General features: G+C 53.1%; 97 protein-coding genes, 5 tRNA genes, 1 other RNA gene and 1 pseudogene (1 of these 104 only partly in view). 50 read left to right on the forward strand and 54 right to left on the reverse strand.

Annotated elements, in window-relative coordinates; translation table 11 throughout:
• The 11 genes from hycB to hypF form a co-directional block, all read left to right on the forward strand.
• Positions 1-548, forward strand: partial view of a formate hydrogenlyase subunit HycB gene (gene hycB, locus J4617_RS10190; RefSeq protein WP_001079164.1) — the 3' portion only. It extends 61 nt beyond the left edge of the window; 548 of the gene's 609 nt are visible here — the last part of the coding sequence; its start codon lies beyond the left edge, outside the window; its stop codon occupies positions 546-548.
• Complete coding sequence (gene hycC, locus J4617_RS10195) at positions 548-2374, forward strand: formate hydrogenlyase subunit 3 (RefSeq protein ID WP_000097036.1); 1827 nt, start codon at positions 548-550, stop codon at positions 2372-2374. Before hycB ends, hycC begins: the two co-directional genes overlap by 1 nt.
• Positions 2375-2376: 2 nt before the next feature.
• Complete coding sequence (locus J4617_RS10200) at positions 2377-3300, forward strand: respiratory chain complex I subunit 1 family protein (RefSeq protein ID WP_208290685.1); 924 nt, start codon at positions 2377-2379, stop codon at positions 3298-3300.
• A 17-nt stretch (positions 3301-3317) separates the two neighbouring features.
• The gene (gene hycE / locus J4617_RS10205; protein WP_001626367.1) at positions 3318-5027 is read left to right on the forward strand and encodes a formate hydrogenlyase subunit HycE; all 1710 of its coding nucleotides are present in this window, start codon (positions 3318-3320) and stop codon (positions 5025-5027) included.
• A gap of 9 nt (positions 5028-5036) precedes the next feature.
• A complete protein-coding gene (gene hycF, locus J4617_RS10210; RefSeq protein ID WP_000493767.1) occupies positions 5037-5579 on the forward strand; it encodes a formate hydrogenlyase subunit HycF in 543 nt (180 codons plus the stop codon).
• Complete coding sequence (hycG, locus tag J4617_RS10215; RefSeq protein ID WP_000067419.1) at positions 5579-6346, forward strand: formate hydrogenlyase subunit HycG; 768 nt, start codon at positions 5579-5581, stop codon at positions 6344-6346. Before hycF ends, hycG begins: the two co-directional genes overlap by 1 nt.
• The gene (locus J4617_RS10220; protein ID WP_000003725.1) at positions 6343-6753 is read left to right on the forward strand and encodes a formate hydrogenlyase maturation HycH family protein; all 411 of its coding nucleotides are present in this window, start codon (positions 6343-6345) and stop codon (positions 6751-6753) included. Before hycG ends, J4617_RS10220 begins: the two co-directional genes overlap by 4 nt.
• Positions 6746-7216, forward strand: a complete 471-nt coding sequence (gene hycI / locus J4617_RS10225; RefSeq protein WP_000132984.1) for a hydrogenase maturation peptidase HycI — start codon at positions 6746-6748, stop codon at positions 7214-7216. Before J4617_RS10220 ends, hycI begins: the two co-directional genes overlap by 8 nt.
• Positions 7217-7242: 26 nt before the next feature.
• Positions 7243-8052, forward strand: coding sequence for a hypothetical protein (locus tag J4617_RS10230; protein WP_000902280.1), 810 nt, complete (start codon positions 7243-7245; stop codon positions 8050-8052).
• Positions 8053-8252: 200 nt separating this feature from the next.
• The gene (gene hydN / locus J4617_RS10235; protein ID WP_001078791.1) at positions 8253-8798 is read left to right on the forward strand and encodes an electron transport protein HydN; all 546 of its coding nucleotides are present in this window, start codon (positions 8253-8255) and stop codon (positions 8796-8798) included.
• 145 nt (positions 8799-8943) lie between these two features.
• Positions 8944-11184: a carbamoyltransferase HypF gene (hypF, locus tag J4617_RS10240; RefSeq protein WP_017465656.1), complete on the forward strand. Its 2241-nt coding sequence runs from the start codon at positions 8944-8946 to the stop codon at positions 11182-11184.
• Between the two features lie 96 nt (positions 11185-11280).
• On the opposite strand, the gene norW is transcribed toward hypF, so the two are convergent.
• Positions 11281-12414, reverse strand: coding sequence for an NADH:flavorubredoxin reductase NorW (gene norW, locus J4617_RS10245; RefSeq protein WP_017465657.1), 1134 nt, complete (start codon positions 12412-12414; stop codon positions 11281-11283).
• A complete protein-coding gene (gene norV, locus J4617_RS10250) occupies positions 12411-13850 on the reverse strand; it encodes an anaerobic nitric oxide reductase flavorubredoxin (protein ID WP_000026011.1) in 1440 nt (479 codons plus the stop codon). The genes norW and norV overlap by 4 nt, the downstream gene beginning before the upstream one ends.
• 185 nt (positions 13851-14035) lie before the next feature.
• Between norV and norR the strand changes: the two genes are divergently transcribed.
• Positions 14036-15556 (forward strand): nitric oxide reductase transcriptional regulator NorR, encoded by a 1521-nt coding sequence (gene norR / locus J4617_RS10255; RefSeq protein WP_017465658.1) that lies wholly within the window; start codon positions 14036-14038, stop codon positions 15554-15556.
• Here the strand turns inward: norR and gutQ are convergent.
• The 7 genes from gutQ to srlA form a co-directional block, all read right to left on the reverse strand.
• The gene (gutQ, locus tag J4617_RS10260) at positions 15553-16518 is read right to left on the reverse strand and encodes an arabinose-5-phosphate isomerase GutQ (protein WP_001278201.1); all 966 of its coding nucleotides are present in this window, start codon (positions 16516-16518) and stop codon (positions 15553-15555) included. The two genes, norR and gutQ, sit on opposite strands and share 4 nt — an antisense overlap.
• The gene (gene srlR / locus J4617_RS10265; protein ID WP_000804536.1) at positions 16511-17284 is read right to left on the reverse strand and encodes a glucitol operon DNA-binding transcriptional repressor SrlR; all 774 of its coding nucleotides are present in this window, start codon (positions 17282-17284) and stop codon (positions 16511-16513) included. Before srlR ends, gutQ begins: the two co-directional genes overlap by 8 nt.
• 197 nt (positions 17285-17481) lie before the next feature.
• Entirely contained in the window at positions 17482-17841 is a 360-nt protein-coding gene (gutM, locus tag J4617_RS10270) for a transcriptional regulator GutM (RefSeq protein ID WP_000255198.1), read from the reverse strand.
• 75 nt (positions 17842-17916) lie between these two features.
• A complete protein-coding gene (gene srlD, locus J4617_RS10275; protein ID WP_001077372.1) occupies positions 17917-18696 on the reverse strand; it encodes a sorbitol-6-phosphate dehydrogenase in 780 nt (259 codons plus the stop codon).
• An 11-nt stretch (positions 18697-18707) separates the two neighbouring features.
• A complete protein-coding gene (gene srlB, locus J4617_RS10280; RefSeq protein WP_000111555.1) occupies positions 18708-19070 on the reverse strand; it encodes a PTS glucitol/sorbitol transporter subunit IIA in 363 nt (120 codons plus the stop codon).
• A gap of 11 nt (positions 19071-19081) precedes the next feature.
• Positions 19082-20053, reverse strand: coding sequence for a PTS glucitol/sorbitol transporter subunit IIB (locus J4617_RS10285; protein ID WP_000199039.1), 972 nt, complete (start codon positions 20051-20053; stop codon positions 19082-19084).
• Positions 20050-20613, reverse strand: coding sequence for a PTS glucitol/sorbitol transporter subunit IIC (srlA, locus tag J4617_RS10290; protein WP_000573335.1), 564 nt, complete (start codon positions 20611-20613; stop codon positions 20050-20052). The genes J4617_RS10285 and srlA overlap by 4 nt, the downstream gene beginning before the upstream one ends.
• A 253-nt stretch (positions 20614-20866) precedes the next feature.
• Here srlA and mltB point away from each other — a divergent pair, with 253 nt between their 5' ends.
• Entirely contained in the window at positions 20867-21946 is a 1080-nt protein-coding gene (mltB, locus tag J4617_RS10295) for a lytic murein transglycosylase B (RefSeq protein WP_000476822.1), read from the forward strand.
• A gap of 37 nt (positions 21947-21983) precedes the next feature.
• On the opposite strand, the gene J4617_RS22980 is transcribed toward mltB, so the two are convergent.
• Positions 21984-22229, reverse strand: coding sequence for a hypothetical protein (locus J4617_RS22980; protein WP_001519391.1), 246 nt, complete (start codon positions 22227-22229; stop codon positions 21984-21986).
• A 195-nt stretch (positions 22230-22424) separates the two neighbouring features.
• On the opposite strand from J4617_RS22980, the gene pncC reads away from it, so the two are divergent.
• The 15 genes from pncC to J4617_RS10370 all read left to right on the forward strand — a co-directional run bounded on the left by pncC (position 22425) and on the right by J4617_RS10370 (position 34233).
• Positions 22425-22922, forward strand: coding sequence for a nicotinamide-nucleotide amidase (pncC, locus tag J4617_RS10300; protein ID WP_000132239.1), 498 nt, complete (start codon positions 22425-22427; stop codon positions 22920-22922).
• A gap of 84 nt (positions 22923-23006) precedes the next feature.
• A complete protein-coding gene (gene recA / locus J4617_RS10305) occupies positions 23007-24068 on the forward strand; it encodes a recombinase RecA (protein WP_000963150.1) in 1062 nt (353 codons plus the stop codon).
• A gap of 116 nt (positions 24069-24184) precedes the next feature.
• A complete protein-coding gene (recX, locus tag J4617_RS10310) occupies positions 24185-24685 on the forward strand; it encodes a recombination regulator RecX (RefSeq protein ID WP_001294863.1) in 501 nt (166 codons plus the stop codon).
• Between the two features lie 235 nt (positions 24686-24920).
• Positions 24921-27551, forward strand: a complete 2631-nt coding sequence (alaS, locus tag J4617_RS10315) for an alanine--tRNA ligase (protein ID WP_017465659.1) — start codon at positions 24921-24923, stop codon at positions 27549-27551.
• A gap of 234 nt (positions 27552-27785) precedes the next feature.
• Positions 27786-27971 carry a carbon storage regulator CsrA gene (gene csrA, locus J4617_RS10320; RefSeq protein ID WP_000906486.1) on the forward strand — a complete coding sequence of 62 codons (186 nt, stop codon included), beginning with the start codon at positions 27786-27788 and terminating at the stop codon, positions 27969-27971.
• Positions 27972-28274: 303 nt separating this feature from the next.
• A tRNA-Ser gene (locus tag J4617_RS10325) sits at positions 28275-28367 on the forward strand.
• 3 nt (positions 28368-28370) lie between these two features.
• Positions 28371-28447 (forward strand) — tRNA-Arg (locus J4617_RS10330).
• A 61-nt stretch (positions 28448-28508) separates the two neighbouring features.
• Positions 28509-28585, forward strand: a tRNA-Arg gene (locus J4617_RS10335).
• 62 nt (positions 28586-28647) lie between these two features.
• Positions 28648-28724: transfer RNA gene (locus J4617_RS10340), tRNA-Arg, on the forward strand.
• Positions 28725-28917: 193 nt separating this feature from the next.
• Positions 28918-28994: transfer RNA gene (locus tag J4617_RS10345), tRNA-Arg, on the forward strand.
• 236 nt (positions 28995-29230) lie between these two features.
• Positions 29231-29797 carry a fructose-1-phosphate/6-phosphogluconate phosphatase gene (yqaB, locus tag J4617_RS10350; protein WP_000271296.1) on the forward strand — a complete coding sequence of 189 codons (567 nt, stop codon included), beginning with the start codon at positions 29231-29233 and terminating at the stop codon, positions 29795-29797.
• The gene (locus J4617_RS10355; RefSeq protein ID WP_001279499.1) at positions 29794-30219 is read left to right on the forward strand and encodes a YqaA family protein; all 426 of its coding nucleotides are present in this window, start codon (positions 29794-29796) and stop codon (positions 30217-30219) included. The genes yqaB and J4617_RS10355 overlap by 4 nt, the downstream gene beginning before the upstream one ends.
• A 76-nt stretch (positions 30220-30295) precedes the next feature.
• Entirely contained in the window at positions 30296-31852 is a 1557-nt protein-coding gene (gene gshA, locus J4617_RS10360) for a glutamate--cysteine ligase (protein ID WP_000611821.1), read from the forward strand.
• A 149-nt stretch (positions 31853-32001) separates the two neighbouring features.
• Positions 32002-32517 (forward strand): S-ribosylhomocysteine lyase, encoded by a 516-nt coding sequence (gene luxS / locus J4617_RS10365; RefSeq protein WP_001130193.1) that lies wholly within the window; start codon positions 32002-32004, stop codon positions 32515-32517.
• Positions 32518-32862: 345 nt separating this feature from the next.
• Positions 32863-34233, forward strand: a complete 1371-nt coding sequence (locus J4617_RS10370; RefSeq protein ID WP_017465660.1) for a carbohydrate porin — start codon at positions 32863-32865, stop codon at positions 34231-34233.
• Between the two features lie 48 nt (positions 34234-34281).
• Here J4617_RS10370 and emrB read toward each other — a convergent pair whose 3' ends face one another.
• The 12 genes from emrB to J4617_RS10430 form a co-directional block, all read right to left on the reverse strand.
• On the reverse strand, positions 34282-35820 hold the full coding sequence (gene emrB, locus J4617_RS10375) for a multidrug efflux MFS transporter permease subunit EmrB (RefSeq protein WP_001187297.1): 1539 nt from the start codon (positions 35818-35820) through the stop codon (positions 34282-34284).
• A gap of 16 nt (positions 35821-35836) precedes the next feature.
• Positions 35837-37009 (reverse strand): multidrug efflux MFS transporter periplasmic adaptor subunit EmrA, encoded by a 1173-nt coding sequence (gene emrA / locus J4617_RS10380; protein ID WP_017465661.1) that lies wholly within the window; start codon positions 37007-37009, stop codon positions 35837-35839.
• Between the two features lie 126 nt (positions 37010-37135).
• Complete coding sequence (gene mprA / locus J4617_RS10385) at positions 37136-37666, reverse strand: transcriptional repressor MprA (protein WP_000378431.1); 531 nt, start codon at positions 37664-37666, stop codon at positions 37136-37138.
• A 496-nt stretch (positions 37667-38162) separates the two neighbouring features.
• The gene (locus J4617_RS10390) at positions 38163-39347 is read right to left on the reverse strand and encodes an MFS transporter (RefSeq protein WP_017465662.1); all 1185 of its coding nucleotides are present in this window, start codon (positions 39345-39347) and stop codon (positions 38163-38165) included.
• Between the two features lie 164 nt (positions 39348-39511).
• A complete protein-coding gene (gene proX / locus J4617_RS10395; protein WP_001216613.1) occupies positions 39512-40507 on the reverse strand; it encodes a glycine betaine/L-proline ABC transporter substrate-binding protein ProX in 996 nt (331 codons plus the stop codon).
• 69 nt (positions 40508-40576) lie between these two features.
• Complete coding sequence (gene proW / locus J4617_RS10400; RefSeq protein ID WP_000775022.1) at positions 40577-41641, reverse strand: glycine betaine/L-proline ABC transporter permease ProW; 1065 nt, start codon at positions 41639-41641, stop codon at positions 40577-40579.
• Entirely contained in the window at positions 41634-42836 is a 1203-nt protein-coding gene (proV, locus tag J4617_RS10405) for a glycine betaine/L-proline ABC transporter ATP-binding protein ProV (RefSeq protein ID WP_000985529.1), read from the reverse strand. Before proV ends, proW begins: the two co-directional genes overlap by 8 nt.
• Before the next feature lie 354 nt (positions 42837-43190).
• Complete coding sequence (gene nrdF / locus J4617_RS10410; RefSeq protein WP_000777903.1) at positions 43191-44150, reverse strand: class 1b ribonucleoside-diphosphate reductase subunit beta; 960 nt, start codon at positions 44148-44150, stop codon at positions 43191-43193.
• Between the two features lie 10 nt (positions 44151-44160).
• On the reverse strand, positions 44161-46305 hold the full coding sequence (gene nrdE, locus J4617_RS10415) for a class 1b ribonucleoside-diphosphate reductase subunit alpha (RefSeq protein ID WP_017465663.1): 2145 nt from the start codon (positions 46303-46305) through the stop codon (positions 44161-44163).
• The gene (gene nrdI, locus J4617_RS10420) at positions 46278-46688 is read right to left on the reverse strand and encodes a class Ib ribonucleoside-diphosphate reductase assembly flavoprotein NrdI (RefSeq protein ID WP_001275402.1); all 411 of its coding nucleotides are present in this window, start codon (positions 46686-46688) and stop codon (positions 46278-46280) included. The genes nrdE and nrdI overlap by 28 nt, the downstream gene beginning before the upstream one ends.
• Entirely contained in the window at positions 46685-46930 is a 246-nt protein-coding gene (gene nrdH, locus J4617_RS10425) for a glutaredoxin-like protein NrdH (RefSeq protein WP_000028870.1), read from the reverse strand. The genes nrdI and nrdH overlap by 4 nt, the downstream gene beginning before the upstream one ends.
• A 271-nt stretch (positions 46931-47201) precedes the next feature.
• Positions 47202-47633, reverse strand: a complete 432-nt coding sequence (locus tag J4617_RS10430; RefSeq protein ID WP_017465664.1) for a carboxymuconolactone decarboxylase family protein — start codon at positions 47631-47633, stop codon at positions 47202-47204.
• A gap of 88 nt (positions 47634-47721) precedes the next feature.
• Here J4617_RS10430 and J4617_RS10435 point away from each other — a divergent pair, with 88 nt between their 5' ends.
• Complete coding sequence (locus J4617_RS10435; RefSeq protein WP_017465665.1) at positions 47722-49056, forward strand: PLP-dependent aminotransferase family protein; 1335 nt, start codon at positions 47722-47724, stop codon at positions 49054-49056.
• An 83-nt stretch (positions 49057-49139) separates the two neighbouring features.
• On the opposite strand, the gene J4617_RS10440 is transcribed toward J4617_RS10435, so the two are convergent.
• Positions 49140-49466, reverse strand: a complete 327-nt coding sequence (locus tag J4617_RS10440; protein ID WP_001519557.1) for a DUF883 domain-containing protein — start codon at positions 49464-49466, stop codon at positions 49140-49142.
• 161 nt (positions 49467-49627) lie between these two features.
• Between J4617_RS10440 and J4617_RS10445 the strand changes: the two genes are divergently transcribed.
• Positions 49628-49978 (forward strand): DUF2002 family protein, encoded by a 351-nt coding sequence (locus J4617_RS10445; protein WP_000281305.1) that lies wholly within the window; start codon positions 49628-49630, stop codon positions 49976-49978.
• A 34-nt stretch (positions 49979-50012) separates the two neighbouring features.
• Here J4617_RS10445 and alaE read toward each other — a convergent pair whose 3' ends face one another.
• On the reverse strand, positions 50013-50462 hold the full coding sequence (gene alaE / locus J4617_RS10450) for an L-alanine exporter AlaE (protein ID WP_000492669.1): 450 nt from the start codon (positions 50460-50462) through the stop codon (positions 50013-50015).
• A gap of 698 nt (positions 50463-51160) precedes the next feature.
• Here alaE and stpA point away from each other — a divergent pair.
• The gene (gene stpA / locus J4617_RS10455) at positions 51161-51562 is read left to right on the forward strand and encodes a DNA-binding protein StpA (protein ID WP_001051100.1); all 402 of its coding nucleotides are present in this window, start codon (positions 51161-51163) and stop codon (positions 51560-51562) included.
• Positions 51563-51651: 89 nt separating this feature from the next.
• Here stpA and J4617_RS10460 read toward each other — a convergent pair whose 3' ends face one another.
• The 3 genes from J4617_RS10460 to J4617_RS10470 all read right to left on the reverse strand — a co-directional run bounded on the left by J4617_RS10460 (position 51652) and on the right by J4617_RS10470 (position 52746).
• Positions 51652-51831 carry a hypothetical protein gene (locus J4617_RS10460; protein ID WP_000494942.1) on the reverse strand — a complete coding sequence of 60 codons (180 nt, stop codon included), beginning with the start codon at positions 51829-51831 and terminating at the stop codon, positions 51652-51654.
• 78 nt (positions 51832-51909) lie between these two features.
• On the reverse strand, positions 51910-52437 hold the full coding sequence (locus J4617_RS10465) for a rhodanese family protein (RefSeq protein WP_000022009.1): 528 nt from the start codon (positions 52435-52437) through the stop codon (positions 51910-51912).
• Positions 52438-52446: 9 nt separating this feature from the next.
• Complete coding sequence (locus tag J4617_RS10470; protein ID WP_000137432.1) at positions 52447-52746, reverse strand: metalloregulator ArsR/SmtB family transcription factor; 300 nt, start codon at positions 52744-52746, stop codon at positions 52447-52449.
• Positions 52747-52928: 182 nt separating this feature from the next.
• Between J4617_RS10470 and J4617_RS10475 the strand changes: the two genes are divergently transcribed.
• Together J4617_RS10475 and lysM are read left to right on the forward strand one after the other, a co-directional pair.
• On the forward strand, positions 52929-53087 hold the full coding sequence (locus tag J4617_RS10475; protein ID WP_000508175.1) for a YqaE/Pmp3 family membrane protein: 159 nt from the start codon (positions 52929-52931) through the stop codon (positions 53085-53087).
• Between the two features lie 99 nt (positions 53088-53186).
• Complete coding sequence (gene lysM, locus J4617_RS10480; protein ID WP_000522406.1) at positions 53187-53636, forward strand: peptidoglycan-binding protein LysM; 450 nt, start codon at positions 53187-53189, stop codon at positions 53634-53636.
• Between the two features lie 21 nt (positions 53637-53657).
• Here lysM and csiR read toward each other — a convergent pair whose 3' ends face one another.
• The 9 genes from csiR to J4617_RS10525 all read right to left on the reverse strand — a co-directional run bounded on the left by csiR (position 53658) and on the right by J4617_RS10525 (position 64198).
• Positions 53658-54335: a DNA-binding transcriptional regulator CsiR gene (gene csiR, locus J4617_RS10485; RefSeq protein WP_000126152.1), complete on the reverse strand. Its 678-nt coding sequence runs from the start codon at positions 54333-54335 to the stop codon at positions 53658-53660.
• A 41-nt stretch (positions 54336-54376) separates the two neighbouring features.
• Positions 54377-55777, reverse strand: a complete 1401-nt coding sequence (gene gabP, locus J4617_RS10490) for a GABA permease (RefSeq protein WP_000531282.1) — start codon at positions 55775-55777, stop codon at positions 54377-54379.
• A 129-nt stretch (positions 55778-55906) separates the two neighbouring features.
• Entirely contained in the window at positions 55907-57190 is a 1284-nt protein-coding gene (gene gabT / locus J4617_RS10495; RefSeq protein WP_001095554.1) for a 4-aminobutyrate--2-oxoglutarate transaminase, read from the reverse strand.
• Positions 57191-57204: 14 nt separating this feature from the next.
• On the reverse strand, positions 57205-58653 hold the full coding sequence (gene gabD, locus J4617_RS10500; RefSeq protein WP_001176523.1) for an NADP-dependent succinate-semialdehyde dehydrogenase: 1449 nt from the start codon (positions 58651-58653) through the stop codon (positions 57205-57207).
• Positions 58654-58674: 21 nt separating this feature from the next.
• Complete coding sequence (gene lhgO, locus J4617_RS10505) at positions 58675-59943, reverse strand: L-2-hydroxyglutarate oxidase (protein WP_017465666.1); 1269 nt, start codon at positions 59941-59943, stop codon at positions 58675-58677.
• 25 nt (positions 59944-59968) lie between these two features.
• Positions 59969-60946, reverse strand: a complete 978-nt coding sequence (gene glaH, locus J4617_RS10510; RefSeq protein WP_000993100.1) for a glutarate dioxygenase GlaH — start codon at positions 60944-60946, stop codon at positions 59969-59971.
• A 303-nt stretch (positions 60947-61249) separates the two neighbouring features.
• A complete protein-coding gene (locus J4617_RS10515) occupies positions 61250-62764 on the reverse strand; it encodes a tripartite tricarboxylate transporter permease (RefSeq protein WP_000382035.1) in 1515 nt (504 codons plus the stop codon).
• A 10-nt stretch (positions 62765-62774) separates the two neighbouring features.
• Positions 62775-63209 carry a tripartite tricarboxylate transporter TctB family protein gene (locus tag J4617_RS10520; protein ID WP_001574835.1) on the reverse strand — a complete coding sequence of 145 codons (435 nt, stop codon included), beginning with the start codon at positions 63207-63209 and terminating at the stop codon, positions 62775-62777.
• An 11-nt stretch (positions 63210-63220) separates the two neighbouring features.
• Positions 63221-64198 carry a tripartite tricarboxylate transporter substrate binding protein gene (locus J4617_RS10525; protein ID WP_000744416.1) on the reverse strand — a complete coding sequence of 326 codons (978 nt, stop codon included), beginning with the start codon at positions 64196-64198 and terminating at the stop codon, positions 63221-63223.
• Positions 64199-64352: 154 nt separating this feature from the next.
• Here J4617_RS10525 and tctD point away from each other — a divergent pair, with 154 nt between their 5' ends.
• The 3 genes from tctD (at position 64353) to J4617_RS10540 (ending at position 67575) form a co-directional block, all read left to right on the forward strand.
• Complete coding sequence (gene tctD / locus J4617_RS10530; RefSeq protein ID WP_001237934.1) at positions 64353-65027, forward strand: transcriptional regulator TctD; 675 nt, start codon at positions 64353-64355, stop codon at positions 65025-65027.
• Positions 65014-66429 (forward strand): sensor histidine kinase, encoded by a 1416-nt coding sequence (locus J4617_RS10535; protein WP_000872338.1) that lies wholly within the window; start codon positions 65014-65016, stop codon positions 66427-66429. The genes tctD and J4617_RS10535 overlap by 14 nt, the downstream gene beginning before the upstream one ends.
• Positions 66430-66561: 132 nt before the next feature.
• Positions 66562-67575 carry a HoxN/HupN/NixA family nickel/cobalt transporter gene (locus J4617_RS10540; protein ID WP_001059351.1) on the forward strand — a complete coding sequence of 338 codons (1014 nt, stop codon included), beginning with the start codon at positions 66562-66564 and terminating at the stop codon, positions 67573-67575.
• A gap of 721 nt (positions 67576-68296) precedes the next feature.
• Here J4617_RS10540 and J4617_RS10545 read toward each other — a convergent pair.
• Both J4617_RS10545 and J4617_RS10550 read right to left on the reverse strand, forming a co-directional pair.
• A complete protein-coding gene (locus J4617_RS10545) occupies positions 68297-69193 on the reverse strand; it encodes an antimicrobial resistance protein Mig-14 (RefSeq protein WP_000701506.1) in 897 nt (298 codons plus the stop codon).
• Positions 69194-69485: 292 nt separating this feature from the next.
• Positions 69486-70415, reverse strand: coding sequence for a VirK family antimicrobial peptide resistance protein (locus J4617_RS10550; RefSeq protein WP_000178733.1), 930 nt, complete (start codon positions 70413-70415; stop codon positions 69486-69488).
• A gap of 518 nt (positions 70416-70933) precedes the next feature.
• On the opposite strand from J4617_RS10550, the gene pipB2 reads away from it, so the two are divergent.
• From pipB2 to J4617_RS10565, 3 genes are all read left to right on the forward strand, one after another.
• Complete coding sequence (gene pipB2 / locus J4617_RS10555; protein WP_023198590.1) at positions 70934-71986, forward strand: SPI-2 type III secretion system effector PipB2; 1053 nt, start codon at positions 70934-70936, stop codon at positions 71984-71986.
• A 174-nt stretch (positions 71987-72160) separates the two neighbouring features.
• Positions 72161-72493 (forward strand): hypothetical protein, encoded by a 333-nt coding sequence (locus J4617_RS10560; protein ID WP_077907192.1) that lies wholly within the window; start codon positions 72161-72163, stop codon positions 72491-72493.
• Between the two features lie 531 nt (positions 72494-73024).
• Positions 73025-75199 carry a TonB-dependent siderophore receptor gene (locus J4617_RS10565; RefSeq protein WP_001535631.1) on the forward strand — a complete coding sequence of 725 codons (2175 nt, stop codon included), beginning with the start codon at positions 73025-73027 and terminating at the stop codon, positions 75197-75199.
• A 41-nt stretch (positions 75200-75240) separates the two neighbouring features.
• Here the strand turns inward: J4617_RS10565 and J4617_RS10570 are convergent, their stop codons facing one another.
• The 4 genes from J4617_RS10570 to iroB form a co-directional block, all read right to left on the reverse strand.
• Positions 75241-76176, reverse strand: a complete 936-nt coding sequence (locus tag J4617_RS10570) for an alpha/beta hydrolase (protein ID WP_017465668.1) — start codon at positions 76174-76176, stop codon at positions 75241-75243.
• 31 nt (positions 76177-76207) lie between these two features.
• Positions 76208-77452 carry an esterase family protein gene (locus J4617_RS10575; RefSeq protein ID WP_017465669.1) on the reverse strand — a complete coding sequence of 415 codons (1245 nt, stop codon included), beginning with the start codon at positions 77450-77452 and terminating at the stop codon, positions 76208-76210.
• A 109-nt stretch (positions 77453-77561) separates the two neighbouring features.
• Positions 77562-81218 (reverse strand): salmochelin/enterobactin export ABC transporter IroC, encoded by a 3657-nt coding sequence (iroC, locus tag J4617_RS10580; RefSeq protein ID WP_017465670.1) that lies wholly within the window; start codon positions 81216-81218, stop codon positions 77562-77564.
• A gap of 80 nt (positions 81219-81298) precedes the next feature.
• Positions 81299-82414, reverse strand: a complete 1116-nt coding sequence (gene iroB, locus J4617_RS10585) for a salmochelin biosynthesis C-glycosyltransferase IroB (protein ID WP_001221110.1) — start codon at positions 82412-82414, stop codon at positions 81299-81301.
• A gap of 691 nt (positions 82415-83105) precedes the next feature.
• Here iroB and hin point away from each other — a divergent pair.
• The 4 genes and pseudogenes from hin to J4617_RS22985 all read left to right on the forward strand — a co-directional run.
• On the forward strand, positions 83106-83669 hold the full coding sequence (hin, locus tag J4617_RS10590) for a flagellar phase variation DNA invertase Hin (RefSeq protein ID WP_000190919.1): 564 nt from the start codon (positions 83106-83108) through the stop codon (positions 83667-83669).
• A gap of 373 nt (positions 83670-84042) precedes the next feature.
• The gene (locus tag J4617_RS10595; protein WP_017465671.1) at positions 84043-85563 is read left to right on the forward strand and encodes a FliC/FljB family flagellin; all 1521 of its coding nucleotides are present in this window, start codon (positions 84043-84045) and stop codon (positions 85561-85563) included.
• Between the two features lie 67 nt (positions 85564-85630).
• On the forward strand, positions 85631-86170 hold the full coding sequence (gene fljA / locus J4617_RS10600) for a phase 1 flagellin gene repressor FljA (RefSeq protein WP_017465672.1): 540 nt from the start codon (positions 85631-85633) through the stop codon (positions 86168-86170).
• A gap of 27 nt (positions 86171-86197) precedes the next feature.
• A pseudogene (locus J4617_RS22985) lies at positions 86198-86420 on the forward strand (helix-turn-helix domain-containing protein); the annotation flags it as partial.
• Positions 86421-86975: 555 nt separating this feature from the next.
• Here the strand turns inward: J4617_RS22985 and J4617_RS10605 are convergent.
• Genes J4617_RS10605 through J4617_RS10625 form a run of 5 tightly spaced genes read right to left on the reverse strand, consistent with a single transcriptional unit; the run spans position 86976 to position 90679 of the window.
• Positions 86976-89309, reverse strand: a complete 2334-nt coding sequence (locus J4617_RS10605; RefSeq protein WP_208290686.1) for a primase-helicase zinc-binding domain-containing protein — start codon at positions 89307-89309, stop codon at positions 86976-86978.
• Positions 89310-89323: 14 nt separating this feature from the next.
• A complete protein-coding gene (locus tag J4617_RS10610; protein ID WP_070794176.1) occupies positions 89324-89644 on the reverse strand; it encodes a DUF5375 domain-containing protein in 321 nt (106 codons plus the stop codon).
• Positions 89641-89868 (reverse strand): hypothetical protein, encoded by a 228-nt coding sequence (locus tag J4617_RS10615; protein WP_208290687.1) that lies wholly within the window; start codon positions 89866-89868, stop codon positions 89641-89643. The genes J4617_RS10610 and J4617_RS10615 overlap by 4 nt, the downstream gene beginning before the upstream one ends.
• On the reverse strand, positions 89865-90416 hold the full coding sequence (locus J4617_RS10620; protein WP_015701354.1) for a host cell division inhibitor Icd-like protein: 552 nt from the start codon (positions 90414-90416) through the stop codon (positions 89865-89867). The genes J4617_RS10615 and J4617_RS10620 overlap by 4 nt, the downstream gene beginning before the upstream one ends.
• The gene (locus tag J4617_RS10625; protein ID WP_000556588.1) at positions 90413-90679 is read right to left on the reverse strand and encodes an AlpA family transcriptional regulator; all 267 of its coding nucleotides are present in this window, start codon (positions 90677-90679) and stop codon (positions 90413-90415) included. The genes J4617_RS10620 and J4617_RS10625 overlap by 4 nt, the downstream gene beginning before the upstream one ends.
• A gap of 540 nt (positions 90680-91219) precedes the next feature.
• Here J4617_RS10625 and J4617_RS10630 point away from each other — a divergent pair.
• The 7 genes from J4617_RS10630 to J4617_RS10660 all read left to right on the forward strand — a co-directional run bounded on the left by J4617_RS10630 (position 91220) and on the right by J4617_RS10660 (position 95951).
• Complete coding sequence (locus J4617_RS10630) at positions 91220-91957, forward strand: glycoprotein 3 (RefSeq protein WP_208290688.1); 738 nt, start codon at positions 91220-91222, stop codon at positions 91955-91957.
• A complete protein-coding gene (locus J4617_RS10635) occupies positions 91954-92199 on the forward strand; it encodes an ogr/Delta-like zinc finger family protein (RefSeq protein WP_000984210.1) in 246 nt (81 codons plus the stop codon). Before J4617_RS10630 ends, J4617_RS10635 begins: the two co-directional genes overlap by 4 nt.
• 16 nt (positions 92200-92215) lie before the next feature.
• Entirely contained in the window at positions 92216-92782 is a 567-nt protein-coding gene (locus J4617_RS10640; RefSeq protein ID WP_208290689.1) for a phage polarity suppression protein, read from the forward strand.
• A 453-nt stretch (positions 92783-93235) separates the two neighbouring features.
• Positions 93236-93496, forward strand: coding sequence for a hypothetical protein (locus tag J4617_RS10645; protein WP_000562051.1), 261 nt, complete (start codon positions 93236-93238; stop codon positions 93494-93496).
• Between the two features lie 2 nt (positions 93497-93498).
• Positions 93499-94047: a hypothetical protein gene (locus J4617_RS10650; protein ID WP_000200483.1), complete on the forward strand. Its 549-nt coding sequence runs from the start codon at positions 93499-93501 to the stop codon at positions 94045-94047.
• Positions 94034-94267, forward strand: coding sequence for an ABC-three component system middle component 6 (locus tag J4617_RS10655; RefSeq protein WP_000628291.1), 234 nt, complete (start codon positions 94034-94036; stop codon positions 94265-94267). Before J4617_RS10650 ends, J4617_RS10655 begins: the two co-directional genes overlap by 14 nt.
• Positions 94254-95951, forward strand: a complete 1698-nt coding sequence (locus J4617_RS10660; RefSeq protein ID WP_114260899.1) for a DUF2326 domain-containing protein — start codon at positions 94254-94256, stop codon at positions 95949-95951. The genes J4617_RS10655 and J4617_RS10660 overlap by 14 nt, the downstream gene beginning before the upstream one ends.
• A gap of 3 nt (positions 95952-95954) precedes the next feature.
• On the opposite strand, the gene J4617_RS10665 is transcribed toward J4617_RS10660, so the two are convergent.
• From J4617_RS10665 to smpB, 7 genes are all read right to left on the reverse strand, one after another.
• Positions 95955-97151, reverse strand: a complete 1197-nt coding sequence (locus tag J4617_RS10665; RefSeq protein WP_208290690.1) for an integrase domain-containing protein — start codon at positions 97149-97151, stop codon at positions 95955-95957.
• Positions 97152-97335: 184 nt separating this feature from the next.
• Positions 97336-97698: a transfer-messenger RNA gene (ssrA, locus tag J4617_RS10670) on the reverse strand.
• Between the two features lie 71 nt (positions 97699-97769).
• Positions 97770-98933, reverse strand: coding sequence for an HlyD family type I secretion periplasmic adaptor subunit (locus J4617_RS10675; RefSeq protein ID WP_072100740.1), 1164 nt, complete (start codon positions 98931-98933; stop codon positions 97770-97772).
• Between the two features lie 7 nt (positions 98934-98940).
• On the reverse strand, positions 98941-101121 hold the full coding sequence (locus J4617_RS10680) for a type I secretion system permease/ATPase (protein WP_000196142.1): 2181 nt from the start codon (positions 101119-101121) through the stop codon (positions 98941-98943).
• Positions 101118-102527: a TolC family outer membrane protein gene (locus tag J4617_RS10685; RefSeq protein ID WP_000533864.1), complete on the reverse strand. Its 1410-nt coding sequence runs from the start codon at positions 102525-102527 to the stop codon at positions 101118-101120. The genes J4617_RS10680 and J4617_RS10685 overlap by 4 nt, the downstream gene beginning before the upstream one ends.
• A gap of 64 nt (positions 102528-102591) precedes the next feature.
• Positions 102592-114066 (reverse strand): biofilm-associated protein BapA, encoded by an 11475-nt coding sequence (bapA, locus tag J4617_RS10690; RefSeq protein ID WP_208290691.1) that lies wholly within the window; start codon positions 114064-114066, stop codon positions 102592-102594.
• A gap of 614 nt (positions 114067-114680) precedes the next feature.
• The gene (gene smpB / locus J4617_RS10695; protein WP_001518569.1) at positions 114681-115163 is read right to left on the reverse strand and encodes an SsrA-binding protein SmpB; all 483 of its coding nucleotides are present in this window, start codon (positions 115161-115163) and stop codon (positions 114681-114683) included.
• Positions 115164-115343 lie beyond the last annotated feature (180 nt).

The following is a 115343-nucleotide window of genomic DNA, read 5'->3' on the forward strand; positions in this document are numbered from 1 at the left end:
CCTGTTCAGAGACGCATCGCCAGCATGGCCTGCAGTCAATGCCGCGCCTGAAAGTGATGCTGAATGAAAAAGAATCTGCGCCGCAGCTTTGTCACCACTGTGAAGATGCGCCATGCGCCACGGTATGCCCGGTTAACGCGATTAATCGCGTTGACGGCGCTGTCCAGCTTAATGAAAGCCTGTGCGTGAGCTGCAAACTGTGTGGTATTGCCTGTCCGTTTGGCGCTATTGAGTTTTCCGGCAGCCGTCCGCTGCATATTCCGGCGAACGCCAATACGCCGAAAGCGCCGCCCGCGCCGCCAGCGCCTGCGCGCGTCAGTACGTTGCTCGACTGGGTGCCGGGCGTACGCGCTATCGCGGTGAAATGCGACCTGTGCAGCTTTGACGAGCAAGGCCCGGCCTGTGTGCGGATGTGCCCGACTAAAGCGCTACACCTGGTGGAGAACACGGATATCGCCCGCGCCAGCAAACGTAAACGTGAGCTGACGTTTAATACCGATTTTGGCGATCTCACCTTGTTTCAGCAGGCTCAGAGTGGGGATGCATAATGAGTTCACTTTCACTGATTACTAGCGGCGTCGCGTGGTTTGCCGCCGCCGCCGTTCTGGCGTTTCTGTTTTCGTTTCATAAAGCGCTGAGCGGCTGGATTGCCGGTATCGGCGGCGCGGTCGGCAGCCTGTGTACGGCAGGCGCGGGGTTCACCGCGCTGACCAGCGCCGTTACGGTTAGCGGCGTGATGCCGTTTACCGGCCACATGCTGCAAATTACGCCGCTGAATGCTATCTGGCTGATTACGCTGGGGCTGTGCGGCCTGTTCGTCAGCCTGTTCAATATCGACTGGCATCGCCATCCACAGGTAAAAGCCAACGGACTGTTGATCAACCTGCTGATGGCGGCAGCCGTCTGCGCCGTGGTCGCCAGTAATCTGGGGACGATGGTGGTGATGGCGGAAATCATGGCGCTCTGCGCCGTGTTCCTCACCGGCGGTAGCAAAGAGGGCAAACTGTGGTTTGCGCTGGGCCGTCTCGGTACGCTGCTGCTGGCAATCGCCTGCTGGCTGGTGTGGCAGCGCTACGGCACGCTGGATCTGGGGCTGCTGGATCAACGCGCTCAGCAACTGCCGCTGGGCTCCGATATCTGGCTGCTCGGCGTTATCGGCTTTGGTCTGCTGGCCGGGATTATCCCGCTACACGGTTGGGTGCCGCAGGCGCACGCCAACGCCAGCGCTCCCGCCGCCGCGCTGTTCTCGACCGTGGTGATGAAAATCGGGCTGCTGGGCATTCTCACGCTATCTCTGCTTGGCGGCAATGCGCCACTGTGGTGGGGCGTGGCGCTGTTGGTGCTTGGGATGATCACCGCCTTTGTCGGTGGTCTGTACGCGCTGATGGAGCATAACATTCAGCGCCTGCTGGCCTATCACACGCTGGAAAATATCGGCATCATTTTGCTCGGTCTGGGCGCAGGCGTTACCGGGATTGCTCTCAATCAGCCGGTACTGATCGCGCTGGGTCTGACCGGCGGGCTCTATCATCTGCTGAACCATAGCCTGTTCAAAAGCGTGCTGTTTCTGGGCGCGGGCAGCATCTGGTTCCGTACCGGTCATCGCGACATCGAAAAACTGGGCGGTATTGGTAAACGGATGCCGGTTATTTCTATCGCCATGCTGGTCGGTCTGATGGCGATGGCGGCGCTGCCGCCGCTGAACGGCTTTGCCGGCGAGTGGGTGATTTACCAGTCCTTCTTCAAACTGGGCAACAGCGGCGCGTTTGTTGGTCGTCTGTTAGGACCGCTGCTGGCGGTTGGCCTGGCGATTACCGGCGCGCTGGCGGTGATGTGTATGGCGAAAGTGTACGGCGTGACGTTCCTTGGCGCGCCGCGCACGAAGGAAGCTGAAAACGCCAGCTGCGCGCCGATCCTGATGGGCGTCAGCGTGGTTGCGCTGGCTATCTGCTGCGTACTGGGCGGGATTGCCGCGCCGTGGCTGCTGCCGATGATTTCCACTGCGGTACCGTTGCCGCTGGAAACCGCGCACACCACCGTATCGCAGCCGATGATCACGCTGCTGTTGGTCGCCTGTCCGCTACTGCCGTTCATCATTATGGCGATGTTCAAAGGCAACCGTCTGCCGTCGCGTTCTCGCGGCGCGGCCTGGGTGTGCGGCTACGACCATGAGCAGTCGATGGTGATTACCGCGCACGGTTTCGCCATGCCGGTGAAAGAGGCCTTTGCCCCGGTACTCAAACTGCGTAAATGGCTGAACCCGGTATCGCTGGTGCCGGGCTGGCAGAACGCGGCGGCCGCGGTGCTGTTCCGTCGTCTGGCGCTGATTGAGCTGGCGGTGCTGGTGGTGATTGTGGTTTCACGAGGAGCCTGAAAATGAGTGTGTTTTATCCGTTAATTCAGGCGCTGGTGCTATTTGCCGTTGCGCCATTGCTGTCCGGTATTACTCGCGTGGCGCGCGCCCGTCTACACAATCGCCGTGGGTCGGGCGTGTTGCAGGAGTACCGCGACATTATCAAACTGCTCGGTCGTCAGAGTATTGCGCCCGCTGATTCTGGCTGGGTTTTCCGCCTGACGCCGTTTGTGATGGTCGGCGTGATGCTGACTATCGCCACCGCGCTGCCGGTTGTCACCGTTGGATCTCCGTTGCCGCAACTGGGTGATTTAATCACCCTGATTTACCTGTTCGCCATCGCGCGCTTCTTCTTCTCTATTGCAGGCCTGGATACCGGCAGCCCGTTCACCGCGATCGGCGCCAGCCGTGAAGCGATGCTCGGCGTGCTGGTGGAGCCGATTCTGCTGCTGGGTCTGTGGGTCGCCGCGCAGGTGGCGGGTTCAACTCATATCAGCAATATCGCCGATACCATTTATCACTGGCCTGTCGCGCGTAGTATTCCGCTGATTCTGGCGCTGTGCGCCTGCGCCTTCGCCACCTTTATCGAAATGGGCAAGCTGCCGTTCGACCTGGCGGAAGCGGAGCAGGAGTTGCAGGAAGGGCCGTTGACCGAATACAGCGGTAGCGGCTTTGCGGTGCTGAAATGGGGCATCAGCCTTAAACAACTGGTGGTGCTGCAAATGTTCGTCGGCGTGTTTTTGCCGTGGGGACAGATGGAAACCTTCAGCGCAGGCGGACTGTTGCTGGCGCTGGTGATTGCCGTCGTCAAGCTGATTGTCGGCGTACTGGTGATCGCCCTGTTTGAAAACAGCATGGCGCGACTGCGTTTTTGCGCCACTTCACGCGTGACCTGGGCCGGTTTTGGGTTTGCGTTTTTAGCCTTCGTCTCCTTGCTGGCGGCGTGATTTAAGAGAGTTTGAGCATGTCTGAAGAAAAATTAGGTCAACAATACCTTGCGGCGCTGCACCAGGCGTTTCCGGGCGTCGTGCTGGACGAAGCCTGGCAGACCAAAGATCAGCTGACTATTACGGTGAAAGTAAACTATCTGCCGGAAGTGGTGGAGTTTCTTTACTACCAGCAGGGTGGGTGGCTGTCGGTGCTGTTCGGTAATGACGAACGCCAGTTGTGCGGCCACTATGCCGTTTATTACGTCATGTCGATGGAGCAGGGCACGAAGTGCTGGATTACCGTCCGCGTTGAAGTGGATGCCAATAAGCTGGAATTCCCATCCGTTACGCCGCGCGTGCCGGCTGCCGTGTGGGGTGAGCGCGAAGTACGCGACATGTACGGTTTAATCCCGGTCGGTCTGCCGGACGAGCGCCGTCTGGTGCTGCCGGACGACTGGCCGGATGAACTCTATCCGCTGCGTAAAGACAGCATGGATTATCGTCAGCGCCCGGCGCCGACCACCGATGCGGAAACCTACGAGTTCATTAACGAGCTGGGTGACAAGAAAAATAACGTGGTGCCGATTGGCCCGCTGCATGTCACCTCCGATGAACCGGGCCACTTCCGTCTGTTCGTCGATGGCGAAAACATTATCGACGCCGACTACCGCCTGTTCTACGTCCACCGTGGTATGGAAAAACTGGCGGAAACCCGCATGGGTTATAACGAAGTCACCTTCCTGTCGGATCGCGTGTGTGGTATCTGCGGCTTCGCCCACAGCACTGCCTACACCACTTCCGTGGAAAACGCGATGGGCATTCAGGTGCCGGAGCGTGCGCAGATGATCCGCGCCATTCTGCTGGAAGTGGAGCGTCTGCACTCGCACCTGCTAAACCTAGGCCTCGCCTGCCACTTTACCGGTTTTGACTCCGGCTTTATGCAGTTCTTCCGCGTGCGTGAAACCTCCATGAAAATGGCAGAGATCCTTACCGGCGCGCGTAAAACCTACGGCCTGAACCTGATCGGCGGGATTCGCCGCGATCTGCTCAAAGAGGACATGATCCAGACCCGTCAACTGGCGCAGCAGATGCGTCGTGACGTGCAGGAGCTGGTTGACATGCTGCTGAGCACGCCGAATATGGAACAGCGTACCGTGGGTATCGGCCGTCTGGACCCGGAAATTGCCCGCGACTTCAGTAATGTCGGCCCGATGGTGCGCGCCAGCGGTCACGCCCGCGACACCCGCGCCGACCACCCGTTTGTCGGCTACGGTCTGCTGCCGATGGAAGTACATAGCGAGCAGGGCTGCGATGTGATTTCTCGTCTGAAAGTCCGTATCAACGAAGTTTACACCTCGCTGAATATGATCGATTTCGGTCTGGATAATCTACCGGGCGGCCCGCTGATGGTGGAAGGCTTTACCTATATTCCGCACCGTTTTGCGCTCGGCTTTGCCGAAGCGCCGCGTGGCGATGATATCCACTGGAGCATGACCGGCGACAACCAGAAGCTGTACCGCTGGCGCTGCCGTGCGGCGACCTACGCCAACTGGCCGACGCTGCGCTATATGCTGCGCGGCAACACCGTCTCCGACGCGCCGCTGATTATCGGCAGCCTCGACCCGTGCTACTCCTGTACCGACCGGATGACCGTGGTCGATGTGCGTAAGAAGAAGAGCAAAGTCGTGCCGTACAAAGAACTTGAGCGCTACAGCATTGAGCGTAAAAACTCGCCGCTGAAATAAGGAATCGCCATGTTTACCTTTATCAAAAAAGTTATCAAAACCGGCACGGCGACCTCGTCTTATCCGCTGGAGCCGATTGCGGTTGATAAAAACTTCCGCGGCAAGCCGGAACATAATCCGCAGCAGTGCATCGGCTGCGCCGCCTGCGTTAATGCCTGCCCGTCGAACGCGCTGACGGTGGAAACCGATCTCGCGACCAATGAGCTGGCGTGGCAGTTCAATCTTGGCCGTTGTATCTTCTGCGGTCGCTGCGAAGAGGTGTGCCCGACGGCGGCGATTAAACTGTCGCAAGAGTACGAACTGGCGGTGTGGAAGAAAGAAGATTTCCTGCAACAGTCCCGCTTTGCGCTGTGCAACTGCCGCGTGTGCAATCGTCCTTTCGCGGTACAGAAAGAGATCGACTACGCCATTGCGCTGCTTGCGCACAACGGCGACAGCCGCGCGGAAAACCACCGCGAAAGCTTTGAGACCTGCCCGGACTGTAAGCGTCAGAAATGCCTGGTGCCGTCCGACCGTATTGAACTGACTCGCCATATGAAAGAGGTCAGCTAATGAGCAATTTATTAGGCCCGCGTGACGCCAACGGCATTCCGGTACCGATGACGGTGGATGAATCCATCGCCAGCATGAAGGCGTCTCTACTGAAAAATATTAAGCGTTCGGCATACGTTTACCGCGTGGACTGCGGCGGCTGTAACGGCTGTGAAATCGAAATCTTTGCGACGCTTTCGCCGCTGTTTGATGCCGAGCGTTTCGGCATCAAAGTGGTACCGTCGCCGCGTCATGCCGATATTCTGCTGTTTACCGGCGCGGTGACCCGCGCCATGCGCTCTCCGGCGCTGCGCGCCTGGCAGTCGGCGCCGGACCCGAAAATCTGTATCTCTTATGGGGCCTGCGGCAACAGCGGCGGCATCTTCCATGATCTGTACTGCGTCTGGGGCGGTACGGATAAAATCGTACCGGTGGATGTGTATATTCCAGGCTGCCCGCCAACGCCTGCGGCGACGCTGTATGGCTTTGCGATGGCGCTTGGCCTGCTGGAGCAGAAAATCCACGCCCGCGCGCCGGGTGAGCTGGACGATCAGCCCGCAGAGATCCTGCATCCGGATATGGTGCAGCCGCTGCGCGTGAAGGTGGATCGCGCGGCGCGCCGGCTGGCGGGTTATCGCTATGGTCGTCAGATCGCCGATGATTACCTGACACAGTTGGGGCAGGGCGAGCAGCAAGTGGCGCGTTGGCTGGAAGCGGAAAACGATCCGCGTTTAACCGAAATTGTCACCCATCTCAATCATGTTGTTGAAGAGGCGCGTATCCGATGAGCGAACAGGTGGTGTTCAGTCAACTGAGCCGTAAGTTTATTGATGAGAACGATGCGACGCCTGCCGAGGCGCAGCAGGTTGTCTATTACAGCCTGGCGATTGGTCACCACCTGGGGGTTATCGATTGTCTGGAGGCCGCGCTCACCTGCCCATGGGATGAGTATCTGGCGTGGATCGCCACCCTGGAAGCCGGTAGCGATGCCCGGCGTAAAATGGAAGGCGTGCCGAAGTATGGCGAGATCGTCATCGATTTCAACCATGTGCAAATGCTGGCGCGCGCGTTTGATGAGGCGCGCGCCGCGCAGACCCCGCAGCAGCAAGAATGGAGCAAACTGATGCTCAGTATGCTGCATGACATTCATCAGGAAAGCGCCATCTACCTGATGGTGAGGAGGCTTCGTGACTGACGTTTTACTCTGTGTCGGCAACAGCATGATGGGCGACGACGGCGCAGGCCCATTACTGGCGGAAATGTGCGCGGCGCAGCCGAAGGGGAATTGGGTAGTGATTGATGGCGGCAGCGCGCCGGAAAACGACATTGTGGCGATTCGCGAACTGCGCCCGCAGCGTCTGTTGATTGTCGACGCCACCGACATGGGACTTAATCCGGGCGAGATCCGCATCATCGATCCGGATGATATCGCCGAAATGTTTATGATGACCACCCACAATATGCCGCTCAACTACCTTATCGATCAGCTGAAAGAGGATGTCGGCGAGGTGATTTTTGTTGGTATCCAGCCGGATATCGTCGGGTTTTATTATCCGATGACTCAACCGATTAAGGACGCGGTAAACATCGTCTATCAGCGCCTGGAAGGCTGGCAGGGAAACGGCGGATTTGCCGCGCTGGAAGCGCCGGAGGCGTAAAATGCGCACATATTTAGGGAGAATTTGTGTTACACGGCAAAGGTTGTAAGAAGGACGTGAAGATTATCGTATGGAGCGGACTGCTATTTCTCTGCCTCGCCGCACGCGCACTGGCCACCGGTGTTGTCGGTTACCTGCCGATGAGCGACGGTGAATATGCGCAAAAGCGTGCGCTAAAGCCTCTGTTGACCCTGCCTTATTCTGTATCGCCCGACCAGACATGGCATTTTCGCCAGGTCGGAGTCAGTGGCGTGACGCTACTGCCGGAGCCGAAAAAAGATAACGAATGGCGGATTAGCGGAAAAGACAGAGCCGGTAATTCGTGGGTTGTCCCGGTGGGAAGGCTGATTAATTTGGCGGGTAATGCGCAATTTTATCGCGCTGACCTCGATCGTAACGGCATTCAGGATCTGGTTATCTGGTTGGGCAATCCTGGGTTGGGCCTGGCGCCGAGCGCGCAATACATCATTTTCACCTTTCTCAAGAATGGCCGCCCCTGCGTCTTTGAACCGTGGGGGTTTTATACCGCCACCGATACTGGCGTCGATGATTTGCTTGATTTACAGGGCAATGGGCGCACGCAACTGTTGGATATGCAGTTTGACTCAGGCTACTGGATAACCAATTTATATCAGGTGAAGGACGCCCGCTGGCAGCGCGTACACGGCTGGTTTGGCCGGTTGAGTTATCCGGCGCTGACCCGTTTTAATCACTATCCTGGCCGTAAATTAATTATCAAACCTATTGCCGGAAGGAATCCGCAAACGGACGATCTTTCCCTTACGCAGCGCTGTTTAATACGCGGTAACGTATTGCCAGGCGTTAATCAGGATTGATGCCAGTTGCGGTGCAGAGTTGGCTGGCTATCACTGCAAATCTTGACCACCACTGGCGACATTACGTGTCATCGACACTTGTGACGATGACACGTAAATGCTCACGAAAATAGAAATAATATTCTTAAATAACAATGAAATAAAAATTGGCACGATTCGTGTATATATCGGCACATCATCTGTTATTGCTGGAGAATTTGATGAACCGTTTCATCATTGCAGACGCGAGTAAGTGCATTGGTTGCCGTACCTGTGAAGTGGCTTGCGTCGTATCCCATCAGGAAAATCAGGATTGCGCATCGCTGACCCCTGAAACCTTTTTACCTCGTATCCATGTCATCAAAGGCGTGAACGTTTCCACGGCAACGCTGTGTCGCCAGTGTGAAGACGCGCCGTGCGCCAACGTTTGCCCGAATGGCGCCATCAGCCGTGACAAAGGCTTTGTTCATGTGATGCAGGAACGCTGCATTGGCTGTAAAACTTGCGTAGTGGCATGTCCTTACGGCGCCATGGAAGTGGTGGTACGTCCGGTGGTTCGCAATAGCGGCGCGGGGCTGAACGTGCGTGCCGAAAAAGCCGAAGCCAACAAGTGCGATCTGTGTCACCACCGTGAAGCCGGTCCGGCCTGTATGGCCGCTTGCCCAACGCACGCCCTAATCTGCGTGGACCGCAATAAGCTTGAACAGCTGAGCGCGGAAAAACGCCGTCGCGCGGCGCTGGATTCAACGGCATCGCTGCTTTTCTGATTTCTGCGATTGCGCGTAGAATACGCCACAAAGCATTGCCGGATGGCGGCATCAATGCCTTATCCGGTCTACGGTCCGTGCGGTTGTAGGCCTGATAAGCGTCGCGCCATCAGGCATCCGGGTTCGATGATGGCGGGAAAATAAGATGGCGATAGACACACCTTCCGGCGTACAGCTACGCATTCGGGGCAAAGTACAGGGCGTCGGTTTTCGTCCTTTTGTCTGGCAGCTGGCGCAGCAGTTGCGATTACACGGCGACGTGTGTAATGACGGCGACGGCGTCGTCGTTCGGCTGCTGGAAGAGCCGTCGCAATTTATTGCCGCGCTCTATCAGGATTGCCCGCCGCTGGCGCGCATTGACAGCGTTGAACACGCGTCGTTGGTATGGGAGCGCGCGCCGACGGATTTCACCATTCGTCAGAGCGCAGGCGGTTCGATGAACACGCAAATCGTGCCGGATGCGGCGACCTGCCCGGCATGTCTTGCCGAGATGAATACCCCAGGCGAGCGGCGCTACCGTTATCCTTTCATCAATTGCACCCACTGCGGACCACGCTTCACCATTATTCGCGCTATGCCCTATGACCGGCCATTTACGGTGATGGCGGCGTTTCCCTTGTGTCCGGAATGCGACAGCGAATACCGCGATCCGTACGATCGCCGTTTTCATGCCCAGCCCGTTGCCTGTCCGTCATGCGGGCCGCATCTTGAGTGGCGGAGCCAACATGAACGAGCGGAAAAAGAGGCGGCTTTGCAGGCGGCGGTCGCCCAACTGAACGCCGGAGGCATTATTGCCGTTAAAGGGCTAGGTGGTTTTCATCTGGCCTGCGATGCGCGCAACGATAACGCAGTGGCGATGCTGCGGGCGCGTAAACATCGCCCGGCGAAACCATTGGCGGTGATGTTGCCCACGGCGCAAACGCTGCCGACCGCGGCGCGTTCGCTGCTGACCACGCCAGCGGCCCCGATTGTACTGGTGGATAAGCAGTATGTACCTTCGCTGAGTGAGGGCATCGCGCCAGGACTTACGGAAGTGGGCGTGATGCTGCCAGCCAACCCATTGCAGCATCTCTTGTTGCAGGCGCTCAATTACCCGCTGGTGATGACATCCGGCAACCTGAGCGGCAAACCGCCCGCCATCACCAACGAACAGGCGCTGGACGATTTACACGATATTGCCGATGGTTTTCTGTTGCATAATCGCGACATTGTACAGCGCATGGACGACTCTGTCGTGCGCGACAGCGGCGAAATGCTGCGTCGTTCGCGGGGATACGTGCCGGACGCGATTGCGTTGCCGCCCGGATTTCGCGATGTGCCGCCGATACTTTGTCTGGGCGCGGATCTGAAAAACACGTTCTGTCTGGTACGCGGCGAACAGGCAGTTGTCAGCCAGCATTTAGGCGATCTCAGCGATGACGGTATCCAGGCGCAGTGGCGCGAGGCATTGCGTTTGATCCAGTCAATCTACGATTTTACCCCAGAGCGTATCGTCTGTGATGCGCATCCGGGCTATGTTTCCAGTCAGTGGGCCAGTGAGATGCGTCTACCGACAGAGACGGTGTTACACCATCATGCCCATGCGGCGGCTTGCCTGGCCGAGCATGGTTGGCCGCTGGACGGCGGAGAGGTGATTGCCCTGACGGTAGACGGTATCGGCATGGGTGAGAATGGCGCGCTATGGGGCGGAGAATGTCTGCGGGTCAATTATCGCGAATGCGAACATTTAGGTGGTTTACCCGCCGTGGCGCTGCCGGGAGGCGATCTGGCTGCCAAACAGCCGTGGCGTAATCTGTTAGCGCAGTGCCTGCGCTTTGTGCCGGACTGGCAGGATTACCCGGAGACAGCGGGGCAGCAACAGCAAAACTGGAATGTCCTGGCGCGCGCCATTGAGCGCGGCGTCAATGCCCCGTTGGCCTCTTCCTGCGGGCGGTTGTTTGACGCGGTGGCTGCCGCGCTTCGCTGCGCGCCAGCATCGCTTAGCTATGAGGGCGAGGCCGCCTGCGCGCTGGAGGCGCTGGCCTCTCAATGCGCTAACGTTGAGCATCCGGTAACGATGCCGCTTAACGGCGCTCAACTGGACGTCGCCGTTTTCTGGCGGCAATGGTTGAACTGGCAGGCCACGCCTGCGCAACGCGCTTGGGCTTTTCATGATGCGCTGGCGTGCGGGTTTGCCACGCTAATGCGCCAACAGGCTACGGCGCGGGGGATAACCACTCTGGTCTTCAGCGGCGGGGTGATACACAACCGCTTACTTCGCGCGCGTCTTGCCTTTTATCTTTCTGATTTTAAATTGTTATTTCCGCAGCGGTTACCGGCGGGCGACGGCGGGCTGTCGTTTGGACAGGGCGTGATTGCCGCAGCGCGAGCGTTAAGTGAAGTGTAGGGCACCGGATGGCGGCTGCGCCTTATTCAGCCTGTAAATAGATGCTCACTCGTAGGCCGGATAAGACGCGAAGCGGCGCTATCCGGCATCACAGGCTTATACCGACAACGTTTTCAGCAGTGCAAAGGCCTCTTTCATGCGGTCTTCACTTACCACAAAGGCGCGTAGTTGGCCTTCTCCGCTCATGCCTTTGGCAATCATACCGTCAGATTCTGCGGTAATCTGCCAGCTCAAATCGCGGCGCTGAGTTTCTCCCGCCAGATGCAGCGGCAGTTCCGGCGTTTTGACTTTGACCAGCATCGCCGGTAGCTTCAGCGGCGCGTTGCCGCCGAGCAGATTTTTCGCCAGGTACATCGCGCTTAACTGGATCGGTTGCAGGAAGGGCAGCACCTGACCATTGATTTCCGCGCAATCGCCGATCGCATAAATATCCGGGTGACTGGTCTGTAGATAGCTATCCACGCAGACGCCGCGGTTGACGACTACCCCGGCGCGGCGCGCCAGAGCGGTTTCCGGGCGTAAGCCGGTGGCGGCAATCACCGCATCGACCTCAATACTACGCTGGCTTGCCAGTGTAGCGCGGATACCGGCTTCGATTTTCTCCAGTTTTTGCAACTGCGATTTCAGCAGCAGATGCACCCCCATATCGGTCAGGTGATGCTGTAAGCGACTGCTCACTTCCGGTGGCATCAGTGAGGCGAGAAGGCTGGCGGCGTTATCCATCAGAGTTACCGTTTTCCCGGCGCGGCAGAAATCCATCGCTAATTCACTGCCAATGAGACCACCGCCGACAATCAGCACTCGCTGCGCGTCGCGCAGTTGTGTCTCACAGGCGCGGTACTCCTGCTGGCTATTCAAAGTAAGCATTAACTCACGTCCTGCAATCGGCGGCACAAAGGCTGTCGCCCCGGTCGCCAGTACCAGCTTGTCGTACTGCCACTGCTTATCCTGACTTTTCACCACATGGGCATCGGCATCAATGTCAGCAACCCAGGTATGCGGGAACAGTCGCAGATTAAACTGTTCAGCAAATTCCCCCGCTAACTGACGGGTGAGATCATCGGCGCGCTGCGACTGGCTGATAACGTGGCTGAGATCGGGCTTGTTGTACTCATCCATGCTGTCCGCCGCAATCAGGGTTAACGGCACATGCGCATCTTGTTTACGGATATTTTTGACGAGCTGGCGGGCGGCGAAGCCCGACCCAATAATGATGATTCCCCGACTCATTTTGCCTCCGTCGCCAGTACGTCGAACACGTCTTTACCTAATGAACATTCCGGGCACAGGAAGTTATCCGGCACGTCGTTCCACGGCGTACCCGGCGCGACATCCTGCAACGGCTCGCCCAGCGCAGGGTCGTAAATCCACTGGCATACGCTGCATTGCATTTTGGGGCCGAGGTCTGCGGCGGCGCAGGTTGTGGTTTCTTCGACTGGCGCGGTTTTCTGTGTGGTTTCCGGCAGCGGAGCAAGCGCCCACTGACGCGCGATGTCGCGACCGTGCTGACGGCACAACTCCAGCGCATCCAGATCCGGACGCCATTTCGCTTTCAGACTCAGGGACATTTCAAAACCGGCATCCTGTAAGCGCGTGGACAGTCGATCCACCGCGCCGCCGCTCCAGCCATGAGAACCGAAGGCGCTGGCACGTTTGTTGCGAAAGCGCAGGCCGGTCATCTCTTCCACCAGACCAGCGATTTTCGGCATCATCACGTTGTTCATGGTAGAAGTGCCGACCAGCACGCCTTTCGAACGGAAGACGTTGGTCAATATTTCATTTTTATCGCTGCGGGCGACGTTAAAGATTTTGACCGCCACGTTGGGGTCCACTTCGTTGATACCCTGCGCGATGGCATCCGCCATCATGCGAGTATTGTTCGACATGGTATCGTAGAAAATAGTGATACGATCTTCCTGATAATCTGCCGCCCATTTCAGATACAGTTCCACGATTTGCGTTGGGTTGTCGCGCCATACCACGCCGTGTGAGGTGGCAATCATATCCACCGGCAGGTTGAAGCCGAGGATTTCGGTAATTTTTGGCGTTACCAGACGGCTGAACGGCGTCAGGATATTGGCGTAGTAGCGCTGGCATTGTTCAAACAGTTCAGTTTGGTCCACTTCATCATTGAACAGGCGCTCGTCGCAGTAGTGCTGACCAAAGGCGTCGTTGCTGAATAACACCGCGTCGCCGGTCATATAAGTCATCATGCTGTCCGGCCAGTGCAGCATCGGCGTTTCCACGAAGATCAACTGCTTGCCGTTGCCGATATCCAGCGTATCGCCGGTTTTCACCACCTTAAAATTCCATTCCGGGTGATGGTGATGGCCGTTGATAGAGTCAATGGCGTTGGCGGTACAGTAGATAGGCGTGTCCGGGATCTGCGCCATCAGTTCGGTCAGCGCGCCTGCATGGTCTTCTTCGGCATGGTTAATGATGATGTAGTCGATGTCCGCGAGGTCGATTTCACTGCGCAGATTTTGCACAAACTCACGGCTAAACTTATGATCGACGGTATCGATCAGCACATTCTTTTCTTCACGAATGAGATAGCTGTTATAGCTGCTGCCACGCAGCGTTTTGTATTCAGTGCCGTGAAAATCACGTACTTCCCAGTCGCGCTGGCCAACCCAATGAATATTATTTTTAACCAGAATAGACATAACCACCTCAATTCATTCAACGTTTGCAAAAAGTTGTTTTGCTTATTGCAGGTAGTGTGCCAACTTTACATCTTATTGATTTGTATTGAGTTATATTTGTTTTGTATTTTTGATGTAGTCAAAAAGACTATAAATGATGCTGTCAATATGACACTATAGGTTGTCAAAATGACAATGAGGTAACCATGAGTTTTTCCGTGGAGGTATTGGCGGGCATCGCCATTGAGTTACAACGCGGCATTGGGCATCAGGATCGTTTTCAGCGGCTGATTACTACGCTGCGTCAGGTGCTGGCGTGCGACGCCTCGGCGCTGTTGCGTTATGAATCACGACAATTTATTCCACTGGCGATTGATGGCCTGGCGCAGGACGTCCTCGGCAGACGTTTTACCCTGGAAGGGCATCCGCGCCTGGAAGCCATCGCCCGCGCGGGGGACGTGGTGCGTTTTCCGGCTGATAGCGATTTACCCGATCCGTATGACGGGTTAATTCCCGGACAGGAAAGCCTGAAAGTCCACGCCTGTGTTGGTCTGCCGCTGTTTGCCGGACAGAACCTCATCGGTGCGCTGACCCTTGATGCTATGACGCCGGAGCAGTTCGAAGTATTTAGCGATGAAGAGCTACGGCTTGTCGCCGCGCTGGCCGCTGGGGCATTGAGTAATGCGCTGTTAATTGAACAACTGGAAAGCCAGAACATGCTGCCGGGGTCGTCAGGCGTGTTTGAACCGATAAAAGAGACGCACATGATCGGCCTGTCGCCGGCGATGACGCAGTTGAAAAAAGAGATCGAGATTGTGGCGGGCTCCGATCTTAACGTGCTGATCGGCGGTGAAACGGGGACCGGTAAAGAGCTGGTGGCGAAAGCTATTCACCAGGGCTCCCCCAGAGCGGTCAATCCGCTGGTCTATCTCAACTGCGCCGCGCTGCCGGAAAGCGTGGCGGAGAGCGAGTTGTTTGGTCATGTAAAAGGGGCTTTTACCGGGGCTATCAGTAATCGTAGCGGTAAGTTCGAAATGGCGGATAACGGTACGCTGTTTCTGGATGAGATTGGCGAACTGTCGCTGGCGCTACAGGCCAAGCTGCTTCGCGTGTTGCAGTATGGCGATATTCAGCGCGTCGGCGACGATCGTAGCCTGCGCGTGGATGTGCGGGTGTTGGCGGCGACCAACCGTGACCTGCGTGAAGAGGTGCTGGCGGGGCGTTTTCGCGCCGATCTGTTCCATCGCCTGAGCGTTTTCCCGCTCTTTGTGCCGCCGCTGCGCGAGCGCGGCGATGATGTGGTGCTGCTGGCGGGCTATTTTTGCGAGCAGTGCCGGCTGCGGCTGGGGCTGTCCCGCGTGGTGCTGAGTACCGGCGCGCGCCGCCATTTGCTCAACTATGGCTGGCCGGGCAACGTCCGGGAGCTGGAACATGCCATTCACCGTGCGGTTGTACTGGCGAGAGCGACCCGGGCAGGGGATGAGGTGATACTGGAGGCACAGCATTTTGCCTTGTCAGAGGACGTTTTACCCGCGCCGCCTGCGGAAAGCTTTCTGGCGCTGCCGACTTGCCGCAATTTGCGCGAATCGACGGAGAACTTCCAGCGAGAGATGATTCGCCAGGCGCTGGCGCAAAATAATCATAACTGGGCGGCCAGCGCGCGGGCGCTGGAAACCGACGTCGCCAACCTGCATCGGCTGGCGAAGCGTCTGGGACTGAAGGATTAGATAATCCCCGCCTGGTAGAAATCCTGTAGGTTAATGGCGCCGGTGAGTTTGCCGTTTTCATCGACCACTGGCGCGGCGGTAATTTTGCGTTTCATCAGGAGCTCTTTGGCGTCAATGGCGCGGCTTTGCGCCTGGAGCGTAATACCGTTGGGCGTCATGGCTTCGCTTACCGGCGTGGTGAGCGCGCCGCCGCCCACCAGCCAGCGACGCAGGTCGCCGTCGGTAAAGACGCCTTTCACAACATGTTGCTCATCGCAAACCGCCACCAGCCCCAGCCCGGTACGGCTAAGTTCCAGCATGGCATCCATCACGCTGGTGGCAAGCATCACCTGCGGTATTGCATCGCCCTGGCGCATCAGGTGATGCACATTATTGAGCAAACGCGCGCCCAGTGCGCCAGCCGGATGCGAACGGGCGAAATCTTCTTCGTTAAAACCGCGCGCCTGCATGACCGCCATCGCCAGCGCATCGCCCATCATCAGCGTATTGACGGTACTGGATGTCGGCGCCAGATGCATCGGGCAGGCTTCACGCTCGACGGAAATATCCAGAACGGCTTTTGCCGCTCGCCCCAGCGGAGAGTGAAGTTTACCGGTCATCGCCAGCAGCGCGACGGATTTATCTTCCAGACGCGGGATGATGAGGTCGAGTTCTTTTGCGCCGCCGGAATAGGAGATAAATAACATCACGTCGCGGCTTTCAATCATCCCCAGATCGCCATGCAGTGCTTCCGCCGGATGAACAAAAAAAGCGGGAGTACCGGTACTGGCAAGCGTCGCGGCGATTTTTTTACCAATATGACCTGATTTACCAATACCGGAAACGATCACTTTGCCTTCACAGTGAATAATGATATTGGCGGCGCGGACAAAATCATCGCCCAGACGCTCCGGCAGACGGCTGGCTTCCTGTAGCTCCAGCATTAAGGTCTGACGGCCCGCGTTTAGTAGTGCATCACTCATTGCTTTCTCCGGTTATGATTACTTCAATCCCTTTTGCTTCCAGCGCCTGACGAAATGCCGGATCGATCCCCGCGTCCGTGATCAGTTTGTCGACGGTTTCCAGACTGCACACCACATTGGGGCTTTTACGACCAAATTTTGAGGAGTCCGCCATCAGAATCACCTCGCGTGCTGCATTGCACATTGCGTTACTGACGGTGTAAACCTCATTGAACGTGGTCACACCGACATTCAGGTCAATACCGTCAGTTCCCATGAAAAGTTTATCAAAGCTGAATTGCTCAAAGGCGTTTTCCGCCAGTTGACCGTGAAATGACGCCGATTTTTTACGGAAGGTGCCGCCGGGCATCAGGATAGTTTGTTCGTTGTCCAGTTCCGATAGCGCGTTAACAATATGGAGGCTGTTGGTCATCACCGTGATGTTGCTAAAACGCGAAAGCAACGGCACCATCTGTAACACGGTACTTCCGGCGTCCAGAATAATGGAATCGCCATCATGGATATATTTCACAGCGGCTGCGGCTATCAGCGCTTTTTTGTGGGTGTTGATAAGCGTTTTGTGATCAATAGGCGGATCGGACTCTTCTTTATTCAACACCACGCCGCCATAGGTGCGGATGACGGTTCCGGCATTTTCCAGAATGACCAGATCTTTACGGATAGTGGTGCCTGTCGTGTCAAAGTACTGGGCCAGTTCTTCAACCGAGCATTTTCCCTGTTTTTGCAGGTGCTCCAGAATCGCGGCCTGACGCTGACGAGGTTTCATAGGCGTGATTACCCTGACTTATGTATTTACCCGTCATACTTCACGCTGCATGTGCGTTGGCTTTCCTCGCTCACCCCGGTCACGTACTGATGTACGCTCCTGGGATTCACTGCGTCGCCGCCTTCCTGCAACTCGAATTATTTAGGGTATTGGTTGCAAAATGATAATTTCGCAAGCTATACGCATTCACAACGAAATTACCCATGTTTCAGTTTAAGCGCCAATGATAGTGCATTCTGCGCGAGCGAATCATGGGGAAAGATCACATCAGGCTGTAATTCATGCAAATGTTTTCCTTGCATTGCGGCAATTTTAACCGGTCTGGCGAATACCGTAAGGCCTTTCATCAATAAAGTGTCCGTCACCCGCTGCTGTTCGTCCAGCGCCACGGCAACCACCACCCGGGGCTTAAAACGCCCGCCGGAGCGCCCGACGCCGACCCGCCCCTGTTGGCTAAGTTTATCGAAAGCCCGATTAAAGCGGGAAATCTGCCAGCCGCCCAGCGCCAGCTGCGCACACCAGGCGATAACGGCGACGGTAATCAGAGTGGAAACCATAATGTGCTCCTGTTGTTTTGCCTGATGGCGCGTAACCGTCTTATCCGGCCTACGGCGCCATCCGGCAATTCACGGTCAGAACATCACTTGACCGCCGGTTACGTTGATCGACTGCCCGGTGCAATAAGACGCTTTCGGGCTGGCATAAAATAGCAGCATGTTCAGCACATCCTGATAATCACACCCGCGTTTGAGCGGTACTTTATCAATGTAATACTGTTCCACCTCATCGGGCTTAATGCCCAGTTTAGTGGCGTATTGCGGCAGCAGTGACTGGAACATTGGCGATTTCAACAGGTTGCCGAGCATCAACGAGTGTACGGTAATGCCGTATTCCGCCAGATCCAGCGCCAGAGACTGGGTTAACCCCACGCCGCCGAATTTCGCCGCGCTGTAGCCGGAGTTGTGTTTACTGCCCACTTTGCCGGATTTAGAGTTAATCTGAATAATGCGCCCCTGAATGCCGTCGCGGATCATCAGGCGGGAAAACTCACGGGCGCAGAGGAAATAGCCCACCAGATTCACCTGTAGCGAGCGGTCAAAATCGCCCAACTGGAAATCGCTGATAAACGCCGCTTTGGCGATACCCGCGCTGTAAACCAGCAGATCGACGCGCCCGAAAATCTCGTCTACGCCGCGGGACAGCGCCAGCACGCTCTGCTCGCTGGTGGCGTCGGCGCCAAAACCGTACGCCATACCTTCGCCAAAATCGGCGTTAATTTCCTGGGCGACATTCGCGGCTTTATCGCTTTGAATATCAACGACCGCCACGCGGTATCCTTCTTCTGCAAGCCCACGGCAAAGGAATGCCCCCAGGGTCTGGCCTCCGCCAATGACAACGGCAACTTGATTCATGTTTTTTCTCCTTAAGCGACAAACGTCAAAATACAGCCCGGCGCGATATCGTCCGGTACAGGCCCCGCAACGTGTACGGTGCCGGGAAATTCTGCTTCGCGCAGACCATCGAAGCGCAAAGTGATATGCCCCAGTTCACGCAGGTTTTGCTCGGCTACGCTGCCGACCGCCGTGACCGGATAGCAATGTTGACCCAATTCACACCGCGCGCCAGGCTGCAGCGCGCCGGTCAGTTCGCCATGACAATGGATGAAGCAAAATTCTTCGATATCCGCCGGCGCGCCTTCCCGAAACGTAATCAGCATCTGTTCGCCGAGCGCCTCCATCGCGCTCTGGCCGATACGGGTGATGGTGGTTTGATAAATCACGCTCATGTCTGAACCTCTTATTGATAGATAAAGCCGGAAACAAACCAGGCGATAAGTACCGTGGGCGCGCCAGTCAGGAAGCGTCCGACCAGCACAGAAGGTACGCCGACGCGAACGGTGTCTTGTTTCGCTTCCGCCAGCGACAGGCCGACCGGGATAAAGTCGCAGGCCGCCTGCGCGTTAATCGCGAACAGGGCGGGAAGCGCCAGATGCGGGGGGATATTGCCCAGGCCTATCTGAACGCCGATCAGGACGCCAATGACCTGAGCGATAACCGCGCCAGGGCCGAGAAAGGGCGACAGCAGCGGGAAAGAGCAGATCAATGCCAGCGTCACCAGCCCCAGTGGATGGCTGGCTAATGGCGCCAGGCCGTGGGCGATCCAGTCGCCAAGACCTGAGGCCATAATGATGCCGATAAGCGCCGAAACGAACGCCATAAACGGCAGGATTGTTTTCAGGACCGTATCAATGGTGTCGCGACCGGACTGGAACAGTACCGCCACGGCGGAGCCCATTCCCATACCGACTTTTGCCAGCAGCCCGTCGCTCTGCTCGGTGATTTTTTTGCTGGTGTCGTAGTCACGTCCTAATGTCGTTTTGGCAGGCTGGGGACTGGCAGGCGTTTCGCCGACAAGAGTAATGTTTTCTTCTTTTACGCCGGAGACATAAATATCCTCAACAATATACTGCGCCAGTGGGCCGGACTTACCCGTCGAGTGAATATTAATGGTTGGAATCCGGCGTTTCGGATAGATACCGCAGCGCAGCGTACCGCCGCAGTCGATAATGGCCGCGCCGATTTCCGCTTCCGGCGGTTCGCCTTCTTTAAAGCCGTCCACCGCTTGCCAGCCTGTTAGTTGCGCCAGTTTGTCGACGATCGCCGGGCGCGTACCGGCTGTGATATAGACGATCTTTTTGCCTGGCGTAACGTCCAGTTCAAGCGGGCCGCCCCAGCCGCCGGCGCCTTTCTCAATACGAACCCGTGTCATGATACCGCTCCTGTCAGATGAACTTTCTGCTCAAGTTGAATCCCCATTTTTTTCTCAAAAATAGCGGTGGTGAGATCGGTGACCCAACCGCGGAAGAAGTTCGTCACCAGACCTACCAGCAGATAGCTCACCGCGAGCGGGCCGAGAGGAAGCCCTAACGTGGTGAGTCCGCTGGCGATACCCAGATAAACAAACAGTTCGCCGGGATTGATATGCGGAAACAGACCGTTCATGGAGTGACAGCTATAGGAGGCCGCCGCGTAATAGCTCGGCTTGTACTTCTCCGGCATAAAGCGTCCCAGACTCAGGGTCATCGGATTACAAAAAACAAACGTTCCGATAAACGGTAAAAGCAGGTAGCGGGATAGCGGATTTCCGGCGCAGCGTTGGGCAAAACGCTCAATACGCTGCTGGCCGATAAAATTGATGAGCGCATTCATGATAACCAGCAGGCTTATCAGTAGCGGAAGAATACCTGTCACCATACCGGTAAACACCTCTCCGCCTTTCTGGAATAACCCGATGAACCACTCCGCACCATGTGTAATGGTTTCGATCATTGTTCTCTCCTGTAGGGTTTTTAGTTTTCTTGCTAATTTCCTGTTCATTGTAATCATGTTGAAAGATTCAAAAGTGTTATTGTGATCGCAAAATAAAAGAAAAATATTTTAAGTTGAAAGATTACGGGGGTGGGGGAGAGGATACAAACTGAAAAGAGGAGAAAGGTGATTTATTCTCTTGTGCCGCTTCCTTGTGCGGCGGGGGATGCTTTACCATACTTCTCCCTGGCTGAATTTGTTTAATGGATGTCTCATGTTCAAGCGTCGTTATGTAGCGTTACTTCCACTTTGCGTATTGCTTGCTGCCTGTAGCAGCACGCCAAAATCTTCCGAGACTCAAGCGACGACGGGCACGCCTTCCGGCGGCTTTCTGCTTGAGCCGCAGCATAACGTCATGCAAATGGGCGGCGACTTCGCCAACAACCCTAATGCGCAGCAGTTCATTGATAAAATGGTCAGTAAACACGGTTTCGACCGTCAGCAGCTGCAGGAGATCCTCTCGCAGTCTAAAAGACTGGATTACGTCCTGCGTCTGATGGACAGACAAGCGCCGACCACTCAGCCGCCCGCCGGACCAAATGGCGCCTGGCTGCGCTACCGCAAACAATTTATTACGCCGGATAACGTGCAAAACGGCGTCGCGTTCTGGAATCAGTATGAAGACGCGCTGAACCGCGCCTGGCAGGTATACGGCGTACCGCCGGAAATCATCGTGGGGATTATCGGCGTGGAAACCCGCTGGGGACGTATCATGGGGAAAACGCGGATTCTGGACGCGCTGGCGACGCTGTCATTTAACTATCCGCGCCGGGCGGAATATTTCTCCGGCGAGCTGGAAACCTTCCTGCTCATGGCGCGCGATGAGCAAGACGATCCGCTCAATCTGAAAGGTTCCTTTGCCGGCGCGATGGGCTACGGCCAGTTTATGCCATCTTCCTATAAAGAATATGCGGTCGATTTCAATGGCGATGGGCACATTAACTTGTGGGATCCGGTAGATGCCATCGGCAGTGTGGCGAACTACTTCAAGGCGCATGGTTGGGTGAAAGGCGATACGGTTGCGGTGCCAGCGAATGGTCAGGCGCCGGGACTGGCGAATGGTTTCAAAACAAAATACAGCCTCTCTCAGCTTGCCGCCGCAGGCTTAACGCCGCAGCAATCGTTGGGCAATCATCAGGAAGCCAGCCTGCTGCGTCTGGATATCGGTACGGGCTACCAGTACTGGTACGGCCTGCCGAACTTCTACACCATTACCCGATATAACCACAGCACGCATTATGCGATGGCGGTTTGGCAACTGGGCCAGGCGGTAGCGCTGGCGCGGGTGCGCTAATTTACGCTTAGGGAGGGGAGCACCCCCTCCGCTATTATTATGGCTTTTTGGGCTGATTCTCTGCCTGCAAGTGGGATATCTTCTTTGATAGTGCCAGACTATATCCCAGACATCCCAGGCCTAAGATAATTTGACCGCCATCATACGGTTCAAAATAGCCTGACGACAATATATTCAGTACTCCCATTCCTAATGAACATACTCCACCCACAATTAACCACAGCCGTAGTTGACAGGTTTGTTTCAGTTTGTGCTGTGTGCTTTCCGTTTTTTTGAGTGACATCCTTGCTTTCTCTCCGTGCGTGTAAATTTAGCGACATGGTACTGCTATTTAGTCATGTGCTATCTCATTTCATTCTGCATAAATAACCTGCTGGCATTTTTTCGGAATCCGACTCGTAAAATCGACTGCTCGTCCCCATCTCTGGTGAGAAAGTGCTATCTTGTGCGGCAGGATTTCTAACTGACAGAGGTCATGATGACTGACAGTGAACTGATGCGGCTTAGCGAACAGGTCGGGCTGGCGTTAAAAGCGCGCGGGGCGACCGTAACGACAGCAGAGTCCTGTACCGGCGGCTGGCTGGCGAAAGCCATTACCGACATCGCCGGAAGTTCCGCCTGGTTTGAACGCGGCTTTGTCACCTATAGTAATGAAGCCAAAGCGCAGATGATTGGCGTGCGTGAAGAGACTCTGGCGCAGCATGGCGCGGTCAGCGAACCCGTAGTGGTCGAAATGGCGATCGGGGCGCTGAAGGCCGCTCGCGCCGATTTTGCTGTCGCTATTAGCGGAATTGCCGGGCCGGATGGCGGCAGTGAAGAAAAGCCGGTTGGTACGGTGTGGTTTGCTTTCGCCAGCGTCAGCGGAGAAGGGATTACGCGTCGGGAATGCTTCAGCGGCGACCGTGAATCGGTGCGTCGACAGGCGACGACGTACGCGCTACAAACCCTGTGGCAACAATTTCTACAAAACACTTGATACTGTATGAGCATACAGTATAATTGCTTCAACAGTACGAATTCACTATCCGGTTCAATACCAAGTTGCATGACAGGAGTAATAATGGCTATCGACGAAAACAAACAGAAAGCGTTGGCGGCAGCACTGGGCCAAATTGAAAAGCAATTTGGTAAAGGCTCCATCATGCGTCTGGGTGAAGACCGTTCTATGGATGTGGAAACTATCTCCACCGGTTCGCTTTCACTGGACATCGCACTCGGTGCGGGCGGTCTGCCGATGGGGCGTATCGTCGAAATTTACGGGCCGGAATCTTCCGGTAAAACGACCCTGACGCTGCAGGTGATTGCTGCTGCGCAGCGTGAAGGTAAAACCTGTGCGTTTATCGATGCGGAACACGCGCTTGACCCTGTTTACGCACGCAAGCTGGGCGTCGATATCGATAACCTGCTTTGTTCTCAGCCGGATACCGGCGAGCAGGCGCTGGAAATCTGTGACGCACTGGCGCGTTCAGGCGCGGTGGACGTCATTGTGGTCGACTCCGTAGCGGCGCTAACGCCGAAAGCGGAAATCGAAGGCGAAATTGGCGACTCTCACATGGGCCTCGCGGCGCGTATGATGAGCCAGGCGATGCGTAAGCTGGCGGGGAACCTGAAACAGTCCAACACGCTGTTGATTTTCATCAACCAGATCCGTATGAAGATTGGCGTGATGTTCGGTAACCCGGAAACCACCACCGGCGGTAACGCGCTGAAATTCTACGCCTCTGTTCGTCTTGATATCCGTCGTATTGGCGCGGTGAAAGAGGGCGATAATGTCGTGGGTAGCGAAACGCGTGTGAAAGTGGTGAAAAACAAAATCGCCGCGCCGTTTAAGCAGGCCGAGTTCCAGATCCTCTACGGCGAAGGCATCAACTTCTATGGCGAACTGGTTGACCTGGGCGTGAAAGAGAAGCTGATCGAGAAAGCGGGCGCATGGTACAGCTACAACGGCGAGAAGATTGGCCAGGGTAAAGCGAACGCGACTACCTGGCTGAAAGAGAACCCGGCGACAGCGAAAGAGATCGAGAAAAGGGTTCGTGAATTACTGTTGAGTAATCAGAATGCCACGCCCGATTTCGCCGTTGACGATAGCGAAGGCGTTGCAGAAACCAACGAAGATTTTTAATCATCAGGTGATGGTGGGGCGGGCAAAACGAAACCGCCATTCAGCAAAACGTTAAATTACCATCAAGGGCTGCATTTATGCGGCCCTTTTGGCATTTCTCCCTGTTAAGGTTTTTTATGAGTGAACCCACATCGCGCCGTCCCGCTTATGCTCGTCTCCTTGATCGTGCGGTACGTATTCTTGCTGTCCGCGATCACAGCGAGCAGGAATTACGGCGTAAACTCTCCGCGCCGGTGATGGGCAAAAATGGGCCGGAAGAGATTGATGCGACGGCAGACGATTATGAACGCGTGATCGCCTGGTGCCACGAACATCACTATCTTGATGACGAGCGCTTCGTGATGCGCTTTATCGCCAGTCGTAGCCGCAAAGGCTATGGCCCGGCGCGTATTCGCCAGGAGTTGAATCAGAAAGGCATTTCCCGTGAATCGACTGAAAAAGCGATGCGAGAATGTGAAATTGACTGGAGTGAAATGGCACGTGAGCAGGCCGTTCGCAAATATGGCGAGCCGCTCCCTTCAAACTTTTCAGAAAAGGTTAAGGTACAGCGCTTTTTGCTCTATCGCGGGTATCTGATGGACGATATCCAGCAAATATGGCGAAATTTTGCAGATTGAGCGCATACGGGATTTTACTTCCCGGTAAAGAAAACTTATCTTATTCCCACTTTTTCCGTCTGGACGCGGGTTGCTTAACGGCGAACAGCGTCTGCGACGAATATTCCTTAAATACACAAAATCATTCAAGCCGCATCAAAGCGGCAAGTGAGCCTCGGGAACGCGTGACCGGGAAACTCGCAGCCAACGCAGAGGCGGCCTGAAGGATGAAGTGTAGCTTGATTTCAGGATAATTATGAGCAAGAGCACCGCTGAGATCCGTCAGGCGTTTCTCGACTTTTTCCATAGTAAAGGGCATCAGGTAGTTGCCAGCAGTTCCCTGGTGCCTAACAATGACCCCACTCTGTTGTTTACCAATGCCGGGATGAACCAGTTCAAGGATGTTTTCCTTGGGCTCGATAAACGTAATTATTCCCGTGCAACCACTTCCCAGCGTTGCGTACGCGCGGGAGGTAAACACAACGATCTGGAAAACGTCGGATACACTGCACGTCACCATACTTTCTTCGAAATGCTGGGCAACTTCAGCTTCGGCGATTATTTCAAACACGACGCCATTCAGTTCGCATGGGAATTACTGACCGGCGAAAACTGGTTTGCTCTGCCAAAAGAGCGCTTATGGGTCACCGTCTATGAAACCGACGACGAAGCCTATGAGATCTGGGAAAAAGAAGTCGGCATCCCGCGCGAGCGTATCATCCGTATTGGCGACAATAAAGGCGCGCCATACGCATCGGATAACTTCTGGCAGATGGGCGATACCGGTCCCTGCGGTCCGTGCACCGAAATCTTCTACGATCATGGTGACCACATCTGGGGCGGCCCTCCGGGAAGCCCGGAAGAAGACGGCGATCGCTATATTGAGATCTGGAACATCGTCTTTATGCAGTTCAACCGTCAGGCTGACGGGACGATGGAACCATTGCCGAAACCGTCTGTAGATACCGGTATGGGGCTGGAGCGTATTGCCGCGGTACTGCAACACGTTAACTCTAACTATGACATCGACCTGTTCCGCACGTTGATTGAAGCGGTAGCGAAAGTCACCGGCGCCACCGATCTGGGTAATAAATCGCTGCGCGTTATCGCCGACCACATCCGTTCTTGCGCATTCCTGGTTGCCGATGGCGTGCTGCCGTCGAATGAAAACCGTGGCTATGTGCTGCGTCGCATTATTCGTCGCGCGGTTCGTCACGGCAACATGCTGGGCGCGAAAGAGACCTTCTTCTACAAGCTGGTTGGGCCGCTGATTGAGGTAATGGGCTCCGCAGGCGAAGAGTTGAAACGTCAGCAGGCGCAGGTCGAGCAGGTTCTGAAAACGGAAGAAGAGCAGTTCGCCCGTACGCTGGAGCGCGGTCTGGCGCTGCTGGATGAAGAACTGGCGAAATTGCAGGGCGACACCCTGGATGGCGAAACCGCTTTCCGTCTGTATGATACTTATGGTTTCCCGGTCGATCTAACGGCGGACGTCTGCCGTGAGCGCAACATCAAAGTCGATGAAGCAGGTTTTGAAGCCGCTATGGAAGAGCAACGCCGTCGCGCGCGCGAAGCTAGCGGTTTTGGCGCGGACTACAACGCGATGATCCGCGTTGACAGCGCTTCTGAATTTAAAGGTTATGACCATCTGGAACTGAACGGCAAAGTGACCGCGCTGTTTGTCGATGGTAAAGCGGTTGAAGTGATTAACGCGGGACAGGAAGCGGTTGTCGTGCTGGATCAGACCCCATTCTATGCGGAATCAGGCGGTCAGGTTGGCGATAAAGGCGAGCTGAAAGGCGCTGGATTTACTTTCGCTGTGGACGACACGCAAAAATATGGTCAGGCGATTGGTCACCTCGGCAAATTGTCTGCGGGCGCTCTGAAAGTGGGCGATGCGGTACAGGCTGACGTAGATGAAGCGCGCCGCGCACGTATCCGTCTGAACCACTCCGCCACGCACCTGATGCACGCGGCGTTGCGCCAGGTGCTTGGGACACACGTTGCGCAGAAAGGCTCGCTGGTTAGCGATAAAGTGCTGCGCTTCGACTTCTCGCACAATGAAGCGATGAAGCCGTCGGAGATTCGTGAGGTTGAAGATTTGGTGAATGCGCAAATTCGCCGCAACCTGCCGATTGAAACGAACATCATGGATCTCGACGCGGCGAAGGCGAAAGGCGCCATGGCGCTGTTTGGCGAGAAATATGACGAACGTGTACGCGTTCTGAGCATGGGCGATTTCTCTACCGAACTGTGCGGCGGTACTCACGCCAGTCGTACCGGTGATATTGGTCTGTTCCGTATTATCTCTGAGTCCGGCACCGCAGCGGGCATTCGTCGTATTGAGGCGGTAACCGGTGAAGGCGCTATGGCCACCGTTCATGCGCAAAGCGATCGTTTAAACGATATTGCGCATCTGCTGAAGGGCGACAGCCAGAATCTGAGCGACAAAGTGCGTGCCGTGCTGGAACGTACACGTCAGCTGGAAAAAGAGTTGCAGCAGTTGAAGGACCAGGCCGCAGCGCAGGAGAGTGCAAATCTTTCCAGTAAAGCGGTCGATCTCAACGGCGTGAAGCTCCTGGTTAGCGAGCTTGCTGGTATTGAGCCGAAAATGCTGCGAACCATGGTTGATGATCTGAAAAATCAACTGGGGTCTACCGTTATCGTACTGGCAACGGTTGTTGAAGGTAAGGTTTCTCTGATTGCGGGCGTGTCGAAGGATGTGACCGACCGGGTTAAAGCAGGGGAATTGATTGGTATGGTCGCTCAGCAGGTGGGCGGTAAGGGTGGCGGTCGTCCGGACATGGCGCAAGCCGGTGGTACGGATGCGGCAGCTCTGCCTGCAGCGTTAGCCAGTGTACAAGGCTGGGTCAGCGCAAAATTGCAATAATTATAAGCGTTCGTTGGCGCCGCAGCTCGTGCTGCGGCGTTTACGTCAACGCTATCGACAACGATAAAGTCAGGTTGAAGTTTTGTATATCGGCTAAACTTAGGTTTAACAGAATGTAATGCCATGACTGCTTACACCTAAGGTGTTTGTCATCGCTTACTTTTTGGCGTTATATGATGGATAATGCCGGGATACAGAGAGACCCGACTCTTTTAATCTTTCAAGGAGCAAAGAATGCTGATTCTGACTCGTCGAGTTGGTGAGACCCTCATGATTGGCGATGAGGTCACCGTGACAGTTTTAGGGGTGAAGGGCAACCAGGTGCGTATTGGCGTGAACGCCCCGAAAGAAGTTTCTGTCCATCGTGAAGAGATCTACCAGCGTATCCAGGCTGAAAAATCCCAGCAGTCCAGTTACTAAGGTTTTCGCGTCTCACTTTTCGGGTGAGACGCAGCCTCTCTTCTCGCTCGCCCGCGTTGTCCCTTCATGACTTTTTTCAACCTCACTGTTGATATGGTGCGCTTTTGGCGGCCAGCGTGTCATCAAATTATCTGTTGATAAAACACTCTTTTTGGCTTTTTTACAGACTAATTGAGCGTGAAGTGTGCAAACGATAAAAGCTCTGGAAAAATTGTTTGACTTATAAGTCCCAGAAAGTAATATGTGCGCCACGCAGCGACGATGAGCAGAACAAGTTCTTCGAAGCACTCGTAAGAGGCGTGTGGTGAGGTGGCCGAGAGGCTGAAGGCGCTCCCCTGCTAAGGGAGTATGCGGTCAAAAGCTGCATCCGGGGTTCGAATCCCCGCCTCACCGCCATTTGCATCCGTAGCTCAGCTGGATAGAGTACTCGGCTACGAACCGAGCGGTCGGAGGTTCGAATCCTCCCGGATGCACCATCTCTTACTTGATACGGCTTTCCCGCGGTATCAAAATCTGCAGTAAAGTAAGTTTCCCGATGCATCCGTAGCTCAGCTGGATAGAGTACTCGGCTACGAACCGAGCGGTCGGAGGTTCGAATCCTCCCGGATGCACCATCTCTTACTTGATACGGCTTTCACCGCGGTATCAATATCGGCAGTAAAGCAAGTTTTCCGATGCATCCGTAGCTCAGCTGGATAGAGTACTCGGCTACGAACCGAGCGGTCGGAGGTTCGAATCCTCCCGGATGCACCATATTCTCCGTACTTTCAGTGATGAAGATACGGATAAGATAGCGGTAATCACCGCTGGCACCAGGAAGGATAACGTTGCGTCAGCAACGGCCCGAAGGGCGAGCCGTAAGGCGAGTAATCCTCCCGGATGCACCATCTTATTTAGTGTGGCAGTAAATGCGACATCAAATCTTGTAGTAAACATCATTTCCAATGCATCCGTAGCTCAGCTGGATAGAGTACTCGGCTACGAACCGAGCGGTCGGAGGTTCGAATCCTCCCGGATGCACCATATTCTCCGTACTTTCAGCGATGAAGATGCAGATAAGATAGTTATAATCACCGCTGGCACCAGGAAGGATAACGTTGCGTCAGCAACGGCCCATAAGGTGAATAATCCTCCCGGATACGTCACTGCCCTGCAATCGCTTTTCCCCTTATCCTGAATATACCTCTTCATCTCTATTAGCGACAAAATCAACCAATTGCGATAAAGTACTGTCTGGTTATTCGGTTTGCGAGAACACGATGTACGCACGTTATGCTGGTTTGATTTTTGATATGGACGGTACTCTCCTGGATACCGAACCCACGCATCGCAAAGCGTGGCGTGAGGTTTTGGGGCGCTATGGTCTTCGTTTTGATGAACAGGCAATGGTCGCACTTAACGGTTCGCCAACCTGGCTTATCGCCCAGTCAATCATTGAGCTTAACCATGCCGATCTTGATCCCCTGTCACTGGCGCGTGAGAAAACCGACGCGGTAAAAAGCATCCTGCTGGACTGCGTAGAACCGCTGCCGCTGGTTGAGGTGGTCAAAGCGTGGCATGGGCGGCGTCCCATGTCGGTCGGTACCGGTAGCGAAAGCGCTATCGCGGAAGCCTTGTTAGCGCATCTGGGGCTGCGTCGTTATTTTGATGCGGTTGTGGCGGCAGATCACGTACAGCATCACAAACCCGCGCCTGACACCTTCCTACTGTGCGCCCAGCGGATGGGCGTCATGCCGACGCAGTGCGTGGTATTTGAAGATGCCGATTTTGGTTTACAGGCGGCGCGGGCGGCGGGAATGGATGCCGTGGATGTCCGACTATTGTGAGTGACGGACTGTCGCTCCTGTCTCTGTTTGCCAGTAGTTTTCTCAGCGCGACGCTGTTACCCGGTAATTCTGAGGTGGTTTTGGTTGCTATGCTGGTCTCCGGCGTCAGTCATCCCTGGGTCTTAGTCTTAACAGCAACAATGGGTAATAGCCTTGGAGGGGTAACTAACGTTATTCTTGGGCGTTTCTTTCCGCTGCGCAAAACGTCGCGCTGGCAGGAAAAAGCGACTGGCTGGCTAAAGCGTTATGGCGCAGCCACACTATTATTAAGCTGGATGCCGGTCATCGGTGATTTGTTGTGCCTGTTAGCGGGATGGATGCGCATCCCGTGGGGGCGGACGATCTTTTTTTTGTGTCTTGGTAAGGCGCTGCGCTATGTTGCGCTCGCAGCGGCGACGGTTCAGGGCATGATGTGGTGGTAATAATTGTAGGTTTGGCATGTATGGCCGCCATTACAGTTATGCTTATTAAAACGATTTGGACAGGCGGGAGGTCAATTTGATCCCGGACGTATCACAGGCTCTGGCCTGGCTGGAAAAACATCCTCAGGCGTTAAAGGGGATACAGCGCGGGTTAGAGCGCGAAACGCTGCGTGTCAATGCTGATGGCACGCTGGCGACAACAGGTCATCCTGAAGCGTTAGGTTCAGCGCTGACCCATAAATGGATTACCACAGATTTTGCGGAAGCCCTACTGGAGTTTATTACGCCAGTCGATGGCGATATCCAGCATATGCTCACCTTTATGCGCGATCTCCATCGGTATACGGCCAGGAAACTGGGCGATGAGCGGATGTGGCCATTAAGTATGCCCTGCTATATTGCGGAAGGGCAGGACATAGAGCTGGCGCAGTACGGCACATCCAATACCGGGCGTTTTAAGACGCTCTATCGCGAAGGGCTGAAAAATCGTTATGGCGCTTTGATGCAAACCATCTCCGGCGTACATTACAATTTTTCATTACCGATGGCGTTCTGGCAGGCGAAATGCGGCGTTACGGAAGGCGAAGCGGCAAAAGAAAAAATTTCTGCCGGCTATTTTCGTCTGATTCGCAACTATTACCGTTTTGGCTGGGTCATCCCCTATCTGTTTGGCGCGTCTCCGGCCATTTGTTCCTCTTTCCTGCAAGGAAAGCCAACCACATTACCGTTTGAAAAAACAGACTGCGGTATGTACTACCTGCCATATGCGACGTCGCTGCGTCTGAGTGATTTGGGCTATACCAATAAGTCGCAAAGCAATCTCGGAATTACGTTTAACGATTTGCATGAGTATGTGGCAGGTCTGAAGCGGGCGATTAAAACCCCTTCCGAGGAGTACGCGCGGATTGGTGTGGAAAAAGACGGTAAGCGGCTACAGATTAACAGCAACGTTCTGCAAATTGAAAATGAGCTGTACGCGCCCATTCGTCCCAAGCGCGTGACGCGCAGCGGCGAATCGCCTTCAGATGCGCTTCTGCGTGGTGGTATTGAGTACATCGAAGTTCGTTCTCTCGATATTAATCCGTTCTCACCGATCGGCGTAGACGAGCAACAGGTGCGCTTCCTCGATCTGTTTATGGTCTGGTGCGTATTGGCCGATGCGCCGGAAATGAGTAGCGATGAGCTGTTATGTACGCGTACTAACTGGAATCGCGTTATTCTGGAAGGGCGTAAGCCGGGCCTTACCCTGGGGATTGGCTGTGAAACCGCGCAGTTCCCGCTGCCTAAAGTAGGGAAAGATCTCTTCCGCGATCTGAAACGCGTGGCGCAAACGCTGGACAGTATCCACGGGGGAGAGGAGTATCAAAAGGTGTGTGACGAGTTGGTCGCCTGCTTTGATAATCCTGAACTGACATTCTCCGCCCGAATCTTACGGTCTATGATTGATGAAGGCATTGGCGGCACCGGGAAAGCGTTCGGTGAGGCTTACCGTAATCTGTTACGCGAAGAGCCGCTGGAGATTTTACAGGAAGAAGAGTTTATTGCTGAACGTGACGCTTCAGTACGTCGTCAGCAGGAGATTGAGGCGGCGGATACCGAGCCGTTTGCCGCGTGGCTTGCAAAACACGCCTGACCCAAAAGAAAAAGGCCACTCACTGAGTGGCCAAAATTTCATCGCTGAAAACAGGGATGATGATAACAAATGCGCGTCTTTCATATACTCAGACTCGCCCCGGAACAAAGAGTTCAGTTTATTTTTAAAAAATTATCGGAGGTGACTAAATGCCATTATTAGATAGCTTCGCAGTCGATCATACCCGGATGCAAGCGCCGGCGGTCCGGGTTGCAAAAACGATGAACACCCCGCATGGCGACGCAATCACCGTGTTTGATCTGCGTTTTTGCATTCCGAACAAAGAAGTGATGCCGGAAAAAGGGATTCATACGCTTGAGCATCTGTTTGCTGGCTTTATGCGCGACCACCTCAACGGTAACGGCGTTGAGATTATCGATATCTCGCCGATGGGCTGCCGCACCGGTTTTTACATGAGCCTGATTGGCACGCCGGACGAGCAGCGTGTTGCCGACGCCTGGAAAGCGGCGATGGCGGATGTGCTGAAAGTGCAGGATCAAAACCAGATCCCGGAGCTGAACGTTTACCAGTGCGGTACGTATCAGATGCACTCGCTCAGTGAAGCGCAGGACATTGCCCGTCATATTCTGGAGTGTGATGTGCGCGTGAACAGCAATAAAGAGCTGGCGCTGCCGAAAGAAAAACTGCAGGAACTGCATATTTAGTCTTATTGGTAAGCGTTTCCAGTATTTAAATTAACCCCGGTTTATGGCCGGGGTTTTTTATTGCTTAATATAATTTGCGTTTATTATATTTGCGGCGAGAATACATTTTAAATTAAGTAATGCCTGGCCTGTTAAATAATAAAATGTGATCTGGTAAACAGAAAAGGCGGATAACTCACGATGCCAGAGTGTATTGATCACATAAACTAAAAATCATAAATAATTAATAGAAAAACATAATGGAATGCGCCAGATATCCAGGTAATAACAAGACTCTACTAATAGCCGGTCGATGGGGTTTTTAGCAAATCTTATCTGGTATACATCAAACTTAAGGGATAAAAAATGAAGGCTAAATATTTGGCGCTGATGATCGGTGCTTGCTTTTCTCATAACCTTTGGGCAGCGAATAATATCACTATTGAGCAGCGTCTGGCTGAACTGGAGCAACGTGTTGTTAATGCTGAAAAACGGGCATCCGATGCCGAGGCGCAAATTCGCTCGTTGAAACAGCAGCAGGTCGCCGCTACGCCGACGGTGAATGTCCAGTCTGCCGAGCCCACTGCAGCAGGTAAAACACCGCCGAAGCTGACCTTATCCGGATTCAGCGATATTAAGTTCTATGGCGATGTCGAATTTAATATGGATGCGGCAAGCCGTTCCGGTAGCCTGACATCGATGAGAACGTCAGCGAATAAAGATTGGGCATCAGGAACCAATGAACGCTGGGATATTAACGGGCGCCTGTTGCTGGGCTTTGATGGCTACCAGCGACTGGACAACGGTAATTTTGCCGGATTCTCTGTACAGCCTCTGGCGGACCTGACCGGAAAAATGAACCTTGATGATGCCGTTTTCTTCTTTGGTCGTGAGAATGACTGGAAAATTAAGGTTGGTCGTTTTGAAGCCTACGATATGTTCCCGCTGAATCAGGATACGTTTATTGAATATTCGGGGAATACAGCGAACGATCTTTACAGTGACGGTTACGGCTATATCTATATGATGAAAGAAGGACGGGGACGTAGCGACAGTGGGGGTAACTTCCTGCTGAGCAAAACCATCGACAACTGGTATTTCGAAGTTAACACATTGCTGGAAAATGGCAGTACGTTATATACCGAGAAGCAGTACCACGGAATGGATTTAACCAACGATAAAAACGTGGCTTACGTCCGTCCGGTTATTGCCTGGCAAAACGGGCGTTTTTCAACGGCGATAGCGATGGAAAGTAACGTCGTTAACAACGCCTATGGCTATTATGAGAATGGGAAGTGGATCGATCAGTCAGATCGTACGGGCTATGGTTTTACCATGACCTGGAATGGTCAAAAAACTGACCCGGAAGATGGCGCGGTGATTAACCTGAATACCGCTTATATGGATGCGACCGATGAGACAGATTTTACCGCTGGGGTGAATGCGCTGTGGCATCGATTTGAACTGGGTTATATCTATGCGCATAACAAAATCGAAGCCTTCAATGCTACCAATATCGATGCCGTTTGTGAGGACGATTGCTGGATCACCGATCCCGGCAATTATGATATTCACACCATTCATGCCTCATATTTATTCCCCAACGTGATGGATATGAAAAACTTTAACATCTACCTCGGCGCCTATGCTTCATGGGTAGAGGCCAATCCGAATAATGGCGATAACAGTGAAGATGCGCGTTACGGCGGGCGTCTGAGATTCAAATATTTCTTCTGATTGTTGGTCTACTAAAAAAGGGATCCGCAGATCCCTTTTATCAGATAGTTAGTGCGCGCCGCCACCGCCGCCGCCCGCACCGAAGGGCGGTTTGGCGAACCACACCAGGCCGAGCAGCACCAGGAAGATCCCCGCCGACATCCAGAAGATTTCGTTGGCGGAAATAATCAGCCCCTGATTCGTGATTTGCTGGGCTATCCAGCCTGACGCCTGTTGGTGCGTCATCCCTAAGCCTTCCAGTTTATCGTACATAGCCTGAGCGTTTGGATTATACGCCGTAATCGACTCCGTGAGCTGAGCATGGTGTAGCGACTCACGATCGGTCCACATAGTGGTGGTAATCGAGGTGCCGATGGAGCCCGCCAGCGTTCGCGTGAAGTTCGACAGGCTTGATGCCGCCGCCAGCCGTTCTGGGGGTAACCCGGAGAGCGTAATGGTGGTCAGCGGCATAAAGAAGCAGGCGACGGCAAATCCCTGAATAAACTGCGGCCATGCGGAAGCGCCGAAATCCATACCCGGTTCGAACGTCCAGGCGCGCCAGTAAAAACAGACGGCGTACATAATGAAGCTGAACGTGACCAGCCTGCGCATATCCAGTTTATGCGCGAAGCGTCCGATAATCGGCGACAAAATTACCGGAATAATGCCGACTGGCGCCGACGCCAGACCTGCCCACGTTGCGGTATAGCCGTACACCTCTTGCAAAAGCTGCGGCAGTAGAACAATGGCGCCGAAATAGAGCATATAGGCAAGGCTGATGCACAAGCAGCCAATCGTGAAGTTACGCGATTTAAAAAGAGAAAGATCGACGATAGGGTGATCGTCGGTCAGTTCCCAGACGATCAGGAAACTGATGGCGATGACGGCGACCACGGTCAGGATGATAATTTCCTGTGAGGAGAACCAGTCCAGCTCTTTACCGCGATCGAGCATAATTTGCAGGCTGCCGATGCCAATCACCAGTAGCGCCAGCCCGACGGCGTCAATACGTCGCCGTTCGGTATGCGTTTCACGTCCGCGCAGCGTGTGTAACGTCATCAGGACGACGGCGATGCCAATCGGCACGTTGATGAAGAAAATCCATCCCCAGTGGTAATTATCACTGATGTAGCCCCCCAGAATCGGGCCGCAAATCGGCGCGACAATGACGGTCATTGACCAGAGCGCCAGCGCAATGGAGCGCTTTGCAGGCGGATAGTTATTCAGCAACAGGCTTTGCGAGAGCGGAATCAGCGGCCCGGCGACCACGCCCTGCACCACGCGGAAGAAGATCAGCATATTCAGGCTGCTGGATACGCCACAGGCCCAGGAGGCCGCGGCAAAGGCGACCGTCGACCACATGAACAGTTTGACTTCGCCAAAACGTTTCGCCAGCCAGCCGGTTAAGGGAATTGAGATAGCGTTCGCCACCCCGAAAGAGGTGATAACCCATGTCCCCTGGCTTAGGGAAGAACCCAGGTTCCCGGCGATGGTCGGAATCGCTACGTTGGCAATGGTGGAGTCCAGCACCTGCATGAATGTCGCCAGCGACAGCGCGATCGTCATGATGACGAGCTGCGCGCCCTCCAGCGGTTTTTGCTGTTGCATCACACGCACCTCAGGATTAACCCGCGTTAGCCTGTACGATGTCGTCGATCAGTTTATTGACCGGCGCGAGATTAATTTCGCGTGCGTTACTTTCGGCAACCGGCGTCGTTCGTACCTGGCTGGCCAGTACCTGACCGTCGTGATTAGCGGTATCCACGGTGACCAGCGTCGATAAACCAATACGCAGCGGATGTTGTTCTAACTGGCGGGCGTCCAGTTCGACGCGTACCGGCAGACGTTGAACCACTTTAATCCAGTTACCCGTCGCATTTTGCGCGGGCAGCAGGGAGAAGGCGCTGCCTGTTCCCATATCCAGACCGACGACTTTACCGGTGTATTTTACGTCGTCGCCATAAATGTCAGTAATAATCGTCACTGGCTGCCCAATGCGCATATTCGCTAATTGGGTCTCTTTAAAGTTAGCGTCCACCCACAGATCGGTTGCAGGCACGACGGCCATCAGCGGCGTGGTGGGGCTGATCTGCGCGCCAGGCTGGACGGCGCGGCGGGAGACATAACCGGTCATTGGACTGACGATGCGAGTACGCTCCAGCGCCAGCCAGGCGTTACGCACTTCGGTCGCCGCTTGTTGAACCGCAGGCTGATCTTCCAGATTACTATTGAGTATCATTGCCTGGTTGGCATTGTACTGTTGAATGGCGACATCCAGCTGTGCCTGCGCGCTGGCGACGGCATCGCGGGCGTGTTGCAGCTCTTCCCGGCCAATAAGATTGGCATTACCCAGCGGCACACGACGGTTAAGGTCGCTCTGCGCTTGCGCCAGGGCGGTTTTTTGCACGTCGATATTCGCCTGCAACTGCTTACTGTTAATCATCAACTGGTGCGTTTGGCGCACGCTGGAGGCCAGCGCCGTTTTGGCTCTTTCAAACGCTTGTTTGGCGTCAGTCTGATCGAGCGTGACCAGAACATCGCCCTCTTTTACAAAGTCGGTGTTATCAGCCCAGACTTTCGTCACGCTGCCTGACACCTGCGCCATGATTTGAACCTGGTTCCCTGCCACGTAAGCATCATCTGTCTCTTCAATATGACGCAATACTAAAAACCAATAAATTCCATATGCCACGGCAATAATAACAAAGAGCAAGGTAAGAAGTAGCAGCGCTGTTTTGCGTTTGCCTTTCTTCTTAGCCGGTTGCTGCGGGGTTTGGATCTCCGCATTTGCGCTCATGTTGTTCTCCACGATCTTATTATTCACATCGGCTGAGCCGACCTGTTGTCAGAAAGGCCAGCAGTAATGCGTGCCGGCCTGTCCGCTTTCCTGTTATTAATCTGGATTTTTGAGCGGGTCGGCGCTTTAGCGCAGCGCCTCAAGAACAGTGCCTTCCTGCTCCATTTGATCAAGACGCGTCAGGAGTTTACGAGTGATGTGCTCAAGTTGATCTTTTTCGGCTGTGCTAAGTGATGACCAGAGTTGATGCAGACAATGATGCTGAGGCGGAAGCACTTCTTGCAAAAATGCCTGGCCTTTCTCCGTTAATTGCAGATGCAGGCAACGGCGGTCGTTATCGCTCTCACGACGCTCAATCCAGCCGCGTTTTTCCAGCTCATCTGCAATGCGTGTCGCATTGGTGCGAGATGAACCCAGCGCGCAGCTTAATTCAGACGGCTGAATACTGTGGTTTTCCTGAGACTCCAGCGTAATCAACGCCATAAACAACGTCTCGTTAATCCCTTGAGCCTTCAGCATCTTATTGCGGTTTTCCAGGAGCTTGCCTTGCATGTGCATACAAAGACGAGTCAAAAGAATTTCCTGATAAGGAAAGTCTTCGTGACGGCTGGCGCGAAATTTTAGCATTTGTTCAATGGGCGTAAACGAACTATCCATTTGGGCATGACCTCATTAATTTCAGCCGATATAGTAACGACAGTGACAAATAAAGTAAATGTATTATTAATACAAAATCATTCTTTCAGGCTATAAAGCAACCAATGATACGCAGACTGAGACGTCAGCGGGAACATTGGGCCCGGTAAAGCGCCGCCTGCGGCAAATCCAGGAATGACGAGAAAAGCGTGAGTGCCTGCATGAAAAAATCAGGAGAGAACGATAAGCGGGAGGGGCGAAAGCCGGGTAAACGGCCTTACAACCCGATGCAAAAGCCACCGGAATATCACGGATAGCTATCGGTGAACGACCTTCGAATCCTTGAACGGGCGCTATTGGCCTGGGAGCAGATGGGGATGCAGGGCTTTCCATAGAATTATATTATTCTTCACCGGTATAAAAATAACCATGATAAATGAATAGCATAACCTTAACAGACTGGGGAGCTCCTTAACACCCTAAGGAGCTTAAACAAAGGTAAACGCTCACTATCCGCTTAATTTACGGCTTCCTGTCGGTGAAAACCTCGCCACCAGACCAGTAAATTAAGTAAGGCTACCGTGACACCCGCCAGACAAACGCCGGCCCAGCCGGCATGTTGCCAGGCGGAGGCGGAAATCAGCGACCCCGCGGCGCCACCGATAAAGTAGCTGGTCATATAGCCGGCGGTGAGCCGGTTACGCGCATCCGGATGCAAACGATAGATGACCGTCTGATTGGTGATATGTACCCCCTGAACGGTGAGGTCCAGTACCAGAATGCCAATAATCAGCGCCAGTACCGAGGTGTGCCCAAGCCAGATAGCCAGCCAGGAGAGTAACAGCAGCAGTAAGCCGAACGTGGTGGTGAGGTGAGATTTACCTTTATCGGCAAATCCGCCAGCCGGACGCGCGCCTAAAGCGCCGGCGGCCCCCGCCAGGCCAAACAGGCCAATCATCCCCTCGGAGTAGCTAAACGGCGGCGCGGCGAGCAAAAAGGCCATTGATGTCCAGAGGATGCTGAAATTAGCAAAGGTCAGACAGCCCAGCAGTGCGCGGGTACGCAGCAGCTTATCGTGAATAAACAGGCTGAATACAGAACCCAACAGTTGCGGGTAGTTAAGATGGGTGTCGGATTTGAGCTTTGGCAGTCCGCGCCATAACGCGACGGCCATCAGCGCCATCAGCGCCGACGCTACCCAAAATACGGTGCGCCAACCGCCGAGGTTTGCCAGCAGTCCGGCGACCGTTCGCGCCAGCAGGATCCCCAGCAACAGGCCGCTCATAATGGTGCCGACCACTTTACCGCGGGTGGCGGGCGTCGCAAGTGTGGCGGCCAGCGGAACCAGAATCTGCGCCACCACGGAGAACAGTCCGGTTAAGGCCGTTCCGAGTATCATTATGCTAAGCGACTGACTGCTGGCGGTGATCAGCATTCCGCCAGCCGCCAGCAACGTCATGGAGACAATCAGCGTTCGGCGTTCAAACATGTCGCCGAGCGGCACCAGAAACAACAGGCCAGCGGCATAGCCCAACTGCGCGGCGGTAACGATAAACCCTGCGGAGCTGGCGGAAAGCGAAAAGTGATGCGCGATGGTATCAAGCAGCGGCTGGGCATAGTAGTTGCTGGCGACCGCCAGACCCGTGGCCACAGACATTAAAACGATCAGCGCCGGGCTAAGCCCATGAGTGGGTTTCGTCATTATGGTAATCGTGATTTAGATAATTATTTCCTGGGAAAACAATCATAGCGGATGTTGATGAATAAAGGGGAACAGTGACGTGATGAATCGTGCGCTTTGAGGAGAGATTGAATAGGCCGGATAGCGGCGCATGAACTGCGCCTTATCCGGCATAAAAAACGATCTTATTTCTGCGCGGCCAGCGCTTCTTTCACCCAGCCGTCAAACTGCTGCTGGTGGGCGTTGATCCAGCCGTCTACGTGGCCCTGAACATCGGCTTCAGACGATTTACCGGCATGCATCATGGCGTTCTGCGCGTTGATATCCGCCAGCGGCAGCTTCATGATGGCGAACAGTTTCGCCGCCGCCGGGTTTTTCTCCGCCCATGCCTTATTGGCGACAATATGCATAGTATTGACCGGGAACCCATAGTTCGCGCCGTTCGGCAGTTTAGTATCAATATTTTTCTGTTCGCCCGGCAGGGAGGAGAACGGCACCTGTAGCCAGACGACATCTTTACCCGGCTTCATTACGTCGCTCACCCAGTACGGGGTCCAGGTGTAATACAGCACCGGCTTGCCTTCTTTAAAACGGGTAATGGTATCAGCCATCATCGCCGCATAGTTACCGTGGCTGACCTCAACGGTTTTTTGCAGATCAAACGCTTTATTCTGATGATTGATCACGGCTTCGCAGCCCCAGCCCGGCGAGCAGCCCATCATGTCCGCTTTTCCGTCGCCATTGGTGTCGAAGATTTTGGCGATTTTCGGATCTTTTAGCTGAGCGATATTGGTGATGTTGTACTGCTCGGCGGTTTTTTTATCGATCAGATAGCCCTGCGCAGCGCCGGAGACGAAGACGCCCTCGCGGTAAAATTTTTTGTCTCCGCCTGCTGCGGCATACATATCATCATGCAGCGGCTGCCAGTTCACGGCGGTAAACGTCGCATCGCCAGAGGCGATGGAGGTGTAGCCTACGTTGTAATCGACTTCACTCGGCTTATTTACGGTATAACCCAACTTTTCCAGCGCCCGGCTGACCAGTAACGTCTGGAAGGACTCTTCAGAAATCGTGCTTTGGATAGGTTGAACGGTAATGCCTTTGCCAGGCAGGTCGGCAGCGAAAGCGCTGGCGGTGACAAGGGTGGCAAACGCTGAGGCAAATATCACGGTATGTCGCATCGTTGTTCCTTTAATTATGGTAGGGAGTTGTAAGCCCGGTAAGCGCAATGTCACCGGGCGTCAGGAGAGTTACTTAACGAAAGGGCGGGTGATTAGCCCAACAGGACCGGTGGTATACCAGCGACGGTTACCGCGGCTACGCGAGTCGCGCCCGACGGCCTGCGTCAGACGGTCCAGAATGATGGCGAGAATCACAATGCCGACGCCGCCGACGGTTGCCAGCCCCATATCAAGACGACCAATGCCGCGTAGTACCATCTGGCCAAGTCCGCCGACCGCAATCATCGAGGCGATGACGACCATCGAGAGAGCCAGCATCAGCGTCTGATTAACGCCTGCCATAATGGTGGGCATCGCCAGCGGTAGTTGCACTTTGAACAACATTTGGCGCGGGCTGGCGCCGAACGAGCGCGACGCTTCAATTAAGTCGGCAGGCACCTGGTTAATGCCCAGGATCGTCAGGCGTACAATCGGCGGTAGAGCAAAAATAATCGTCACCACCACGCCCGGCACGTTACCGATGCCGAATAACATGACAATCGGCACCAGATAGACAAACGCGGGCGTGGTCTGCATCGCATCCAGCAGCGGACGAACTATTTTGGCCGCGCGCGGGCTGCGCGCCAGCCAGATTCCCATCGGTAATCCGATCACGACGCAGAACAACAGGGCGGTCAACACCAGCGCCAGGGTAATCATCGCCTGCGACCAGGCGCCGATCGCGCCGATCGCGATCAGCGATATCAGCGTTGCGATCCCCATGCCCACGCCGGAAACCTGCCAGGCAATCAGCGCAAAGAGAATAATCGCCACAGGGGCGGGCATTCCCAGCAGCAGTTGCTGAAAGCCATTAAGAATGTAATCCACCGGCACACGAATCCCCTGAAAAAGGGGACGGAAATGGGTGACGACCCAGTCGATTCCCTCTGTGACCCAGCTATCCAGCGGGATAAGCGTCTTATGGAACGGGTCCAGAAGAGAAAAGTGTTCAGGGGCTGGCGCGGGCGCGCTGTTCAACCAGTCGGTACTGCCGCCGTCCGTGGCTACGCCTGCCGGCGTTCCCCAGGCATCAGCCGTTTGCGTCGTAGTATCGGCCACCTGTGCGGTATCCCACGGATTCGTTTGATCAGCCATTGTTACCCCCCTCGCGATCTAAAGCCTGTAGCAACATACGTTTTGAAATAATGCCAACATACTGGTGTTCTTCATCGACAACCGGCACCGCGCAGGGCGCCTGGCCGACGTGAGAGAGCAACTCGCTGAGTGGGGTTTGCGCATCAACGACTAAAGGGTCGTCGATAAGCGCCGCTTCAATCCCTTGCGCCTGGCTTAATGCCGCTTTTAATGAGTCGATGGACACGACGCCCACGAATTTATTGCCACGCTCAATGACGTAACCATATTCACGGTCTTCGTCCTGTAATAATTTCAGTGCCGAACGGGGACCGAAACCTGGCGTTTTACGAATTAAGCCGACCGGACTGCGACGGGCAATATCTTTGGCGCTAAAGACCTGACTAATATCCACGCCACGGAAGAACGTGCGGACATAATCATTTGCCGGATTATTCAGGATCTCATCCGGCGTACCAACCTGTACGACCTCGCCATTTTGCATAATGGCAATCCTGTCGCCAATACGCATAGCCTCATCAAGATCGTGGGAAATAAAGACAATGGTGCGCTGATGTTTCGCCTGTAATTTCACCAGCTCATCCTGCATTTCGGTACGAATTAATGGATCGAGGGCGGAAAACGCTTCATCCATTAATAAGATATCAGGGTTGATTGCCAGCGCGCGGGCAAGTCCAACACGCTGACGCATCCCACCGGAAAGTTCATCCGGATAGGCATGAGCGTAATTTTCAAGCCCCACCTGACGCAAGGCGTCCAGCGCTTTTTCGCGACGCTCTTGCGCCGCGATGCCCGCTAATTCCATACCGAATGCCGTATTATCCAGCACGGTCATATGTGGCATGAGCGCAAATGACTGGAAGACCATCGCAATCTTTTTCCTGCGCACCTCGCGAAGCTCAGCGTCTGATATTTTGGCAATATCAACGCCGTCAATCAGTACCTGTCCGCGGGTGGGTTCAATCAGGCGATTGAGAAGGCGTACCATTGTGGATTTACCCGAGCCGGATAATCCCATGATGACAAATATCTCGCCTTCTTCAATGGCCAGACTGGCGTCTTTAACGCCAAGCGATAGCCCCGTTTTTTCCAGTATTTGCTCTTTCGATAGTCCCTTTTCAATATATTTGAAGGCACGCTGCGGATGCTCTCCAAATATTTTATACAGATTCTTCACTTCTAATTTAATTGCCATGCAATAGAATGATTCCTGTTATTTACTTATGTCGATATGTTACCTGATAGAAATAGTTACCTTTTTCTACCCTAACATACTCAGAATCTGAGACAACCCTGAATTTGCTTCTGGCATGAATATTGCGAGGTGCTATCGGCTGTGATTTCCCATGATATAAGGGCTGAACGCGAATGGGGAGGAAGAGATATTTTTTGGAACAACCAGCAAAAATCCACCTGAATTGGAGGAATCCAGGTGAATAATGTCACTCGTATTGAGTGTAGGACATGTTGTAATATTTGCGCGATTTAACCCGGTATTGCTTGAAATAAAGGCATGGAAAATGTAACGTTATTTCCCATGCCCGCAAGGTTAAAAATTCCAGTCTTCGTCTTCGGTTTCGACTGTTTTCCCCATCACATAAGATGAACCTGAGCCGGAAAAGAAATCATGGTTTTCGTCGGCATTCGGCGAGAGCGCGGCAAGGATTGCGGGATTCACGTCTGCCATCTCCGGCGGAAATAACGCCTCATAACCCAGGTTCATTAAGGCTTTATTGGCGTTGTAGCACAAGAAGGCTTTGACGTCGTTAACCCAGCCGGTTTCCGCATATAACGCTTCTGTGTAGCGGATTTCGTTGTCGTACAGTTCCATCAACAAATCCAGCGCGAAAAGCTTTAACTCTTCACGCTCGATTGCCGATAGTTTTTGTAGCGCTATCTGATACTTATAGCCAATATAATAACCGTGAACCGCTTCATCGCGAATGATTAAACGAATCAGGTCGGCAGTGTTCGTGAGCTTACCGCGGCTGGAGAAATACATCGGCAGCCAGAAGCCGGAATAGAACAGAAAAGACTCTAAAAAGACGCTGGCAATCTTTTTCTTTAGCGGTTCATCGCTGACGTAATGAGCCAAAATAATCTGCGCCTTACGCTGAAGCGGCGGGTTTTCTTCGCTCCAGGCGTAGGCGGCATCAACCTCTTTCGTCTGGCACAGCGTGGAAAAAATAGAACTGTAAGAGCGGGCGTGTACCGCTTCCATAAAGCTGATGTTCGACAATACTGCCTCTTCATGCGGCGTGATGGCATCTGCCATTAACGACGGCGCGCCTGCGATGTTCTGGATAGTGTCGAGCAGCGTAAGTCCCGTAAACACGCGAATGGTGAGCTGCTGTTCGGCGGCGCTCAGCGTCTGCCAGGCCGGAATATCATTCGATAACGGCACTTTTTCCGGCAGCCAGAAGTTACTGGTCAGCCGGTTCCATACCTCCAGATCTTTGTCGTCCTGGATCTTGTTCCAGTTGATGGCGCTAATACGAGATAATTTCATATGGCTTTCCTTATAGCGCGCAGGATACGCAGCCTTCAATTTCAGTACCTTCCAGCGCCAACTGGCGAAGCCGGATGTAATACAGTGACTTAATACCTTTTCGCCAGGCATAGATCTGCGCTTTGTTGATATCGCGGGTCGTGGCGGTATCGGGGAAAAACAGGGTGAGCGACAGTCCTTGATCGACGTGGCGCGTGGCCTCGGCATAGGTATCAATAATTTTTTCCGGACCGATATCGTAAGCATCCTGATACATGTCCAGGTTTTCATTGGTCATAAACGGCGCGGGGTAATACACACGCCCGGTTTTGCCCTCTTTGCGAATCTCAATTTTGGCCACAATCGGATGAATGCTGGAGGTCGCATGATTAATGTAAGAAATCGAACCGGTCGGCGGCACCGCCTGCAAATTTTGGTTATAGATGCCATAGCGCATCACATCGTCGCGCAGCTTTAGCCACATTTCGCGTGTGGGCAGCGTAATGCTGCTGCGGGCAAATAGCGCCCTGACTTTCGCCGTTTTCGGTTGCCAGTCGTCCTGTAAATACTGCGTAAAATAGTCGCCGCTGGCATAGCGCGACTGCGCAAATCCGGCGAAGGTTTTGCCGCGTTCGCGGGCCAGCCGCATTGAAGTATGCACGGCATGCCAGGTAATGGTGTAAAAATAGAAATTGGTGAAATCCAACGCCTCCGGCGAACCGTAGGCAATGCCTTCTCTCGCCAGATAGCCATGCAGATTCATCTGGCCCAGACCGATGGCATGAGAGGCGGCATTACCGGCGGCTATTGAGGGCACGCTGCGTATATGGCTCATGTCCGACACCGCCGTCAGGCCGCGAATAGCGGTTTCTACGGTACGACCAATGTCCGGTGAATCCATGACGTGAGCGATATTCAGCGAGCCGAGATTGCAGGAGATGTCATGCCCGATGTGGGTATAGTCAAGGTTATCGTCGTAACGGGAGGCGCTATTGACCTGTAAAATTTCCGAGCACAGGTTGCTCATATTAATGCGACCAGCAATGGGATTCGCGCGGTTTACCGTATCTTCAAACATGATGTAGGGATACCCGGATTCGAACTGAATCTCCGCCAGTGTTTGAAAAAAGTCACGGGCGTTAATATAGGTTTTACGCACGTGCGGATCGGCAATTAATTCATCGTACCGTTCGCTAATGGCGATATCGCCAAACGGTTTGCCGTAGTGTCGTTGTACGTCATAGGGCGAAAAGAGCGCCATTTGCGCGTTTTCTTTCGCCAGCCGGAAGGTGATATCCGGGATCACCACGCCGAGAGAGAGCGTTTTGATCCGGATTTTTTCGTCAGCATTTTCCCGTTTGGTATCCAGAAAACGCAGAATATCCGGGTGGTGCGCATGGAGATAAACCGCGCCGGCCCCCTGGCGCGCGCCAAGTTGGTTGGCATACGAAAACGCGTCTTCCAGCATTTTCATCACCGGGATCACGCCGGAAGACTGATTCTCAATGCGTTTGATCGGCGCGCCCGCCTCGCGCAGATTGGAGAGTAAAAACGCGACGCCGCCGCCGCGTTTGGAGAGTTGTAGCGCCGAATTCACCGCCCGCCCGATCGACTCCATATTGTCTTCGATACGGAGCAGGAAGCAGGAGACCAGTTCCCCACGCTGCTGTTTGCCGCAATTTAAAAAAGTCGGGGTAGCGGGCTGAAAGCGACCAGAAAGCATTTCATCGGTCAGTTGGGTGGCCAGCGTTTCGTCACCCTGCGCCAGCGTCAACGCCACCATTGTCACCCGATCTTCAAAGTGTTCCAGATAACGTTTGCCGTCGAAGGTTTTCAGCGTGTAACTGGTATAGAACTTCCAGGCGCCAAGAAACGTCTGGAAGCGAAAGCCGCTGGCGTGGGCGTGCTCGAACAGGCGGAGGACGAAGGCGCGGTCGTAACGCGCGAGGACAGCGTCATCGTAATACCCTTCCCGAACCAGCGTCTCCAGACGTTCATGCTGGCTGGCAAACGTCACGGAATGCGGGCAGACGTGGGTGGCAAAGAAGGCGTCGATCGCCTGCTGGTCCTTGTCGAACTGAATATGGCCTGCTTTATCGTAAAGATTCAGCATCGCGTTCAGGGCGTGGTAATCCATGGTTTCCTGCATTACGCGCTCCGGGATAGTTGTTGCCAAAATTCATTTACTCCTTTTCGGACGTTATCGATGTCGCGTTGTGTGCCCATGAGCTCAAAGCGGTACAGCCAGGGGACGCCGCATTTTTGTGCTATCACATCGCCAGCGCATCCCCAGGCATCGCCGAAATTGCGGTTACCGGAGGCGATGACGCCGCGAATGCGCGCCCGGTTGTGTTCATCATTTAAAAAGCGGATCACCTGTCGCGGCACCGCACCGGCCATCCCGCCGCCGCCGTATGACGGCACAACCAGAATGTACGGTTCGTCTACCTGAATTCGCTCCCGTTCATTGAGCGGGATACGCGTGGCAGGCAGCCCCAGACGCTGCATAAAACGGTGCGTATTTTCAGAGCTGCTGGAGAAGTAGACGAGCGCGCTCATGCGTTTGCCGCGTGGGGTGTCGGGTGCAGACGGTTAATCATGTCCGGGCGGAAGCCAGACCAGCTCAAATCGCCCGCCATCACCACCGGTAATTGACGAAATCCTTGCGCCCGGAGCGTATCCGCTGCATCCGGCACCAGATCGACGTTCACCATCTCAAATTCAAATCCACGGCTTTCCATCGCCCGCTTTGTGGCGTGGCACTGAACACAGTTATTGCGAGTGTAAATAGTAATGCTCATGATTCGTATTTCCATTTAAAATGAGAAAACGGCGCGATGAAACGCGTCGGATTGTCGTGTGTTGATACAGGAAATACTAGATGTAGTTGAATTAAGATTCAACCATACAAGATATGGGAATTTTCGATTGATTTTAACGTCGCTGATGAACGCAGCGGGGTAGGGGCGGCATGGCTAATTTTTGCCGGATGGTGGCATGAACGCCCGCTCCGGCCTGCAGGTTCACGCATAACAGAGTTGGCTGGCATCCGCGCCATCCGGCAACAATGCGTCACATTCGCATACCGATCGCCAGACGGTTAAAGCAGTTCATTAAACCGATGGCGAAGGTCAGATCGCTGATTTCACGCGCGCTGAAATGATTGAGCAGCGGCAGGTAAACATTATCTTCGGCGTGGGTTTCAGCAATGTGCGTCACCGATTCCGCCCAGGCTAACGCCGCGTACTCTTGCTCGCTGAAATGGTGGCTTACTCGCCATCCTGCCAGCGCATCTAATTTAGCTTGATTCACGCCAGCCTTACGCAGCGCTTTGCTGTGCATCTCCAGGCAAAATGCACAACCATTTATTTGCGAAACACGCAGGTAAATCAGCTCCATCAGCGTGGGGTCAAGCGTGCTCTTTTCCAGCGCGTTTTTCGCCTGCACCAGAGCGCTGTAAACCTCCGGGCTCAGTTCATAATAGGGTTGGCGTAACGTCGTCATCATGTTTCTCCTCGTGTTGATGACGAGCACTGTAGCACTATAATGGTCTGTAAAAGAGGGCCATATTTTTACAGAAAAAGCAGACCATATGCCGCGCTATCAGCACATCGCTCGTCAGTTAAAAACGGCCATTGAGCAAGGAGAACTCGCGCCCGGAACGCGTTTGCCTTCCAGTCGGACGTGGGCGCAGGAACTGGGCGTTTCTCGCGCCACGGTGGAAAATGCCTATGGCGAGCTGGTGGCGCAGGGCTGGCTGGAGCGACGTGGCCAGGCAGGCACGTTTGTGAGCAACGCTCTACGGTTTGAGACGGCGCCGCCGATACCCGCTGTTTTTGCCGGAGAAAGTCCGGAACCGAAACCCTTTCAGATGGGGTTACCGGCGCTGGATCTCTTTCCACGCGAGAAGTGGGCGCGAGTAATGGGGCGTCGGTTGCGCACGCAGACACGCTTCGATCTGGCATTAGGCGACGTCTGCGGCGAGGCGATTTTGCGCCAGGCGATAGTCGATTACCTGCGGGTTTCGCGTAGCATTGAATGTCTGCCGGAACAGGTATTTATTACCTCCGGATATGCGGATTCTATGCGGCTAATCCTGCGTACATTGTCTGTGCCGGGAGACAGCATGTGGGTGGAAGATCCCGGCTTTCCGTTAATTCGCCCGGTGATAACGCAGGAGGGGATTACGCTGGCGCCGATTCCGGTCGATGCCGATGGGCTGAATGTCGCGGCGGGGATGCGGGATTGCCCGCAGGGACGCTTTGCATTGGTGACGCCCGCCCATCAAAGTCCGTTGGGGGTGGCGCTGTCGTTAACTCGCCGACGGCAACTTCTGGCATGGGCGGCGAATGTGCAGGCCTGGATTATTGAAGATGACTACGACAGCGAATTTCGTTATCACGGTAAACCGCTTCCGCCGCTCAAGAGTCTGGATGCCCCGCAGCGAGTGATTTACGCCGGAACGTTCAGTAAGTCGCTCTTCCCGGCATTACGTACCGCCTGGCTGGTGGTGCCGATAAAGCAGATTGAGCATTTCCGCCAGCAGGCGTCGCTGATGCCCTGTAGCGTACCGTTGTTATGGCAGCACACGCTGGCTGATTTTATCCGTGATGGCCATTTCTGGCGGCATCTGAAAAAGATGCGTCAACATTATGCTCAGCGACGGTTATGGATTGAAGAGGCGCTGGTAGAACAGGGATTTGTCGTGACATTACAGAAAGGCGGTATTCAACTGGTTATTGAGGTTGAAGGCGATGATAAAGCGCAGGTAGCGAAAGCGAATCAGGCCGGACTGGCGGTACAGGCGCTAAGCCGTTGGCGAGTGGTTTCGTCAGGAAAGGGGGGCATTTTACTGTCGTTTACCAATATTACTTCCGCCGTCATGGCGAAACAGGTCGCATGGCAGCTTCGACAGGCGATACGGTAACCGTTTCGCCGAATAGCGCGACCTGGGCCTGCGGCAATGATGCAGGCCCAATAAAGTATGTCGCCATCCGGCAGCGCACGTCGTTAGCGACGCAGGCTAAGCAGCGCCCCGATAAAAATCCCTACCGCTGCGGCGGTTCCTACGCTACACCAGGGTTTTTCACGCACAAACGTATCCGCGCATCCCATCGCATCACAGGCGGCTTGTTTTACGCGAGTACGACCCTGCATCCGCGCCCGGGTCTCTTTCAGCAACGCCTGTGCTTTACGTCGCGCAGCCTCGGCTTCGTCTTTCGCATCGCTTCCCCAGGATTTAAGGACATCTTCCAGACTGTCGGCTAAACGATTGACATCATTCTGAATATCCTGAACACCATCATCGACGTCGTTTCGGTTCGGTTTGTTAAGCATATGATCCTCCATTGATTTCGATGTAGCTTTCAGTGTAGTTCATATTTTTACCTGCTGAGGCTTGTTACGGCGATATCATGCGTTTCTGGACTTTTCTGAAAGCGTTGATAACGCGCTATCGGGTAAGGTAAGCCCGCAGTACAAGAGAATGAGGATAAAATATGTATTTACGACCTGACGAGGTGGCGCGGGTACTGGAAAAGGCAGGGTTTACCGTCGATGTGGTGACGAATAAGACGTATGGTTATCGACGCGGCGAGAATTATGTTTATGTTAACCGCGAGGCGCGTATGGGGCGTACCGCGCTGATCATTCACCCCAGATTAAAAGACCGTAGCTCATCACTGGCTGACCCGGCTTCGGATATTAAAACCTGCGATCACTATCAAAATTTTCCGCTCTATTTAGGCGGCGAGACCCACGAACATTACGGTATTCCCCACGGCTTTAGCTCCCGAATAGCGTTAGAACGTTATCTGAATGGGCTTTTTGGCGACGAAAAAACCGACTAAAAGCGCGACTGGCAATGCCAGTCGCGACGCTAACTTACGCCTTAGCCTGATGATAGCTGCTCACTTTAAACAGGCGGCGACAATAATCCAGGAAGTAGCCATAAACCGCGCCCATTAACATTGAAACAACAATGTTTGAACTCACGGCGGCCACTATCTGATGCCAGCCGGCACCGACGGTCAGCAAGATGATAATATAAACGGGTGACTGAAAGGTGACATAAGCCAATACATCCGCCAGGTTTTTGGCCCATCCCGCCGGGCTTGCCTTACGCGCGACGCGCATAATCAGATCGCGGTAAACGCCGTATGGCCATGCAATCAAAATGTTGACAGGTATCGCCACCAGCCTGGAAGAAAGCGACTGCTCAAAGCTCATTCCGGAGAGGAATATCTCGATCAACATGTTCACAACAGAACAGTAAACAACCATCGCAAACGTGTCTGCTACGGCATGACGCAAGCGTGACTGTGGAGAGAACATGTTAATGCTCCTTGTAGCGTATCGATCAGAATGAGGTGATGGTTGGTAGTGAAATCATAAAGCACTTTTGTCTTTGCATAGAGTATATCCCTATATAATAACTATCAACTAGTGTAATATTTTTATTTATAGGCTTTTTGTCGATAAAATACTCTGTGATTGTGTGTTTTTTGCTCGCGGCGAGATTTTCGTTGTTGTTAGTCATTAATTACTTTTAAATCAATGCATTATAATGCATTGTTTTTCTGGCGATTTTCAGCCACATTCCAAATGTTGTCAGATGCGATGTATTCTCGGCTAACGGCACGCGCTCTACTTTTCTCAGCATAATTATAGCTATTGCAGACTGATTTTTAGCATAAAGCTCTGATGATGATTTTTGAATGGTTAATCTCTTATTGTGCTGAAATATTCACTTCTGTATAAGGTCAGCCACCGTGAGGGTCACCGCGGTTACTGAGATACGCAATACGCTATAAACAGCCAAACGGGAAACCTACAGATATACCGTAGGCAGAATAACCTGAAACACGCAGGGGGTAATGAATATAACCTTCTGGTTAACAGATTAATATAATTAATCGAGTTATGCTGTGTATATCTGTATGAACTTTAGGATCTGGAAATATAATCAACAATCGCATACAATACCGCCTGTAATAGTTTTTTGTTTTCTGCGTTAAAAGGTTTTTATTGATATGAATTTGATGTTACAGAACTTAAATAATATCCGCACGCTGCGCGCTATGGCTCGCGAATTCTCCATTGACGTTCTTGAAGAAATGCTCGAAAAATTCAGGGTTGTCACTAAAGAAAGACGCGAAGAAGAAGAATTGCAGCAACGCCAGCTTGCCGAGAAGCAGGAGAAAATTAATGCCTTTCTGGAGCTGATGAAAGCAGACGGTATTAACCCGGAAGAGTTATTTGCCATGGATTCAGCAATGCCGCGTTCTGCTAAAAAGCGCCAGCCGCGTCCGGCAAAATATCGTTTTACTGATTTCAATGGCGAAGAAAAAACCTGGACCGGACAAGGTCGTACGCCTAAACCGATTGCCCAGGCGCTGGCGGCGGGGAAATCTCTGGATGATTTCTTAATCTAATCACGGATAGCTTTTAACAGATGGCGCTTCGTTTCCTGTCTCTATTAACCGGGACTCAGGGAACGTTGCGCCATGCTCATTTTGATAAATCAGCACACGCCAAAATCGCCCTCTTCGCAATAGGGGGTGACATCTGCCGCTTTGAGGATCAATTTTTCGCCCGGTTCATTACCGACCTGTACCGCGACAATATGATCCTCGTTGACTTCAATCACTTTCAGTTTCGGCCCACCCATTCGGGGCTGTACGATATCGCCTGGTGTGAACATCACGCCCTCCTGTTGAACAATGGTATAAACCCGCCTTCAGTCTACTACACACTTACCGACGCGTGGTGAAGGTACCGCTTAATGAGTACGGGTATTCCAGGGCATTTTTTCCAGTAGTCGCGCCATTCCGCAGAAGCCGGTCATGCCTGCCAGCATTAACCCGGCCCCGACAAAACCGCTAATGAGGAAAAAGCCGCCGTGGACCGTATAGCCCATAATAACCCCAAGCAACGCCAACCCGCCGGCGGCGATTTGCACCTGACGCATCAGCGGCAACGGTTGCGATTTGTCTTCTGTGACGGGCAATCCTGCCGCTTTCCATCCGTCGATACCGCCTTCCAGTAGACTGACCTGAGCAGGGGCGGCAATGGCCTGTAGTTTTGCTGCATTGCTGCTGGTTCGTTTACCTGACTGACAGTGAAAAATAATCTGTTCCGCTCGCAGGTTGGCGGGCAAATCGCCCTGTTCAAGCCGGGAGAGCGGCGCCAGTTGCGCATGTGGAATATGCTCGCGCAGATATTCATCGGCGTCGCGCACATCAATCAGTTTCGCGCCTTGCGCTATCAGCGCTTGCGCCTCACGGGGGGAAACTATCCCAATGGACATCGTGCCTCCTTATGGACAATAGAGATTCTTTAACGTGGCGATAATCGTATTAACCGCCTCATTTTTAATGAAATAGTGAATGCGCTGGGCATCGCGTTGACTATCAATCAGCCCTTCTTCCCGCATCCGCGCCAGATGTTGCGACGTCGCGGAGGGGCTTAGCCCGGTAATGCGCGCCAGTTCGCCTGCGCTGGTTTTTGGCGAACCGCAAAGCATACATAAAATCAGTAATCTTTTTGGGTGGCTCATCGCTTTGAGCAGGGCCGCCGCCTGTTCTGCGCTGGCCTGAAGTTGTTCAAGCTCTGTCATAGTTATTTAAGTATTTTCTAAATTTAGTTAATTCTAAAATAAACATCAACCTAATGCCAGCGTAAAGAGCGTAAAGGAGGGTAAAAGCGCGGCGCGCGACTGGCAGGCTCAGGTAAACTGACTATGCTTAGAGATAAAATCTCTTTTTAAACAATGACTAATTTTGCTTGTATGGAGTGTATATGGGTTTCTGGAGAATTGTATTTACGATTATTTTGCCTCCGCTCGGCGTACTTTTAGGAAAAGGGTTCGGTTGGGCATTTATCCTTAATATCCTGCTGACATTACTCGGATATATTCCGGGGCTTATCCACGCATTTTGGGTTCAGATGCGTCATTAATTACCGGCCACCGGCGGCGCATAAGCGCCGCTTATCAGGATAACCTCATTCCCTCTGCTACACTTTTCTTTGTGTGTATTTTTGACAAGCGAGGTGAATATGGGACTTTTCAATTTTGTAAAAGATGCAGGTGAAAAACTCTGGGACGCGGTAACCGCTAATCATGATAAGGACGATCAGGCGAAAAAAGTCCAGGAACATTTAAATAAAACGGGAATACCCGACGCTGACAAAGTGAATGTGCAAATTGCTGATGGAAAAGCGACAGTGACGGGGGATGGGCTGAGTCAGGAGGCAAAAGAAAAAATTCTGGTTGCCGTGGGGAATATCGCCGGGATTAGCAGCGTTGACGATCAGGTTAAAACCACGACGCCGGCGGCTGAAAGTCAGTTTTATACCGTAAAATCAGGCGACACCCTGAGCGCTATTTCAAAGCAAGTGTATGGTAACGCCAATCTGTATAATAAAATCTTCGAGGCAAATAAACCGATGCTGAAAAGCCCGGAAAAAATATATCCGGGACAAGTGTTGCGTATTCCTGAAGAATAATGGCTATCAGGCCGCGCCAGGCTACATTTTTCCTGCCATCGCCTGGCGAATAATGGGAATCGGCGTCAGCAAATGCTGACGCATTAATTCGCTGGCGCGTGCCGCCTCGCGCGCCAGTATCGCTTCGGTTAGCGTGTGATGCTGGATATGTTTATCTTCCAGCATCTCGACGGACAGAACGGTTTCACGTAACCAAATAAAGCGGTAGCGGGCCGCCAGGTCAAATAAGCGTTCGCGCATCTGTAGCAAGTAATGGGAGCCGCACCCGGCGACAATGGCGGAATGAAACGCCTGGTGGCGCTGATCCCATTCATCGAGCATATGTTCACTGGCATCGCTGGCTTCCAGTTTACTGAGCATATGCGCTCGCGCCAGGATCTCCGCCTCCCACGCATCATCGCCGCGTTCAATCGCCAGGCGTACCAGCATCGCTTCCATATTGGCGCGCGCGTCAAAAATATCGAGGAGTTCCGCCTCTGACATGGATGCCACGCGATAGCCTTTTTGATTCACCACGGTGACCAGCCGTTCCGCCACCAGTTGCGACAGCGCCTCACGCAGCGGCCCTACGCCGAGCGCATAGCGGGCGGTTAATAAACTCATCCGCAGTTTCTCATCCGGCTGATAAGTGCCGCGAATAATGTCATTTTTAAGCCAGCGATAGCCATCTATGGCCGTCGGTTGGGAAAGGGCGGTCATCTTTTACTCCTGAGAAGCTTCCCGGCTGACGCCGGGAATAACTAACGTAGGTTTTGCAGGGGGGCTTTTTGCCACCTTATCAGTTTTTTCCAGCGAGACATAATGGGGACAGTACCTATTATGCCCAGCCCTAACAGCCCCGTTGAAATGACTTCTAGTTGCTGTGCCGGTCGAAATAGCATCACCACCAGGACAAAGCAGATAAAGCCGATAACCAGCCAGGTGAGCCACGGATAAAGCCACATTTTCAGCTTAATTTCTCCGCCCTGCGCCAGCAGAATTTTACGCATTCGCAATTGCGAAATCGCAATCACCAGATAGACCAGCAGCGCGATGGCGCCAGAACTGTCGATAAGAAATTTAAACACTTTTGCCGGGGCGTAATAATTGACGATAACGGTTAAAAACGCCGCGCCGGTAGAGAGGAGAACCGCCACCCAGGGCGTTTTGCTACGGTTAGTTTTTCCCATTATCGCAGGCGCATCGCCGCGGCGGCTAAGGGAATAGAGCATCCGGGAGGCGGTATATAATGCGGAGTTCAGACAACTGGTCACCGACAATAAAATCACGCAGTCCATAATGAATTTTGCGTGCGGAATATGAAGCAGCTCCAGTACCGAACGGTACGAACCTACGCTTTTCAGACCCGGCATATTCCACGGGATCAGCGCCACCACCACAAAAATGGAACACAGGTAAAAGATGGAAATTCGCCAGATAACAGAATTGGTGGCGCGTACGATATGTTTATCCGGCGTATCGGATTCCGCGGCAGCAATAGTGACGATTTCCGCGCCCATAAAAGAGAACATGGTGATCAACATGGCGCTTAACACCGCGCCGAAGCCGTTAGGCATAAAACCACCGTGATCCCATAGCCGGGAGATACCGCTTACCTCAGCATACGGATAAAAACCGCTAATCGCTGTCGCGCCCAGCGCGATAAACGCCAGAATGGCAATTACTTTACATAGCGCCAGCCAGAATTCGAACTCGCCATAATTTTTGACGCTCAATAAATTGCTTCCGGTTAAGGCAAGCGTAATCACTAATGAAAATAGCCATACCGGAATACCCGGTATCCATGAATTCAGAATAATGGCGGCAATATTGGCCTCCAGCGGAATAACCAGCACCCAAAACCACCAGTATAACCAGCCGATGGTATACCCGGCCCAGGGGCCGATCGCTTTATCCGCATAGGTGGAAAAAGAACCGGTATCCGGTGTGGCGACGGCCATTTCAGCCAGCATTCGCATAATCATGACGACTAAAAGTCCTGCGAACAGATAGGCCAGCAGTACCGCAGGGCCGGCCTCCGCAATCGCCACGCTGGAACCGACAAACAGGCTGGCGCCGATGACGCCGGCGATCGATAACATGGTGACGTGGCGTGATTTCAGCCCGCCCCCTAATGCATGTGATTCTGACAATTGCCCCATCCTAAAACCTCTTTATTGTTATTGCGCTCGTTTACCGGATGGCGCCTGGCTTATTCGGCCTACAATCGAAACGGTTTTTGTAGGCCGGATAAGACAGTTACGTCGCCACCCGACGCTGCTTATTGGACATTACGCTTGTTTCGCCTCATCAAAGCACTGGGCGATAATCTCCAGGCCTTGCCGAATCTGCGAGGCCTCAATAGTGAGTGGAACGAGGATGCGCAAGATGTTGTAGTAAGGACCGCAGGAGAGCAGAATTAACCCTTTCTCGCGGGCGCGGGCCACAATGTCGGCGGTCAGAGCCGCGTTCGGTTTGCCGGGGTCGCCATTTTCGAACAACTCAATGGCGATCATGGCGCCCAGTCCGCGCACGTCACCAATCTCACGGTGCGTTTCCGCTATCTCCATCAGGCCATCGCGCAGCGTTTTGCCAAGCGTATTCGCCTTTTGCAGTAGATTTTCCTGCTCGAAAATGTCCAGTACCGCCAGCGCGGCGGCGCAGGCAATCGGGTTTCCGGCATAGGTGCCGCCCAGCCCGCCCGGCGCGATAGCGTCCATCACGTCTGCCCGGCCGGTAACGCCTGCCAGCGGAAAGCCGCCGGCGATCGATTTCGCAAACGTGGTAATATCTGCCGCAACGCCCATCTGTTCCATGGCGAACAGCGTACCGGTCCGGCCCGCGCCGCTTTGCACTTCGTCGGCAATCAACATAATGCCGTGTTGGTCGCATAGCGCGCGCAGTCGCTGCATAAACGCGGGAGAGGCGGCGTAAAATCCGCCTTCGCCCTGTACCGGCTCAATAATAATGGCGGCGATATCTTCCGGCGCGGCATCATTTTTAAAGATGCGTTCAATGCTGGCGATCGCGTCGTCGTCGCTGATGTTGTGTAGCGGGCAAGGATAAAGCGCGCGGTAGACATGGCCTGGCATCAATCCCATACCAGCAGAGTACGGGTGTACTTTCCCGGTCAGAGAGAGCGTGTAGTGGGTACGACCGTGGTAAGCGCCGCTAAACGCGATAGCGCCGCTGCGTTTTGTCGCCGCGCGGGCGATTTTCACCGCGTTTTCAACCGCTTCTGAACCAGTCGTGACCAGCAACGTTTTTTTGGCGAAATCGCCCGGTACCTTCTGGTTCATGCGTTCGCACAACGCCAGATACGGTTCATAGGCCAGCACCTGAAAACAGGTATGCGACAATTTCTTCAACTGCGCTTCCACCGCAGAAACAATGCCCGGATGTAAATGACCGGTGTTCAGGACGGCAATGCCGCCTGCGAAATCGAGATACTCACGGCCTTCGACATCCCAGACCCGACAATTTTCCGCCCGCTCGGCGAAAATTGGGTGAATCTGCCCCACGCCGCGAGGAACGGCGTTATGACGGCGCTGCATTAAAGCGTTATTGGTATTCATTAGCGACTCTCCTGTTAAAGGCCGATGCACATATATTTGATTTCTAAATAATCTTCGATGCCGTATTTGGAACCTTCACGGCCTAATCCGGAGGCCTTAATGCCGCCGAAAGGCGCGACTTCGTTGGAGATAATGCCGGTATTAATACCGACGATGCCGTATTCCAGCGCTTCGCCGACGCGGAAAACGCGGCTTAAATCGCGTGCATAAAAATAGGCTGCCAGGCCGAACTCGGTATCGTTAGCCTGCCTGATGACATCCGCCTCGTCGCTGAAGCGGAACAGAGGCGCGAGCGGCCCGAATGTCTCTTCTTTGGCGACTTTCGCGTTATCAGGAACATCCGCCAGAATGGTCGGTTGAAAGAAGTTGCCGCCCAATTTGTGCGCTTCACCACCCGTAATGACGCGGGCGCCTTTTTCCAGCGCATCGGCGATATGCTCCTGGACTTTCGCCACGGCTTTTTCATCAATCAGCGGTCCGATAGCAACGTCGGCTTGCAGACCGTCGCCGACCGCGAGCTTATTTACCGCCTGGTTGAGTTTTTCCGCAAAACGATCGTAAACGCCGTCCTGAACATACAATCTATTGGCGCAGACACAGGTCTGCCCGGCGTTGCGAAACTTCGAAGCCAGCGCACCCTCAACGGCTTTATCCAGATCGGCATCGTCAAAGACGATAAACGGCGCATTGCCGCCCAACTCCAGCGATACTTTTTTAATGTCTTTGGCGCATTGTTCCATTAGCTGGCGGCCAATCTCCGTCGAGCCGGTAAACGACAGTTTGCGTACCAGCGGGTTGCTGGTCAGCTCGCCGCCGATATCGCCAGCCGAACCGGTAACGACGTTAAATACGCCTGCGGGAATTCCGGCGCGCCGGGCCAGTTCCGCCAGCGCCAGCGCGGAAAACGGCGTCTGGCTGGCGGGTTTGAGTACCATCGTGCAGCCTGCGGCCAGCGCGGGGCCGGCTTTACGGGTGATCATTGCTGAGGGAAAGTTCCACGGGGTAATCGCGGCGGTGACGCCGATGGGCTGTTTAATCACCAGCAGCCGTTTATCGGCCTGATGACCTGGAATCGTGTCGCCATAGATACGCTTCCCCTCTTCGGCGAACCATTCAATAAACGAGGCGGCGTAGCTAATTTCGCCTTTCGCTTCCGCCAGCGGTTTACCCTGTTCCAGCGTCATCAGACGCGCCAAATCGTCCTGATGTTCCATCATCAGATTGAACCAGCGACGCAGGATATTGGCTCGCTCTTTGGCGGTGAGCGCGCGCCAGGCGGGCAGGGCGCGATTGGCGGCGTCGATGGCGTCGCGCGTCTCTTCCGCCCCCATTTTTGGCACATTGCCGAGCGGTTTCCCGTTGGCGGGGTTGCTAACGGGGATGACATCGCCGCCGCGCGCGTCGCGCCAGTCACCATCGATAAAGGCCTGCTGACGGAACAGGGTAGAGTCGTTAAGTTGCATAATTGCTTCCTGTCTGAAGGGTTAACGGGTAAATGCGGCGTGTAGTGCGTCCACGCTGCGTGCCGCACGCAGCGCACGTCCGGGGTTGCTCTGGCTTTCGCGTAGCGCCTGAACTTTGCTGACGATATGCGCGCCGATAGGTATCGCGGATGTCGCCGCCGGGGAGGGGGCGTTACAGGTGTGAATGGAACGCGGCGTCGTGACAAACAGAAAATCATCAATCAGTTTGCCGTCCGGTGAAACCGCCTGCGCCCGCACGCCTGCCGGCCAGGGCTGGAGATCGTTGACGGTCAGGCTGGGGCAATACTTTTGTACTCGCCGCAAATAGCCGCTTTTGCACAGCGAGTTTTTCATCTCGCCCAGCCCGGAAAGCAGATGGTTTTGCAGTACGCGGCGAATGCCGGCGGAGCGGAAAATCTCCAGGGTGTCGGTGAAGGAAACGTCGCGCTTACGGTAGCCTTCGCGTTTAAGCGCCAGCACCGCATTCGGCCCGACCGTGACACTGCCGTCGATCATGCGGGTAAGATGGACGCCGAGAAACGGCATTGCCGGATCGGGGATCGGGTAGATCAAATGGTTAACGATCCGGTTGTGTCGCGGGGCCAGACGAAAGTACTCGCCGCGGAAAGGGCAGATAATAAAACCGGGCTCCACGCCCAGCATTTTGACCAGCCGATCCGCCATCAGTCCTGCACAGCCGATAAGCGTAGCGGTTTCTATTTCCCGACCTTGCGAGGTGCGAATAACAATGCCAGCGGCATGTTCTGTCAGCGCGCTGACCTCGGCATGGTAGATGATCTCGCCGCCTTTGGCCTGAAAGCGGTTCGCCATGGCCGTCGCGACATCGCGATAGCTGACAATCCCGCTGGAAGGGACAAAAATCCCGCCCAGGCCAATGATATTGGGTTCGCGTTCACGCAGCTCCGCCGCGCTTAACCACTCGCGCTCTAAGCCGTTGGCCGCCGTTCGCTCCCATAGCGCGCGCATCCGCGCCATTTCCAGCTCCGAGGTGGCGACCAACATTTTGCCGCAGGTGTCGTAGCGGATGTTGTTTTGATCGCAAAAGGTTTTGGTCGCCTGATTGCCCGCCAGACAAAACCGCGCTTTGAGGCTGCCGGGCGTGTAGTACACCCCGGCATGGATCACGCCGCTGTTATGCCCGGTCTGGTGGCAGGCTGGCGCGGACTCTTTTTCCAGCAACGCGATGCGCGCATCCGGGTAGAGATCAATAAGTTGCATGGCGGTCGACATGCCGATAATGCCGCCGCCGATAATCACAAAATCATACATCCGCGTAATTCCTTCGCCGTGGCGCTTATTGGTGAGTTTGATAATGGCTGGCGGCGTAGGCGAAGTAACCGCGCTGGCGCATCAGCTCGCGACGCAAGTCAGGATGCGGCGTAAAACGATCGCGTCCATGTAGCCAGAACAGATTGTTAATCAACAGGAATTTGCCGACCGGTACCGGTACGGAGAGGATGTTTTGACTGGTTTCCAGCGCGTCTGAAAGCTCGCTGAGCCAGACGCCTTCTTCAAAGTCTTTTGGCTGGACGAACTGGTCGATATAACGCATGACCGGGCGGCCTTGTTGGTCGACATCAAACACCGGGTGCCAGACGTCATGGCTAACATTCTTGCTTGGCGGCGCCGCCCAGCGCATGACGCGACGCGCCAGCGGATGGGTAAAAAACGACTCCAGATGTTCCCAGTCATCAAGGTGCAGCAGCAGCGAGTTACCGCCTTCCATATTTTGTTCGTCGATTTTCATCATCAGCACGTAGTCGGTCACCTCCTCAACATAGGTACCGTCATTGTGCAGTTCCATTACGCGGTGGGGCTGGCGCAGATAACTGTCGGAGTTGTCGACGTTTTTGACCACGAAACGCGCGTAATACTGGCCGCTCATCGCATCGTAGTTGGAGCGACCAATAAGATGCGCCACCGCCGTCGCCAGTTTGACCATCTCTTCTGCCTGTGCGACATCATCGATCCCTTCGGCGCTGATCAACAGCGCGCCTTGTGCACGGTTGAGGAGCGTTTTGATCAACAGCGGTTGTAGCTGATTGCCGCACAGATCGTCGAGGATCTTGCCGATTTTGAAACGTAAGAAAGATTTGTATTCCAGCGCCTGCACCGGCCATTGCGCAACCTGATGGAGAAATTGTCTTGTGGTATCCGCCGTAAACGTTAACGCCAGCAGGCGCGGCGACTGCGCCGAAGGGGCAAGGGTGAAACCAGTATGGCGTTGGGCTAAATCATCTGTGTTCGCTTTTACGGCAGTCAGTGCATTCATCAGAATCATTCCTCTCGGTAAGATGGTCAGGGAGACATGGCGATGCTCATTTCGTAGCCATAAATTAAAAATATCGACATTTTCCAGGAACGCGTATGAAACAACCGCTTTTGTTTAATTATTGTGATCAAAAACAACAAATATTTAACAATGCAAAGGGTGAGGTTAACGGCGCCACGAGCCTGACAACGGCAAGAAGGGGTGTAAAATGAGAGCGTTATGGGGAAAGTGATGCTGGCAGGGTTGCCCGGCCTGACACATGAGCGCGTAGGCCGGACAAGTACAACGTATTTCAGCAGTCAATTAACCGGCGTCAACCTGCGGTTTACGGCTGTGTTTACGGAGCAGACGTAACACTGGCGGTACGACAATGACCATGATCGCCATGATCAGCAGGGCTTTGGCAACGCCGCTTTGCCACAAAATCGCCATATTGCCGTTACTGATGGAGAGTGCGCGACGCAGGTTTTGCTCCAGCATTTCCCCCAGTACGAACCCCAGGATCAGCGGTGACATGGGGAAGTGCATTTTACGTAAAATGTACCCTAACACGCCGAGCGCGACCATCAGCACCAGATCGAAGGTGGTGCTGTGTACCGCATACACCCCTACCGCCGATACGGCAGCGATGGCGGGTACCAGGAACCACAGCGGAATGGTGAGCATACGGGTGAACAGACCGATCAACGGGATATTCATGATCAGCAGCATCACGTTCGCAATCAGCAGCGCAGCGATGAGTCCCCAGACGATATCCGGCTGTTCGGTGAACATCGCCGGGCCTGGCGTGATGTTGTACAGCGTCAGCGCCCCCATCATCACTGCCGTAGTACCGGAACCGGGAACGCCCAGCGTCAGCATCGGGATGAAGGAGCCGCAGGCAGAGGCGTTGTTTGCCGCCTCCGGCGCCGCGACGCCGCGAATATCCCCTTTGCCGAAGCTATCGCTGTTGCCGCTGAGTTTTTTCTCGGTCATATAGGTAATGGCGCTGGCAATGGTCGCCCCGGCGCCGGGCAATACGCCGACAAAAAAGCCGATTACCGAAGAACGCAGGGTGGTGCCGATACACTGCGCGCCTTCTTTCAGGTTGAATAACATTCGACCCGTTTTGCGGACCATTGTTTGCCCGCTGCTGGTATGTTCCAGCATTAAAAGTATTTCTGATACCGAGAACAGGCCGATCACCACGACGATAAACTGTACGCCGTCGGAAAGATGAACGCTGTCAAAGGTAAAGCGATAAACCCCGGTGTTGGCGTCCACGCCGACGGTCGCAAGGCCAAGACCGATCAGCGCTGCCAGAAATGATTTAAGCGGATTTTGCGCCATCATGCTGCCAAGACAGGCGATGGCAAAAACCATTAAGGCGAAATATTCCGCCGGCCCAAAGGCCAGCGACCATTGCGCCAGTAAAGGGGCGAACAGAATGATGCCGCCGATAGCGATTAATGAACCGAAAAATGAGCTGACTGCGGAAATCGACAGCGCTACGCCGCCTTTCCCTTGCTGCGCCATCGGGTAACCGTCCAGCGCCGTCATGATCGCCGCCGCATCGCCGGGGACATTGAGCAATATGGAGGAGATCCTGCCGCCATACTCACACCCAATGTACACCGTCGCCAGCAGAATTAGCGCCGACTCCGCAGGCAGATGCAACGCAAAGGCCAGCGGCAGTAAGATTGCCACGCCGTTGATCGGTCCCAGGCCCGGCAGCAGACCGACAATCGTGCCCACGAAGCAGCCAATCAACGCGATAACCAGGTTTTCCGGCGTCATCGCCACCGCAAAGCCCTGAGAAAGATATATCCAGGTATCCATCGTTGCTCCGTTAACTCAGCCAGGCGCCGAGAGGTAAGGTGACATCAAGCAGCCGGTCAAAGGCATACCACAGCAGAATGCCCAATACCGCGCCGGAGATACCCGCCGCCGGAATCGTGGCGCCGAACAGCATCCCGATAACCATGGTGAGAAGCGCGGTGGCGATGGGAAAACCCAGCCATTCGAATCCCCAGGCATACATCAACAGGATGATGATCATGGTAATTAGCTTTTGCAGAACATGGCGGCGCGGCCAGCTCACCGTGTCGGGATGGCGTAATAACAGCGCCAGCGCGCAGAGCGCCATCAGGCCGATAATCCCCAGCGGAAAAGGGCGGGGGCCGACGGGTTCATAGCTGTATTCGCTTTGGATCTGCCAGGCGATGAATAGCCCGGCGATACAGAGCAACAGCCAGATACCCGCAAAGATACGATCGCTCATCATTGCCTCCGCGATTATTTCGCGAGTCCGAAGGCTTTCGCCTGTTCACGGTAATCAGTAACCTGTTTTTTCACGTAGTCATCGAGCTGCTGGCCGGTCATGTCGAACTCAAACAGGCCGCGCAGATCGCGCTGTTTTTTAAACTCGTCGGTTTGCTGGAGCTTCTTGAAGGTATCCACCCACCACTGGTAATCGGCATCGCTGACTTTGGGCCCGACGTAGAAGCCGCGAATAATCGGCCACACCAGGTCGTAGCCCTGTTCTTTAGCGGTAGGGACATTGGCAAGCTGGCCCGGCAGACGATTTTCTGAAAAGACGGCCAGCACGCGGATTTTGTCGCCGCCCAGATAAGGCACCATTTCACTGAGATCGCCGGAGACAACCTGAACATGGTTGCCCATTAATGCCGTCACCGGCTCGCCGCCGCCCTCAAAGGCAACGTAGCGCATCTTGTGCGGGTCGACGTTCGCCTTTTGCGCCAGCAACGCCGACTTCATCCAGTCCTGGCTGCCAATAGAGGCGCCAGCGCCAATGACCACGCTGTTGGGATCTTTTTCCATCGCCGTCATCAGATCTTTCAGCGTCTTCCACGGGGAATCCGCACGCACGGCGATCATGCCGTAATCAGTGCCCACGCTTGCCAGCCAGCGCACATCATCCACGCCGTAGCGACCAAATTTCCCCTGCGACAGGTTGAGCAGCGAACCGCCGGAAAAGGCGACCACTGTCCCGGGTTCGCCAGGGCGTTGGGCGACTATCGCGTTATAAGCCACAGCGCCGACGCCGCCGGGCATATACGTTACCCGCATGGGTTTCTCGATAGCGCCAGTCTCCAGCAAACTCACCTGAATCAGCTTACAGGTGAGGTCGAAACCGCCGCCAGGTTTGGCTGGCGCGATACATTCCGTTCGCGACGGCGCCTCCTGCGCCAGAACAGAGGTACTCATTAATAAAATGCTTGCAGTAAGGGTACGAAGTAATTGTTTTTTCATTTTTTATCCTCACGCCGGACGTCCGGATTTTTCAGGTTCGGAAGAAGATTTTTGTGATTATGTGAGCCGACATGTAGCAGTTCGGTTGCGTGATTGTTAAAACAATAACCTTTCAATTCCCTTTCAATGCGGCAGAAACTTTACAGGATGTGATATGCGTCTCTTATTGGCGGAAGATAACCGTGAGCTGGCTCACTGGCTGGAGAAAGCGCTGGTGCAAAACGGCTTTGCCGTGGACTGCGTATTTGACGGCCTGGCGGCTGACCATCTTCTGCACAGTGAAATGTACGCGCTGGCGGTGCTGGATATCAATATGCCGGGAATGGATGGACTGGAGGTGGTGCAACGGCTGCGTAAACGCGGTCAGACCTTGCCCGTTTTGCTGCTCACGGCGCGAAGCGCGGTGGCGGATCGCGTAAAAGGTCTCAACGTCGGCGCGGATGACTATCTGCCGAAACCCTTTGAACTGGAAGAGCTGGATGCCCGTTTACGGGCCTTGCTGCGACGCAGCGCTGGGCAGGTTCATGAAGTTCAGCAACTGGGGGAATTGATCTTTCATGATGAAGGGTATTTTCTGTTACAGGGGCAGCCGTTAGCGCTGACGCCGCGTGAGCAGGCGCTCTTAACCGTATTGATGTACCGACGAACGCGGCCGGTCTCGCGTCAGCAGCTTTTTGAACAGGTGTTCAGCCTGAACGATGAGGTAAGCCCTGAAAGCATCGAACTTTATATTCATCGACTGCGTAAAAAACTCCAGGGAAGCGATGTACGAATTACGACGCTGCGCGGCCTGGGTTATGTGCTGGAGCGCGGCGATGAAGTGGGTTAAGCCGCAATCGTTGTACCTGCAACTCTTACTGTTCCTGGGGTTGCCGCTGATTCTGCTATGGGGGCTGTCGGCGTTTAACAGTTATGTCAATGCGCTACAGGCCGCCACTCAGGCTTATGATCGTACATTGCTCTCCTCGGCGCGAACGGTATCGGAACGGCTGGTGGTGCGCAATAACCATCTGGAAGTTAACGTGCCCTGGGTGGTGCTGGATAGCTTCGAGCTTAATATGAATGATCGACTCTATTACAAAGTCGTCGACCCTTCCGGAAAGGTCATTTCCGGTTATGACGATCTGCCTGCCATGCCGCCCGCTACGCCCCGTACCCGGCTTTATCCGGCGCTGGCGTGGTTCTATCATACCGAGTATCGCGGCGAGGCGATCCGCGTGGCGCGTTTGCTACAGCCGGTCAACGAAGGCGGCATTATCGGCATGGCGGAGATTTATGTCGCAGAGACGCTGCAGTCCCGTCGTTATCTGGCGGGCCAACTGCTGTTCTCTTCCTGGATCTCACAGGGTCTGCTGGTGCTGCTAACCCTGGTGCTGGTTGGCTGGTTATTACGCCGGATCCTGCGCCCTATGCGTCAACTTTCGTCATTAATGGTACGCCGCGAACCGGGTCTGTTAACGCCGCTGCCGGAACTGCTGCCGTGGTCGGAAACACGCTTGTTAATCGTGGCGTTTAATCGCTACATTGACAGGCTCCGCGGCATCCTCTCCCGGCAGGAACGCTTTAGCGCCGATGCTTCTCACCAGTTAAAAACGCCGCTGGCGGTGTTAAAAACGCAGGCGGCGGTGGCGTTAGCCAGCCAGCACCCTCATCACTGGTACGAAAGTCTGCAGGCGATGAGCGTAACGCTGGATAGCACCATTCAGCTCACGGAAAGATTGTTGCAACTTTCTGCGGTAAAGCATAAAGAGCAGGGCGAGCGGCGTTTTTCCCCGGTGAATCTGTACGATATCGTACAGAGCGGCTGTTTTACCCGTCTGGCGCAGGCGCGCAGTAAACATATCGACCTGGGCTACGAAGGCGAACAGGAAGCGATGTGGATCGAGGGGGATGAGGTACTGCTTAGCGAGCTATGCGGAAACTTGCTGGATAATGCGCTGAAATACACGCCTGAGCAAGGCATCGTCACCGCGCGGCTTGAACGGGATGGCGATGCCGTGACGCTGGTTGTCGAAGATAGCGGTCCCGGCATCGATGATGAACACATCCATCTGGCGCTACAGCCGTTCCACCGGCTCGATAACGTAGGAAATGTGGCCGGGGCGGGCATTGGTCTGGCTTTGGTCAATGATATCGCACGCCTGCACCGTACTCATCCCCATTTTTCCCGTAGCGAAGCGTTGGGAGGGTTATACGTTCGGATACGCTTTTTAAGCCTTGTTCCGCAGTAATGCGGACAAATGTGTCAGCGGTAAAGCACGTTTACAAAAAGTCGCATCTTGAGGTGTGACGTTTTAATCAAATGATCATACATTCCCCCTACAAACCGTAGCGTTAATTAAAAATATAGTGGGTGCAGGGGCATGAATAATCATACTAAACGACGGGGAATAGCATTAACCGTCTTTCTTGTCGGGGTTAACATCCTGGCCTGGATTTGGGCGTTCTGTGTTTTTCATCACCATGCCGTCATGCTAAGCGCAGCCATACTGGCGTATAGCTTTGGGCTGCGTCATGCGGTTGATGCCGATCATATCGCAGCCATCGATACCGTCACCCGTAAACTGATGCAGCAGGGTAAAACGCCTTTAGGCGTGGGGGCGTTTTTTTCATTGGGTCATTCGACCATTGTCGTTCTGGCATGTCTGGCGATTGTTGTGACGTCGATGGCATTTCGCGATCGTATTGATGTTTTGCATCAATATGGTTCGTTGATTGGTACGGCTGTTTCCGCTTTTTTTCTGCTGGCGATGGCCCTGCTTAACCTGTTTATTTTGTTCAACGTCTGGCGGCAATTTCGCTCGGTTACCCGCGGCGAGTCAGTGAGGGCGCATGACGAGGCCATACCTGGCGGGCTGATGACGCGTATATTTCAGCGTACGTTTCGTTTGGTCACTTCCAGTTGGCATATGTATTTTGTCGGTTTTCTGTTTGGTCTGGGATTTGATACCGCAACCGAGGTTGGGTTGCTGGGCATTTCCGCTTCAGCAGCCAACCAGGGGCTATCTCTCTGGTCGATGATGATTTTTCCTGTGCTGTTTACCGCCGGGATGGCGCTGGTAGATTCCCTGGATAACTTTGTCATGGTCGGCGCTTACGGTTGGGCTTTCTCGCATCCATTACGCAAGCTTTATTATAATATGACCATTACCGCCGCATCCGTCATTGTCGCGCTGGCGATTGGCGGGCTTGAGGCGCTGGGGTTGATTGATGATGCGTTACAGTTAAGCGGAACATTTTGGCAGACCGTCAGCACGCTTAACGATCATATGGGGAATGTGGGCTTCTGGGTAGTGGGTGCTTTTGTGCTATTCTGGCTGCTCTCGTTGTTGAATTATCGCTGGCGCGGCTATGATAAAATCACCCTCAATACCTGATTGATTTCTTTAAAAATAACATTTCGGCAGTGGTGTCATATCATTGCCGAAGCATTTTATCTCCTGAGAGTATATTCTTCCCGGTAAGTGCGTTATTTTTCATGCTTGCCTTTCGTTATCAATTTAAGCAATCCGATATAACATACAATACCAAAAATAATAATAACAGTTGTATACCCAAGAATCAGCCAGTCTGCATGTGTCATAATATAATCCAGTTATCAGGTATCCCGTGTTAAGGCGATCTTTAAGCCTGTTGTCAGCAAGAACCACTGTACCCGTTCAGTGCTGTTGGCAATAACGTATTGTTTATGCACAAGAGCGTTGTTACAAATAACGTATACATTGAGCATAGACCTCACCCACATTTTTGTAATGCCATAAAGCAAGGCTACACCTTTAATCTACTGACGGTATGCCAGGCCAGAAGAGATAAAAGGGTAGTTGTCATCATCATCTGTTCCTGACGCCAGGTTAATGACACACACATATGAAAATGTATAACCGCTGCACGCTTTTTAGCACGTTATCTGTAACATACCGTGTTAATCAATTCCGTAAAACCGAGCATAGTGTAAGTGAATTTCGAGTAATTGTCATTATGATTATATGGTGGTTAACTTATTTTTTAAATTCTGATTAAATTTTCGTTTTTTATCATTTTATCAGGGTTTATGAAAAACCTGGGCGTAAAAAACATATTTACGTCCAGGCTTTCTTTTTAGCAAATCGATTTTCCGGTAAAATAGGGGGTCGACCACATGCGCTTATATTCCCATTCAGGCTTTAGTATGCCGATGGAAAAAAGCAATTTTTTTTGTCTTTCCTGGCAGTAATGTCTGGCACGGCTAATATTTAGCCACATTAGTATGCTGCCGGGACTGAGTGGCCTGCACTCATTTTTAATTGCACCATTAGATACGTCAAAGTAGATGTTCATCTGGCTTTCAGATTTCAGTACAATATCAAATGCACAGGGTATCCCTTCAATGTAAAGAATATGCCCAAACAGAAGGTGATGCAGTTGACTAAAAAAGTTGGCAAGGTTATCAGCGGGATAGCAGGATGAAGTATTGCCGAAACGAGACCGAAATAACTCGATAAAAATATGAGTCAGTTCATCAGAAGAACAATCAGCAACGCTTTTTACACTTCCGCCTTTTTTAAGAAACCGCTGATATTCATTACGGCGTGTTTTTTCAAACTTAGAAGAGAACGTTTCTTTGACCAGACAATTTTGTTTCTTTCTGGCGAGTTTCCATATGGCATTGCGTATTTGTGGCTGATGCAACGCCGAAAGTCGGTTAGTACGATCGGGCAAGAAGCAGCGTAAATCTGGCGCCATCGGAATAAGTATCTCATCTGAAGATAGCGGGAAGGTTCTGCGCGTCAGGATGCCAATATTCTGATCATTACAGATAAAGTAGGCGCCTTTAATCTTATCATCTTCTTTATAGTGGAAGAATTTAAAATGCCAGTTATAGCGCTTCATGAAATAATCCACAATATCTGGGTGCATATTGATACTACCGCCGTATTGCGTAAACACCTCCCGGTATAGGGAAAAGGAAGACGGTTGCCAGCGGGTTAATATACGCTTAACTTCTTGTATTTTCACCAAAACTCCTGACTTAGCTTACTGAAAATGCTATTTTGTATTATTTTTTTGCTTAACCAAATAAAAATGTGACAAATGTTTAGCTTGTATTTAATGGTTAACATGCTAATCGATGACGTTATGGTGAAGGGAATAAGATAAAGATGTTGATCATAACATGAGTGAAAGCGACGGTTTAATGCCGCGCTATTCACTCGCAAGCCATTCTGTATTTAACCATCCAGTAGCGATACAGATTTCAAAAGATCCGCTGAACGGTAGCAGGATCTGCACATCCGCGTATGAAATAGTTCTACCGGGAGAGGCTGTTGACCTCTTGTATTATTGTATCCAGAATATGATAGCGTTTCCGATACTCTGCGCGTTTTTTGCTGGGGATACTTTCAGGCGCTTTACGCATCACCTGTGATGGCAGATGATATAAGGCACCTTTCTTAACGCCGTTTAGCGACTCCCAGAATTCACTATAGCTGGCCACAAAAGTTTTTTTCTTCTGGAATAAGTACCGGAGTTGACGATAAACATGGTTGTTTTCACTGACCGCATAAATCTCGTCGACATTACAGGCCTGCATCAATGTCGCAAATGCTTCATACAGCATCCGTTTAGGAAAGAGACCGTAACAATCTTTGGTGGCGTTACGTATGACTTGTGGGCCGATATGTTTACTGGGCCCTTGTAACCCGGCAACCAGCGCTATTTGCTTCCCTTCATGGCGGATAAAGGAAAATGATAAACGTGCCAACGGCGTATCATTGAAGCACAGCGTTAATGTCAGTTCACCTTCTCTGTCATAGCCACAGGGACCGCAGTAGATATCTACCAGAGCACCGTTTTTTCCTTCCAGGTGAGCGAGTAAGATTTGTTCCTCGGACAGGAGGATCTTTTTAATTTTACTTTCCGGAAAGGACTGAACGAACTGGTAGTGTTCCAGAATAGCTTTTGCCCGGCAACGTATGCTAAGCCCGGTATACAAATAGGGCCGCTGGATTTTTGCCGGCAACAGTGGACGATGAATAATCAGCGTTCTGGGCTGAGACAGATGGCATAATTCATTGAAGTATTTAATTGTCGTTACGGGGTTAATAAGGCAACGTAATAAAAATTTATAGCGAAACTTACGCTCTCCCCAGCGTTTATGGCGATAAGGCGTCTGCGCCATGACTTCTTTTAACATTAATAATGGATTATATCTTTCCATATCACTTTGCTGCATCGTCATACTACGGCTCTACTACTCGATAGACTTATAACCGAGACGGTAGCCTGATTGAGTTAAACGTAAAGGCAACGAAGAAGGTCTGTACAGACGATGTTGTTAAACAGTTTATCAATGGCGGTAATAAAACGCCTGAACACGCTTTTTAATAGGTTTTCTGCTAATGAGTGGGATGAGTCCAGAACGTAGTATTAAAACGAATGCCGTGTTTATTATTTTAAATGATGTTATATACTCTAAATAATTCGAGTTGCAGGAAGGCGGCAAGCGAGCGAATCCCCAGGAGCTTACTAAAGTAAGTGACTGGGGTGAGGGAACGCGGCCGCAGCACATGCAACTTGAAGTATGACGAGTATAAGCCAATATATTTATTTGGCTGCTATTGTGTAAGCCAGACAGCAACGCGTCGTGATACGTTATTATGTAACCAGACGTAAAGGGGGTATTCACCTTATCTCTAAATGCAAATCTATATGATAAATTTTATCATGCACTGTGTTGCTGTCTCTGGGAGAAAATATATGGAGCGTTCACTCGATAGTCTGGCTGGTATGGCTAAATCTGCTTTTGGCGCGGGGACTTCTGCTGCTATGCGGCAAGCTACCTCGCCCAAAACCATTCTGGAATATATCATTAACTTTTTTACCTGTGGTGGGATACGTCGGAGAAATGAAACACAATATCAGGAATTGATAGAGACTATGGCTGAGACATTGAAAAGTACAATGCCTGACAGAGGTGCTCCGTTGCCAGAAAACATCATCCTGGATGATATGGATGGGTGTCGTGTCGAATTTAATCTTCCTGGTGAGAATAACGAAGCTGGACAAGTTATTGTACGAGTCAGTAAAGGCGACCATTCTGAGACAAGAGAAATTCCGCTTGTCTCTTTTGAAAAAATATGTCGAGCTTTACTATTCAGATGCGAATTTTCTCTCCCTCAGGATTCTGTAATATTAACTGCCCAGGGAGGCATGAATCTTAAAGGCGCTGTCCTTACCGGAGCAAATCTGACGGCAGAAAATTTATGTGACGCAGACTTAAGCGGCGCAAATTTAGAGGGGGCAGTGCTGTTTATGGCGGATTGTGAAGGTGCAAATTTTAAGGGCGCAAATCTATCGGGAACATCACTAGGCGACAGTAATTTCAAGAACGCCTGTCTGGAAGATAGCATTATGTGTGGCGCTACCCTCGATCACGCTAATCTTACTGGCGCCAATTTACAACACGCGAGTCTGTTAGGCTGTAGCATGATAGAATGTAATTGCTCCGGTGCAAATATGGATCACGCTAATGTTTCAGGCGCAACCCTTATACGTGCCGATATGAGCGGTGCGACATTACAGGGTGCTACTATAATGGCTGCTGATATGGAAGGCGCTATCTTAACCCGGGCAAACCTGCAAAAGGCGAGTTTCATTTCTACGAACCTGGGCGAGGCTGATTTGTCCGAAGCTAATTTAAAAAATACCAGTTTTAAAGATTGTACACTAACCGATTTGCGTACTGAAGACGCCACAATGTCTACGAGTACACAAACACTCTTTAACGTATTTTATAGTGAAAATATTTAGCCCTATTTGACGTAAATCTGAAATAAAAGCAATGTAAGAATAACAATCTGCTACTGAATAGTAGGTGAGAGTAAATTATTTACAGTATCTTTTATTATTACAGGAGTATGCGACGGTAAAAATATCTGAATAACCATTCCTATTTTCTCAAGTAGAACTTCCAACTAAAGCGAATTGTTTGAAAAGGAAAACGCTATGCCTGGATGTATAAGTGCCTGTTCGTGCGTTGTCAGCTCGACGCCTCCCGATCCTAAGGCCCCCCCTAAGCCTAAGTGGATAGAGTTAAAAGGTTATTGTGTTACATGTACTAGTCAGGAGGATATTCGTCCACCTAAAGAGGGTGAACCAAAGCAAAAAATGACACCCAGGGATTTAGTGCTGTTACGCGGTCTTTTAAAAGACCTGGGGGTAACACAACATCCCTGGCAAGACCCGACAGTAAAACCCAATAACTGTGGGTTGCCATATTTTCCAGTAGTTCCTGGAGAACGAGAAACTGATGTTTGATGGTTTTCTGTCTGCAAAGCGCCTGATAAATATTATCAGGCGCTTTGTATTTTGGCGCCTACATCACTTTCATTGTCATATATCGAATGACTACAAGCGTATCCGATCCCGCCATTACCCTGACGGAAAGCCTCTGGCAAACTGTAAGAATGGTTCGCCGTCGGCAGGGAAGCGGCGGTGAACCCTGAACCGTGCTATACCATCTTACCTGGGTGTTTCTTGTGATTAACGATCTGAAAAATAGTTTTATTTTATCTATTTCTGTTTTGTAAAACCTCCGTTCAGTAGGCGCATTATGCCCCCCTTCCCGGATTTACTGGCAAAGCGGAGCCCGGACAGAGAGTCATATTGCAAAATCCCGTTTCCGTTTTTTTATTACCAGATTTTTGTGGTCGAAAGATTGCCTTTTCCTTAATTGAATGATAATTATTATCATTAGCATATGATAATAATTACTATATAGACGTAACCTGGCAAGGATGTGAGCTTGAGGGCAACAGCGCTACTTTAGACATTATTTAGGGAATGGGTATGAGAGTTAAGAAGTTCATCTGGTTAATAACCGTGGTTTCTACAGGGGTTAATAGTCCATTATCAGCAGCAGAATCTACTGACGACAACGGCGAAACGATGGTGGTTGAATCCACCGCCGAGCAAGTATTAAAGCAACAGCCGGGCGTTTCGATTATTACTCGTGACGATATTCAAAAGAATCCTCCCGTTAACGATCTTGCCGATATTATTCGTAAGATGCCTGGGGTTAATCTTACCGGCAATAGCGCCTCGGGGACGCGCGGAAATAACCGACAAATTGATATTCGTGGTATGGGGCCGGAAAATACCTTAGTGCTGATTGACGGCGTGCCGGTGACGTCGCGAAATTCGGTTCGCTATAGCTGGCGCGGAGAACGCGACACCCGTGGCGATACGAACTGGGTACCGCCGGAGATGGTAGAACGTATTGAAGTTATCCGTGGGCCCGCCGCCGCGCGCTATGGCTCCGGTGCCGCTGGCGGGGTGGTGAATATCATCACCAAACGTCCGACTAACGACTGGCACGGTTCGTTGTCGCTCTATACCAACCAGCCGGAAAGCAGCAAAGAAGGTGACACCCGGCGGGGTAACTTTAGCCTTAGCGGCCCGTTGGCTGGTGATACGTTGACGATGCGCCTGTACGGTAATCTCAACAGAACCGATGCCGACAGCTGGGATATTAACTCCTCCGCCGGTACCAAAAATGCCGCCGGACGGGAGGGGGTCACCAATAAAGATATTAATAGCGTCTTCTCATGGAAAATGACCCCGCAGCAAATCCTTGATTTTGAAGCGGGATACAGTCGGCAGGGGAATATCTATGCCGGCGATACGCAAAACAGTACTTCGAACGCGGTTACTAAAAGTCTCGCGCAGTCCGGGCGGGAGACCAATCGCCTGTACCGGCAGAATTACGGTCTAACTCATAACGGCATCTGGGACTGGGGGCAAAGCCGCCTGGGGTTCTACTATGAAAAAACCGATAATACCCGCATGAATGAGGGACTCTCCGGCGGCGGCGAGGGGCGCATTACCAACGACCAGACGTTCACCACTAACCGCCTGATCTCGTATCGCACCAGCGGCGAGGTGAATGTCCCGGTGATATGGCTATTTGAGCAAACGCTCACCGTCGGCGCGGAGTGGAACCGCGATGAGCTGAACGATCCTTCCTCTACCAGTCTGACGGTTAAGGATAGCAATATCGCCGGGATTCCCGGTTCGGCGGCTAACCGTAGCAGCAAAAATAAATCGGAAATCAGTGCGCTGTACGTTGAAGATAATATCGAACCCATGGCCGGTACCAATATTATTCCGGGTCTGCGTTTTGACTATTTGAGCGAATCCGGGAGTAATTTTAGTCCCAGTCTTAACCTTTCCCAGGAGTTAGGTGAATACGTCAAGGTGAAAGCCGGTATTGCCCGGGCCTTTAAGGCACCGAACTTGTATCAAACCAGTGAGGGGTATTTACTCTATTCGAAAGGCAACGGTTGTCCAAAAGATATTACGTCAGGCGGCTGTTACCTGGTCGGTAATAAGAACCTCGATCCTGAAATTAGCATCAATAAAGAGATCGGGCTGGAATTTACCGTAGACGATTACCACGCAAGCGTCACGTATTTCCGTAACGATTATCAGAATAAGATTGTCGCAGGTGATAAGATTATTGGCAGAAGCGCATCTGGCGCTTATGTATTGCAGTGGCAGAACGGCGGTAAGGCGCTGATTGAAGGTATTGAAGCCAGCATGGCTGTTCCGCTGATGCCGGACCGTCTGAACTGGAATACCAATGCGACTTATATGATCGCTTCTGAGCAAAAAGATACCGGTAATCCCTTATCGATAATCCCGAAATATACGGTGAATACCTTCCTCGACTGGACTATTACCAGCGCGCTCTCCGCTAACGTCAACTGGACGTTATACGGCAAGCAAAAACCGCGAACACATGCGGAGTCGCGTAGTGAAGAGACCAAAGGATTGTCCGGGAAAGCGCTGGGGGCTTACTCACTGGTCGGCGCTAACGTTAACTACGATATCAATAAGAACCTGCGTCTTAATGTCGGTATCAGCAATATCTTCGATAAACAGATCTATCGCTCCGCCGAAGGGGCAAATACCTATAACGAACCGGGGCGGGCTTATTATGCCGGTGTGACGGCCTCGTTTTGATGGATTATGCCCGCCGCTGGCGGGCATATTCTGGCGGCGGGTTAATGGCAGCGTGGTTTTTGGCTTGCCGGTTCGCGACTGATATCCAGCAATGCACTGCGAAAAGAGGCGTTAAACATGGGCCCGTGGCCCAGGCCCGGGTAATGCTGCAGGGCCGCGTTAACGCCGTTGTTCTCAAGCGTTCTCACGGTCTCCTGAACTTTTTGCAGGAGCTCGGCCATCTGGCGTTGCCTGCTATCCCCATTCGACGCTGAACCTTCCATTATGATGAGTTTTTTATGGCAGAACGGCGACGGCTTCACTGCCGTAAGGCGATTCAACAGGGCAAAGTTATCCCTGCTGAGTGACGGGCTGGCGCTGTAATAGATATGAAAGAAGGATGACGACAGCCAGGAGTCCAAAACGAACAGGCCGCCATAAGAATGTCCCCATACCCCGCGCCGTTCGGGGTTGATGGTTATTCCTTGTTCCACCTGCGGCGCGATATGTCTCTCCAGTAGCTGGCGGAACGCTGGCCCGCCGCCGGTTTTACGATGAAAACGCGGGTTATTTTCACTGCCTTCGCGATCGATTCCCGGCGCCGGCGTATAGTCATAAGCTCTGCCGTTAAGATCAAACGGCAGGTTAGTCTGATAGCCAATCGCCACAATCACCGGCGGCGAGTGGTCTGCCAGCTGTTTGAGCAGCGTCTCCGGCAGTCTGTCCATCACTGCGTTGCCGTCCAGCATATATAAGACAGGATAACCCGATGGCGGGGCGGCTTTATTGGGGATAGCGGTCCATACCCGGTAATGTCTCGCGCCATCGGCAGATTGAAAGTCATTGACCCTAAAATGGTAATATCCCGAACCTTTATCAGCAATATTCGGCCCTAATGGCTGCATATCCGGCTGCGCATAACTCAGCGCGCTAAAACAAAAACTCACTAAAAATAGCGCCATGCGATAGCGCTTGTTGTGGTACTGGCGACCATACATCGGATGTTATTCCTTTTTGGCAGGTGAAGTTTTATCGGGGCAGTAGACGTAATCCGTCAATCAGAGCGCCGCGCCACCAGGCATAATCGTGACCGCCGGTGTACACGCTGTAATGGCTTTCAACGCCGGCGGCGCGCAATTTTTCATGCAACTGTTTGACCTGCGGGACCGTCGAACCTTCCAGCGATCCCACGCACAGATGCGTACGTACGGCTGGCGAGGGCGCGGATAACACATGTTCGCTGACCCATGAGCGCTCTTCTGCGCTGAAATGGTCCGGGCGGTTGCGGTTGTCCGGCGTCCACCACATTGAGGGGGAGTGGCTCAGCACCAGGCCGAAGCTCTCTGGCGCGTGGCGGGCAGCCATCAGCGCGGTCACGCCGCCGAGGCTTTGCCCAGCCAGCACCGTTTGTGTACGGTCCGCCCACTGTCGTTCCGGGTATTTGGCGCGAAGGGTTGGCAGCAGGCGTTCGGCAATGTCGAGCACCAGCTCGCGGCGACCGCCGAGGATTGCGACGCGTTCACCCGCGTTGATGTTATCAACGCCGAGTACGGCCACCGGCGCGATGCGTCCGCTGCGGATGGCGGCGTCAATGGCGGCGCTTACCCCAAGATGGTCGAACCAGATCTCGCCATCCGTGAGTACCAGTAAGCCCAGCGGTTGTACGACAGGAACGTCAGGAAGATACAGCCGCACACGGCGACGTTGTCCGGCAAGCCGATGTTCTGAGGTGAAAAGCTGCCCGGCGTAAGCGCGACAGCCTGACCACTCCTCCTGTGCCGGGGCATGATCCAACGCCAGAACAGACTCCTGCGTATTACCCCGAACATTTATTCCCGGCGTGCTGTTCAGCGGGTCCGCCTTCCCGACAAGGGAGGCGAAACGGCTTCCAAGCTGCAACACCGTCTCGTCCGGGGTTTCCGGTGGTATTTCGACCATCGTATAGGAACCGCAGTAGGACGCCGGTAAGCGAAGCGTCAGATGCCAGATATCCGTTGTGGGCAGTTGCGTCATCATACCTTTCGCCACGTTATCTTTATCGGTGACACGGTTCAGGCGAACATAAACCCCCCGCAGAGGAGAGGCGGCACGCCACAGGAAGGTGACTTCCCGTTCATCGTCTGCGCCGTTAATGGCTGTCACCAGCGGCAGCGCGAACGAGTTTGCTTCTCGCCAGAAGTGAGAAGCGTCAACCTGGCTTCCGGCGGCGAGTTGGCGGCGAAGGCGCGTAGCGGTCTGTATAGCGACAGGAGCGACGGGCGGGCTCAGTCTCATTCTTTGTATTCCATCTCATTTATATTTCGGTCAGTATCAATAGCTAAAGCGGCTGTTACAGGAACAGCCGCTTGCGGGCTTTCTTTTGCGTAAATCGTGGCGATAAAAACTATCCCATAACCTCTTCTTGCGTATCGCGTGTCTGGCCGATGCTGTCCCGCCACAGACGAGCATACAGGCCATGAGCCGCTATCAACTGCTCATGGCTGCCATATTCAGCGATACATCCTTTATCGATTACGACAATCACATCGCAGCGGCGAGCGGTGGTCAGCCGGTGCGCGACGATAAGCGCGATGCGTTTTTCGGTATGCGTCACTCCGGTAAGCGAGGTTATTAAGCGCTCCTCGGCGCTGCGGTCGATACGCGCTGTCGCCTCGTCGAGCAGCAGAATGTGCGCCTGCGCCAGTTGGGCGCGGGCGAGGGCAATCAACTGACGCTGGCCCGCGGACAGATCCGTGCCGCCGTTATTGACCGGAGTACGAAACCCCAGCGGCAGATGTTGCACAGTTTCAAAGAGTCCCGCCTGTCGCGCCGCGATCTCCACCTCCGTGTCGCTGCTGTCTGGCCGCGAATAGCGGATATTTTCGGCAATATCGCAGCTAAATAATGCGACATCCTGAGTGACCAGCCCCGTCTGGCGACGATAATCACTAAGCGACGCGGCATCAATTACGCGCTCACCGACACGGATTTGCCCGCTGCCGGGAGAGTAGAGCCCGGCCAGCAGCTTGATCAGCGTCGATTTGCCAGCGCCGCTACGTCCGACCACCGCGACTACCGTTCCTGGCGGAATGATGAGCGAAAGATTATCAAGCACAGGTTGCGTTTTTTCGGGATAGCGGAATGTCAATGCCTCCAGACGTAGCGCGCCGCCAGCGCCAGGTGTTATGGAGGACGGTTCAATATTCTCCGTTTCCTCAGTCGCCAATAGCGCATTGATATGTTTGCCGCTGGCGGTCGCCTGCTGCCAGGAATCAACAATGCCTGACAACTGCTGTACCGGGCCATAAAATTGTCCCAGTAGCAGGAAGAACGCCGCCAGTATCCCGGGCGTCATTTCGCCTCCGGCGACCCGGCTCGCCCCGATTAAAAGCACGGCGGCATAGGCGGCCTCGGTGCAGAAGGTCAGGAACGGAAAATAGACAGCAAGGTATTTTTGCGCCCGCACGCGGGTGGCGCGGAAGTTGTCTGATAACGCCCGTAGCCTGGCGGCTTCCTGCTTCTGTTGACCGTGTGACTGCACTACCCGCATACCGGAGACCTTTTCCTGAAGCGTACTGTTCACCTTACCAATTTCCAGCCGTGCCTGAGCGTAGGCAGGCGAGCTCAAACGGCGGTAAATCCACGTCGCCAGCACCACTACAGGCACGGCGCTTAATGCCGTTAATGCAAGAATGGGGTCAAGCCAGAACATTGCCGCGGCGATAGCGACCATCGTCACGATGCTGGTGGCCGCGCTGGCAAGACCGTTTTGCAGAAATCGGGCGAGTGAATCAACGTCGACGGTCATGCGAGTAAGACGCGAGTCGATGTGCTTCTCGTGCCAGGGAAGACTCAGGCGTAGCAGGTGGCTGAAGCTGCGTAAGCGTACCGTATGCTGTACCGACTCTGCCGCGCGGGCGGCGAAGATCGTTTGCAGCGCATAGCAGCACCAACCAATCGCCACCAGACACAGCGCGAGCAGAGCGCATATGCCAATAGTCGACATATCCCCTGCGGCAACGCCTGAGTCAATACCGCGCTGCAAAAGCACCAGCACGCCAACGCCTGCGGCGGAATCAAGCGCGATAAGCAGGGCGGCGATGACGAACATCCAGGCTACTGGCGTCAGCAGCGATGAGACTTGACGCCCGTGGCCTGCCAGCGCCATCTGTACGGCGCGTTCCGGAACGCGCGTCATTCGGTCGACAAAACCTTTTCCAGCGGGTGTCTGGCGCTCATGCGCGTCGTCGGATTTTACCGCCTGCGTTGTTGGCCATAGCTCACGTTGTTCCGCCGGGGCGAGGGCGAGAAAATCCCCCTCGCCGCTCATCAGCGAGCGAAACGTCGGACACCTTGCATCCAGCTCCGCCTGGGTACCGATATCCACGACGCGGCCTTTATCCAGTACGACGATCCGATCGGCTAACTGCAGTGTTGAACGGCGGCGTGCAATCACCAGCAGCATATGCTCATTATCGGCATAACGACCAAGAGCCGTATTAATTTCCGCTTCAGTACCGGCATCGACCGCCGAGGTGGTGTCATCGAGAATCAGCAGTTCCGGCGCGGTAATCAGTGCCCGGGCTAGCGCAATACGCTGGCGTTGGCCGCCGGAGAGGTTGCTTCCGCGTTCGGTCAGTCGGGTGTTGAACCCCTGCGGTAGCGCATTGATGAACCCGCTGGCGCCTGCGGCATCGGCGGCGCGTCGAATGTCGTCCTGAGTCGCTTGCGGGTGCCCATAGGCGATGTTTTCCGCCACCGTACCGGCAAACAGAAACGCGTCTTCAAAAACTACGCCAACGCGACGACGAAGCGCCGTCAGTTTCAGGTCGCGAATATTCTGTTGGCCCGCAGTGGTGTTGAGCCACACCCCGCCGGAGGTAGGATCGTAAAAGCGCGCCAGCAACATCAGCAATGTTGATTTTCCGGAGCCGGAGGCGCCAACCACTGCCACGGTTTCACCGGCGTGAATGGAAAACGAGATCTCATTGAGGATACGGTTACCGTTGTCGTAGTGGAAACTCATCTTCTCCACGTCCAGCCCGATAATCTGACCTTCAACCGACTCAGTACCGTCTTCCATGCGAGAACGCGTGTCGATAAGCGCGAAGACGCGCTCTACCGACGCCTGTGTGCGCTGTGCGATAACCAAAAACGATGCCAGTACGCGGGTAGGGCCGGTCAGCATAGCGAGAAAACTCGCGAACGCAACGAAGGTTCCCAGATCGATGCGCCCATTCATTACCGACCAGCCGCCATAGCACAGCAGGACGATTTGCCCTATCACCGGTAGCGCCAGCATGGTTGCGCCCGGCATCGCCTGCGAGATAGCGGCGCCGATGCGTACCCGCACCATCTGCCGCGACTGACCATCGAGCCAACGCGTTTCGCGCAACTCCGCCACGCAGGACTTCACCACTGAGATCTGTTCCAATACTTCGCGCATATGCTCCGTCATGTGCGCCAGCCGGTCTGAGGCAAGCCCCGTTTGCGCGAAAACACGGCGACGGGCGCGCAGGGCGGTAATAGCAAGGGCGGCCAGTACGCAAATCACGATAAGCGTCATGGATGGCGACATCCATAGCATCACCGCGATACCGGCCACATAGTAAGTGAGCACCGCCAGCGGCACCGGACACATCTGTAGCAAGGTGTGTACCTGTTGAAGATCGCTGTTGGTACGCGAAATGACCTGCCCGGTACGCAAGGCGTCCTGGCCTGCGCCGTCCAGTTTCTGAATACTGTCGAACGCACGGCTACGTAACGTATGCTGAACCCACAGCGAGAGTTCCCCGGCATAGCCGCGGCGCACGTAATTCCCGATAAAATCAAAAAGGGCAATTAACAGCAGGCCGCAGGCAAGTAACGGCAGGTGGGTTGTATCGCCTGCTATCGCGTCATTGACGGCCTGACGCGTTATTAGCGGCGTCAGCGCAGCCAGTAAAATGGTCGATACTGATGCTACGATGACAATGATGCTCAGTGTTTTACGTTCCCAACACACGCGGGCAAGGCGAACTATCCAGGCACGAGCGGGCATGGGGGAATGAGTCGCGGGCATTAAGCCTCCTTATCGGTGAAAGATGAGATATGGCGACACACGCTGGGTTCAGCCGCCATATTGTCATTGCGCTGCCGCGGTTAGCCGTGTTGCAGCATGGCGATCAGTTTTTTTGCCACCTCGGTCGGGCAAGGCTGGGCCGCCATTTCCGCCGCGACCTCCTGCGACGCCTCGCGAAGCGCGCGATTACCGAGGAAGGTATTGATCATGCTGCTCGTAAGCCCGCTCTTACCGGGAATAATGCCGCATCCGCGCTCGACCACGGCGCGGGCATTGACGGGTCTGTCGGCACCCTGGCCAAAGACTATCTGCGGAATGCCGGCATGCAGCGCCGTCAGGGTGTTGCCTGCGCCGCCATGGTGGATAAAACCGTCGGCGCCGTTAAGGAAAACGCCCATCGGAAGCCAGTCGACCAGACGGACATTCGGCGGCAGTGAACGTAAATCCGAGCGGGCGTTTGCCGGAAGATGCAGGATGATTTCGGCATCTACTTCGCCGGCAGAATCCATTACCCAGGAAATCAGATCCAGGCCATCCACCATCGGTTTGACGGTGCCGAGGCTGACCAGAAGACGCTTGCGATCAGGTGTACGTTCCCACCATTCTTCCCAGACGGCGCCGCCGTTATACGGGACGTATTGCATGGAGATAACCGGCTCTCCGTCATTTTGCAGTATGCTCATGCTGGGCGGTGTGACGTCTATCCACGCCAGATCTCTTGGTGGCGCGCTGACCCCATGGCGGCGGTAGGCGTTAGAAAGTGATTTCGTCACGCCTTTGATGTGCCAGGGCGTATGACCGAAGCCGACGGTTTGCATCACTACCGGAATGTCATACTTAGCGGCAATCAGTGGTCCAACGACCCCAAGGGGAGGGTAGACGATGAGATCTGGTCGCCACTGCCCGGCGAACGCGACCAGCGGGTCAGTCATCTCTTCGCTGAAGAATGAGAAGTTCCCCATTTTTGTTCCAATGTTATTTTCTTTTCGTAATGCCTCCTGACGGCGATAACCCGCTTCCGAATCGAAACCAGGCGCAGCGTCAAATACCACCAACCCAGCTTCTGCTGCTTTCTGTGCAAATTTTCCACCGCTTGCAATCAGCACTTCATGGCCATTAACACGAAACGCTTGCGCCAGGGACAGCACAGGGTATAGCAGTCCATACAGTGGTGGACCGACAAACAGAATACGCATGAGAAATCCTCTCTCTCCACGTCATAAATCGAACAAGTCGTTAATGAGAATGATAATAATTACCAATATCATTTGAAAAATGCAATAACAAATACGACCCTTGATCATGTGATGATTTTTTGCGTAAAAATCGGGAAAGAGGAGAGCGTTAAGCGGTGAAGTTTGGTTTCAGGCTTATTTACGCGCGTATGGTCGCAAAGGCAAAGCGCCAGGATTGGGGGAACTGGATTCGCATACCAGACGCCCGTGGATTATTAATGATAACTTCGTAAATAACCTTTCAGACAATGAGGTAAACGTACCGACAACAAGGTAACGGGAAACGTAGGGAATAGTATTGATAACACGTTGCGGGGCAATTTACTGGTGTCCGGCGGCAGATCGTGTTCTGTGCAGACTTTCCGGCGTTAAATCCCGTATCACCTGCGAGCCTGGACTATTTCTGTGGTATCAACTCTGTAGTAATTTTGTCACCTTCGTCTTCATTAACCAATGAAACCAGCTTTAACGTCACCGTTCGAATGTTGCGAACGAACAGCTCCTTATGCGGAATATCGTCACCGCTCTGCGATTTTTATAGCGCATCAGCCACACGATTTATTGATTCTTGAAAACCAAGGTTTTTGATAAAGCAATCCTCCATGAGAAAAGCGACTAAAATTCTTCCTTATCTGATGTAAAGGAGAAAATCATGGCTACTATTGGGTATATTCGGGTGTCAACAATTGACCAAAATATCGATTTACAGCGTAATGCGCTTACTAGTGCAAATTGTGACCGCATTTTTGAGGACCGTATCAGTGGCAAGATTGCAAACCGCCCCGGCCTGAAACGAGCGTTAAAGTATGTAAATAAAGGCGATACTCTTGTCGTCTGGAAATTAGACAGACTGGGCCGCAGCGTGAAAAACCTGGTGGCGTTAATATCTGAATTACATGAACGTGGAGCTCACTTCCATTCTTTAACCGATAGTATTGATACCAGTAGCGCGATGGGGCGATTCTTTTTTCATGTAATGTCAGCACTGGCCGAGATGGAGCGAGAATTAATTGTCGAGCGAACCCTTGCCGGACTGGCTGCCGCCAGAGCGCAAGGACGACTGGGAGGGCGCCCTCGGGCGATCAATAGACATGAACAGGAACAGATTAGCCGGCTATTAGAGAAAGGCCATCCTCGGCAGCAATTAGCTATTATTTTTGGTATTGGCGTATCTACCTTATACAGATATTTTCCGGCAAGCCGCATAAAAAAATGAATGAATTAAAATAAAAATTACAACAGGATGGATATAACATTTTTGTAATACAGGCGTATGGCATAAATAAACCGAAAGGGTATACGAAAAAGACAGCATCTAATTAAAAAGAGAAAAAAATTCAACGCATTAACATATATAGTGTAGCGCGCTCACGATAAGGCCTGTGTTACATCCAGCTATAGACGATATCGCTCAAAACACTAGCAGACACTGCGTTCACATAGAAAGGCTTTTTAATCAAAACGTTAGGTGTAAGCAATTACAGACGGAAAAAGTAGTAAAGTTTATGCCTCAAGTGTCGATAACCTGGATGACACAGGTAAGCCTGGCATAACATTGGTTATCAAAAACCTTCCAAAAGGAAAATTTTATGGCACAAGTAATCAACACTAACAGTCTGTCGCTGCTGACCCAGAATAACCTGAACAAATCCCAGTCCGCACTGGGCACCGCTATCGAGCGTCTGTCTTCTGGTCTGCGTATCAACAGCGCGAAAGACGATGCGGCAGGTCAGGCGATTGCTAACCGTTTCACCGCGAACATCAAAGGTCTGACTCAGGCTTCCCGTAACGCTAACGACGGTATCTCCATTGCGCAGACCACTGAAGGCGCGCTGAACGAAATCAACAACAACCTGCAGCGTGTGCGTGAACTGGCGGTTCAGTCTGCTAACAGCACCAACTCCCAGTCTGACCTCGACTCCATCCAGGCTGAAATCACCCAGCGCCTGAACGAAATCGACCGTGTATCCGGCCAGACTCAGTTCAACGGCGTGAAAGTCCTGGCGCAGGACAACACCCTGACCATCCAGGTTGGCGCCAACGACGGTGAAACTATCGATATCGATCTGAAGCAGATCAACTCTCAGACCCTGGGTCTGGATTCACTGAACGTGCAGAAAGCGTATGATGTGAAAGATACAGCAGTAACAACGAAAGCTTATGCCGATAATGGTACTACACTGGATGCCTCAGGCCTTGATGATGCGGCCATCAAAGCGGCCATTGGTGGTACGACTGGTACGGCTGCTGTAACGGGTGGTACAGTTAAATTTGACGCAGATAATAATAAGTACTTTGTTACTATTGGTGGCTTTACTGGTGCTGATGCCGCCAAAAATGGCGATTATGAAGTTAACGTTGCTACTGACGGTAAAGTTACACTTGCTGCGGGTGCAACTAAAACCACAATGCCTGCTGGTGCGGCAACTAAAACAGAAGTACAGGAGTTAAAAGATACACCAGCAGTTGTTTCAGCAGATGCTAAGAATGCCTTAATTGCTGGCGGCGTTGACGCTACCGATGCTAATGGCGCTGAGTTGGTCAAAATGTCTTATACCGATAAAAATGGTAAGACAATTGAAGGCGGTTATGCGCTTAAAGCTGGCGATAAGTATTACGCCGCAGATTACGATGAAGCGACAGGAGCAATTAAAGCTAAAACCACAAGTTATACTGCTGCTGACGGCACTACCAAAACAGCGGCTAACCAACTGGGTGGCGTAGACGGTAAAACCGAAGTCGTTACTATCGACGGTAAAACCTACAATGCCAGCAAAGCCGCTGGTCATGATTTCAAAGCACAACCAGAGCTGGCGGAAGCAGCCGCTAAAACCACCGAAAACCCGCTGCAGAAAATTGATGCCGCGCTGGCGCAGGTGGATGCGCTGCGCTCTGATCTGGGTGCGGTACAAAACCGTTTCAACTCTGCTATCACCAACCTGGGCAATACCGTAAACAACCTGTCTGAAGCGCGTAGCCGTATCGAAGATTCCGACTACGCGACCGAAGTTTCCAACATGTCTCGCGCGCAGATCTTGCAGCAGGCCGGTACTTCCGTTCTGGCGCAGGCTAACCAGGTCCCGCAGAACGTGCTGTCTCTGTTACGTTAATTTATTTCGTTTTATTCAGCCCCGTGAATTCGGGGCTTTTTCATTCAGCATAGATGAATATATCTTTATGGAAAGTATGGCTGTAAATGATATTTCCTACGGGCGAGAGGCTGAAATATGGCCGCGGGATTATTCTATGCTTGCTCGTCGAGTTCAATTTCTACGTTTTAATGATATCCCTGTTCGATTGGTGAGTAATAATGCCCGGATAATCACAGGCTACATTGCGAAGTTTAATCCGAGGGAAAATTTGATTCTGGCTTCGGATAAACCTAAAGGAAATAAGCGCATTGAAGTTAAATTAGAGTCTCTGGCAATTCTTGAAGAATTATCAGGTAATGACGCTTTTAATCTTTCACTGGTGCCGGCTGACGAATTTAATCTTCAGCAATATACTCCATCAAGAAGAGATTATTTCTCGATTTGCAATAAGTGCTATAAACAGGGAGTCGGTATCAAAATCTATATGAAGTATGGACAGGTTTTGACTGGCAAAACGACAGGCGTAAATGCGTGTCAGGTTGGTGTGAGGACATCCAATGGCAATCATATGCAAGTTATGTTTGACTGGGTGAGCAGGATCACGTCTTCGGACTACGCTGAATAACGCCTACGGTAATAAAAAATTCCGTGAGAAAATATTGCTCCTGGAGGAACAGAGACCATTCGACAGCGCATAGATAGTTTCGCCGCTGCTCGTGCCACTACGGCCAGGACGCTTAAAGCAGCTGACAGAAAAGAATTGATCATTAAAGCTTCGCAAAGAAGGTCTGCTGAATCTTCGCAAATCTATGGATACCGTAGCCCAACATCCTGGCGTCTCACGGGCAACTGCTTATCTTTATGCTCGACAGTCTGACTGCGAGCTTTGCCCCAGCCAGGCAGGACTCTCAGTGAGTGTTCTATTTTCTTTGACTCTCGTATTCCAATTCTTTCGGGAGTTATTGGTGAGACTTTTGGCGTTTTGCCCTGTCACCCATTGCGTCATTTGACGTCAATGCCCGTGAGGCTCTCTGCAATTCTCACCAGGCGGCAATAGATGTAAAAAAGCCCGCAGAGCTTGTGCTGTGCGGGCTTAGTGAACTTCATTGAGCTGGCGGAGTCTGAATAATTCACGTAATCATCTGTTATTAGGTGACTTTAACCAATTCAACTTTCATTGGTATACCTAAGCGTATACCAATGGCAATTTGTTGCAGCGCTTCCTGCGGTTAAGTGAACCTGTTTTTGGATAGATCACATCAAGAAAAAAACTTTTTTTTAGAAAAACTGTTCACACTATTCACTAGGTATTTTTATTTTTAATATTCAGTAGCTTAATCGGTGAATGGTTGGTGAACAGTGAACACTCTACTGTTCACTTTTGCCGTTTTGCAGGTAAAAAAAGACCGGCGATTGCCGGTCAGGGTAGGTTATTTCGTTATGGGGTCATCACATTTCGGCAGCCAGTCGGCGTTGCTTTCTTCCCTGAGCGCCAGATTGGTCTGTATGCCCTGATTTTTCCGGCGCTTCTCATAACTCAGCCCGTACTCTTTCAGCATGGCAGGCAGCCCCTTGCCGAACATGGTGAGGCTCAGGGTATTCCTGTAGCCGTGAGCTTCCATATACGCCAGATAGGCATGATACAGATACAGGCGCGGCTGGCGCGGAATGATGTTGGCATTGCCGATATACATACCCTCAGGTTCCGGCAGGGCTTCCAGATAGCCGCAAAAATCAAATGTCGGGTCGGCATCACGTTTAATACTGAGCGCCTCGTCGGAGTTCTGCTGTGACTGGAGCAGAGCACGGGCAGTCATCGGGTCGCTGAACTTCTGCATTAGCTGGCGAACAATCACCGCCAGCTCACGGGCGATTTTACTCTTAAGCTGCGGGTCACGTTCCTCCGGGGCAATCTGTTCCGGGAAATGCAGTATCACCCGGCGACGGGAAACACCGCCGCTGCGGTCGGTAAAACGCATCGGGTTATTGTTCACGGCCAGAATCACCGCCGGAATATGGGTGGAGTACGCATCCTTGTATTTCGGGTCGACCGATACCGCATCACCGCCGGTGATGGCCTTAAGTCCTGCACCGTCACCGCTCCATTTTTCCTGGTCAGGCAGGCGTATCAGTGAAAAGCCAATCAGCGCCGCGCGCTCACGTGGTGATTCCAGCGTTTCGATGGTAGCCGACGTGGCGTTATCTTCCCCGGCAAGCATGGTCGCAATTTCGGCCAGAATACTTTTTCCGCTCCCGCCGGGGCCGGTGACTTCGAGAAAGAGCTGCCAGTCGTAACGGTTCGCTAGAACCATAAACAGCGCAGCCAGAATCACGTCGCATTTTTCCGGTTTGCCACCGGCAGCGCGGTCAAGCCAGCGCCAGAAATGAGGGGCGTGGGTTTCCAGCGTTTCGCCCTCCACCGGCGGGGTGAAATCAACATCACATAGCGTGCGCAGCCAGTGTGATTTATGGTGCGGGCTGAATGTTCCGGTGGCGGTATCGAGTACGCCATTGCGAAAGCCAATCAGACGCCGTGCCGGGGTGTCCTGCTGCGGAATAATCAGTTTCAGGGTCTCCACCACTGAGGCAATTTTCCCCGACGAGAACGGCGCGCGCAGACGCTGGAACAACCCGGCCACATCGCGGGCAAAATCCGACGGGGGAATGATTTTCCATATCCCGGCCTCATAGCGGGACAGGAGCTGGCCGTTCGCGTCCACGGCCAGCGCTTCGCCGTAATGTTCATGCACCCGCATTGCCTTTTCACTGGTGCTCATGGCGGTAAATTCCGCCTCGCTCATGGTAATGAAAGGGCTGTCAGCCGGTGGCCGGATGGCGTCATAAATTGCTTTCCTTGTCGCCTCTTCGCCTTTCTGGACAAACGCATCATTCCAGTCGCCGAACACCGGCGGCAGGGCGACAACGCCCTCACAGGCGTCTGCGGCCGCAGCGGCTTTGTTCTGGCCATCGCCGTTAAGGTCACGGTCGGCGGCGAGCACAATCTGACAGGCCGGGTGTTTCTGACGGGCAAGGCTCGCCAGAGAAAGGAGGTTCACGGAGGACAGCGCCACCATGACAGTTTCCCCGGTCAGGTGATGCACGGTGAGCGCGGTCGCATAGCCCTCCGCAATCCACAGACGTTTTCCTGCCTGTTTCTGCCCCCCGATGATATGGCATGTACCTTTTACCGCTCCGCCTTTCAGGCTGCGTTTGAGACCGTCAGAATTGATAAGCTGAAGGTTAACCAGTGCGCCGGTATCATCATGCAGCGGGACAACCACATCACCGGCGCGGAACGTCACGCCGCCGGTTTTATGCATGACTGTCAGTACCGGACATTCCCGGTCGGGGAAACCCTTGCGGGTGAGGTAGGCGTTGCCGCTGGCCGGTCGGGTTTTCTCCATGAGCCTGACGGCCAGCGCGGCCGCTGCTTTGCGGTCAGCCTCCGCTCCGGCCTCTGCGGCCGCAATCACTTCCGGGGCAACCGGCGGCAGGTTGCCGGTCACGACGTTCACCTTCCCGGCAGCTTCTGACGGAGTCACGCCAAACACTTTCTCTACCAGCTTAAGTCCGTCACCCGCGCCGCACTGGTTGCAGAACCATGTCCCGCGCCCCTGTTTATCGTCAAAGCGAAAGCGGTCGGAGCCGCCGCATACCGGGCAGGACTGATGGCGGTTTTTAATCACATTCACACCCAGCGCAGGGAGAATGCGCGGCCAGTGACCGCACGCCTGTTTTACCGTTTCTGTTACGTTCATTTTCATGGTTATTTTCTCCCTCAGCGCAGTACCGGTGCGGTGATATGACGGGCGCAGAGTTCATCCATTACGGCCAGCCCGAGAAAGGACAGCGACGGCGCGGCCTTGAGTGGTCCGGCTTCCATTAAATCTTCCAGTAATGCACAGGCAATCTGACGGCCTTTCTCCTCGCCGTGCTGGCGCAGGTAGAAGCCCTCCAGCTCGGCGGCAATGGCGCTTTCCAGCGCGTCGAGGGTGAGTTGCGGGTAGCGGTGCTGGCGTTCGCACAGGGTCAGCCAGGCACACGCCACTGCGCGACGATACAGCGCGGCGCGTAATACGGGCGGTAATGGCTTTTTCATACGTTACCCTCCCCGGTCAGCCAGTGCTGATTGCAGCGCTCTACCACGCCGTCGAGCTGGGCGGTCATGAGGTAAATCACGGAGGTGAGTTGTAACTGCTGCGCCGGGTTACGCCTAACGGTCGCGCAGTCCTGCACCTGCATCAGCTCATTGACAAGCTGGCCGACGTTGCGTATGTGCTCAAGGCATTCGAGGTCACGGGCGGTAATGGTGGTATGTTTCATGCTCGCACCTCCGCAACCGGCAGACGACCAGCGAACGAGAGGACGTAATCGCGAACGAGGGAAAGACGTGCGGCCTGTTCATCACCGGCAACGGTGCGAAGCATACAGATACGGGGTTTACGGTCTGCGCGACGAACAGCGGCAAACACAAAGACAAACTGCGGATATGACGGGGTGAGGATCGTAGCCATAAGGGCAACCTCCGTTAGATAGCAGGTTATGCTACCACCGGAGTTTCCACGCTCAGTGGTGGTAGCCCAGACGGGGGTGGAAATACCGGCTCTAACGGATACCGGCCCGACCGAAGTCGGCCCCGCCTGAGCCACCATTACTCGATAGCTGCAAAGGTCATGAAACCATTGCGCAAGTAACAGGTGCACGAGGGCATAGACACAAAAAAAGACGCATGGCGCGTCAGGTGTCGCCGTTAGATTACTCGGGTTTCCACGCCCGGCTGCCGATTTTGCGACAGCGGGAAAACTATACCTGGAAACGATAAAAAGAAGCAAGCCAGAAAAAGGGGCTGTTTGCTGAATGGTCATCATCATGCGTCATAACCCCGGTTGCGTTCGGCAATGCGGTCAGTCATCCATGCCGTGATTTCAGACTGCGCCCACGCCACGTTTTTTCCGCCGAGGGAGATTTGTTTCGGGAAGGCTTCCCGGCTGATGAGGTCGTAAATGGTCGAGCGGGACAGACCGCACAGATGCATCACTTCGGGCAGACGAATAAAACGCTCATGAACGGTATCAGAAACCGGCATCAGCGGCGCGGCAGGGGCAGAAGACGGGGAAGAAAAAGCGGTGTGCATCGGGCTACCTCACAAAGTCCATACAGTGCCGGTCGTGTCCGTCCGGCTTCGGGTAGCTCTCTATTTTGTGAATATTTTTACGCAGGGCAACAAGTCATTTTGTAGTGGTACACCACACAACAGAGCGATTTTTGAACAATGGCAAACGCTGGCAAACAGATGCAAATCAATGCATTACATTGCAGTAACTTTAAGTACTTTCACTTATATATTTCCTCACAATTAATCGGAAAAAAGACTAAATCCTACAACCCAGGCAAAAAGCAAAAGGTGAACAGTAGTGAACAGTCGGTGAACAGTTATACCCTCAACTGTTCACACTTTATCTTGCTGTATTACTTATCTTTTTCTTTTCAGTGAACAGTAGTGAATAGTTATAAGTAAAAAAACAAACGGTGAGTAAGGTTTTCCTGAGACCTTTCTCTGGCAAGCCGGGTTTTAAGGTCTGTTTGTGCCATTTTTGCCACAACGGCAATGAATCGTGTTGTTGTGTCTGGCGCGGCAGAATCTCCTCAGATTGAAACGAAGAGGAGACCCGACATGACTCAGACCGCTGTTATTCCCGACTACCTTAAACCTGCAATGGAACGCCTTGAGACTGCCCGCTCGGCGCATCTCGCCAATGCCAGCCGTATGGATGAAACCACGACGGCCATCAGCCAGGTGCAAACGCAAAAAAATGAACTGGAGCAGGAAAACGGCAATGATTCCGGCGCATGGCGCGCCGCCTTTCGTGCCGGTGGTGCTGTCATTACCGACGAGCTGAAACAACGCCATCTGGCGCGCGTGGCACGGCGGGAACTGGCGCAGGGATGTGACAGCATGAACGAGGTACTGTCTTTTGAGCTGGACAGGCTCAAAGGAGCCTGTGACCGCACGGCCAGAGCATACCGTCAGGCACATCACGGCGTCCTCAGTCAGTATGCAGAGCATGAACTTGATGCAGCCCTACGTGAAAGCTGCGGTGCCCTCATCAGAGCAATGAAACTCAACATACTGGTTCTGAATAATCCGCTTGCTAATACGACCGGGCATCAGGGATATATCGAACCGGAAAAAGTTGTAATGCAGCAGGTGAAAGCGTGGCTTGAACAGGCCGTAAAGGGCTGCAATATCCGTCTGACCGATGAACCGGTGCTGTTTAAAACAGGGCTGTCGGCTTCCACACTGCCGCATATGGAACATGACGTTGCGACCACGCCCGGTCAGCGAAAAGTCTGGCAGGAAAAAATGCGGGAACGTGAAGCTGACCTGAAGGTTCGGGGGTTATTGTCATGATGCGCTGCCCTTTCTGCCGCACAGCGGCACACGTTCGCACCAGCCGCTATATGTCTGAGAGCGTCAAAGAGAGTTACCTGCAGTGCCAGAATGTGCACTGCTCGGCGACATTCAAAACGCATGAGTCCATCTTTGAAGTGATACGTTCGCCGGTCGTCGATGAGAAACCCGCGCCGGTGCCGACAGCCCCCGTGGCACCCCGTCTGGTAAAAGGCTGCTACAGCTCGCCGTTCCGCCATTAATCAGGAGAGACAACCCGTGACCACTCTGACCTTACAGCAGGCCTATGACACCTGTCAGACGAACAAAACCGCGTGGCTGAACCGTAAAACCGAACTGGCCGCCGCAATGCAGGAATATCAGGAATTATTGCTGGATGACAATGTATCAGGCTCCCGCAGATTACAGATGCTGCGTGACCTGATTGACGTAAAAAAATGGGAAGTTAATCAGGCCGCCGGTCGCTACATCTTCTCGCATGAGGAGGTGCAGCGCATCAGCATCCGTAACCGGCTGCATGATTTTATGCAGCAGAACGGCGCAGAGCTGGTCGCCGCACTGGCACCGGAGCTGATGGGGATTAAAAACCAGCCCGCGATGATAAAAAATCGCGCGCTTGACCGTTCAGTCTCTTACCTGAGAGAAGCTCTTTCCGTCTGGCTGACCGCTGGAAATGACATTAATTATTCTGCACAGGATAAAGATATTTTAACGGCCATCGGATACAGGCCTGACGCGCCTTCGCGGGATGATAATCGTGAAAAATTCACCCCTGCACAGAACCTGATTTACACCCGCCGACGTGCAGAACTGGCCGCACGGTAGCACGCAAAAAAATCCGCGAAAATTCCGCTATTTTTCCCGAAAAAAGCCATGCATTCATAAGGTGCATGGTTTTGCATGCAAATCCCCGTATTTTATTTCCCCCACCTCGGCAGTACCGGCGCGGCCTGAGTCGGTTCATGCACCTGCATTAAAAGTGACCTCTTAAGCGGGCAGGCGTGGCGGGGAGAGCATTGCGCGCCAATGATGTGAAACGATTATAATTTTTTGGTTATATCAATTGATAAAGCAAGCACATCAATTTTTTCTCCTTAAGCCTACATGGCTACACAGCGTGTTCATGAGAAAGATAGAGGCCATGGGTGGCTCTATGTTGAATGAGATCATGTTAACGAGAATGATCAATACTTGTTCATTTACTCTTCTTAAGTTGCTATCCTAATAGTATGAATTTGTTGTAACTTTAAATCTGTCAAGCTTGAAATGGAGTTCCAAATGATAGCATCATTACTTGCTAACGAATACGTAAGTGCCTTTGGATATATTGTTGGGGTGATCTCTGGATGTATAGCAATATATCAGACTACACAAGTAACCAAGAAGAATAATGAGATAAAACAACTTAATGTCACAATAAAAGATCTAAATTCCCAGATTATAAATATTACAACTAATAGAAACAATATTAATCAAGGGGAACGTTCTCAGTATTTTCAAGATAATAATGGTCCTGTGAATATTGATAATCGGGGGTAGTTATGACTTCTGGCGTTAATTTTAAGGATAATACTGGACCTGTACATATAATTAACCAGCCGCGAGTGTTAAGAGCCAGTGTTATTGGTAAGCTGATTGAGATTATTTCCAATCCAGTTGGTGGCGAGCAAAGTTTAAACAGAAAAGCATCAAATATTGATGTTAAAATCTCATTCAATGATCTTAAAAGAAACAGATGGGTAGCCGAACTTTATAAAGAAGATGCTCTGTTAGTTGATGAATCTATAAAAACACTTGATACTATAATTTTAAATGGTAGTGTCAAATTAAAAAGACAGTTTAGAGGCTATTATAATACTGCATTGGGGTTATATGGTCTTTATGAGAAGCCATTTAACATTGAAGTCATCAGGAAAAACTCAGATAATATTATCGATAATGTTATTAGATCTGCTCAAGAAACGGTTAGTTCGTGCTCTAATTTAGACGCAGAGTTTTTACAAGAAGACATTGATTATGGCATTCGTATGATTGTGAGCTATTCAATTATCGAATGCATAGTGCTGGAGAATCCAAATGATTACAATTGATACGGATCCAAAAGCAAATCCTGTATATATTGGAAGTGTGGTGCTTAGAATCTTTCAAAGTAATGATTCGATGATAATTGAAATATCTCGACTGTATGATTTAGTAAATTCTGTCTTCGAATTATCGTTTGATCTTTTTCTTTACTCATTAGATTGGCTTTTCATAATCGGCGCAATTGAGTTAGATGGAAATGGTGGAATAGCATATGCGGCTCAATAAACTTATTATTTTAAAAAATAACACTCTTGTTAGGGAAGTGACTTTTAAAGACGGTCTGAACCTAATTATAAATAAAAGAACCTCAGGTAAGGATAGTGGCAATAGTGTAGGTAAATCCACATTATCACGTGTTTTGGATTATTTATTTATGTCATCAGGTCATGATATTTATCATGATGCGGAATTTGGAAAAGATATACCTGAAATTGTATCATTAATAAATGATAATGTTTTAAAGTTCACATTAGATTTTAATACAGTAGAAAATAAAAAAGCAGTTGTTTCCCGTATAATATCTACCGATGATAAAAATTCAAAATATTTTTTAAATGATGTTGAAATAGATAAAAAACAATATTCTGAGTTTATAGCTCAAGCAGTGTTTGGATTGACTACAGATAAGCCATCGTTGAGAAATGTTTCGCATAAGTTTATCAGAAATACGAATGATAAAATGCAGAAAACGCTTAATTTCTTACATGGGAATACAACTCCTGATGTCTACGATTTATTATACTTATTTTTGTTTGGATTCAATGGCCTACCTCTTATAAAGAAAAAAGGGGAATTTAATAAAGAGATAAAAAAACAAAAGGCATATCTTGCCGCATATAGGAATCCAAATAGAGAGACAGTTTTAGCAAAAATGATTAAGCCTCTGAAGAAAGAAATTGCGGAGGCGGAAAGAAATATTAAGAACTTCGATTTTAAAGATAGTCATGATGAAAGCTTAAAAAAACTTTCAGAAATACAGAAGATGATTAGTGATTACTCTTTGAGTTATGCCTCTTTAAATATGCGAGTAAGAAATATTGAAGAGTCGATCTTGTCCTTGAAGAACAATATCACGCAACTTGTAGAAAATGATTTAATGGAAATCTATAGTTCGGCAGGGGTTTATTTTAATGGGGAGCTTAAAAGATCTTACGAAGAAATGGTATTGTTCCATAATGATGTTATTAAGAATAAAATTAATTTCTTAGAATCTGAATTATTAAAGAAAAAAGAAGAGATAGAAAGTATAAATGAAAAAATTAATGGTTTTCATGAGCAAGAGTCATCTTTATTTAGAACAATCAAAGAGCCTGAAACATTAAAGTCTATAAATCAATTATTCAATAAGCTAACTGAGTTACGCGAAAATCTTGCTAGCATAGAGTCTAATCTTACGCGTATTAATGATACAAATGCCTTAATAAAATCTCTTGAAGATAGTCGAGAGAAATTACTTTTAGAAATAGAGTTGGCCGTTCAAGGTTTGGAAAAGAACATTGAGGTTTTCAATGAGTTCTTTGGTGATCTTACAAAGGAAATTTATGGTGAAAGATATATTTTTGATCTTTCCTTTGATGTTGATAAAGGCAGGTGCAATTTTGATATATCATGCGTTACGCCAAACAGCAATGGTGGTAAGAAGAAAGGTGAAATAACTGCATTTGATTTGGCTTATATTAAGTTTGTTGATAAGGTTAAATTAAAGAGAGCAACTTTTGTTATTCATGATAGTATTGAAGATGTCGATGTAAATCAAATTAGAGATATATTCTTTGAAGCAAATAATATAAATGGTCAATATATTGTATCAATATTGAGTGATAAATTCTCAGAAGATACTGACTTGAAAATGATGATGAATAACTCGATCCTTGAGTTATCTTCGACAAATAAGTTCTTTAAAGTATAGTTATTAAAGGTTTGTTTGATAAACAAACCTTCCCCACCATGCCATAAGTTCTATTCTTTTATTCAGGTACGTTGAGCGGTTATAAGCTCTTCGTACTTCATTTTTATCACTATGTGCTAGGGCTGCTTCGATAACATCAGCATTAAAGCCTGATTCATTTAAAGCTGTGCTTGCGATAGAGCGCAGCCCATGTGCAACAAGCCTACCTCCGTAACCAATCCGTTTTAAAGCGGCATTAGCAGTTTGGCTATTCATGGACTGCTTGGGATCATTCCTGCTGGGAAAAACATGTTCTCGGTGAGCGCTGATTGGCTTCATCACATCCAGTATACCTAACGCCTGTGGCGATAAAGGAACAATGTGCTCACGCTTGGCCTTCATCCTTTCAGCCGGAATGGTCCAGAGCTTTTTATCGAGATCGATCTCTGCCCATCGTGCGCCTGAAGCCTCTGAAGGGCGAACGAGCGTCAGGAGTTGCCACTCAATAAGACAGCGAGTCGGAACAGATAGATTTGACATGACTAGCGAACGCATCAGCTTAGGCAATTCTTCTGGTCGTAACGTCGGCATGTTTTGCTTTTTGGGTTTCTCAAAAGCCATACCAATACCTGACGCGGGGTTGGCATCAATCAAGCCAGTGTTAACCGCATAAATCATTATTTCGTTGATACGCTGTACCAGTCTACGAACTGTCTCCAGCGCCCCACGTGCTTTGATCGGTTCAAGGGCTTCAACCAGTGTTCGGGCTTTGATTTGCTGGACAGGGGTCTCCCCGATAGCTGGGAATACGTCTTTTTCCAGTGAACGCCATATATCTTTAGCGTAATCAGGGGTAACGCTTTTGCTTTTGAGCTGGAACCAGTTAGCGGCGACCGTCGAAAAAATACTGTCCAGAGCGATTTGCTGCTGTTCCTCTGCAACTTCAGCTTGAATTTGCGGGTCGATTCCGTTGGCTAATAGGGCAAGGTAATCTGCTCTTAACCCTCGGGCATCAGCAAGAGAAAGGGCAGGAAAAGCACCAAGTCCCATCATAGTCCGCTGTTTTGTTGCTGGGCGTTGATAGCGAAAGCGCCAGAGTTTCTTGCCGCTAGTTTTCATTATCAGGAAAAGCCCATCACCATCATGCAGCGTTAGATCCTTCTCTAACGCTTTCGCGCGCAGAACTTCGGTGTTGGTTAGGGGGCGAGTTGTCCGTGCCACTGTGGCCGCTCCTTCATGAATTGGTATACGCTTTTAGGTATACATCCTACCGTATACCAAAACGTATACCAATAAACACTGGATTTAGCCGGATGTTCTCGGACAACGACAGACACAAAAAAGCCCGCAGGGCTTGTGCTGTGCGGGCTTTCTGTACTTCACCGGACGTATCCGGATCATGATTTGGTGGAGCTGGCGGGAGTTGAACCCGCGTCCGAAATTCCTACATCCTCGGTACTACATGCTTAGTCAGTCTTTACATTCGCCTGGCACCTGCGGACGGACACGCCACTACCAGACTAGCCTGATTCGTTTTAACGCTTCAACCCCAGGCAGGGCATCCGCGCGATCTCTTTTGGGTTTGACCTCTCTTGATCCCCGTCCTAAGAGCGGAGGCTAGGGAGAGAGGGCTCTAAGCAGGTTATTAAGCTGCTAAAGCGTAGGTTTCGTCGTTTGCGACTATTTTTTTGCGGCTTTTTACGAGGCCAACCGCCCCTCGGCATGCACCTTGGGTTTCGCAAATCCCGTCGAATCCAGAATCAGCCCCAATGTGTAAGGTAAGTATAACAGACTTGTGACACGCGTGACCAGCCCCCGTATCTTCTTATCTTCAACGATTTACCGCTCGCGCAGTGCTTCTTTCGCGCGATTAAACGGTTTGATTAAATAGTCGACAATGGTTTTTTCACCGGTTTTGATATCCACCGTGGCGATCATGCCTGGAACAATCGAAAAACGGCGTCCTGATTTATTTTGTAGATAGTCCTGGTGGGTGCGGATAAACACGCGATAGTAGAAAATTTCCGGTTTCACTTTATCCTGAATGGTGTCCGGTGAAATGGTCTCCACCACGCCGTCAAGCCCGCCGTAAATGGCGTAATCATAAGCGGTAATTTTAACCAATGCGCGTTGGCCGGGATGAATAAAGGCGATATCACGCGGCGAAAGGCGGGTTTCAATCAGCAGACGATCGTCTACCGGCACTATCTCCATCATCTCGCCGTTAGGCGGGATCACGCCGCCAATCGTCGTGACCTGGATATTTTTAACAATGCCGCGTACCGGCGAACGCACGGTGAGGCGGGTGACGGAATCCTCGCGTCCTTTTAAAATGGCGGAGAGCATATCGACTTCAGCGTTCGCTTTCGATAACGCTTCGCGTGCCTGCACATAATATTGTGAGCGCAGATCGGTAATTTTTAAGCCTAAATCGCTTTTTTGTCGTTGCAGGCGTAGCACTTCAACATGACTGGCCGCGCCGCTTTTCTCCAGACGCTGGGTAATGGCCAGCTCTTTATTAACCGACGCCAGCGCATCCCGTAGCTCGGCTTCGGTATCGGCCAGTTGCGCGCGGCGGCTTTTATAGAGACGCGTCTCTGCGGCAATCAGATCCGGCCAGCCGTTCAGCTCAGCGGGGAAGGCGAGAGGTAAGTCGTTGACTTCCGCGGTTAACCGTGCGCTGGAGGCGAGTGAAGCGCGATATTTTGCCGCACTTTCACCCACATTGGACGCCAGACGCGTCGGATCAAGCCGGGCGACAATCTGGTTAGCCTGAACTCTGTCGCCTTCCCGCACCGTCAACTGCGCCAGAATGCCGCCATCCAGCGACTGCAGAACCTGTTCGCGTGAACTGGGGATCACTTTCCCGTTACCGGTGGAAACCTCATCCAGTCGGCCAAACCACGCCCAGATGCCGAAAATGAGAAATAACAGTGAGCAGATCAGAACAATACGACCCGCGCCGGAAAACGCCCGTTCACGCTGAATATCGGGATCGTCCATCGCGGCATCATGCTGATTGATTTTCATTTTTCCACTCCCGACGGTGACTTTGCATCCGATCCGCGTTAAGCGCCTGCGCTTTTGGCGCATCCATCACCAGTTGTCCTTCTTTCAGGACAACGACACGCTCAACCAGCTCCAGTATTGGTACCCGGTGCGTCGCGACGACCAGGGTTCGATTGCCAAGCCACTGATGTAACCGCTGAATAAACTCTCGTTCCGTATGCTCGTCCAGCGAGGCGCTGGGTTCGTCAAGTAGCACAATATTGGGGGAGCGCAGCAGCATTCTCGCCAGCAACAGGGACTGACGCTGCCCGCCGGACAGGCCGTTACCACCCTCCATAATGGGATGATCCAACCCTTTTGCCAGCCGCCTGACGAAGACGGCGCCGCCGCTGACTTCGAGCGCGTCAAAAATCTGTTCATCGTTGGCGTGCGGCGCGCCGAGCGTCAGGTTCTCTCGTAGGGTGCCGAAGAAAAGCCGCGCGTTCTGGCTAAGAAAGCCGATGTTGCGGCGTAAATCCGCCATATCGATGTGCGACAAGCTGAGATTATCAAGCCGGGCATCTCCCTGAATCATCTCCAGGCCGCCCGCCATCGCCTGTAAAAGTGTGGATTTACCCGCACCGTTACGCCCCAGTATCGCAATCCGCTCGCCTGGCATGATCTCCAGACGCACGAGGCGCAGCGGTATGCGTTGATCGTCGTTATGGTAACGAAACTGAGCGTTTTCAAAGAGGTAATGCCCGTGGAGGATGTCGCGGTGTATCAGGCTATCGTCATGCTGTGTCTCGGTGGGCAGTTGCATAATGTTGTCGAGACCCATCTTCGCCGCTTTCACCTGCTGCCAGCGCGCCAGCACGCCGCACAGGTTAGCCATTGGCGCGATCATCCGCGAGCCGAGCATCGACGCGGCGACCACGGCGCCGGTAGTCATACTGCCTTCAATAACCATCGGCGCGCCGAACATAATCACTGCGGCATACACCAGACTTTGTACCGACATCCCCCAACTGATAAGCCCTTGCGTGAGTTTGCGGGTGCGTAGACCCGACTCGCCGGTAATACGGATATAGCTATTCCATTGCTGAAGAAAGCGGTTCTCCGCCTGCATCAGTTTAATATCTTCCAGCCCCTGAACGCTTTCGACCAAGACTGCATTGCGTAGCGTCGCTTCGTGGGCGGCCTGGTTGGCGAGGACAGCCAGTTTTTTTTGCAGTGCGACGCCCGGCAGGATCATCAGCAGAGCCGCCACGGGCGCTATCCATGCCAGCGGTGGGGCAATAATCGCCAGGACTATCATAAACAGGAAAAAGAAAGGCAGATCGACAATGGTCGCCAGCGTTGAAGAGGTAATCATCTCGCGGATCTGCTCCAGTTCGCGTAACTGCGAGATAAAACTGCCTGTGGAACGGGGAATAGCGCTGTTGCGCAGCCTTAACGCATGACCGAATACCCGATCGGAAATGCGCATATCGGCGCGTTTACCGAGCACGTCCATAATGTGCGTACGCGCTTCACGCAGCAGAAAACCGAACAGCACCGCTACCAGCACGCCGAAGGAGAGAACGTACAGGGTAGGATATGACTGAGCGGGGATCACCCGATCGTAAACCTGCATAGAGAACACAATCCCGGCCAGCGACAGCACGTTAATCAGAAAGGCGGCGACCATTACCGGTAAATAAGGGCGAATATCCTGCAGAACCAGCTCGCGCATCCAGTCAGGTTTAAAGCGGGAGATATAGCGGTCGACGCGGCTATCCTTGAGCGCCGATAGCGGGCGTAGCGCGGCAACATAGAGGATCTCCGGCAATAACTCGCTGAGCGTCAGGCGGTTACGCTGACCCTCTTCTTCAATCACAAAAACGTCTACCGCATCTTCGCCATTAACATGTTCGATGACCAATAACTGCCCGCCCCGGAGCTCGACAACCAACGGCAATCGCCACTGACTAAATGCCGTTTTGTCTATGTCCGGCGCATGAAAGGATAAACCCGCCTGCCGCGCGAGCTGCGTTAAGGCGGTCGTTCTGCTTTTACCCCTAAACCACGGGGCGTTGGCCTGAATTGAACCGGGAGAACAGGCAACGCGATAATGACCGGCGACATGGCTGATGGCCTGCGCCCATTGGCTTAGCGCGCGCTCACTGAGTACCTCTTCTACATCGGGGGCGGCGCGGGTCATGGCTGGATCTCCACGGATTGAATGCTGCGATGATTTAACGCGAACGCCTGACGAAGCGCGCCGGTGTTATACAGACAGTTCAGTTGCAACTGATGCAACTGGCTTTCCGTTTGCAGTTCGGCAAAACGCGCCTGGTAAACTTCCTGCTCCGCATTAAGCACGTCGAGCAGCGGGCGGGAACCGAGGTCAAGGTATTGTTGCTGATACAGTTCGCGCGTGCGTTCGCTAAGCTGCTGTTGCCGACGAAGGATTTGTAACGCGCTGGCAAGACTCATTGCCTGGCTGCGCGCCTCTATCAGTTTCTGGCGGACATCAAGCCGGGTGCGCTGAATGGTCGACTGAGCCGCGTCTACCGCATGGCTGGCGGCGTTGCGTCGGGCAGTCAGCCCTCCGCCCTGATAAAGCGGCATCTCAACTTTTACCCAGGTGGAATACTGGGTTTTATCCAGCACTTCATGACTGGGATATTTATCATTAAGATAATGTTGTACAGAAGGTTCGAGCGAAATCGTCGGCGTCATTTGCGCGCTGGCATAGTCCAGATTCGCCCGCGCAACGTTGGCCTGCGCCCAGGCGGCCAGTACCGCGGGCACCAGTCGATCGTCGGGAGTCGCCGTCTCACAGCTGCGAGCGAGTTTCGCCGGGAAGTCATTATTGATTCCGTTAAGCGAATTCCAGCCCAGCCAGCTCATCAGTGAGGCTTTCGCACTATCGAGATTGGCCTGATACTGCGCCAGTTGCGAGCGGGCGGATTCGATTCTGGCTTCGGTTTGCACTACGTCAGATAGCGACGTAGCGCCTTCATCGCTGCGCTGCCGGATAAGTTTACCGATGCCGTCCAGCGCGACGAGCTGTTCTTCCGCCGCTTCTACCATTTGCTGCCAGCTCTGCGTTTGTACAATGGCGTTGGCGGTTTCGTGCGCGACGGTATCAATACTGAGCAACACATTGGCCTGTTGCTGTGCTGCGCCTGCGGTTTCGGCGCGAACCTGGCTTGCCACTTTGCCGAAGTCATAAAGCATTTGCGATACCGACAGCACTAGCGAGGGGCTATACCCGTGATCGGTGTAGGTATTGCTGTACCCATTGTTCACGCCAGCGCTGACTTGCGGATAATATTTCGATTTGGCGACCTCTATTTGTTCATTCTGTGCGAGCAGTTTGCCGACGGCTTCGCGAATAGAAGGATGCCAGTTAACGGCGCGATTGACCGCGTCATTGAGCGTCAGGTTGCCCGGCGCGGCGGCGCTGAGCGGCAACTCAGCGGCGGAGCCATCCAGCGAAGGAAGCATCTGGTCCGTTGCTAATCCTTCGGATGTAATCATTGGCGGCGCTTCTGCGCCCCGGGGCTGGTGATGAAACAAAGCAAATGCCAGTACGATGGCGACAGGCGCGACTCTTCCCATAGTTTATCCCTTTTAAATATCACCGCTTGTTGCCCCGAACGTCGTGGCGTTCGGGGCTTTTTTATCAACCGCCGGTTATCAGGTGGTTGTTCTGCAACAGATCATTTAGCGTGAGCTGCACATTCTCCAGAGTGACAAGGTCGGTTGATTTAAACGCGCTGCCGGCGCCGTCGCGATCGACGGATATCACCGTATTGGCGCCGCTGGTATGAACCTGAACAAAGTTACCCAGCGTCGCCGCCTGGTGATCCCAGCCGGTCAGCAGTTCGTGGATATCGATCTTGTCGCCCTGCGCGGTAGAGAAGTTTTGCCAGCGATCGACGCCGTTGCCGCCGGTCGCGTCCGCGCCGTTTAACAGATGGTAAATCAGCGTATCGCCATAGGCGGAGCCGATGAGAACATCGTTTTGGTTGGTACTGACGATTTGTGGCGCCATATCAATGGTCAATGTGGCGCTATCCGTATGACCCATCTTGTCATCCAGTTGATAGGTAAAGACCTCTTTACTGGTGATGGACGACATCGCGACGCCATTATTCAGGGTGTAGGTGTAAGCGCCATCGAGGTTAATTTGCAATGTGCCGTAATGTCCCTGAATCGTGGCGCTGGTGGTATTCGCCGCGGCGTCCAGCGTGGCGGCGCTGCCGTTATACCCGCTAATGCTCAGGCGGGTATTCACCGTATTAAGCTGATCCATCGCCCCCGCCGCATCGCTGCCGTCAAAAATATTGCCGAGAACGGTATGCGTTCCGGACGTTTCAAAATTATCCAGATCGACGGTGGTGCCGATGACGCGTGGCGTGATTGTCGCCGCCCCGGCCAGGGTATTGGTGCCGGTGAAGTTAAGCGTGTACGTTCCGGCATCCAGCTCCAGGCCGCTCAGGTTAACGGTCACCGTCGCGCTGCCCAGCGTGATATTCGCCACCGGAACGGTTCCGTTGCGTATGACGGTCCCGTTCTCCTGAATGGCCCAGCTAATATTCAGATTGCCCAGCGTAATGAGCGTGGAGACATCAAAAACCAGTGACGCGCCTTTAAGTACGGTGCCCGTTGCAACGTCAAAGGTGCCGCTCCCGCTGCCCGATTTGCCGAGTAGCCCCCAACTGGCGCTGCCGACGCTGGAGTCCAGCCAGGCAGCGGTATCCTGAAGCGTGGCGACGCTAAGGGTATCGCTGACATCATTAATCGCATCCAGCGCCCTGGCGGTTGGCGTGATATTGAGCGAGGCCGTATCGGTATCGCCGTTTGGCGCTTTGACCGTATAGATAAAGCTGTCCGGCGTTTTAATGCTGTCGGCGCCGACGCCGTTCTTCAGCGTGTAGGTATAGTTGCCTCTTGCGTCAATGATGAGCGAGCCATACAGCCCGTTTACCTCCGTCGTGCCGGTCGCCGCAATCGCCACGCCGTTTACTTCAGTGAGGAGGGCGCCCGTAGGGGCGACATCATTGGTCAGTACGTTGCCGGTGGTGTTGGCGGTGATACTGTCAACGGCATAGGTGTGGTCCAGGGAAATCGCCAACGTATAGCCAGTGAGGACGCTAATGCCGCTGGCGGTATTCAGCACGAACAGGTATTCGCCGCCAGGCAACGTCAGGGTCAGCGGCTGGGACTGTCCGGCTAACAGCAGGGTGTTAATCCAGCCCTTTTCCACCCGGAACTGCTCATATTGCTGAATGGCATCGTTGAAGCGATAAACGTACAGATCGAACGTGGAAACCAGTGAGACGCCGCCGACGGTTCCCTGTAACGTCATGGTTCGCGTAGCGCCTTCTTCAACGTTAAAGATGATCGGATTAGTCATATCATCAAGCAGATTCGCGTTCAGTACATTACCAAGTCCGACGCTTAATACCGTGACGCCGCTTTGTGTCGAGGGACCGTTGTTGACGTAGCTAACGTGAGTATCAAAGACCAGAGAGGCGTTATTGTCTGTCGCTATCACACTGCCCGGTACAGGCGCGGGACCCAAATTAATAACCAGTTGCGCGGCGCTGCTACCGACGCCATTCTGGGTGATGGTGTAGGTGAAGCTCTCTTTATGTCCGTATCCCGCCGTGGGCTTAGTCAGCGTGTAGGTGTAACTGCCATCCTGATTAATGTGCAGCGTGCCGTATTGTCCCTGGATATCCACGCCACCCGCGCCGACCGGCGTACTGACGCCGTTGGCGTTGGTGATGGCGGTGACCGTGGTGCCCGTCGGCGCGGTATCATCAGCCATGACGTTGCCGGTACTGATGGTTGGCCCGCTAATAATACCTGCGCTGGTCTGGTGTACATCGACATCCAGGCTGGTATATGACCCGGTGGCGAGCAGACTGGTATTATAAGTGAGTACCCGGTACTGGCCTTCGCCCAGTCCGCTCAGGTTCAGGGTAACGCCGCTCCCGGTCAGGGTAAGCAAATTCGCGAAGTCGCCAACGGCGGTGTTGACGATCGTCGTCCAGGCGCCGAGGCTGGTGTCGTAGCGCTGTACCACAATCTCCTGAGTACTGAGCAGTGAAAGCACGATTCCCGTTGCGGCGGCATCGATGGTGACGTCGCCCGTACCACCTTCAGCAATGGTGAACTCAACCTGAGCGGTATCGTTACCCAAAACCGAGGCGACATTGCCAAGCGCGCCAACCAGCAGCAGGCCGTAATCCGAATAGCTTTGCGTGCTGGTGACGGCGGTAGAGGTCAGATCAAGGCTGGTGATGTTATCCCTTGCCGCCAGCGGCAGAACCGGCGCGGTAATGCCTAACGTGCCAGAGGCGTTACCCGCAGCGTCAGTCGCCGTCACGTTAATGAGTTGACCTTCAATTTGTTTTGTCGGCAAGGTGAGAGACCATGCGCCGTTGCTGCCGGCGGTGGTGGTGAGCGTCACGCCGCCCGCCAGCGTGACGGTTACGGTGCTGTTTGCCTCTGCCTGTCCGGAAAGTGAACCGCCATCGGCGCTGAGCGTACCTGACGGCGTACCGGGCGCCAGCGTATCGACAATCACCGTCGCGGCGGTGGAGACGCTGCCTGTACCGTTGGCGTTAGTCGCGGTGGCGGTGAAGGCGTGGCTGCCTTCGGTCAAATTGCCTGTCGGGGTAAAGCTCCAGTTTCCGCTGGCGTTCGCCGTGGTGGTGCCGAGCAGCGCCCCGTTGTTATAAATGCTCACCGTGGCGCCCGCCTGAGCGGTACCATTCAATGTGGGTTGTGCGTCATTAGTGACCTGGCCGTTGGCGATAGCGCCGGTATAAATACCCACATCATCTACTACGTTGGTGATGATCGGTGCTTCCGGCACACGCGTATCGGGCGCGGTAAATCCGGCGGCAATGCCTGTGTTGCCTGCTTTATCCTGGGCAAATGCCAGTAGCGGCTGACCATTGGTCTGCGCGGGCGTGAGTGTGGCGGTGAAGCTGCCTGTACCGTCGGCGGTGGCGGTTCCCAGTACCACACCAGTCTCAGAGGTAATCGTCACTGTACTGCCTGCTTCCGCGGTGCCCGTCACGCGATTACCGGTAGCATTGATGACCAGGTTGCCGGGCGCGCCGGGCGCAATGGTATCCACGATAATCGTTGTCGATGGCGAAGCGGCGCTAACGTTGCCAGCCGCATCGGCGGCGCTAACGCTATAGGCGTGACTTCCCTGGCCGAGCGCGGAGGTTGGCGTCCAGCTCCAGTTGCCGCTGGCATTGGCGTTCACGGTCGCGACCAGCGCGCCATTATCGAAGATGCTTACCGCGCTGTTGGCTTCCGCAGTACCGTTGAGCGTCGGCTGTGTGTCGTTGGTCGATTGTCCATTGCCAATGGCGCCGGTATTGTTCGGGACATCATCAACGATGCTGGTTATAAGCGGAACCGTTGGCGCAAGGGTATCGACCACGATAGTAAAACCGCTGGTGGCCGGGCTAACGTTGCCTGCCGGGTCGGTGGCGGTCACTGTTAATGTGCGCGTACCGTCGTTTAACCCTGTCGTCGGCGTGAAGCTCCACGCGCCGCCCGCGTTAGCCGAGGTGACGCCAAGCAGAGTGTTGCCATCATAGATACTGACCACGCTGCCCGCTTCGGCAGTGCCGTTCAGCGTGGGGCGGTTATCATTGGTTATCTGACCATTAGCGAGATTTCCTGTGACCCAGCCCGCGACGTCATCCACTACGGACGTCAGGATCGGCGTTTGCGGCGCGGTGGTATCGACCGTCAGGGTGAAAGCCGTACTGTTCGGGCTGCTGTTTCCTGCGGCATCGGTGGCGACGGCGGTGATGACGTGCGTTCCGCTTGCCAGCGTTGAGGTGGAGACGCTCCACGCGCCGTCAGGCTGAGCCGTTGTCGTGCCAATGACCGTACCATTTTCATAGAGTGTGATCGTGGCGCCGGCTTCTGCGGTGCCGCTGAAGGTTGGCGTAGGATCGTTGGTATTTTGGCCGTTCGCGATCGTGCCGAGGCCTGGCGCCTGATCGTCACTGACTGATGTGATTACTGGCGTCAGCGGCGGCGTGGTATCGACGACGAAATTAACGCTGTCTGAAACGGGGCTGGCGTTGCCTGCGGCATCAACGGCAATGACGGTGATTACATGGTTGCCCGTCGCCAGCGAGGCGTCGGGCGTGTAGCGCCAGCTACTGCTATTGTCGGCGGGAATTTCAGCCAGCAGCGTGCCGTTATCGTAGAGACGAATAGCTGTGTTGGCTTCACGGGTGCCGCTAATGACAGGGCGCGCCTCGTCTGTGATCTGTCCTGAACTCAGATTGCCGGTAATGGGGCCCGTACCGTCGTAGACCGTATCAATAACAGGCGCGGCGGGAGCCGTGGTATCAATAGTAAACGAGCGTATTTCGGACGCGGCGCTGGTATTGCCTGCCGCATCGGTTGCTGTCGCCGTCAGGTTCCAGACGCCCGCGCCCAGCGAGGTAGACGGTGTAAAGCTCCAGCTACCGTTGGCCTGAACTTGCGCCGTGCCGACCAGCGCGCTGCCATTATAAATCGAGATGGTTGTACCCGCCTCACCGGTACCCGAGAGTGTTGGTCGGGTTTCGTTCGTCGAGCCGCCGTTGGGGACGATGCCCGTTACCGGCGCCGTATTGTCTGCCACGCTGGCGATAACCGGCGCGGCGGGCGGTGTGGCGTCAATCGTCAGCACAAATCCGCTGGACACCGCGCTGCTATTACCCGCCGGATCGGTGGCGCTAAGGGTGAACGTGTGGCTACCGTTTGCAAGCGGCGTCTGCGGCGTGAAACTCCACGTGCCGTCGCTATTCACCGTCGTGGTACCGATGGACGCGGAATTACCGTCAAGATAGACATTAATCGTCGCGCCTGCCTCTCCGCGCCCGTTCAGGGTGGGCGTCGCATCGTTCGTTAGCTGCCCGCTAACCAGGTTACCGGTAATACCGGGCTGGTCATCCACGACGGAGGTGAGAACCGGGATCGCCGGAGGCGTAATATCGACCACGATCGTCCACGGCGCGGAGACCGCGCTGGTATTGCCCGCCGGATCGGTAGCGCTAACCGTCAGATTATGGCTTCCCTCTGACAAATTGCGGGGCACCGGGAAGGTCCAGCTACCGTTTTCGCCTACCTGAGCCGTGCCAAGCGGCGTACCGTTATCAAAAATGGTGATTGTCGCGCCAGGTTCGCCAGTTCCGTTCAGTATTGGCTGCCGATCGTCGGTGGATTGCCCCGGTAACACCGGAACGGTCGGTTGGTTGTTATCGTCAATCACGGACGTGATAACCGGCACATCTGGCGCCTGCGCGTCAATGTTCAGCGTAAAGCCGTCCGAAGGCTGGCCGCTATTGCCGGCGGGATCGGTCGCTACGGCGGTAAAGATGTGCGCGTTGCTCTCCAGCGGCGCGTTCGGGGTGAAGCGCCAGTTGCCGCTTTGATCTACCGTGGCGGAACCGATTTCTACGCCGTTATCCAGAATGCGGATCGTGGCGCCTGCTTCTCCCGTTCCGTTGAGCGTCGGGCGTGAATCATTGGTGAGCGCGCCGTTATCCAGCGTACCGGTCATGCCGGGGACATCATCCGTTGCGCTGGTAATAACCGGTTGCGCCGGCGCGCTAAGATCGACAGTGATCCCGACCGGTGCGGACAGGCCGCCCGGGCCATTCGCATTGGTTGCCTGGACGGTGAAGTAATGTGTGCTTTCGCTTAATGGCGTCGTGATCTCAAAGATCCAGTTCCCGCTGGCGTCAACGGTGGCAAAGCCTGCCGAATCGCCATTAATGAAAACTTCAACGGTAGAGCCGATATCCGTGGTGCCGCGCAGCGTCGGCGTGGTGTCGTCCGTGGCGCCGCCCGCCGCAATATTCCCCTGTACGCTCCCGACATCATCTTCAATCGCCGTGATGGCCGGGACGGCGGGCAGACCGCTGTCGGAAGCGGGAAAATTCGTAGCCGGGCCGTTATTCCCCGCGCGATCGATAGCAATTGCCGTCAGCGTACCGCCATCGGTTTGCGCCGGACTGAGCGTAACGACGAATTCACCGGTGCCATTAGCGACAGCGCTGCCGACCAGGGTGCCATCGGCATGATGAATTTCAACGGTAGCGTAAGGATCGGCAAGTCCGGCCACGCGCGTGCCATCGTCGTCCACCGTCTGGACTGTTGGCGCGGGCGGGGCGGTGATATCCACGGTAATGGTGATCGGCTGGGTTTGCGCCGTGGTATTTCCAGCATCGTCAGTCGCGCTGAAGGTTAGCGCATGGCTGGCTTCTGACAATTCGGGCGTATTGAATGTCCAGGTTCCGTCGGTGACGAGCGCCGTCCCGATTGCCACGCCATTGTCGTAAATCGTGACGGTGCTGCCGTTTTCGCCGCTGCCGTTGATAGTCAGCGTCCGATCGTTAGTAAAGGCGCCATCGGTTAATGGCCCGGTCACTGGCGCAACATCGTCAAGGATTTCATTGACGACGGGCGGCTGCAACGGAACGGTGTCGACGGTAAAGGTAAAGCTGTTCGATACGCCGCTGCTGTTTCCGGCGGCATCGGCGGCAATGGCGGTCAGGGTGTAGACGCCATCCGGCAACGCGCTGGTCACCGCTAGCGTCCAGGTGCCGGTCTCATCGACGGTGACTACGCCTAAAACGCTGCTGCCGTTATAGAGCGTAATAATGCTGCCGATGTCGCCAGTGCCGTGAATGACCGGTGTATTGTCGTCAGTGGTTGCGCCGCTGACAATAGTATCCTGGACTTCGCCGACGTTATCTTCGGCAAAAGTGATAACTGGATTGGCGGGCGCAGTGGTGTCTAGCGTAAAAGTGACTGAGGCGGAAGGCGGACTGATATTGCCCGCTATATCGGTTTCCGTGACGGTAATGGTATAGGTTTCTGGCGTCAGTGCCGCAGGCGTAAAGTTCCAGCTACCGTTATCGCCTACCGTTGTGCGACCAATTTCACTGCCATTATTGTAGAGAATAATCGTGCTGCCGATCTCTCCCGTGCCGCTGAAGGTCGGTGTGGCATCGTTCGTTGCGCCATTATTGCCGATGTTGCCGATAACCGGCGTGACGTTATCGCTGATTAGCGGCGCGTCAGGCTGCGCTGGAGGCTGGGTATCAAGGGTAACGGAGAAAACGCTGGAGGTGGGGCTACTATTGCCTGCGGCATCCGTGGCGGTGGCCGTCAGGATGTTTAATCCTTCGCTCAGATTACGGGTTAGCGGATAGGTCCAGCTACCCTGTGGATTGACCTGGACGGTAGCCAGTTCTACGCCGTTATTGTACAGGGTGATGATGGCGCCGGGTTCGCCGGTGCCGCTGAGGGTCGGCATACGCTGATTGGTAATACTGCCGTTTGCCAGTAGCACCTCGCCTTCTCCGCCGGTGATGGCGGCTGACACGATCTGCGGCGCATCCGGCGCCTGGGTATCGACGCGCAGGGTAAAGCTGAGGGATTCGGGACTTTCGTTCCCCGCCGGATCGTTGGCGCGAGCGGTCAGAAGGTGGTCGCCGTCGCCCAGCGCGGCAGGCGGCGTAAACTGCCAGCGCCCGTCCGTGCCGACCAGCGCCTGACCTATGGCATTGCCGTTATCGTAAAGGATGATTGTGTCGCCTGCGGTGCCGCTACCGCTCAACCGGGGCTGGGATTCCTGGGTAATCTGATTGGTATCAATCGTATTTCCGTCGCCGTCAGCTACGCCGATAACGCCGGGGGCGGCAGGGGCCTGGGTATCAATGGTAATCGTAAAATCGGTCGAAAAAGGCGTGGTGTTGCCGTTACTGTCGCTGGCCGTCACAGTAAAGGTGTAGGTGTCGTCCGCCAGTGGCGAGGTCGTGGTGTAGGCGTAGCTCCAGACGCCGGAATTACCGACGATAATATCTGCTATCCGGGCGCCATTCTGATACAGGTGTACTGTGGAACCCGGTTCACCTGTACCGTTAATCGTTGGCGTGCTGTCGTTAGTGAGCCCCAGATGCGCGACGCTACCGAGAATACCCGGCGCATCATCTGTAATGAAGGTGATTACCGGTTGCTGCGGCGATTGCGTATCGACCACCAGGTCGAATGACTCGGCCGGACTGGCATTGCCTTTAGCGTCGGTTGCGATTACGGTCAGTCGATGCGCGCCTTCACCTAAATTTTGCGACGGCGTAAACGTCCAGGCGCCGTTGGGCTGTAGCGTGGCGAGTCCCAGCGAAACACCGTTATCAAAAATTTCGACACGCGCGCCAGCCTCCGCCGTACCGCTAAGGGTGGGGCGGTTGTCATTGGTGGTTTGTCCGTTAACCAGCGGCCCGGTGAAGCTTTCAACATCGTCCAGCACCTGAGTGATAATGGGCTTATCCGGGGCGGTGATATCGGGCGCTTGCGCTGTAGTTGGCGGGCTGACATTGTTGGCGCTGTCGGTGGCGGTGACGGTAACCTGTTCGCCGTTGGTCTGTGCGGGGACGAGGGGAAGGGTAAAATGACCTTCGCCATCTGCTTTGCCGCTGCCAAGCGGCTTGCCGTCCGGCGTGGCGATCGTGATGGCGCTACCCGGTTCGGCGGTGCCGCTGATACTGGTGCCATCCTCACTAATTACCACGTTTTTTGGCATTTCCGGCGCGGTACTGTCCGGCGCGATAACCGTCGCGGCGGCGCTTTCGTTTTTCGCGACATCGGTGGCGGTAGCGATAAGCGCCTGGCCGTTAGTCTGCGCCGTATTCAGCGGAACGATAAATTGTCCGTTGCCATTAGCGACGGCGCTGCCAAGTACGGTGTTGCTACTGTCGCGGATAGTGACCGTTGCCCCGGCTTCCGCCTGACCGCTTACGGACAGACCGTCGGTCGCCACGATAAGACCGTCCGGTGCCGCAGGCGCAGTTTTATCCGGCGCGTTCAGCGTTTCTACCGGACCGCTATTCGCGGCTTTATCGGTAACGCTAATGCTTAATGTTTCGCCGTTAATTTTCGCCGGGCTAATACCTATTGAGAAGGTACCGTCGTCGCCTGCCGTTCCACTCCCGAGCGTATTTCCCAGGCTGTCTTTGATAACCACAGTACTGCCAGCTTCCGTAGTGCCGGTGAGTCTGTCGCCGACGTCGCTAACCGCCAGGCCTTCCAGCACCGGCGGCTGCGTGTCGATATCAATGGTAAAGGAGACGGACTGCCCGCTGGTGCCGCGATCGTTGGTCGCGGTAGCGGTAAAGACATGGTCGCCATCGGCAAGCGCCAGCGAGGGGGTAAAGCTCCATTTGCCGTCAGCGTCAGCGACAATGGGCGGAAAGGTCGGTACAGGAAAGCCATTATCGTTAATCGATATCGTACTGCCTGGTTCAGCAGTACCGCTGAGGGTTGGGCGGTTATCATCTGTGGCATCGCCATTTTTCAGTAGCCCGGTAACGGCGCCAGCGTCATCCGTCACGGTAAGGATAGTCGGCTGGGCAGGATACTGTGAATCAGAAGCGGTAAACTCCGTGGCGGGGCCGATGTTACCGACGGCGTCCTGAATACGCGCTTCCAGACGCTCGCCGTGGGTCTGAGCCGGATTCAGCGTGATGCTGAAGTGGTTATTTTCTCCGGTAATCGTGGAGCCCAGGTAATTTCCCGCCGGGTCATAGATCGACACGGTACTGCCAGCTTCAGCGGTGCCGCTAACGGTTGTGCCGTCTTTCGCAACATTATCAATGATAGCGGCGTCAGGCGGTGTGGTGTCCACAATGATAGTAGGCGTTGTCGTCACGCGGCTCGTGTTTCCGGCTTTGTCGCTTTGTTCGACGGTAAAGGTATGTTCGCCATCGCTTAACGGCGTAGTCGGCGTAAAGGTCCAGCGTCCATTTTCGTCTACGGTAGCGCTGCCGATAACGGTTGAACCCTCTTTAATCGTGATGGTATTGCCTGCCTCTCCCTGCCCGGAAAATAGCGGTTTTGCCTCGTCAGTCCGGTCATTATTCTGTAGCGGCCCGGTGAGCAAACCGGTGTTATCGGCAATCAGTTCAACGCGTGGGGCATCGGGGCTGAGTGTGTCGATAGTCAGCGTAAAGCGGGCTGATTCGCTACTTTCGCCTTTAACGTTAGTCGCAATGGCGGTGAAATGATTTTCCCCATCCGCTAGCGCGCTGGTAATGGCAAAACGCCAGTTTCCGCTGGTATCAACCGTTGTTGAGCCTATTTCCTGACCATTGGCGTAAATATGGATGACTGTGCCTGCGCTGCCGGTGCCCTCCAGAGTGGGGGTACTGTCGTTCGTAAACTGATTATTGCTCAGCGTGCCGGTGAGGGGAGCGGCATCATCGATAGCGGCGGTGATAACCGGTGTATCGGGGAGAGGAATGTTGGGCGCATCAATGGTTGCGGATGGGCCGGTATTGCCGGCATCGTCAGTCGCGGTCACGGTAAGTTGTTCGCCGCTAATCTGTGGCGCTGTCAGATCAATACTAAATTTACCGTCGCTATCCGCTTTGCCCTCGCCAACGACGTTACCTGAGGGATCTTTGATGGTAATGATACTGCCCGCTTCGGCCTCGCCGCTCACCGTTTTTCCGTCCGCTGAAATCAATAATTCGCCGGGAGCGAGAGGCGGGGTAGTATCTACAGGATTACTGCTACCTGGAGTATTGCCGTTGGGGGTACTGCCGCCGGGATTGCTGTTATCAGGGGGATTACCGTCAGGATTGGTGTTATCGGGGGGCGGATTATCGCCATCCGAATGATGGTGGGAATCGCCGCCGCCGGAAGACGCGATAGCGGCAATACCGCCAGCCGCCACCGCACCAGCCAGTACCCACGGCCAAACGGCGCCGCCTGCTTCATGGGAAACGCCGGAAGTGACCAGCAGCTCATTAATATCAGCGATTTGTTCAAAATGTAGCCCGGCTTGCGGATTTTCTACCCACCATAACGTGCCATCGTTTTCTGCCAGTACTAACTGGCTTGCGCCCAGATCGTTGGTAACGTAAAAGTTTTTAATCGTGATCGTTTCGCCGGAATGGAGCCTCACCACCAGATCCTGATTAATGCGCGTAAGTTGACTAATTTCCTCCCGGGCCACTGATAATTTAACAATTGACGGGGCGTTAAGAGTGACCGCTGAGGATTCCACAGTGGTGGAGACGCCAGTCAATTTCGAAACCACGGCGAGTAGACGCATAAATTAGCTCCTGATGGATTTGCTCTGTGTATTAATTAACGGGCACGACGTTCAGGGCAAAATGCGTAGACGAGCCTTCCCGTTCATCGTGAGAGATGAATTTCCGTCGCCATATTCTTTTTTATGAGCGTAGGTGAAGGTCTGGTTTTCTCGCCGAATAACCCTTTGTTTTTTGTGCCTGACTAGTGCTTTCGTATTAGATGATATAGTCAGAAAAAAATCTTTCTGCAAATTAAGATCTATTGATAAAGGTGTTAGTGCGTCTGAAATATAACGAAGTTTGTGTTAAGGAGAGGTGGGGTAGGCTAACAACGCATGATGGTTTTTTATTTATCTTTATGTTTTATAATGAGTTTTAATTTAATCTTCTTTTTCTTTTTTAACATAAAAACAATACCTTTTGTGAAGGTATTCAGCAATATTAAATTTTATAAAAATCATTTGAAGTATTGTGTTATTAGGCTATAAAAATTTTTTAAACAAAGAATATATTCTTGTTGTGGTATTTATTGCTATTGATAAGCGTCAGACACAGAGAATATATTTTCGAGGCATGCATGAGATATGAACATTGACCAGCTTCATACTGAGAAGCTGGTCACAAAAAATGTCTATTATCGGCCTGCATTTTTCATAATGCGTGCTTTATCCAGTTGCCACTCACGTTCTTTAAGATCGGAACGTTTATCATGTTGTTTTTTACCTTTCGCCACGCCGATCTTCACTTTGCACCAGGCATTTTTCCAGTACAGAGAAAGCGCGACGACAGTATAACCTTCACGATTAATACGGCCATACAGTGAATCAAGCTCACGCTGATTTAACAACAGTTTGCGGGTTCGGGTTGGGTCGCATACGACATGTGTCGAGGCGACCGCCATCGGCGTAAAGTTTGCGCCAAACAGCCAGGCCTCGCCATCTTTGAGGATAACGTAACTGTCGCCGATATTGGCTTTTCCTGCGCGCAGAGATTTTACTTCCCAGCCTTGCAGGGCGAGACCAGCCTCGAACTCTTCTTCGATAAAGTATTCGTGCCGGGCGCGCTTATTCAGCGCGATGGTGGCTGAGCCCGGTTTATGTGCTTTTTTCTTCGTCATAAGTGTCGTGAATTCATAGGTAATCTGATATCGAAAACACCCCATTACGTCCTGATGAGGTGCAAAAATCTATCTTAGCATGAGTTGGGCTATGCACGCACAATTAAGGCATGACGGTTGGGGACAGCATTTTTTTTACTCGCTGATAAGTGGTATTATTTACACGATTTATGTTGATGG

The organism is Salmonella sp. 32010601201800023SM (assembly GCF_017572235.1).
Classification (GTDB): domain Bacteria; phylum Pseudomonadota; class Gammaproteobacteria; order Enterobacterales; family Enterobacteriaceae; genus Salmonella; species Salmonella enterica.

What these genes read in the sequence shown, in the direction of transcription:
- hycC (WP_000097036.1), top strand. Translation starts at nt 548, where the DNA reads ATGAGTTCACTTTCACTGATTACTAGCGGCGTCGCGTGGTTTGCCGCC.
- J4617_RS10200 (WP_208290685.1), top strand. Translation starts at nt 2,377, where the DNA reads ATGAGTGTGTTTTATCCGTTAATTCAGGCGCTGGTGCTATTTGCCGTT.
- hycE (WP_001626367.1), top strand. Translation starts at nt 3,318, where the DNA reads ATGTCTGAAGAAAAATTAGGTCAACAATACCTTGCGGCGCTGCACCAG.
- hycF (WP_000493767.1), top strand. Translation starts at nt 5,037, where the DNA reads ATGTTTACCTTTATCAAAAAAGTTATCAAAACCGGCACGGCGACCTCG.
- hycG (WP_000067419.1), top strand. Translation starts at nt 5,579, where the DNA reads ATGAGCAATTTATTAGGCCCGCGTGACGCCAACGGCATTCCGGTACCG.
- J4617_RS10220 (WP_000003725.1), top strand. Translation starts at nt 6,343, where the DNA reads ATGAGCGAACAGGTGGTGTTCAGTCAACTGAGCCGTAAGTTTATTGAT.
- hydN (WP_001078791.1), top strand. Translation starts at nt 8,253, where the DNA reads ATGAACCGTTTCATCATTGCAGACGCGAGTAAGTGCATTGGTTGCCGT.
- hypF (WP_017465656.1), top strand. Translation starts at nt 8,944, where the DNA reads ATGGCGATAGACACACCTTCCGGCGTACAGCTACGCATTCGGGGCAAA.
- norW (WP_017465657.1), bottom strand. Translation starts at nt 12,414, where the DNA reads ATGAGTCGGGGAATCATCATTATTGGGTCGGGCTTCGCCGCCCGCCAG.
- norV (WP_000026011.1), bottom strand. Translation starts at nt 13,850, where the DNA reads ATGTCTATTCTGGTTAAAAATAATATTCATTGGGTTGGCCAGCGCGAC.
- norR (WP_017465658.1), top strand. Translation starts at nt 14,036, where the DNA reads ATGAGTTTTTCCGTGGAGGTATTGGCGGGCATCGCCATTGAGTTACAA.
- gutQ (WP_001278201.1), bottom strand. Translation starts at nt 16,518, where the DNA reads ATGAGTGATGCACTACTAAACGCGGGCCGTCAGACCTTAATGCTGGAG.
- srlR (WP_000804536.1), bottom strand. Translation starts at nt 17,284, where the DNA reads ATGAAACCTCGTCAGCGTCAGGCCGCGATTCTGGAGCACCTGCAAAAA.
- gutM (WP_000255198.1), bottom strand. Translation starts at nt 17,841, where the DNA reads ATGGTTTCCACTCTGATTACCGTCGCCGTTATCGCCTGGTGTGCGCAG.
- srlD (WP_001077372.1), bottom strand. Translation starts at nt 18,696, where the DNA reads ATGAATCAAGTTGCCGTTGTCATTGGCGGAGGCCAGACCCTGGGGGCA.
- srlB (WP_000111555.1), bottom strand. Translation starts at nt 19,070, where the DNA reads ATGAGCGTGATTTATCAAACCACCATCACCCGTATCGGCCAGAGCGCG.
- J4617_RS10285 (WP_000199039.1), bottom strand. Translation starts at nt 20,053, where the DNA reads ATGACACGGGTTCGTATTGAGAAAGGCGCCGGCGGCTGGGGCGGCCCG.
- srlA (WP_000573335.1), bottom strand. Translation starts at nt 20,613, where the DNA reads ATGATCGAAACCATTACACATGGTGCGGAGTGGTTCATCGGGTTATTC.
- mltB (WP_000476822.1), top strand. Translation starts at nt 20,867, where the DNA reads ATGTTCAAGCGTCGTTATGTAGCGTTACTTCCACTTTGCGTATTGCTT.
- J4617_RS22980 (WP_001519391.1), bottom strand. Translation starts at nt 22,229, where the DNA reads ATGTCACTCAAAAAAACGGAAAGCACACAGCACAAACTGAAACAAACC.
- pncC (WP_000132239.1), top strand. Translation starts at nt 22,425, where the DNA reads ATGACTGACAGTGAACTGATGCGGCTTAGCGAACAGGTCGGGCTGGCG.
- recA (WP_000963150.1), top strand. Translation starts at nt 23,007, where the DNA reads ATGGCTATCGACGAAAACAAACAGAAAGCGTTGGCGGCAGCACTGGGC.
- recX (WP_001294863.1), top strand. Translation starts at nt 24,185, where the DNA reads ATGAGTGAACCCACATCGCGCCGTCCCGCTTATGCTCGTCTCCTTGAT.
- alaS (WP_017465659.1), top strand. Translation starts at nt 24,921, where the DNA reads ATGAGCAAGAGCACCGCTGAGATCCGTCAGGCGTTTCTCGACTTTTTC.
- csrA (WP_000906486.1), top strand. Translation starts at nt 27,786, where the DNA reads ATGCTGATTCTGACTCGTCGAGTTGGTGAGACCCTCATGATTGGCGAT.
- yqaB (WP_000271296.1), top strand. Translation starts at nt 29,231, where the DNA reads ATGTACGCACGTTATGCTGGTTTGATTTTTGATATGGACGGTACTCTC.
- luxS (WP_001130193.1), top strand. Translation starts at nt 32,002, where the DNA reads ATGCCATTATTAGATAGCTTCGCAGTCGATCATACCCGGATGCAAGCG.
- J4617_RS10370 (WP_017465660.1), top strand. Translation starts at nt 32,863, where the DNA reads ATGAAGGCTAAATATTTGGCGCTGATGATCGGTGCTTGCTTTTCTCAT.
- emrB (WP_001187297.1), bottom strand. Translation starts at nt 35,820, where the DNA reads ATGCAACAGCAAAAACCGCTGGAGGGCGCGCAGCTCGTCATCATGACG.
- emrA (WP_017465661.1), bottom strand. Translation starts at nt 37,009, where the DNA reads ATGAGCGCAAATGCGGAGATCCAAACCCCGCAGCAACCGGCTAAGAAG.
- mprA (WP_000378431.1), bottom strand. Translation starts at nt 37,666, where the DNA reads ATGGATAGTTCGTTTACGCCCATTGAACAAATGCTAAAATTTCGCGCC.
- J4617_RS10390 (WP_017465662.1), bottom strand. Translation starts at nt 39,347, where the DNA reads ATGACGAAACCCACTCATGGGCTTAGCCCGGCGCTGATCGTTTTAATG.
- proX (WP_001216613.1), bottom strand. Translation starts at nt 40,507, where the DNA reads ATGCGACATACCGTGATATTTGCCTCAGCGTTTGCCACCCTTGTCACC.
- proW (WP_000775022.1), bottom strand. Translation starts at nt 41,641, where the DNA reads ATGGCTGATCAAACGAATCCGTGGGATACCGCACAGGTGGCCGATACT.
- proV (WP_000985529.1), bottom strand. Translation starts at nt 42,836, where the DNA reads ATGGCAATTAAATTAGAAGTGAAGAATCTGTATAAAATATTTGGAGAG.
- nrdF (WP_000777903.1), bottom strand. Translation starts at nt 44,150, where the DNA reads ATGAAATTATCTCGTATTAGCGCCATCAACTGGAACAAGATCCAGGAC.
- nrdI (WP_001275402.1), bottom strand. Translation starts at nt 46,688, where the DNA reads ATGAGCGCGCTCGTCTACTTCTCCAGCAGCTCTGAAAATACGCACCGT.
- nrdH (WP_000028870.1), bottom strand. Translation starts at nt 46,930, where the DNA reads ATGAGCATTACTATTTACACTCGCAATAACTGTGTTCAGTGCCACGCC.
- J4617_RS10430 (WP_017465664.1), bottom strand. Translation starts at nt 47,633, where the DNA reads ATGACGACGTTACGCCAACCCTATTATGAACTGAGCCCGGAGGTTTAC.
- J4617_RS10435 (WP_017465665.1), top strand. Translation starts at nt 47,722, where the DNA reads ATGCCGCGCTATCAGCACATCGCTCGTCAGTTAAAAACGGCCATTGAG.
- J4617_RS10440 (WP_001519557.1), bottom strand. Translation starts at nt 49,466, where the DNA reads ATGCTTAACAAACCGAACCGAAACGACGTCGATGATGGTGTTCAGGAT.
- J4617_RS10445 (WP_000281305.1), top strand. Translation starts at nt 49,628, where the DNA reads ATGTATTTACGACCTGACGAGGTGGCGCGGGTACTGGAAAAGGCAGGG.
- alaE (WP_000492669.1), bottom strand. Translation starts at nt 50,462, where the DNA reads ATGTTCTCTCCACAGTCACGCTTGCGTCATGCCGTAGCAGACACGTTT.
- stpA (WP_001051100.1), top strand. Translation starts at nt 51,161, where the DNA reads ATGAATTTGATGTTACAGAACTTAAATAATATCCGCACGCTGCGCGCT.
- J4617_RS10460 (WP_000494942.1), bottom strand. Translation starts at nt 51,831, where the DNA reads ATGTTCACACCAGGCGATATCGTACAGCCCCGAATGGGTGGGCCGAAA.
- J4617_RS10465 (WP_000022009.1), bottom strand. Translation starts at nt 52,437, where the DNA reads ATGTCCATTGGGATAGTTTCCCCCCGTGAGGCGCAAGCGCTGATAGCG.
- J4617_RS10470 (WP_000137432.1), bottom strand. Translation starts at nt 52,746, where the DNA reads ATGACAGAGCTTGAACAACTTCAGGCCAGCGCAGAACAGGCGGCGGCC.
- J4617_RS10475 (WP_000508175.1), top strand. Translation starts at nt 52,929, where the DNA reads ATGGGTTTCTGGAGAATTGTATTTACGATTATTTTGCCTCCGCTCGGC.
- lysM (WP_000522406.1), top strand. Translation starts at nt 53,187, where the DNA reads ATGGGACTTTTCAATTTTGTAAAAGATGCAGGTGAAAAACTCTGGGAC.
- csiR (WP_000126152.1), bottom strand. Translation starts at nt 54,335, where the DNA reads ATGACCGCCCTTTCCCAACCGACGGCCATAGATGGCTATCGCTGGCTT.
- gabP (WP_000531282.1), bottom strand. Translation starts at nt 55,777, where the DNA reads ATGGGGCAATTGTCAGAATCACATGCATTAGGGGGCGGGCTGAAATCA.
- gabT (WP_001095554.1), bottom strand. Translation starts at nt 57,190, where the DNA reads ATGAATACCAATAACGCTTTAATGCAGCGCCGTCATAACGCCGTTCCT.
- gabD (WP_001176523.1), bottom strand. Translation starts at nt 58,653, where the DNA reads ATGCAACTTAACGACTCTACCCTGTTCCGTCAGCAGGCCTTTATCGAT.
- lhgO (WP_017465666.1), bottom strand. Translation starts at nt 59,943, where the DNA reads ATGTATGATTTTGTGATTATCGGCGGCGGCATTATCGGCATGTCGACC.
- glaH (WP_000993100.1), bottom strand. Translation starts at nt 60,946, where the DNA reads ATGAATGCACTGACTGCCGTAAAAGCGAACACAGATGATTTAGCCCAA.
- J4617_RS10515 (WP_000382035.1), bottom strand. Translation starts at nt 62,764, where the DNA reads ATGGATACCTGGATATATCTTTCTCAGGGCTTTGCGGTGGCGATGACG.
- J4617_RS10520 (WP_001574835.1), bottom strand. Translation starts at nt 63,209, where the DNA reads ATGATGAGCGATCGTATCTTTGCGGGTATCTGGCTGTTGCTCTGTATC.
- J4617_RS10525 (WP_000744416.1), bottom strand. Translation starts at nt 64,198, where the DNA reads ATGAAAAAACAATTACTTCGTACCCTTACTGCAAGCATTTTATTAATG.
- tctD (WP_001237934.1), top strand. Translation starts at nt 64,353, where the DNA reads ATGCGTCTCTTATTGGCGGAAGATAACCGTGAGCTGGCTCACTGGCTG.
- J4617_RS10535 (WP_000872338.1), top strand. Translation starts at nt 65,014, where the DNA reads ATGAAGTGGGTTAAGCCGCAATCGTTGTACCTGCAACTCTTACTGTTC.
- J4617_RS10540 (WP_001059351.1), top strand. Translation starts at nt 66,562, where the DNA reads ATGAATAATCATACTAAACGACGGGGAATAGCATTAACCGTCTTTCTT.
- J4617_RS10550 (WP_000178733.1), bottom strand. Translation starts at nt 70,415, where the DNA reads ATGACGATGCAGCAAAGTGATATGGAAAGATATAATCCATTATTAATG.
- pipB2 (WP_023198590.1), top strand. Translation starts at nt 70,934, where the DNA reads ATGGAGCGTTCACTCGATAGTCTGGCTGGTATGGCTAAATCTGCTTTT.
- J4617_RS10565 (WP_001535631.1), top strand. Translation starts at nt 73,025, where the DNA reads ATGAGAGTTAAGAAGTTCATCTGGTTAATAACCGTGGTTTCTACAGGG.
- J4617_RS10570 (WP_017465668.1), bottom strand. Translation starts at nt 76,176, where the DNA reads ATGTATGGTCGCCAGTACCACAACAAGCGCTATCGCATGGCGCTATTT.
- J4617_RS10575 (WP_017465669.1), bottom strand. Translation starts at nt 77,452, where the DNA reads ATGAGACTGAGCCCGCCCGTCGCTCCTGTCGCTATACAGACCGCTACG.
- iroC (WP_017465670.1), bottom strand. Translation starts at nt 81,218, where the DNA reads ATGCCCGCGACTCATTCCCCCATGCCCGCTCGTGCCTGGATAGTTCGC.
- iroB (WP_001221110.1), bottom strand. Translation starts at nt 82,414, where the DNA reads ATGCGTATTCTGTTTGTCGGTCCACCACTGTATGGACTGCTATACCCT.
- hin (WP_000190919.1), top strand. Translation starts at nt 83,106, where the DNA reads ATGGCTACTATTGGGTATATTCGGGTGTCAACAATTGACCAAAATATC.
- J4617_RS10595 (WP_017465671.1), top strand. Translation starts at nt 84,043, where the DNA reads ATGGCACAAGTAATCAACACTAACAGTCTGTCGCTGCTGACCCAGAAT.
- fljA (WP_017465672.1), top strand. Translation starts at nt 85,631, where the DNA reads ATGGAAAGTATGGCTGTAAATGATATTTCCTACGGGCGAGAGGCTGAA.
- J4617_RS10605 (WP_208290686.1), bottom strand. Translation starts at nt 89,309, where the DNA reads ATGAAAATGAACGTAACAGAAACGGTAAAACAGGCGTGCGGTCACTGG.
- J4617_RS10610 (WP_070794176.1), bottom strand. Translation starts at nt 89,644, where the DNA reads ATGAAAAAGCCATTACCGCCCGTATTACGCGCCGCGCTGTATCGTCGC.
- J4617_RS10615 (WP_208290687.1), bottom strand. Translation starts at nt 89,868, where the DNA reads ATGAAACATACCACCATTACCGCCCGTGACCTCGAATGCCTTGAGCAC.
- J4617_RS10620 (WP_015701354.1), bottom strand. Translation starts at nt 90,416, where the DNA reads ATGATGATGACCATTCAGCAAACAGCCCCTTTTTCTGGCTTGCTTCTT.
- J4617_RS10625 (WP_000556588.1), bottom strand. Translation starts at nt 90,679, where the DNA reads ATGCACACCGCTTTTTCTTCCCCGTCTTCTGCCCCTGCCGCGCCGCTG.
- J4617_RS10630 (WP_208290688.1), top strand. Translation starts at nt 91,220, where the DNA reads ATGACTCAGACCGCTGTTATTCCCGACTACCTTAAACCTGCAATGGAA.
- J4617_RS10635 (WP_000984210.1), top strand. Translation starts at nt 91,954, where the DNA reads ATGATGCGCTGCCCTTTCTGCCGCACAGCGGCACACGTTCGCACCAGC.
- J4617_RS10645 (WP_000562051.1), top strand. Translation starts at nt 93,236, where the DNA reads ATGATAGCATCATTACTTGCTAACGAATACGTAAGTGCCTTTGGATAT.
- J4617_RS10650 (WP_000200483.1), top strand. Translation starts at nt 93,499, where the DNA reads ATGACTTCTGGCGTTAATTTTAAGGATAATACTGGACCTGTACATATA.
- J4617_RS10655 (WP_000628291.1), top strand. Translation starts at nt 94,034, where the DNA reads ATGATTACAATTGATACGGATCCAAAAGCAAATCCTGTATATATTGGA.
- J4617_RS10660 (WP_114260899.1), top strand. Translation starts at nt 94,254, where the DNA reads ATGCGGCTCAATAAACTTATTATTTTAAAAAATAACACTCTTGTTAGG.
- J4617_RS10675 (WP_072100740.1), bottom strand. Translation starts at nt 98,933, where the DNA reads ATGGACGATCCCGATATTCAGCGTGAACGGGCGTTTTCCGGCGCGGGT.
- J4617_RS10680 (WP_000196142.1), bottom strand. Translation starts at nt 101,121, where the DNA reads ATGACCCGCGCCGCCCCCGATGTAGAAGAGGTACTCAGTGAGCGCGCG.
- J4617_RS10685 (WP_000533864.1), bottom strand. Translation starts at nt 102,527, where the DNA reads ATGGGAAGAGTCGCGCCTGTCGCCATCGTACTGGCATTTGCTTTGTTT.
- bapA (WP_208290691.1), bottom strand. Translation starts at nt 114,066, where the DNA reads ATGCGTCTACTCGCCGTGGTTTCGAAATTGACTGGCGTCTCCACCACT.
- smpB (WP_001518569.1), bottom strand. Translation starts at nt 115,163, where the DNA reads ATGACGAAGAAAAAAGCACATAAACCGGGCTCAGCCACCATCGCGCTG.